Origin of the sequence: Kitasatospora sp. NBC_00070 (genome assembly GCF_045041205.1) — a bacterium.
Classification (GTDB): Bacteria; Actinomycetota; Actinomycetes; order Streptomycetales; family Streptomycetaceae; genus Kitasatospora.
The window spans coordinates 1-115,343 of the sequence record NZ_CP108248.1; the positions used below are offsets into that span (position 1 = coordinate 1).

79 protein-coding genes, 1 tRNA gene and 9 pseudogenes (1 of these 89 running past the window's edge) are annotated in these 115,343 nt (G+C 69.4%); 39 read left to right on the forward strand and 50 right to left on the reverse strand.

What is annotated here, in order from left to right; genetic code table 11:
* Positions 1-637 precede the first annotated feature (637 nt).
* Positions 638-1,987, forward strand: a complete 1,350-nt coding sequence (locus OHV05_RS35120; protein WP_405021608.1) for a hypothetical protein — start codon at positions 638-640, stop codon at positions 1,985-1,987.
* A 1,332-nt stretch (positions 1,988-3,319) separates the two neighbouring features.
* On the opposite strand, the gene OHV05_RS35125 is transcribed toward OHV05_RS35120, so the two are convergent.
* The 3 genes and pseudogenes from OHV05_RS35125 to OHV05_RS35135 form a co-directional block, all read right to left on the reverse strand.
* Positions 3,320-4,228, reverse strand: a complete 909-nt coding sequence (locus tag OHV05_RS35125; RefSeq protein ID WP_331729855.1) for a hypothetical protein — start codon at positions 4,226-4,228, stop codon at positions 3,320-3,322.
* Positions 4,225-5,013 (reverse strand): ATP-binding protein, encoded by a 789-nt coding sequence (locus tag OHV05_RS35130; RefSeq protein ID WP_331729857.1) that lies wholly within the window; start codon positions 5,011-5,013, stop codon positions 4,225-4,227. The genes OHV05_RS35125 and OHV05_RS35130 overlap by 4 nt, the downstream gene beginning before the upstream one ends.
* Before the next feature lie 491 nt (positions 5,014-5,504).
* A pseudogene (locus OHV05_RS35135) lies at positions 5,505-7,001 on the reverse strand (Mu transposase C-terminal domain-containing protein); the annotation flags it as partial.
* Between the two features lie 631 nt (positions 7,002-7,632).
* Here OHV05_RS35135 and OHV05_RS35140 point away from each other — a divergent pair.
* Positions 7,633-8,895, forward strand: coding sequence for a hypothetical protein (locus OHV05_RS35140; RefSeq protein ID WP_331729858.1), 1,263 nt, complete (start codon positions 7,633-7,635; stop codon positions 8,893-8,895).
* Here OHV05_RS35140 and OHV05_RS35145 read toward each other — a convergent pair.
* Positions 8,861-10,465 (reverse strand): hypothetical protein, encoded by a 1,605-nt coding sequence (locus OHV05_RS35145; protein WP_331729860.1) that lies wholly within the window; start codon positions 10,463-10,465, stop codon positions 8,861-8,863. The two genes, OHV05_RS35140 and OHV05_RS35145, sit on opposite strands and share 35 nt — an antisense overlap.
* Before the next feature lie 446 nt (positions 10,466-10,911).
* On the opposite strand from OHV05_RS35145, the gene OHV05_RS35150 reads away from it, so the two are divergent.
* The gene (locus OHV05_RS35150) at positions 10,912-11,379 is read left to right on the forward strand and encodes a transposase (protein WP_331729863.1); all 468 of its coding nucleotides are present in this window, start codon (positions 10,912-10,914) and stop codon (positions 11,377-11,379) included.
* A 50-nt stretch (positions 11,380-11,429) separates the two neighbouring features.
* Here OHV05_RS35150 and OHV05_RS35155 read toward each other — a convergent pair whose 3' ends face one another.
* Complete coding sequence (locus OHV05_RS35155) at positions 11,430-12,710, reverse strand: hypothetical protein (RefSeq protein WP_331729865.1); 1,281 nt, start codon at positions 12,708-12,710, stop codon at positions 11,430-11,432.
* A 347-nt stretch (positions 12,711-13,057) separates the two neighbouring features.
* Here OHV05_RS35155 and OHV05_RS35160 point away from each other — a divergent pair.
* From OHV05_RS35160 to OHV05_RS35175, 4 genes and pseudogenes are all read left to right on the forward strand, one after another.
* Positions 13,058-13,258, forward strand: a pseudogene (locus OHV05_RS35160) (DUF6431 domain-containing protein); the annotation flags it as partial.
* Between the two features lie 106 nt (positions 13,259-13,364).
* Positions 13,365-13,688 (forward strand): hypothetical protein, encoded by a 324-nt coding sequence (locus tag OHV05_RS35165; RefSeq protein WP_331729868.1) that lies wholly within the window; start codon positions 13,365-13,367, stop codon positions 13,686-13,688.
* Between the two features lie 329 nt (positions 13,689-14,017).
* The gene (locus tag OHV05_RS35170) at positions 14,018-14,830 is read left to right on the forward strand and encodes an alpha/beta fold hydrolase (RefSeq protein ID WP_405021609.1); all 813 of its coding nucleotides are present in this window, start codon (positions 14,018-14,020) and stop codon (positions 14,828-14,830) included.
* Entirely contained in the window at positions 14,827-15,159 is a 333-nt protein-coding gene (locus tag OHV05_RS35175) for a putative quinol monooxygenase (protein ID WP_331729873.1), read from the forward strand. Before OHV05_RS35170 ends, OHV05_RS35175 begins: the two co-directional genes overlap by 4 nt.
* Positions 15,160-15,336: 177 nt before the next feature.
* Here the strand turns inward: OHV05_RS35175 and OHV05_RS35180 are convergent, their stop codons facing one another.
* A complete protein-coding gene (locus OHV05_RS35180) occupies positions 15,337-15,468 on the reverse strand; it encodes a hypothetical protein (RefSeq protein WP_405021610.1) in 132 nt (43 codons plus the stop codon).
* A 625-nt stretch (positions 15,469-16,093) separates the two neighbouring features.
* On the opposite strand from OHV05_RS35180, the gene OHV05_RS35185 reads away from it, so the two are divergent.
* Entirely contained in the window at positions 16,094-17,848 is a 1,755-nt protein-coding gene (locus tag OHV05_RS35185; RefSeq protein WP_331729879.1) for a VCBS repeat-containing protein, read from the forward strand.
* 2,689 nt (positions 17,849-20,537) lie between these two features.
* Complete coding sequence (locus tag OHV05_RS35190; protein ID WP_331729884.1) at positions 20,538-22,502, forward strand: hypothetical protein; 1,965 nt, start codon at positions 20,538-20,540, stop codon at positions 22,500-22,502.
* 1,429 nt (positions 22,503-23,931) lie between these two features.
* Here the strand turns inward: OHV05_RS35190 and OHV05_RS35195 are convergent.
* From OHV05_RS35195 to OHV05_RS35205, 3 genes are all read right to left on the reverse strand, one after another.
* A complete protein-coding gene (locus tag OHV05_RS35195) occupies positions 23,932-24,699 on the reverse strand; it encodes an ATP-binding protein (protein WP_331729887.1) in 768 nt (255 codons plus the stop codon).
* The gene (locus OHV05_RS35200) at positions 24,696-25,982 is read right to left on the reverse strand and encodes a Mu transposase C-terminal domain-containing protein (RefSeq protein WP_331729889.1); all 1,287 of its coding nucleotides are present in this window, start codon (positions 25,980-25,982) and stop codon (positions 24,696-24,698) included. The genes OHV05_RS35195 and OHV05_RS35200 overlap by 4 nt, the downstream gene beginning before the upstream one ends.
* 930 nt (positions 25,983-26,912) lie before the next feature.
* A complete protein-coding gene (locus OHV05_RS35205; protein WP_405021611.1) occupies positions 26,913-27,863 on the reverse strand; it encodes an AAA family ATPase in 951 nt (316 codons plus the stop codon).
* 1,085 nt (positions 27,864-28,948) lie between these two features.
* Here OHV05_RS35205 and OHV05_RS35210 point away from each other — a divergent pair.
* A complete protein-coding gene (locus OHV05_RS35210; protein ID WP_331729893.1) occupies positions 28,949-31,903 on the forward strand; it encodes a hypothetical protein in 2,955 nt (984 codons plus the stop codon).
* A gap of 1,223 nt (positions 31,904-33,126) precedes the next feature.
* Here OHV05_RS35210 and OHV05_RS35215 read toward each other — a convergent pair.
* Positions 33,127-33,567 (reverse strand): hypothetical protein, encoded by a 441-nt coding sequence (locus OHV05_RS35215; RefSeq protein WP_331729898.1) that lies wholly within the window; start codon positions 33,565-33,567, stop codon positions 33,127-33,129.
* A 56-nt stretch (positions 33,568-33,623) separates the two neighbouring features.
* On the opposite strand from OHV05_RS35215, the gene OHV05_RS35220 reads away from it, so the two are divergent.
* From OHV05_RS35220 to OHV05_RS35240, 5 genes are all read left to right on the forward strand, one after another.
* Positions 33,624-33,899, forward strand: coding sequence for an isoamylase early set domain-containing protein (locus OHV05_RS35220; protein ID WP_331729966.1), 276 nt, complete (start codon positions 33,624-33,626; stop codon positions 33,897-33,899).
* A 778-nt stretch (positions 33,900-34,677) separates the two neighbouring features.
* Entirely contained in the window at positions 34,678-34,986 is a 309-nt protein-coding gene (locus OHV05_RS35225; RefSeq protein ID WP_405021612.1) for a transposase, read from the forward strand.
* Positions 34,987-35,003: 17 nt separating this feature from the next.
* Positions 35,004-35,618 (forward strand): IS3 family transposase, encoded by a 615-nt coding sequence (locus tag OHV05_RS35230; RefSeq protein ID WP_331731142.1) that lies wholly within the window; start codon positions 35,004-35,006, stop codon positions 35,616-35,618.
* Positions 35,619-35,658: 40 nt separating this feature from the next.
* Entirely contained in the window at positions 35,659-35,895 is a 237-nt protein-coding gene (locus tag OHV05_RS35235; protein WP_331729907.1) for an IS3 family transposase, read from the forward strand.
* Positions 35,896-35,911: 16 nt separating this feature from the next.
* On the forward strand, positions 35,912-36,685 hold the full coding sequence (locus tag OHV05_RS35240; RefSeq protein ID WP_331731144.1) for a BMP family ABC transporter substrate-binding protein: 774 nt from the start codon (positions 35,912-35,914) through the stop codon (positions 36,683-36,685).
* 487 nt (positions 36,686-37,172) lie between these two features.
* Here the strand turns inward: OHV05_RS35240 and OHV05_RS35245 are convergent, their stop codons facing one another.
* The gene (locus OHV05_RS35245; protein WP_405021613.1) at positions 37,173-37,649 is read right to left on the reverse strand and encodes a hypothetical protein; all 477 of its coding nucleotides are present in this window, start codon (positions 37,647-37,649) and stop codon (positions 37,173-37,175) included.
* Between the two features lie 548 nt (positions 37,650-38,197).
* On the opposite strand from OHV05_RS35245, the gene OHV05_RS35250 reads away from it, so the two are divergent.
* Both OHV05_RS35250 and OHV05_RS35255 read left to right on the forward strand, forming a co-directional pair.
* Positions 38,198-40,369 (forward strand): hypothetical protein, encoded by a 2,172-nt coding sequence (locus OHV05_RS35250; RefSeq protein ID WP_331729911.1) that lies wholly within the window; start codon positions 38,198-38,200, stop codon positions 40,367-40,369.
* 1,041 nt (positions 40,370-41,410) lie between these two features.
* A complete protein-coding gene (locus OHV05_RS35255) occupies positions 41,411-43,030 on the forward strand; it encodes a glycine-rich protein (RefSeq protein ID WP_331729914.1) in 1,620 nt (539 codons plus the stop codon).
* A gap of 766 nt (positions 43,031-43,796) precedes the next feature.
* Here the strand turns inward: OHV05_RS35255 and OHV05_RS35260 are convergent.
* Positions 43,797-44,108, reverse strand: coding sequence for a hypothetical protein (locus OHV05_RS35260; protein ID WP_405021614.1), 312 nt, complete (start codon positions 44,106-44,108; stop codon positions 43,797-43,799).
* A 4-nt stretch (positions 44,109-44,112) separates the two neighbouring features.
* Positions 44,113-45,183, reverse strand: a complete 1,071-nt coding sequence (locus OHV05_RS35265) for a hypothetical protein (protein WP_331729920.1) — start codon at positions 45,181-45,183, stop codon at positions 44,113-44,115.
* A 523-nt stretch (positions 45,184-45,706) separates the two neighbouring features.
* On the opposite strand from OHV05_RS35265, the gene OHV05_RS35270 reads away from it, so the two are divergent.
* Positions 45,707-47,086, forward strand: a complete 1,380-nt coding sequence (locus tag OHV05_RS35270) for a hypothetical protein (RefSeq protein ID WP_331729922.1) — start codon at positions 45,707-45,709, stop codon at positions 47,084-47,086.
* A gap of 461 nt (positions 47,087-47,547) precedes the next feature.
* On the opposite strand, the pseudogene OHV05_RS35275 reads toward OHV05_RS35270, so the two are convergent.
* Positions 47,548-47,655 (reverse strand): annotated as a pseudogene (locus OHV05_RS35275) (ParA family protein); the annotation flags it as partial.
* Between the two features lie 235 nt (positions 47,656-47,890).
* Positions 47,891-48,163 carry a hypothetical protein gene (locus OHV05_RS35280; protein WP_331729924.1) on the reverse strand — a complete coding sequence of 91 codons (273 nt, stop codon included), beginning with the start codon at positions 48,161-48,163 and terminating at the stop codon, positions 47,891-47,893.
* A gap of 909 nt (positions 48,164-49,072) precedes the next feature.
* On the opposite strand from OHV05_RS35280, the gene OHV05_RS35285 reads away from it, so the two are divergent.
* The 3 genes from OHV05_RS35285 (at position 49,073) to OHV05_RS35295 (ending at position 53,150) form a co-directional block, all read left to right on the forward strand.
* Positions 49,073-50,050, forward strand: coding sequence for a hypothetical protein (locus OHV05_RS35285; RefSeq protein ID WP_405021615.1), 978 nt, complete (start codon positions 49,073-49,075; stop codon positions 50,048-50,050).
* A 999-nt stretch (positions 50,051-51,049) separates the two neighbouring features.
* Positions 51,050-51,802 carry a hypothetical protein gene (locus tag OHV05_RS35290; protein WP_331729931.1) on the forward strand — a complete coding sequence of 251 codons (753 nt, stop codon included), beginning with the start codon at positions 51,050-51,052 and terminating at the stop codon, positions 51,800-51,802.
* A 64-nt stretch (positions 51,803-51,866) separates the two neighbouring features.
* The gene (locus OHV05_RS35295; protein ID WP_331729933.1) at positions 51,867-53,150 is read left to right on the forward strand and encodes a putative adhesin; all 1,284 of its coding nucleotides are present in this window, start codon (positions 51,867-51,869) and stop codon (positions 53,148-53,150) included.
* 362 nt (positions 53,151-53,512) lie between these two features.
* Here the strand turns inward: OHV05_RS35295 and OHV05_RS35300 are convergent, their stop codons facing one another.
* Together OHV05_RS35300 and OHV05_RS35305 are read right to left on the reverse strand one after the other, a co-directional pair.
* Entirely contained in the window at positions 53,513-53,674 is a 162-nt protein-coding gene (locus OHV05_RS35300) for a hypothetical protein (protein WP_331729935.1), read from the reverse strand.
* 356 nt (positions 53,675-54,030) lie between these two features.
* Positions 54,031-54,222, reverse strand: a complete 192-nt coding sequence (locus tag OHV05_RS35305; protein WP_331729937.1) for a hypothetical protein — start codon at positions 54,220-54,222, stop codon at positions 54,031-54,033.
* 348 nt (positions 54,223-54,570) lie between these two features.
* Here OHV05_RS35305 and OHV05_RS35310 point away from each other — a divergent pair, with 348 nt between their 5' ends.
* From OHV05_RS35310 to OHV05_RS35320, 3 genes are all read left to right on the forward strand, one after another.
* Positions 54,571-55,839 (forward strand): hypothetical protein, encoded by a 1,269-nt coding sequence (locus OHV05_RS35310; RefSeq protein ID WP_331729939.1) that lies wholly within the window; start codon positions 54,571-54,573, stop codon positions 55,837-55,839.
* 609 nt (positions 55,840-56,448) lie between these two features.
* Positions 56,449-57,084 carry a hypothetical protein gene (locus OHV05_RS35315; RefSeq protein WP_331729942.1) on the forward strand — a complete coding sequence of 212 codons (636 nt, stop codon included), beginning with the start codon at positions 56,449-56,451 and terminating at the stop codon, positions 57,082-57,084.
* Positions 57,085-57,186: 102 nt separating this feature from the next.
* The gene (locus OHV05_RS35320) at positions 57,187-58,161 is read left to right on the forward strand and encodes a hypothetical protein (protein ID WP_331729944.1); all 975 of its coding nucleotides are present in this window, start codon (positions 57,187-57,189) and stop codon (positions 58,159-58,161) included.
* Between the two features lie 340 nt (positions 58,162-58,501).
* On the opposite strand, the gene OHV05_RS35325 is transcribed toward OHV05_RS35320, so the two are convergent.
* A complete protein-coding gene (locus OHV05_RS35325; RefSeq protein WP_331729946.1) occupies positions 58,502-59,044 on the reverse strand; it encodes a hypothetical protein in 543 nt (180 codons plus the stop codon).
* Between the two features lie 203 nt (positions 59,045-59,247).
* On the opposite strand from OHV05_RS35325, the gene OHV05_RS35330 reads away from it, so the two are divergent.
* Together OHV05_RS35330 and OHV05_RS35335 are read left to right on the forward strand one after the other, a co-directional pair.
* Positions 59,248-62,685 carry a DNA polymerase III subunit alpha gene (locus OHV05_RS35330; protein ID WP_331729948.1) on the forward strand — a complete coding sequence of 1,146 codons (3,438 nt, stop codon included), beginning with the start codon at positions 59,248-59,250 and terminating at the stop codon, positions 62,683-62,685.
* A gap of 5 nt (positions 62,686-62,690) precedes the next feature.
* Positions 62,691-63,701, forward strand: a complete 1,011-nt coding sequence (locus OHV05_RS35335; protein ID WP_331729950.1) for a hypothetical protein — start codon at positions 62,691-62,693, stop codon at positions 63,699-63,701.
* A 264-nt stretch (positions 63,702-63,965) separates the two neighbouring features.
* On the opposite strand, the gene OHV05_RS35340 is transcribed toward OHV05_RS35335, so the two are convergent.
* Positions 63,966-64,060: transfer RNA gene (locus OHV05_RS35340), tRNA-Tyr, on the reverse strand.
* A 601-nt stretch (positions 64,061-64,661) separates the two neighbouring features.
* Here OHV05_RS35340 and OHV05_RS35345 point away from each other — a divergent pair.
* Positions 64,662-65,036: an HNH endonuclease family protein gene (locus OHV05_RS35345; RefSeq protein WP_331729954.1), complete on the forward strand. Its 375-nt coding sequence runs from the start codon at positions 64,662-64,664 to the stop codon at positions 65,034-65,036.
* A gap of 61 nt (positions 65,037-65,097) precedes the next feature.
* Here the strand turns inward: OHV05_RS35345 and OHV05_RS35350 are convergent, their stop codons facing one another.
* The gene (locus OHV05_RS35350) at positions 65,098-65,358 is read right to left on the reverse strand and encodes a hypothetical protein (protein WP_331729957.1); all 261 of its coding nucleotides are present in this window, start codon (positions 65,356-65,358) and stop codon (positions 65,098-65,100) included.
* 94 nt (positions 65,359-65,452) lie between these two features.
* Positions 65,453-66,706 (reverse strand): type IV toxin-antitoxin system AbiEi family antitoxin domain-containing protein, encoded by a 1,254-nt coding sequence (locus OHV05_RS35355; protein ID WP_331729960.1) that lies wholly within the window; start codon positions 66,704-66,706, stop codon positions 65,453-65,455.
* Between the two features lie 585 nt (positions 66,707-67,291).
* On the opposite strand from OHV05_RS35355, the gene OHV05_RS35360 reads away from it, so the two are divergent.
* A complete protein-coding gene (locus OHV05_RS35360; RefSeq protein WP_331729966.1) occupies positions 67,292-67,567 on the forward strand; it encodes an isoamylase early set domain-containing protein in 276 nt (91 codons plus the stop codon).
* Between the two features lie 748 nt (positions 67,568-68,315).
* On the opposite strand, the gene OHV05_RS35365 is transcribed toward OHV05_RS35360, so the two are convergent.
* Both OHV05_RS35365 and OHV05_RS35370 read right to left on the reverse strand, forming a co-directional pair.
* Complete coding sequence (locus OHV05_RS35365; RefSeq protein ID WP_331729969.1) at positions 68,316-69,194, reverse strand: replication-relaxation family protein; 879 nt, start codon at positions 69,192-69,194, stop codon at positions 68,316-68,318.
* 27 nt (positions 69,195-69,221) lie between these two features.
* Complete coding sequence (locus OHV05_RS35370; protein ID WP_331729971.1) at positions 69,222-69,350, reverse strand: hypothetical protein; 129 nt, start codon at positions 69,348-69,350, stop codon at positions 69,222-69,224.
* Positions 69,351-69,397: 47 nt separating this feature from the next.
* Here OHV05_RS35370 and OHV05_RS35375 point away from each other — a divergent pair.
* Together OHV05_RS35375 and OHV05_RS35380 are read left to right on the forward strand one after the other, a co-directional pair.
* Positions 69,398-70,535, forward strand: a pseudogene (locus OHV05_RS35375) (transposase); the annotation flags it as partial.
* A 436-nt stretch (positions 70,536-70,971) separates the two neighbouring features.
* On the forward strand, positions 70,972-71,862 hold the full coding sequence (locus tag OHV05_RS35380; protein WP_405021616.1) for a hypothetical protein: 891 nt from the start codon (positions 70,972-70,974) through the stop codon (positions 71,860-71,862).
* 100 nt (positions 71,863-71,962) lie between these two features.
* Here OHV05_RS35380 and OHV05_RS35385 read toward each other — a convergent pair.
* The 3 genes and pseudogenes from OHV05_RS35385 to OHV05_RS35395 all read right to left on the reverse strand — a co-directional run.
* A pseudogene (locus tag OHV05_RS35385) lies at positions 71,963-72,088 on the reverse strand (IS110 family transposase); the annotation flags it as partial.
* A gap of 601 nt (positions 72,089-72,689) precedes the next feature.
* A complete protein-coding gene (locus OHV05_RS35390) occupies positions 72,690-74,477 on the reverse strand; it encodes a hypothetical protein (RefSeq protein WP_405021617.1) in 1,788 nt (595 codons plus the stop codon).
* A gap of 19 nt (positions 74,478-74,496) precedes the next feature.
* Complete coding sequence (locus OHV05_RS35395) at positions 74,497-76,962, reverse strand: cytochrome P450 (protein ID WP_331729986.1); 2,466 nt, start codon at positions 76,960-76,962, stop codon at positions 74,497-74,499.
* A gap of 373 nt (positions 76,963-77,335) precedes the next feature.
* Here OHV05_RS35395 and OHV05_RS35400 point away from each other — a divergent pair, with 373 nt between their 5' ends.
* On the forward strand, positions 77,336-77,941 hold the full coding sequence (locus OHV05_RS35400; protein ID WP_331729988.1) for a hypothetical protein: 606 nt from the start codon (positions 77,336-77,338) through the stop codon (positions 77,939-77,941).
* Here OHV05_RS35400 and OHV05_RS35405 read toward each other — a convergent pair.
* The 4 genes and pseudogenes from OHV05_RS35405 to OHV05_RS35420 all read right to left on the reverse strand — a co-directional run bounded on the left by OHV05_RS35405 (position 77,938) and on the right by OHV05_RS35420 (position 80,165).
* Positions 77,938-78,150: a hypothetical protein gene (locus tag OHV05_RS35405; RefSeq protein ID WP_405021618.1), complete on the reverse strand. Its 213-nt coding sequence runs from the start codon at positions 78,148-78,150 to the stop codon at positions 77,938-77,940. The two genes, OHV05_RS35400 and OHV05_RS35405, sit on opposite strands and share 4 nt — an antisense overlap.
* Positions 78,151-78,181: 31 nt before the next feature.
* The gene (locus OHV05_RS35410; RefSeq protein WP_331729994.1) at positions 78,182-78,343 is read right to left on the reverse strand and encodes a hypothetical protein; all 162 of its coding nucleotides are present in this window, start codon (positions 78,341-78,343) and stop codon (positions 78,182-78,184) included.
* 225 nt (positions 78,344-78,568) lie between these two features.
* Positions 78,569-78,952: pseudogene (locus OHV05_RS35415) on the reverse strand (transposase); the annotation flags it as partial.
* 358 nt (positions 78,953-79,310) lie between these two features.
* A complete protein-coding gene (locus OHV05_RS35420) occupies positions 79,311-80,165 on the reverse strand; it encodes a beta-glucanase (RefSeq protein ID WP_331729996.1) in 855 nt (284 codons plus the stop codon).
* Here OHV05_RS35420 and OHV05_RS35425 point away from each other — a divergent pair.
* A complete protein-coding gene (locus OHV05_RS35425) occupies positions 80,164-80,430 on the forward strand; it encodes a hypothetical protein (RefSeq protein ID WP_331729997.1) in 267 nt (88 codons plus the stop codon). The genes OHV05_RS35420 and OHV05_RS35425 overlap by 2 nt on opposite strands.
* Positions 80,431-80,480: 50 nt before the next feature.
* Here OHV05_RS35425 and OHV05_RS35430 read toward each other — a convergent pair whose 3' ends face one another.
* Complete coding sequence (locus tag OHV05_RS35430) at positions 80,481-81,107, reverse strand: IS6 family transposase (protein ID WP_405021619.1); 627 nt, start codon at positions 81,105-81,107, stop codon at positions 80,481-80,483.
* 279 nt (positions 81,108-81,386) lie between these two features.
* Between OHV05_RS35430 and OHV05_RS35435 the strand changes: the two genes are divergently transcribed.
* Positions 81,387-81,620, forward strand: a complete 234-nt coding sequence (locus OHV05_RS35435) for a transposase (protein WP_331730001.1) — start codon at positions 81,387-81,389, stop codon at positions 81,618-81,620.
* A gap of 208 nt (positions 81,621-81,828) precedes the next feature.
* On the opposite strand, the gene OHV05_RS35440 is transcribed toward OHV05_RS35435, so the two are convergent.
* The 11 genes and pseudogenes from OHV05_RS35440 to OHV05_RS35490 all read right to left on the reverse strand — a co-directional run bounded on the left by OHV05_RS35440 (position 81,829) and on the right by OHV05_RS35490 (position 100,965).
* Positions 81,829-83,592 (reverse strand): hypothetical protein, encoded by a 1,764-nt coding sequence (locus tag OHV05_RS35440; protein ID WP_405021620.1) that lies wholly within the window; start codon positions 83,590-83,592, stop codon positions 81,829-81,831.
* 1,178 nt (positions 83,593-84,770) lie between these two features.
* Positions 84,771-86,147 carry an IS1380 family transposase gene (locus tag OHV05_RS35445; protein ID WP_331730007.1) on the reverse strand — a complete coding sequence of 459 codons (1,377 nt, stop codon included), beginning with the start codon at positions 86,145-86,147 and terminating at the stop codon, positions 84,771-84,773.
* 150 nt (positions 86,148-86,297) lie between these two features.
* Positions 86,298-87,115 (reverse strand): IS5 family transposase gene (locus OHV05_RS35450; protein ID WP_331730009.1). Its coding sequence is split into 2 segments (ribosomal slippage): positions 86,298-86,773 and positions 86,773-87,115, totalling 819 coding nucleotides; the frame shifts between segments, so codons are not numbered across the junction.
* Positions 87,116-87,184: 69 nt separating this feature from the next.
* Positions 87,185-88,035: pseudogene (locus OHV05_RS35455) on the reverse strand (IS5 family transposase).
* A 34-nt stretch (positions 88,036-88,069) separates the two neighbouring features.
* Positions 88,070-89,284: an IS110 family transposase gene (locus OHV05_RS35460; RefSeq protein WP_331730011.1), complete on the reverse strand. Its 1,215-nt coding sequence runs from the start codon at positions 89,282-89,284 to the stop codon at positions 88,070-88,072.
* Positions 89,285-89,885: 601 nt separating this feature from the next.
* Positions 89,886-90,281 (reverse strand): GNAT family N-acetyltransferase, encoded by a 396-nt coding sequence (locus OHV05_RS35465; RefSeq protein ID WP_405021743.1) that lies wholly within the window; start codon positions 90,279-90,281, stop codon positions 89,886-89,888.
* 267 nt (positions 90,282-90,548) lie between these two features.
* A complete protein-coding gene (locus OHV05_RS35470) occupies positions 90,549-93,407 on the reverse strand; it encodes a beta strand repeat-containing protein (protein WP_405021621.1) in 2,859 nt (952 codons plus the stop codon).
* Between the two features lie 1,859 nt (positions 93,408-95,266).
* Positions 95,267-96,100 (reverse strand): HAD family hydrolase, encoded by an 834-nt coding sequence (locus OHV05_RS35475; RefSeq protein WP_331730017.1) that lies wholly within the window; start codon positions 96,098-96,100, stop codon positions 95,267-95,269.
* Positions 96,101-96,533: 433 nt separating this feature from the next.
* The gene (locus OHV05_RS35480; RefSeq protein ID WP_405021622.1) at positions 96,534-96,899 is read right to left on the reverse strand and encodes an HNH endonuclease; all 366 of its coding nucleotides are present in this window, start codon (positions 96,897-96,899) and stop codon (positions 96,534-96,536) included.
* Between the two features lie 1,641 nt (positions 96,900-98,540).
* Positions 98,541-99,200 (reverse strand): hypothetical protein, encoded by a 660-nt coding sequence (locus tag OHV05_RS35485; RefSeq protein WP_331730025.1) that lies wholly within the window; start codon positions 99,198-99,200, stop codon positions 98,541-98,543.
* Positions 99,201-99,585: 385 nt separating this feature from the next.
* On the reverse strand, positions 99,586-100,965 hold the full coding sequence (locus OHV05_RS35490; protein ID WP_331730027.1) for an IS1380 family transposase: 1,380 nt from the start codon (positions 100,963-100,965) through the stop codon (positions 99,586-99,588).
* Between the two features lie 470 nt (positions 100,966-101,435).
* Here OHV05_RS35490 and OHV05_RS35495 point away from each other — a divergent pair, with 470 nt between their 5' ends.
* Positions 101,436-101,861 (forward strand): hypothetical protein, encoded by a 426-nt coding sequence (locus OHV05_RS35495; RefSeq protein ID WP_331730030.1) that lies wholly within the window; start codon positions 101,436-101,438, stop codon positions 101,859-101,861.
* 219 nt (positions 101,862-102,080) lie between these two features.
* Here OHV05_RS35495 and OHV05_RS35500 read toward each other — a convergent pair whose 3' ends face one another.
* A complete protein-coding gene (locus OHV05_RS35500) occupies positions 102,081-102,854 on the reverse strand; it encodes a hypothetical protein (protein WP_331730032.1) in 774 nt (257 codons plus the stop codon).
* 1,890 nt (positions 102,855-104,744) lie between these two features.
* Between OHV05_RS35500 and OHV05_RS35505 the strand changes: the two genes are divergently transcribed.
* A complete protein-coding gene (locus OHV05_RS35505; RefSeq protein ID WP_331730040.1) occupies positions 104,745-105,368 on the forward strand; it encodes a hypothetical protein in 624 nt (207 codons plus the stop codon).
* Between the two features lie 642 nt (positions 105,369-106,010).
* Positions 106,011-106,273, forward strand: a pseudogene (locus tag OHV05_RS35510) (IS6 family transposase); the annotation flags it as partial.
* 96 nt (positions 106,274-106,369) lie between these two features.
* Here the strand turns inward: OHV05_RS35510 and OHV05_RS35515 are convergent.
* The 3 genes and pseudogenes from OHV05_RS35515 to OHV05_RS35525 all read right to left on the reverse strand — a co-directional run bounded on the left by OHV05_RS35515 (position 106,370) and on the right by OHV05_RS35525 (position 109,208).
* Entirely contained in the window at positions 106,370-107,833 is a 1,464-nt protein-coding gene (locus OHV05_RS35515) for a hypothetical protein (protein ID WP_331730042.1), read from the reverse strand.
* A gap of 234 nt (positions 107,834-108,067) precedes the next feature.
* Positions 108,068-108,787, reverse strand: a pseudogene (locus OHV05_RS35520) (IS6 family transposase).
* 217 nt (positions 108,788-109,004) lie between these two features.
* On the reverse strand, positions 109,005-109,208 hold the full coding sequence (locus tag OHV05_RS35525) for a cold-shock protein (protein ID WP_331730045.1): 204 nt from the start codon (positions 109,206-109,208) through the stop codon (positions 109,005-109,007).
* Positions 109,209-110,030: 822 nt separating this feature from the next.
* On the opposite strand from OHV05_RS35525, the gene OHV05_RS35530 reads away from it, so the two are divergent.
* Positions 110,031-110,948, forward strand: coding sequence for a hypothetical protein (locus OHV05_RS35530; RefSeq protein ID WP_331730047.1), 918 nt, complete (start codon positions 110,031-110,033; stop codon positions 110,946-110,948).
* A 410-nt stretch (positions 110,949-111,358) separates the two neighbouring features.
* Here the strand turns inward: OHV05_RS35530 and OHV05_RS35535 are convergent, their stop codons facing one another.
* Together OHV05_RS35535 and OHV05_RS35540 are read right to left on the reverse strand one after the other, a co-directional pair.
* Positions 111,359-111,511: a hypothetical protein gene (locus tag OHV05_RS35535; RefSeq protein WP_331730053.1), complete on the reverse strand. Its 153-nt coding sequence runs from the start codon at positions 111,509-111,511 to the stop codon at positions 111,359-111,361.
* A gap of 43 nt (positions 111,512-111,554) precedes the next feature.
* On the reverse strand, positions 111,555-111,836 hold the full coding sequence (locus tag OHV05_RS35540) for a hypothetical protein (RefSeq protein ID WP_331730055.1): 282 nt from the start codon (positions 111,834-111,836) through the stop codon (positions 111,555-111,557).
* 464 nt (positions 111,837-112,300) lie between these two features.
* Between OHV05_RS35540 and OHV05_RS35545 the strand changes: the two genes are divergently transcribed.
* Together OHV05_RS35545 and OHV05_RS35550 are read left to right on the forward strand one after the other, a co-directional pair.
* Positions 112,301-112,834, forward strand: coding sequence for a hypothetical protein (locus OHV05_RS35545; protein ID WP_331730057.1), 534 nt, complete (start codon positions 112,301-112,303; stop codon positions 112,832-112,834).
* A gap of 45 nt (positions 112,835-112,879) precedes the next feature.
* Complete coding sequence (locus tag OHV05_RS35550; protein ID WP_331730060.1) at positions 112,880-113,242, forward strand: hypothetical protein; 363 nt, start codon at positions 112,880-112,882, stop codon at positions 113,240-113,242.
* A 130-nt stretch (positions 113,243-113,372) separates the two neighbouring features.
* Here the strand turns inward: OHV05_RS35550 and OHV05_RS35555 are convergent, their stop codons facing one another.
* Both OHV05_RS35555 and OHV05_RS35560 read right to left on the reverse strand, forming a co-directional pair.
* Entirely contained in the window at positions 113,373-113,660 is a 288-nt protein-coding gene (locus OHV05_RS35555) for a hypothetical protein (protein ID WP_331730063.1), read from the reverse strand.
* Positions 113,661-113,888: 228 nt separating this feature from the next.
* On the reverse strand, positions 113,889-115,343 hold the 3' portion of the coding sequence (locus OHV05_RS35560) for a hypothetical protein (RefSeq protein ID WP_405021623.1). Its footprint extends 453 nt past the window's final position; 1,455 of the gene's 1,908 nt are visible here — the last part of the coding sequence; its start codon lies beyond the right edge, outside the window; its stop codon occupies positions 113,889-113,891.

The following is a 115,343-nucleotide window of genomic DNA, read 5'->3' on the forward strand; positions in this document are numbered from 1 at the left end:
CACACCCCACACCCGCCACACCCCCAGACCGCCACGGTTACCCGACCGTCACCAACACCCCAACACACACCGCCCCGACCGGGGAGGAAACACCACCCCGCGGACCCGGACGAATACGCTGCGGAAAACAGCAGCTGGCATTTACCGGAAATAGCTTCACCTAGTGAGGGAAATCTCACGGATGCCCGCCCGGATGCCCCCGTGAAGGCATTTCCCGATAGCGCGGACGCGCTGCCTTTCCGCGCAATTACTGGCCTTTATCCGCCGTTTAGGACGTGACCTGCGGCACAGTTGGAGACCTGGCCAGGGGAGAAGGCCAGAGAGAAGAAACCACACCATCGGGCTCCGGCACAAACCAGAGCCAGAACACCAGGAGCACACCATGGCAATCAACCTCTGGCCCACCGCATCCACCACCCAGACCCCGGCCGCCGAGGCACCCGGCTTCAACCCCGAGACCAGCGGCGGAGCGGGACACCGACGAGGTAAGCGCACCCTCGCCACCCTCCTCACCGGCGCGATCGCCTTTTCCGGGGCAGCCCTCTTGGCTCCGTCCTCTGCCAGTGCCACCACTACCTTGTGCCCGAAGAATGCGACACCCACAAGCGTCGTAGGCAACGTCGTCACCTGTCCCACCGTGACATTCCTCAATGGCGCGACCAATAACGACAGCTTCACCGTTCCGGAGAACACCGTCGTCTCGAAGATCATCATCGACGTACGCGGGGAGCATGGCAGCACCGGTGGATACATCGGTATGCCCAACCAAGGCCACGTCGGCAAGGGCGGCCGGGTCCAGGCCACCTACGACATCACCGGTGGCAGCCAGGTGGACCTCGGCAATTGGGGAGGCGCTCGCGGTGGCCTGTCCACACTCATGAATTACTACGGTGGCGATGGTGGTGACGGGGCGTTCGTCTCGATCAACGGCACCACCTTCATGGCCGCCGGTGGCGGCGGCGGTGTCGGCTGGGAGGACGGCTGGGGCAACGGCCGCGCCGGCGGCGAGGGCAACGACAACGACAGCAACCGCGTCGCTGACAGGGGCCGCGCCGGCGGCGACGGTTACAGCATCCGCAACTCGAGCTACAACGCGGGCGGCGACTCGGGCGGCGGCGGCGGCGGCGGATGGATCGGCGGCCGAGGCGGCAAGGACGGCTACAGCGGCGGCATCGGCGGCACGAACCACATCGGCAACGAGTCGGGCTATGCCGTCCGGATCGCCAACAACACCCCTGGAGCCAACGTCGACGACTACAGCGTCAACGACGGCGACGCGTACGTCAACGTGACCGCCCAGTACACCCTGAGCAACCTCTCCAACCACAAGGCCGCCGGCATCGCGAAGAACACCACCCTCGCCGCCGGCACCGCGTACAACTTCGGGTCCCTCGACCACATGGGCAGCCTGGTCATGCAGGGCGACGGCAACCTCCTCGCCTACAAGGTCAACAACGACGGCACCCAGGGCTCGCTCCTGTGGACCAGCGGCACCTGGGGCAACAACGGTGCCGTCGCCTCCTTCGGCACCGACGGCGTCCTGAGGATCAAGAACGGCAACACCGAGATCTGGCACTCCGAGGGCGCCGCCGGCGACAAGCTGCGGGTCGACTCCGGCTACATCCGCACCACCGACACCAACGGCAAGATCACCTGGGCCGGTGACGTCCTCCTGCGCGGCGACACCCTCGCCACCGGCGGCGTCGTCACCACCGGCGACGTCAACCACGGCAACGGCTACCGCCTCAGCATGCAGGGCGACGGCAACCTCGTCCTCTACACCGGCAACTGGGCCAGCGCCCCCTGGGCCACCGGCTCCTGGGGCGGCAGCACCCCCACCGCCACCTTCAACACCAACGGCAACTTCACCGTCAACGCGACCGGCGGCTGGAACGCCAACCTCGGCACCGCCAACCGCCTCGCCCTCCAAGGCGACGGCAACCTCGTCGCCTACAACACCAGCAACCAGGCCACCTGGACCCGCTAACACCCCCACACCCCACCACCCCAGGCCCCCCGGACCACCATCCAGGGGGCCTGACCCACACCCAGCACCACCCCCCACACACAGGCCCCGCCACCATCACCCAGAAAACAGACAACCCCCCAAATCCCCCCGGTTCCCGTCCCCCTCCCCCCCAGGACAGCAACCGGGCACCCCCACACCCACCCCGAACACCCACCACCCCGCACCGCACGACAACACCACCGCCCCAACGGCACAGAAAACGCAGACCGGGACAGGGGCGCAGCGGGCTGCGCGGGACAGGGGCGCAGCGGGCTGCGCGGGACAGGGGCGCAGCGGGCTGCGCGGGACAGGGGCGCAGCGGGCTGCGCGGGACAGGGGCGCAGCGGGCTGCGCGGGACGGGCGCAGCGGGCTGCGCGGGACAGGGGCGCAGCGGGCTGCGCGGGACAGGGGCAGCGGGCTGCGCGGGGACAGGGGCGCAGCGGGCTGCGCGGGGACAGGGGCGCAGCGGGCTGCGCGGGACGGGCGCAGCGGGCTGCGCGGGACGGGGGCGCAGCGGGCTGCGCGGGACGGGGCGCAGCGGGCTGCGCGGGACGGGGGCGCAGCGGGCTGCGCGGGACGGGCGCAGCGGGCTGCGCGGGACGGGCGCAGCGGGCTGCGCGGGACGGGCGCAGCGGGCTGCGCGGGACGGGCGCAGCGGGCTGCGCGGGACGGGCGCAGCGGGCTGCGCGGGACGGGGGCGCCAGAACGCGCCCCACAGCGTGGCAGCGGCGCAGTGGCGGGCGCGGTCGGCCAGATCACCGAATCGTCCGGCAGGCGGGCCGGGTCTGTCCGGTCTTTACGGGACACGGCCCGGTCCGGCGGGGCGGAGGCGCGGTCGGGGCGGGGCGGTCGGTCTTGGAGGTCGGTGGTGGTGGGTCGTGGGTGTGCCCGTGGGCTGGGTTGTGGCTTGGGGGTGTGTCAGCGCAGGGCGGCCGTCTGCAGGTCGGGTGGGAGGTTGTCCAGCCACACCCCGATCGTCCACTCGGGGCCGTCGGGCAGGGCTTGGGGGAAGTGGAGGCGGAAGCGGCCGCCGGGGCGGCCCCACGGGTCCTGGGGTGGGCGCAGCCGGCAGTGTTCGGCGGTGTGCAGGAGGTCGGCCAGGTCGGTGGCGGGTTCGGTGCGCCAGCTGGTGAACGGGGAGGTTGGGGTGCGGGTGAGGTAGTGGTGGTAGAGGGTGGCGGTGTGGAGGAAGGGGCGGGCCCAGGCGGGGATGGGGTGGGCGGCGCAGCGTGCCGGGGTGTGGTGGTGGGCGGGTTTGTGCAGGTGCAGGGTGGGGCGGGTGGGGTGGCAGTGGGGCGGGGTGAGGGTGCTCAGGTGGGCGTAGGGGGCGCCGGTGAACAGGGCGGTGGCCAGGGCTGCGGCGTGGGTGGGGTGGGAGAGGCGGGCCAGGCGGGTGAGGGTTTCTTCGAGGCGGCCGGGTGGGGTGGGGAAGGGCGTGTGGTCGGGGTGGGGTGGCGGCGGGGAGCAGTCGCAGGGGGTGGGGTGTGGGGCCAGGCCAGCCGGGTCAGGGCGGGCAGGGTCAGCCAGGTGGGGGTGGCCGGGCGGGGCGGGAGTGTGCCCGCGCCGACGGTGGTGGCGGCGCGGGGTGGGTGTGGCGGGTGGGCGTAGGGGGGCAGGCCGTGGGTGACGCTGTGGCCGACGTGTGCGAGGGCGCGGGTGAGGGCCGGGGTCGGCGCGCGGTGGCACACCAGGGTCAGGTGCGCTCCGGTGCGCTGTTGGAAGAGCAGGAGCTGGTGCAGGCGGGCGGGGGTCAGCAGGTGGGCGCGCAGCACGATGAGGTGGCCAAGGCGCATGGCGCGGGCGTGGGCCGCTGCGGCCGCCCAGGTGAGGGTGGGGCGGGTGGTCCAGGGGCTGGGCGCGGCGTCGGGTTTGCCGAGGGCGGCCATCACGTCGTGGGCGAGGTCGGCGGTGTGGGCGGTGCCCGGGGTGGGATGGACGGTGGCCTGGCCGCGGGCGGGGTCGTGGGCGGCCAGCGCCGTACGTGTGCAGGCCGGGGTGTCCGCCGGGTCCAGGGCCAGGGTCAGTGGCGGCAGCGGGCGGGTGCCTGGTGCGGCGGGCGGCACCCGCGTGGCGCGGCGGGGGCCGGCCGTACCGGGTGCGGGGGCGGTGTCCGCGGGAGGGACGGTGCGGCCGGCATCGGCAGGGCGGGCCGGGTCAGCGGGGCGGGTGGGGTGTACCGGGGGTGCGGTGGCAGAGGTGGGGCGGGGTTGGGTGCTCATGTGCCGGCGCCGAGCCTGCCGTAGACCTGGCGCAGCAACTGCTCATCGACACGGGTGCGGCCCTGGGCGGCCAGGCCGTCGGCGGCGTGCTTGGTGATACGCGCCCAGGCCCGGAAGTTGCCGTGCGCGGCTTGCTTGTCCACCAACGCGATCAGATCCGGCTCGACGCCCTCCCACAACGGGTGGAATGCCGGGACTGTCGCCAGGACCTCGGGCAGGGTCAGCGGCAGGGCCTGCTGCCAGATGAACACTCGCGAGGCGAGCATCGGCTCCCGGCGCAGCACCTTCGCGCAGCCGTCACCCCCGGCGAAGACCACCGCGATGTCGGTGGTCGGCTCGTCCCACAAGTAGCGCCAGTACTCGAAGCACTCCCGGGACAGCCACTGTGCCTCGTCACACACCAGGACATGGAAGGAACGGGCGAGGGCGTCCTTGAGGACCGCGTCGAACTCGATGGGACGTGCTGGTGGTTCCCCGGGCAGGGCCAGGGCGCGGAACAGCTCGTGGCGGATGTCACGCGGGGTCGGGCGGGCCCGGAACGCCACCCGGTAGGTGTTGCCCGGTGCGAGGTGGCGCAGCGCGGCGTTCACGGAGAACGATTTGCCGTTGCCCGCCGCCCCGGCCAGGACCATCATCGCGCGGGCGTCGAGGGTGGCGGCGATGTTGTCACGCGTGGTGCGCAACGCCTCCGTCGCCACGATCCGCGCCCCGGGCAGGTTCAGATAGTGGTCCGCGCGCTGCGGCGGCAGCATCCCTGGGCGCAGCGCCGACGGTGTGGTGGTCATGGGTATCGGGGGCTCCTGCGGGCTCGGGGCTGCGGGGTGCGGGGTGCGGGGTGCGGACGGGTGGGGTGCGGGGTGGATGGGCCTGGTCGTCCGTGACATGCGGGCAAGGCCCCGGCCGGGGTGGCCGGCCACGAGCCGGGTCAGCGTCGAGGACCGGCATCGGGGTCGTCAGCGGCGGAGAGCGGTGGGTGTGCCGCCCGGTGAGTGCCACCTGACGGAGAACCGCCCTGCCGCGGGGCTGTTCAGGGCGGCACCGCCCCGGGGGCGGTGGTGTCCTCACCGCAGGTCTCGTATGCGGGGACTGGGTCTTGGCCGAGGTCCGACGCGGACACGATGGCGGACACAGGGGCGGGGGCGGCGGCAGAGGCGGCGGCAGAGACGGACACAGGGGCGGCGGCGGCAGAGGCGGACACAGGGGTGGGGGTGGGGGTGGGGGTGGGGGTGGGGGTGGGGGTGGGGGTGGGGGTGGGGGTGGGGGTGGGGGTGGGGGTGGGGGTGGGGGTGGGGGTGTTGTGGGGCGGGACCCAGTCGTCGGGCAGCGGGGTGTGCGGGATCAGTCCGGGCAGGGCCAGGGCGCGGAGGTCCCTGCTGTCGGTCGCTTCGAGCTCGGCCTGGGCCTCGGCGGCGGTGAGGGTGCCGAGCGGCTGGGGTGAGGCCGCGGTGGTGACGGCGGCGAACCGCTGGCGGCGCAGCTTCTCGGCGGCCTTCAGGTCCGCGCGCAGGCGGCGGGCGGCTGCGGTGCGGGCCGCTTTCAGGGCGCGGACCTGTTCCGGGCTCGCCTGCTCGGCGAGATGGGCCGTGCCGAGGTGGTGGCCGCCGGTAGCGTCGAACACCTCGATCTCGCTGTCGTGGTGCGGGAGGTGGCGCAGGCGGACCTTCGTATCGGTGCGGCCGACCATCCACGCGGCGATGTAGGGGCGGCTGCGCCAGGAGATGCCGTTCGTGGTGATCGTGCGGGTGCGGCCGTCGTCCTCCAGGGCGAAGAACGCGAGGTGCTCGGCCGGGACGTCGCGCAGCGGCGTCGGGTCCGCGTTCCATGTCTGGAGCGGGGTGAGGCCCTTCAGAGCCGCCGGGTGGTGCTCGGTGTTCCACCAGCGCACCCAGTCCAGCAGCAGTTGGACGAACGTCGCGAACGTCAGCGGCGGCGCGTGCGGATCGGCGGTCCGGCCGCTGGTGAGTTTCTGGCGGTGGGTGTAGCGCGGCAGGGAGACGAGGAACATCTCCTCGACCGCGTCGTTCAGCGCCTCCACGGTGCCCTTCAAGTGCGGGCTGTAGGCGGGCAGGTCGTGCACGGGGACAGCGAGGGCTCCGAGCGCGGCGGTCACCGTGGTGCACAGGAACTCCTTGCCGCGGTCCACGCGCACCAGGGCGGGCAGGCCGCCGGCGGGGCCGAAGGGTTCGGTGCGGGTGATCGAGGTACGCAGCGCGGCCAGTACCGCGTCCCTGGAGGGGGCGTGCGCGGTCACCGCGAGGCCGAGGATGGACTTGGTGGCGCAGTCGATGAACCAGGTGATCCACGGACACGCCAGCTCCCCCTCGACATCGACCTGCACCGGCACGCGCTTGTGGTCACCCTCCCAGCAGGCGTTCCTCCACGTGGCCGGCCGCTTCCCGAACACGTCATGAGCCCGGCGGGCCGCCTCCCCACCCCGCAGACCCGCCCGCTCCCCCGCCGACAACTCCCGCGCCACGGCACGGTGCAGGGCCGACAGCGACAGCATTGGCCCGGCCTCGGGATCGTCCGCCGCACGGGCCGCCAGTTCGCGGTGAACGGCCGAGACGTTGCCTCCCCACAGAGCCAGCAGACGCCGGATCTGCGGGGTGACGCTCGCTCTCGCGCGGGAGCGCGGTACGAGGCGGCCCTCCCCGCGCGCGGCGGCCACCCAGTACCACACCGCCCGCACGGTTACCCCGAGAGACGAGGCGATCAGCCGTACATGAGCGGTCGTCAACTCACCCCGACTGTCCAGGTCCATCAACCGGGCCACGGCCGCGGACCGGTCCACCGGCTCGGACACCGCCACTCCCCCGTTCCGGTCGGCGCCCCACACCATCGCACCGGGCCTTGTCGCGGGTCAGGCTGTCCACCGCGGCACGGCGCGATACCGACACGCCGCGCGACAACACCCGATCGAAGGCAGAACACCACCGGGGTGTTTCACCCCATGCCCAACCCCGGGCGGCCATCCCGCCCCTGGCCACGACCCAGGCCACGACCCAGGCTTCGACCCGAGGCGTTCACCCCCCATCTTTCACTGCCTTGCACAAGGCGGGCAGACAAACCCGTTCGACCAGGCGGTGCCCCGCTCCCAGACGCAACGCCCAGGCATCGTGATAACGATCGGCGTCAGCTTTTCACCGTGATACAGCGGAACACTTCACCGCAACCCCGGCCCCACCCTTCACCACACACCCCCCTCAAAACAGCTGACCACCAGCCACAACACACCATCCCCCACCAGTGAAAAACAACGCCGACCCCCCAATGAAAACCACACACCGATCATCACCCAGGGAGTCACCAACGTCGAAATCACCGCTTACGGCGCCAGTGGCGGCGATTCCAACGGTGGCGGCGGTGTCGGTGGCAAGGGCGGCAAGGAGGCGGCCGTCTTCACCTTGGCGTCCAATGGCTCCGACAGCGGCCGCTACCTGCAGGTCAATGTCGGTGGCAAGGGCGGAACCAACGCTGGCGGCTGGAACGGCGGCGCGGCCGGCCGCTACCCCAACGCCGGCGCTACAAGCGGTGGTGGTGGCGGCGCCTCGGACGTACGGGTCACCGAGAACGGCAGCGCCCCCCAGCACCGCCTGATCACGGCCGGCGGAGGCGGTGGAGGCGGCAACGCGTGGCACAACGGCCTCGACGGAGGCAGGACCGACGGCGCGCAGACCACCACCCCTGACGGAGGCGCCGGCGACAACAGTCCGTCAGAAGACGGCTACGCGGGCGGCGGCGGCGGCGGCTACCTGGGCGGCAGGGGCGGCCTGGCCGGCTACGGCGGTGACGGCGGGACCAGCCAAGCCGGCACCCCCGAGGCCCCCGGCGGCATCGCCCTCTCCGGCAGCGCCACCAACACCTCCGGCCTCAACAGCGGCGACGGCAAGGTCGAGATCCGCTACACCATCCCCCACATCACGTCTTTCACCTGGGCCAACAGCAAGCGCCTCAACAACGGTGACACCTACACCATCAAGGACGGAGGCGGCAACGACACCTACCACCTGGCCATGCAGGGCGACGGCAACCTCGTCACCTACAACTCCGCCTGGCAGCCCGTCTGGGCCTCCGGCACCAACACCGCCAGGGCCTACGCCGAATTCACCGCCGACGGTGTCCTCGAGGTCCACAAGCCCAACGGGGACCTGATCTGGAAGTCCGCCAACCCCGGCGGCACCAGCTCCACCCTCACCCTCGCCACCGACGGCAACCTCAACATCAACAACGCCAGCGGCAACCGCTGGAAGACCCTCATCGGTGAACGCCTCTACAAGGGCATCGCCCTCGAGCCGAACCAGGCCGTCTCCATCAACGGCGGCTACCACCTCGTCATGCAGTACGACGGCAACCTCGTCGACTACCAGGTCAACACCACCAACGGCAACTTCACCGCCCTGTGGGCCAGCAACACCTCAGGCCACGACGGCCAGGGCTACAAGCTCATCATCGACCAGCCCAACGGCCGGGCCGTCATCAACAACTCCACCAACGTCAACACCACCACCGGCCTCGTCACCGGCGGCACCACCCTCTGGAGCTCCAACACCACCCGCACCGACCTCACCAACCCCGTCCTGAACTTCCAGCCCGCCAACAACGGCAACGGCCGACTCGTCTTCTACACCAACGTCACCAACGGCACCGACATCTGGCACAACTGGTAAACCAACCCCACCCCCACCCCCACGACAACATAGCCACCCACACCCAGACAACAACACCCACCAACCCCCACCCCAAGCCCCCGGACACCCCCACCGGGGGCCCTGCCACACCCCCACCCACACCCCGAAACCAACCACACCCACCCAGACACCCCAAAACACAGCCCCCACCCCCGCGACACCACCCAACCCACCAACCCACCAACCCACCGGACGGCCGGCGAACGCACCGGACGGCCGGCGGACGCGGCAGCGGCAGCAGCAGCGGGTGGAGCGGCGGACACAGCGGCAGCGGCAGCAGCAGCGGCAGCAGCGGACGCGGCAACGGCGGGCGCAGCGGCAGCGGCGGGCGCAGCGGCAGCGGCGGCGGCAGCGGCGGGCGCAGCGGCGGCGGCAGCGGACGCGGCAGCGGACGCGGCAGCGGACGCGGCGGGCGCAGCGGCGGCGGCAGCGGACGCGGCGGGCGCAGCGGCGGCGGCAGCGGACGCGGCGGGCGCAGCGGCGGCGGCAGCGTCCGCGGCAGCAGCGGCAGCAGCGGCGGCAGCGGACGCGGCGGGCGCAGCGGCGGCGGCAGCGGACGCGGCGGGCGCAGCGGCGGCGGCAGCGGACGCGGCGGGCGCAGCGGCGGCGGCAGCGGACGCGGCGGGCGCAGCGGCGGCGGCAGCGGACGCGGCGGGCGCAGCGGCGGCGGCAGCGGACGCGGCGGGCGCAGCGGCGGCGGCAGCGGACGCGGCGGGCGCAGCGGCGGCGGCAGCGGACGCGGCGGGCGCAGCGGCGGCGGCAGCGGACGCGGCGGGCGCAGCGGCGGCGGCAGCGGACGCGGCGGGCGCAGCGGCGGCGGCAGCGGACGCGGCGGGCGCAGCGGCGGCGGCAGCGGACGCGGCGGGCGCAGCGGCGGCGGCAGCGGACGCGGCGGGCGCAGCGGCGGCGGCAGCGGACGCGGCGGGCGCAGCGGCGGCGGCAGCGGACGCGGCGGGCGCAGCGGCGGCGGCAGCGGACGCGGCGGGCGCAGCGGCGGCGGCAGCGGACGCGGCAGCAGCGGCAGCAGCGGCGGCAGCGGACGCGGCAGCAGCGGCAGCAGCGGCAGCAGCGGCAGCGGCAACGGCGGGCGCAGCAGCGGGTGGAGCGGCGGGCGCAGCGGACGCGGCAGCAGCGGCAGCAGCGGCAGCAGCGGCAGCGGCAACGGCGGGCGCAGCAGCGGGTGGAGCGGCGGGCGCAGCGGACGCGGCAGCAGCGGGCGCAGCAGCGGCGGCAACGGCGGGCGCAGCAGCGGGTGGAGCGGCGGGCGCAGCGGACGCGGCAGCAGCGGGCGCAGCAGCGGCGGCAGCGGCGGCGGCAGCAGCAGCAGCGGCAGCGGACGCGGCAGCGGCGGCAGCGGCGGCAGCGGCGGCAGCGGCGGCAGCGGCGGCAGCGGCGGCAGCGGCGGCAGCGGCGGCAGCGGCAGCAGCGGCAGCGGCGGCAGCGGCAGCGGCAGCAGCGGCAGCGGCAGCGGCAGCGGCAGCGGCAGCAGCGGCAGCAGCAGCGGGCTGGGCCGGCACCAGGAGAGGGGGCCCCTGGTGGCGCCCGGCATGGCCGGCCACCCCGCAGCACAACCTGCGCGGTGACCAGGCAGCGATGGCTGGAGCCCCACGCCACGTCGACTGGGCGCAGCCACCCGAGCCGACGGCGTTCGAGGACGCCCGGCCCGAGCCGGCCGGGCCGCGCATGGCGGCGGGCCACCACCGCCGCCCCGCAGGTCATCGGAGAAGACCCAGGAGAAGCGGCAACGGGCGACGCCGACCCACTCGGCCGCAGGCCTAGACGCGCCACCAGCGACAGGCACACACCGCACGGCCCCGGAACCACCACGCGCGCCGCCGGCACCCGCCCCCACGCCCACGCCCACGCCCACGCCCACGCAAGGCTGGCCCGGGCCCGGCCGACAGGCCCTGAAGTTCCCCCACTGAACTGGACAGCCTGATACTGGGACGGTTGGTCCCGGAGGAAGCAGCCCAGAGAGTGCGCGGCACGAGCGGCATGAGCAAGCGGTACACGGCGGAGTTCAAGCGGGACGCGATCGCGCTCGTCCGGTCCTCGCCGCATCGGAATGTCACGGAGATCGCCCGGGAGCTGGGCGTGAGCCCGGAGGGGCTGCGGGGCTGGGCCCAGAGCATCACCACCCGCTGGTACGACCACCAGCAACACGCGGCCCCCAGATGGCGTCGGCGCGCCACCGTCCTGGAGCGGGCCAACCCCGAACTGGCACCAACCCGAAGCTCCTGGGCGCTCCTGGCCCGGGACATCGTCACCTATCCCGAGACCGTCACCCTCGCCCACGCCCTCCACCAGCACCGCGTCCTGGCCGTCCCCGGCGGCCACACCAGCACCCGCCCACGCACCCACACCGCGTTCCTGCGCCACACCGCCACCCGGCTCGGACTCCCCCGCCTGGACCCGTCCCACGACGACCCCCTACACGCGTGGATCCACCACCGCACCCCATGACCCAGACCAGCACCCGCCAGGGTGCCCCGCCTCGACAAGTGAGCCGGACGCTACAGCTCGACGAGCGACGCCACCGCGAACTGGTGCACCAGATCAGCCGCAAGCTGCCTGATCAGCCGCTCCCTCACCTGAGGGGAGGACATCAGATCGGCAAGGGGCGCTTCACTGGCTACCGGAACAACATGGCCGAGCGCAATGCTGCCGGGGAGCGGCTCAGGCTGGTCACCGTCGGGCTGCTGCGTCAGGCAGACGGATGGGACATGGCCGAGGTGTCCGACACCGGGGCTGGTGAAGGAAGCCTGCACCTGCAGAAGCCCGTTACCCTGACGGCGCACGGCGTGCAGGACCGCAACGGTCACCAGATCCCGTACCACTAGCTCAAGGCGATTCTGGACGAGATACCGGATGCCATTGAGCACCGGTGCGTGCGCCGCATTCAGCGCTCCCGCGAAAGAGCCGTCATGCAGAAGTTCGATCTGCCCCCGTCGGCTCTGGCCACGGTATGGCGTGTCGGTACTGACCACTGCACGGCGCAGGCCCACCTGCGGGCGGGCGTTGTTCGTGAACACGGTGCGCAGCATGCCGCCGGCAGGGAGTTCACCGAGGGCAGCCTGCATGCTCGGCTCCACCCGGTGCGGGTCGACAGCGTCAGCTGAGTCGAGGCCCGAGGGCACGGAGCAGGCCGCGCAGACCGTGACCCAGATGCTCTTGGGGAGATGCTGAAGGCGTGCCGAGAGCAGATCGGCCAGCTGCTCGAGCCTGTCCTGCGCGGCCTGGCGCCGTCCGAACCGGGCAGCGTAGGCGGCTTCCAGGTCGCTCTCCCCCAGCCAGTCCGTGTCACTGCCCCGGCGCCGGGGGTAGCCCCAGGAATCCTTCAGGTCCTTCGCCAGAGGCACCAGGTGAGGCGCCTCCGGGCTGCGGGGCACCTCGACCACGATGATGTGCCGATCGGAAGGCGGGGCCAGCGGCAGAGAGTGGATACGCAACGCGGGAATGAACGGGCGGACCATGCTGGCCTTACCGCGAAGGCTCTGCACAAGCGGCTGCGGGTCGCTGGCGGTGGCGAAGGCGTGCTGATGGGCGGCGGCCGGCAGTGGGGGCCGGGCCCATGGCGGCACCGGGTGGGTCATGCGGCCGTGGCGCGGCCCGCCTTGGTCGTGGAGGGTGATGGTGGCCGCTTGGGTGGTGAGGTCGGTGCAGTGGGCGGTGGCGAGCTGGCTGTTTGATGCCGCGCTGAACAGGGCGGTGGCCAGGACGGCGGTGAGGTGGGGGTGGGCGGTGGCGGCGTGCGGACGCCGCGCGGCCTCCCCGGTCGTGGTGGCCGGCGTCATCGAGGGCGGATGAAAACCGCGTACGTGGGCCAGTGGCGGAGTACAGCGGGGTGTCAGCGTGTTGGGCGACTCTCACCATGCCGATGTCGCGGGCGCGGATCGGGCGTTGAGCGTGCCGATGAGGTTCGGCTGGTTCGGGGTTCGTTTGGGGCGGCACCTTGCCGATGAAGGTGAAGGCCGAGGTGGGCGGCGGGTGGCGGACCGTGGGGTGTCGCGCGGTGCCGGTCGCCGTGGCCCGGTGGTCCGGCTTGCGCTGACGGGTCGTCGGAAGCGGGGGTGCAACACCGGCTGCCCCTTCCTGGGTGGTGTGGCCGGGCCGGAGCCTGACGGGATGGACGTTGATCGAGGTGCTGGGCGCGGCGGCGGCCCGGCGGGCGCTGGCCCGCCGGCTGCTGCGCTGCCCGGACTGCGGCGGCGCGCTGCGGCCCTGGGGCCGGGCCCGGAGCCGGACGGTCCGCGACCTCGGCGGCCGGCTGCTGACCGTGCGTCCGGACCGGGCCCGGTGCACCGCCTGCCAGGCCACGCACGTCGTGCTCGACTCGGCCCTGCTGCCGGGCCGGGCCTGCACGGTCCGCTTCGTGGGCCCTCCTGGGCGCGGCGCGCGGGCGCGCTCACCGGCCGATCGCCGCCGAGCTCGGTGCGCCGGAGGGCACGGTGCGCGGCTGGCTCCGGCGTGCCAGGCGCTCGGCCCACCAGCTGTGGGCTGTGGGCGTCCAGGCCGTCGTGGCGCTCGACCCGTCGGCCCTTCCGACGCTGGACCGGTCCACCCCGCTCGCCTCCGCCGCCTGGGCCCCGCTCGCCGCCGCGCTGGCCGCCGCCCGCCGCCTGGGCGGCGAGCACCACGGACTCTGGCCGCGGATCGCCGTCCTGCACACGCGGCCGGCTGCTGGCCATGGCCCCGCCGGGCTGAGCCGTCGGCACCGCTCCCGGCACCCGCCTGCCCTCGAACCGCCGCTGAGCCGTCCGACCGCCCGGTGAACCCTCCACCGGCCGGCTTCCGTACGCACACGTGCGACACCGTGCCGACGACGTGCGACACCTCGCTCATGACGTTGTCCGGTTCGCCCGGAAGGTCATCGACCTGGCCGACCGCCTGGGCCGGTTGCTCTCCCTGGGAGAGGATTCATCCAACCTTGATGTAGACAGACGGATCTGTCTACTATCTGGATGCCGTGCGGTCCGCAACCTGGAACCACCGGGACGGGGTCTGTCGCAAGAACATCCGAACGGAGAGAGCAATCAGCTCACACACGCGTCCTCCGCTGGAAAGCATCAAGATCGACGTCGGCCGTCACACCTTCGACGCCGTGGCTTCTGGGCCGGAGAACGGTGAGCTGGTCGTACTGCTCCATGGGTTTCCCGAGTTCTCGGTGATCTGGGACGACCAGCTCGACTCCCTCGCTCAGGCGGGATTCCGCGCGATCGCGGTCGACCAGCGGGGCTACTCCCCAGCCGCCCGTCCCGCGGAGGTCGAGGACTACGCGATCGGGAACATGGTGGCCGACACGCTCGGCTTCGCGGACTCCCAGGGTGCCGAACGCTTCCACCTGATCGCGCATGACTGGGGTGCGATGGTGGCGTGGTCCCTGGCCAGCGCGCGCCCGGAGCGGGTCATCTCCCTGGGCATCCTCTCCACCCCGCACCCCCTGGCCCTCCAGGACGCGCTCGCAGCCGGCCAGGACCAGCACGACAGGCTCGGCCACGTCCCCTTCCTGCGCCAGGGCAACGGCATTCCCGAGGCCGCGCTCTGCGCTGACGGCGGCGCACGCATCCGCCAGGGCTACGCGGGCCGGATGCCCGAGTACCTCCAGGACGAGATCGTCCGGCGCCTGCTGGAGCCGGGCGCCCTCACCGCGACCCTCAACTGGTACCGGGCCATCGACGAGGACCTCTCAGTCCCGGCCGACCGCATCACCGTGCCCACCCTGTACGTGTGGGGCAACGCGGACAGCGCGTACGGCCGGCTCGCCGCCGAGGGAACCGCCGGGTACATCGACGCGGCGTACTCCTTCGAAGTCCTGGAAGGCGCCGGCCACTGGCTCCCCCACGAGTCCGCGGAGCGGATCCGACAGCTCCTGCTCGACCACGCCCGGGACAACAGCGGCGATCGCAGCCGATGAGCGCCGCCGCTTACGACCCGTTCAACCAGAAACGAGAGAGCATGAGCCTGCGCGTCATGGCCGAGATGTGGGCCGCCCCCGACAAGGAGCACCTGCTGCGCTCCACGCTGGAGGGGATTGTCGGTCCCTCGCTCGCGGAGCCCGGGGCCATCGCCTACACGGCGTTCGTGGATCCGAACGACCCGGCCCGCTGGCTGACGGTCGAGGAATGGGCGGATCAGGACGCGCTGGAGGCGCACTTCCAAAGCCCGCATTTCCAGCAGGCGGTCCGGACCCTGGAAGACGTCCTGGTGAAGCCGGCGACGCTGCACCGCCTCATCCCGGCCTGAGCCCGGAAGCCGCTCGCCTGCCTGACAGAACCCCGTCATCTGTCTCCCTTGCGGCCGAATCCGGGGCATCCGCGGACCGTTCCGCGGATGCCCCGGCATGATGAACCGATGGCATAGCCCCACACACACCACGACCCCGAGGGCGTGGCGCTCAGCGCGGCGCTGGCCGCGCTCGCCCTACTGCGCCTGCGCGCAGAGGAGACGCTTCCGGGAGCCACCCTCCTCGCCCGCCCGGAGCTCGTCGACACCTGGGCCGACCGGTTCGGCGCGGTGGCCCTTCCACCAGTCCCAGGTCAGTGACTGTCGCAACTGCTCTGGGATGTTGGCCGTTTGGACCGTGAGTGGGCTTTCCCCTGGGCTTCGCACCACGCCGTTACCGGCATCGCACGTCAAGGGCGGGGACGGGTCATACGGACACAGACCGTGCAACTTCGTGTCACACAATCGCCTTCCCAGTGTCCGGGGATCGCGCGGTCCCCGACCTCGGCGGGACGCTCGCTGATCATCACGTCGGGGGCTGCCACGCGGTACCGGGAGAGGTGGTAGCGGGGATCGTTGTTGTCGGTGACGTTGATGAAGAACTGGGAGGTGGTCGGGTCCGGGGTTGCGGGCCATGGCCGGGGTTCCGCACGTGTTGAGGAGGCTGTTGACGGCCTCGTTGCGGATCGCGGGGCTTTGGGCTCGTCTTGGCCGTCTGGGCGGCTGACATGTTGCTGAGGCCCACCTGTGCGACCGCGTCGCGCCGCTGGCGCGGGTGGGGGCGGTCAGGGTGTATCGCCGGGGAGGCGGAGGGGAGCGGTTTCACAAGGAATCCACAGGATCGGTCCGTACGCTGCGGGGAGGAAGTGGGGACCGTTCACGCGCCGACGCGTGTCCCGGTCGCGGGGCACGAGGCGCCCGGGTGGGTCCACACGTTCGATCCCGAGGGGGGATCTTGACCGCACCGTACCGCGGACGCCTGAGGGCCCTGGCCGCCGGGGGCGTCCTTGCTCTGGCTGTCGGCGTTCTTGCCGCCACCCCGAGCACGGCCGCCCCGCAGCACCGCGCGCCCGGCTCCGTCGTGGCGCAGGCCGTGACCGACTCCGCGCAGATGTGGGACCCCGGCTCCGCGCCGCGCGGCGTCGGCGGGTACCCGGCCGTCGTCCTGCCCGCTCTGTCCGGGCCGTCCGAGCAGGTGACTGCCGCCGCCAAGCCGCGGCACGACGTCGACGGCGACGGCCGCAGCGACATGATCGTCATGCAGTACGACCAGGCCACGGCCGTCTACCTGTCGTCGATCCAGGCCTGGAGCGACTACACGATCGCCAAGACCGACCCCGACGCCTCGTTCAAGGACCTGCTGCCGGTGGGCGATGCCGGCGGCACGACCAAGCCGGAACTGCTCTCCCTCTCCTTCGACGGCGTCCTGACGCTCTACGAGGCCGGCTTGAACGCCACGTCGGCGCCCCTGTGGTCGGGCGGCGGCTGGCAGAAGTACAACCGCCTCATCGCCACCGGGGACGTCACCGGAGACCGCCACCCCGACCTGCTGGCCCGCGACTTCGCCGGCGACCTGTGGCTCTACACGGGGACAGGTACGGTCACCAAGCCCTTCAACACGCGGGTCAAGGTCGGCACCGGCTGGGGGGTCTACGACCAGATCGTCGGCGCCAGTGACGTCGACGGCGACGGCCTCGGCGATGTTCTCACCCGCACCCTGACCGGCGAGCTGTGGTTCCACAAGGGGGCCGGCAGTGCCACCGCCCCGCTCAAGGCCCGGGTCAAGGTCGGCACCGGCTGGAACGCGTACAACGTGATCACCGGCTCGGACGACGGCGACGGCGACGGCCTGGGCGACCTGCTCGCCCGCGACGGCGACGGCGTGGAGTACTGGTTCAAGTCGACCGGCGGCGGGCACTTCGCCGCACCGGCGTACTTCGGCAGCGGCTACGAGAACAACAAGTTCATCGTCGGTGCCGGCACCACGCAGCTCTACGGCAAGGCCCAGAACCTCATGACCCAGGCCGACGGCGCCCTGTCCAAGTACTACGCCCTCGCCGACGGCACCTACCTGACGCCGCCGACCGGGGCCGGCAAGGAGACGCCGGGGTCCCGCAACACGTACGCCACCGCGCTCAACAGCCACAACCACGCCAGCTACGTGCAGAACACCGGCAGCGACTTGTACATCCGCGGCAAGAAGGTCAGCTCGACGTGGAACTACAACGCGATGGTCGGCCCCGGCGACCTCACCGGCGACGGCAAGGGCGACCTGCTCAGCCGCGACCCGGCGGGAGTCCTGTGGCTGCACCCCGGTGACGGGGCGGTGGACACCAAGCTCGGCACGCCCGTCAAGGTCGGCAGCGGCTGGAACGCCTACAACGCGCTGGTCGGCGCGGGCGACTACTCCGGCGACGGACGGCCCGACCTGCTCGCCCGGGACACCTCCGGCCGGCTGTTCCTCTTCAAGGGCACGGGGACGTCCACCGCGCCGTTCGCCGCCCGGGAACAGATCGCCACCAGCTGGGACGTCTACGACATGCTGGTCGCGCCGGGTGACATCGACGGGGACGGCAAGGGCGATGTGCTCGCCCGCGCCAAGAACGGCGACCTGTACCGGTACTCCTCGACGGGCAACGCCGGCACCGCGACCTTCGCCGCCCGGGTGCTGTTCGGCAGGGGCTGGAACATCTACACGAACATGCTCTGACCCGAACCTTCGGCCCCCGGCGGTGACCGAGGAACCCCGTACACGGAGCTCCTTCAAGTACCGCCCGGCGGGGTGAGGCATTGACCGCCGCTCGCGGGCACCCCTGACCAGCGCAAGCGTCGCTCGCGGGCACCCCTGACTACCTGTTTTCAATCACCGAAGTCGCAGGTCAGCCCATCAATGTCCGATAAGCGAAGTTCGTGGAAGCGTTCGCCGAACGGTCACAGTGACCGTTCGGCGAACGGAACTGCTGGGGCGGATGGCGCGCGCGGGGTGTTGTCCGTGACCAACAGGCCCCAGGGGCCGGCGGGTCGGCCGGCGGACCGACTCAGCCCTGATCGTTCTCAAGGTGATAGTCGTCAACTTGGCCCAGAACCCACCTGAAACGAGGCTACCGGGACCGCAGGCCAAGAGGGCCTGAAAACAGGTTCTGACCAGCGCGAGCGTCGTTCGCGGGCGCCGGTTGCAACCTCGCCTCCGTCACCCGGTCGGTGGACCCACTGATTCCCTTTCAGCACTTGCCCGGCAGGGTGAGGCGTCGTCTGGCGTTGACAGCTACCCCCACCAACGAGAACGCGGTCGGCCACACCGGCTGGGGCCTCGGCTCCGTTACCCGACCGATGGGCGATCTCAAAAGGCTCACTGAAAACGCTCGAGGTCACCCACCCCGGCGTCCGCCGGACACCGGCGCGGCCCTCGGCCCGATCCGCCGCTCCGACCCGAGAGCGCATCGGACCATGACGAGGGCCGCGCCGGTCCTTCCGCGGTCTCACCGGACCGGGTGACGGGTAGTGATACACCGGCTCCGGCCCCATGAGGATGAACGGGATGGCGATCGTTGAAAACGGCCGCCCCCTGCTCGGGGTGAGCCCAGACCTGCTCAGCGGCTCTCCCCAGGCATAGGGCACTTGACCTGCGGACGGGCGCCGAACCGCAGGGGCCGCCCGATAGCCCAGCCAGGCCCAGGCGCGGGACGGACTGTCCAGGGTGGCCGGAGACCAGCGCGTAGCGCCGCCGAAGACGCCCTTGACCGGCCGGCACGGCCCGCACACCCAAGGGAGCGGGCGGCCCCCGGCCGACAGTGCACCCGACGCTCGCCGCCCCAGTCCGTTGAACACCGGATGGACTGGGGAACCGTGAGCAGCCCTGGCCGTTTTCCGAGATCCCCATCAGCGCGGAAAGCCGGCCGGCCGGGCCTCAGGGACCGCCGCCGCCACGCCGCCGGGGGCGGAGGCCGGCCGGCCTCCGCCCCCGGCGGCGTGCTGAACACGCGGACGCGAAAAGAAGGCCAGCGCAGCGCCCCGGCGGCAGTACCCCGCTGGCGTGCCAGCGCGCCCCGCACAGGAACGCGCGCGGCCCGGCGAGAAGGTAGGACCCCGCGAGGCCACCGATCTGGCGGGCCGGCTGGACGCGCACAGCTGGACGTGCACGGCACCGCGATCGTGGCCGGCGCGGACGGCCGACGCGGACGGCCGGCGGCGGTTCATGCGCCAGGCGGGCCGCGGCCCCCAGGGCTGTACGGCAGCCCGGACGCATGCCAGCCCGGCCGTGGGCACTGCCACCCTCGGGCCCCGAGCCGGCCCGGCCGCCCCCGGAGGACGGCCGCAAACACCCAACGCCCCGCCACACCCGCCAGGAACCACACGCCGGCGAACGCGCAACCACCAGACACCCACCACCCACCACCCGGACGAGCGGACGGACGGACGAGCGGACGGACGGACAGGTGGGCTGACGGACGAGCCCGGGCCGGGTGGGGGCAGAACCGCGAACACCACCCGGCACGGCAGAGGTCCCGCCCGACGTCACCACAGCCCGGGGCCGGAGCACCACGACCACCCTCGGGAACAGGCCCAGGCCTCCTACCCGGCATCGGCGGGCGCGGGCCGGCCCGCGCCGGACGCGGGGGGCACCGGCGAGCACCACCGGGGACCGTGAGGTGGTCCTGGCGCTCAGGTGGTGGCGCGGCTGCCGTGTCCGGGGCCTCTTGGGGCCGCGGCGGCGCTGGGGCGTGTCCCGTCGTGGGCCCGCGGCAGCCGGCAGGCGGCCGGCAGGCGGCCGGCAGGGCAGGTCGGGTGGGGCTGGCCCCGATCGGAGTGAGCCGGACGGGAATACCGCGGGCCCGGCAACCGGTAACGGCGTGCCTTGGAGGTCCGGCCGGGCACGGGGCCGTGCCCGGGGCCCCCGGCAGGAGCGTGGCGGTCGGCGCAGCCCCCGGCCCCGGGGCCAGTGCCCGAGATGCCAGGGGCGGCTGCGTGAACACGAAGGCGCGGCCGACGGCGGCCGTGTCCACCATGCGGGCAACCCCGCACACCCCACCCGCACCACCCCCGGCCCGCCACCCCTACCCGGCGGTCACCAACACCCCAACACACACCACCCCGGGAGAGGAACAAACACCACCCCGCGAACCCGCACGAATACGCTACGGAAAACAGCAGCGGGCATTTACCGGAAATAGCTTCACCTAGTGAGGGAAATCTCACGGATGCCCGCCCGGGTGCCCCCGTGAAGGCATTTCCCGAAAGCGCGGACGCGCTGCCTTTCCGCGCAATTGCTGGCCTTTATCCGCCGTTTAGGACGTGACCTGCGGCACAGTTGGAGACCTGGCCAGGGGAGAAGGCCAGAGAGAAGAAACCACACCAACAGGCTCCGGCACAAACCAGAGCCAGAACACCAGGAGCACACCATGGCAATCAACCTCTGGCCCACCACCGGACCCACCACCCCCGCCGTCGAGACCCCCGCCTTCGACACAGAGACCAGCCCCAGGACCGGACGCCGACGAGGTAAGCGCACCCTCGCCACCCTCCTCACCGGAGCGATCGCCGTCTCCGGCGCGGCCCTCCTCGCCCCGTCCTCGGCGAGCGCCACCACCGGCGCGGCGTACAACCCCTGCCCCAACGGCGCGGCCGCGACCTACCCGTCCGCGAACACCGTCTCTTGCGCGAAGACGTCCTACGACGGGGGAAGCTACACCGTGCCGGCCGGTGCCACCGCGACGGTGCAGTTCGAGGCCTATGGGGAGAGGGGCAAGCCCGGCCGGGACGGTTACGGGATGGAGGCGGGCCATCGAGGGGACGGCGGCAAGGTCACCGTCACGTACACGGTCCCCGGCGGCACTCAGATCGATTTCAGGAAGATCTCCGGCGGCGGCGTACATGAGACCTGGGACCACAAGTGGGAGGCGGGCGCCGGCGGCACGGCGATTGCGGCCTCCGTCCAGGGCCAGGATCTCTGGGTCGCGGGTGGCGGTGGCGGCCCCGGCCTCGAGAACACGACCTTCCGGCAGGGTTTTGACGTCGGCCAGTCCGGCAACACGCTCAACAACTGGGGCCAGAACGGTGGCGCCGGAACACCAAACTGGAATAACACAAGCTTCGGTGGTGGCGGTGGCGCCGGCCAGTGGGGTGGCGACGGCGGGCACATGGAGAACGGTGGGAACCGGGCAGGCAACGCCGGCAGCAGCTACAGTGCCGCGTCCATCGGCAGTGTCCAGCGAGTGGGCGGCGACAGCCGCGCCGCGAGCTTCACCGATGGCGCCCACACCGACATGACGATCACGCAGCTCACCTTCCCCGCCCTCAACACGATGCCCAACTACAACGCCAGCGGCCACCTCAACCTCACCGACCTGGCGTCCAACTCCACCTACAGCACGGGCACCAGCATCGCCAACGCCCGCACCCTGGTCATGCAGGGCGACGGCAACCTCGTCATGACCAACCTCGGCGGCCAGGCCGTCTGGGCTTCCGACACGTGGGGCAACTACGGCGCCACCGCCTCCTTCGCCAACGGCATCCTCAAGATCAAGAAGAGCGTCGCCAACGGCGGCACCACGCTGCGCCAGAGCAACCCCAACGCCACCGCCGGTGCCCTCGGCTTCTTCCCCTCCGGTGACCTGTCGATCACCAACTTCGCCCAGACCCCCTGGACGAGCCAGAACGAAGGCCTCTACTTCCCCGCCGACACGCTTCCCAACTACCAGGCCAGCGGCATCGCGCAGAGCTCCACCCCCCTCGTCACCGGCCAGACGTACAGCTTCGGGACCCACGACGCCAACGGCAACACGATGGGCATGCTGAAGATGCAGGGCGACGGCAACCTCCTCGCCTACAACGTCAACACCGACGGCACCCAGGGCTCCCTCCTCTGGTCCAGCGGCACCTGGGGCAACAACGGCGCCACCGCCACCTTCGGCACCGACGGCGTCCTGAGGATCAAGAACGGCAGCACCGAGATCTGGCACTCCGAGGGCGCCGCCGGCGACAAGCTGCGGGTCAACTCCGGCTACATCCGCACCACCGACACCACCGGCAAGATCACCTGGGCCGGTGACGTCCTCCTGCGCGGCGACACCCTCGCCACCGGCGGCACCGTCACCACCGGCGACGTCAACCACGGCAACGGCTACCGCCTCAGCATGCAGGGCGACGGCAACCTCGTCCTCTACACCGGCAACTACTCCAGCGCCCCCTGGGCCACCGCCACCTCCGGCGGCACCAACACCGCCACCTTCAACACCAACGGCAACCTCACCGTCAACGGCACCGCCTGGACCGCCAACCTCGGCACCGCCACCCGCCTCGCCCTCCAAGGCGACGGCAACCTCGTCGCCTACAACACCAGCAACCAGGCCACCTGGACCCGCTAACACCACCACCCAACCACCCACCCCAGGCCCCCCGGACCACCATCCGGGGGGCCTGACCCACACCCAGCACCACCCCCCACACACAGGCCCCGCCACCATCACCCAGAAAACAGACAACCCCCCAAATCCGCCCCGCCCCGCCCCCGCCCCCCACCAGGACAGCGACCGGGCACCCCCACACCCCGGCACCGCACACCAGCCCAGACAACACCACCGCCCCAACGGCACAGAAAACGCAGACCGGGACAGGGGCGCGGGACGGGGGCGCAGCGGGCGCGGGACGGGGGCGCAGCGCGGCCAAGCACCACGGCGGACACCCGGCACACCAAGGCGGAGCGGCCGCCGGGCCGCCAGCGCCGCGACAGGACAACGGGAACGCCAGCCGCGGCGCGGGGGCAACACCCGACAGCGAGACCGCGCGGCGCGGTGTGCGCCGCCGGTGGCGGGGATTCGCGTGGCGGACCCGGTGCCGGCACGAACGCCACGGGCACCGGCCGCGGCGCGCGCACGAGGCCGGGGTGGCTGGGGCGGGCGCAGGCCGGGCGGGCTTCGGCGAGGCCGGTCGCCTCCCACGTCTGCCCCCGCTCACGAGGCTCGCGCGGGCCAGGGAAGGGCGCGGTGAACAGCGGGGTGTCGCCGGCGGCGGCGAAGGCGTGCTGATGCGCGGCGGCCAGCAGCAGGGGGCGTGCCCACGGTGGCACCGGGTGGGTCATGCGGCCGTGGCGCAGCCCGTTCGGGTCGTGGAGGGCGATGGTGGCCGCTTGGGTGGTGAGGTCGGTGCGGTGGGCGGTGGCGAGCTGGCTGTCCGCGGCCGCGGTGAACAGGGCGGTGGCCAGCACGGCGGCGAGGTGGGGGTGGGCGGTGGCGGCGTGCAGACGCCGCGCCGCCTGCGTTGTGGTGGCCGGTGTCATCACCGGCGGATGGAAACCGCGTACGTGGGCCAGTGGCGGGGTGCAGCGGGGTGTCAGCGCAGGGCGGCCGCCTGCAGTTCGGGTGGGAGGTTGTCCAGCCACACCCCGATCGTCCGCTGCGGGCCGTCGGGCAGGGCTTGGGGGAAGTCGAGGCGGAAGCGGCCGCCCGGGCGGCCCCACGGGTCCTGGGGCGGGCGCAGCCGGCAGTGTTCGGCGGTGTGCAGGAGGTCGGCGAGGTCGGTTTCGGGTTCGGTGCGCCAGCTGGTGAACAGGAAGGGGCTCGTGCGGGTGTGGTGGTGGTGGTGGTAGAGGGCGGCGGTGTGGAGGTAGGGGCGGGCCCAGGCGGGGACGGGATGGGTGCGGGCTGGACGGGCTGAGCGGGCGTACCGGGGACGGGGCGTGCGTCGGGGGCGGTGGGCGGGTGGGGGCGGTGTCGGCGGTGTGGGCGGTACCCGGAGTGGGGGGGTGGACGGTCGCCAGGCCGCGTCGGGTGGGGGGCGGTGGCGGTGGCGGGTGGGTCAGCCGGTGGGGGCAAGGCGGCTGAAGACCCAGCGGAGTACTTCTTGGTCGACGCGGGTGCGGCCGGTGCGTTGGAGGGCTGTGTGGGTGCGGGCGGTCAGGCGGGCCCAGTTGCGGAAGTTGCCGTGGGCCGCGTGCTGGTCGGCGAAGGCGATGTCGGCGGGCTCGGCCTCGGCCCAGATCGGGTGGTAGAGGGGGATGACCTCCAGGACCTCTTCGGGGGCCAGGCGGGCCAGGCGCTGCCAGATGAAGATCCTGGAGGAGAGCATCGGTTCTTTGCGCAGGGCCTGGTAGCAGCCCTCGCCGCCGACGAAGACGACGGCGAGCTGGGTGTAGGGGTCGTCCCAGAGGTAGCGGACGTACTCCAGCTGATCGCTGGAGAGCCACTGCGCTTCGTCCAGGACCAGGGTGCGGGGGTGGGCGGCGAGCTCGGTTTTGAGGAGGTGGTCGAACTCGCTGGCGTAGCGCGGGGGCTGTCCTGGCAGTTGGAGGCTGGTGAACAGTTCGTGGCGTACCGCGCGGGTGGTGGGGCGGGTGTGGAAGGTGATGCGGTGGATGTCCTCGTCGGGTTCGAGTTCGCGCAGGCAGCTGGTGACTGCGACGGTCTTGCCGAAGCCGGCGCCACCATGAATGCAGGTCATGGCGCGGGCGGTGATGGTGTCGGCGAGGTTGTCGCGGACGGTGAGCAGGGCGCGGGTGGCCACCAGCCGTGCTTCGGGCAGGTGGGTGTACTGGTCGGTGGGCGGGGGTGGCAGGCGGCGGGTCACAGGGGGTCCTGACGGTTGGAGGCGGGCGCGGTGCGAGGCACGGTGGGGTGGGAGGCGGAGTGGGCGGCGGTGGTGACGGTGGCGGGGGTGGGCCAGTCGGGCGGGGCGGGGGTGGGCGGGATCAGGTCGGGCAGGGCGAGCGTTGTGAGGGTGCTTTCGTGGTGGCGGGACAGTTCCCGGGTCGCCTCGGCGGCGGTGACGGCGTCCAGACGGTGGGGCGGGGCCGGGGTGGTGGTGGGTGCGAAGCGCTGGTGGCGCAGGCGCTCGGCGGCCTTGGCGTCGGCTCGTAGGCGCCCAGCGCGGCGGGCGCGGGCGCGGTGCAGCGCGGTGAGTTGTTCGCCGGTTGCTTGGTCGGCGAGGTGGGCGGTGCCCAGGCGGTGGCCGGCGGGGTCGCAGACCTCGATCTCGTGGGTGTGGTGGGGCATGAAGCGGACCCTGACCTCGCGGCCGGCCTGGCCGGTCATCCAGTCGGCGAGGTAGTCGTGTTTCTTGAAGCGGACGCCGTGGCTGGTGATGCGGTGGGTGCGGGCGTCGTCTTCGAGGGTGAACGACCACAGGTCGCTCGCGGGGATGTCGGTGAGCGGTGTCGGATCCGCGTTCCAGGCTTCGAGTGGGGTGCGGCCTTGGAGGCCGTCGGGGTGGTGCTGGGTGTTCCACCAGGTGACGAAGGCCAAGACCTCGGCGGTGAAGTCCTCGAAGGACAGGGCGGGGGCGGTGGGCAGGCGGTCGGGGCGGCGGCGGGGCTGCTTGGTGCGGTGGGCGGGCAGTGCGGCGAACAGCATCCGGGTGGCGCTGCGGTTCAGGTTCTCGATGCTGCCCTTCAGGTGGGGGCTGTAGGGGGGCAGGTCGTCGACGGTGGTGCCGAAGGCGGTGAAGGCGGCGGTGACGGTGGCGGAGAGGAAGTCCTTGCCGCGGTCGATCCGCACCGTCTCCGGCCGGCCCCCGACGGGGCCGTAAGAGCCGGTGCGCAGGATGGCGGAGCGCAGCGCGACCAGGATCGAGGCCCGTGACGGGGTGCCCGGGGTCACCGCGACGCCGGTGATCGCTTTGGTGGCGCAGTCGATGAACCAGGTGACGTGCGGGCGCACCAGCCGTCCGGCGGCGGCAACGCGCAGCGGGGCCTGGACGTGGTCGCCCTCCCAGGTGTGGTTGCGCCAGGTGCGGGGGCGTTTGCCGAACACATCCCGTGCGCGGGCCGCGTCGGGGCCCTTGCGGTAGCCGGCCAGCTCCCCCGGGGTGAGGTCGCGGCGTACCGCGCGCAGGAACGTTGCCAGCGACGGCACCTGCTCCAGGACGGGGACGGCGGCCGGCGGCGCGCCTCCCGGGATCGCCGTGCCGGCCGTACGGGCCGTGCGGGGTGTGGATGGCGACGGGTCGGCTGCGTCGACGGCATCGCCGGTGGCCGCGGCGTCGAAGGTGGCGGTGGTGAGGGCGGCTTCGGGTGTGAAGGCGAGGGTGGAGGCGGTGCCGCCGGTGCCGGTGGCGTCGAGCAGGGTGGTGGCGTAATGGGAGACGGCGGGAGCAGTGGTGGAGGCAGGAGCGGCGTTGCCGAAGGTCGCACCGCCGGGCGTAGTGGTGCTGCGGGCGGCGGTGGATGCGGTGGCGGAGGTGGCGCCTTCGGGGGTGGTGGCGGAGGTGGGGTGGGCGCGGGCGCGGAGTTCGCGGTGGACCGCCGAGGCGTTGCCTCGCCAGTAGGCCAGCAGTACCCGGATCTGCGGGGTGATCTCGAACCTGTCGGTGTGGCGGGCGCCGGGGGTGTCGGTGGTGGCCGGTGGTGGCCGGTGTAGTGGTGGCCTGAGCCAGCCACCGCCACACGGTGCGGTCGGAGACCGCCAGGCACTGTGCCGTGGTGCGCACGTGCGCGCGGGTGAGCCGACCCTCGGCCCGCAGGGCCAGCAAGCGGCGTACTGCCGGGGCGCGCAGCACCTTCAACGACACCGCGTCCAAGGCGGGTTCGGCATGGGCCGGTGCGGGTTCCGCGGCGGCGGTGTCTGTGTCGTCGAAGATGGGGGCGTTCACCAGAGTCCTTCCCGTCGGCGGATGGCGGTCGGTGCGGCGGCAGGTGAGAGGGTCAGGGGTTGGGGCCCAGACGGGAACAGGCCTTGTCCAGCAGCGCGCGGTCGACACTGGTGTCGTCGCGGCGCTGGTCCAAAGCCGCGTAGGCGTGAGAGGTGATCTTCGCCCAGGTCCGGAAGTTCCCCCGCGCGCACGTCTCATCCGCGTGCAGCAGGTCGGTCGGCGTCGGCCGCGGTGTGCCACAACGGGTGGAACCGGCGCAGCACGGCGGTGATCTGAGGGGCCGCCAGGCGCGGGACGTGCTGCCAGGTCAGCACCCGGGAAGCCAGCGCGGGGGCCCGGGCGAGGGTGCGCTCCGCGCCAGCCCCGCACAGCACCAGCGACATCTGAGTGGTCGGGGCATCCGCCAGCAAGCGCAGGTAGTCGAGCTCGGGAGCGGCGATGCGCTGGACGTCGTCGATCAGCAGCACCCCAGAGGTCGTGAAGGCCTCGATGAGCGCGCGGTCAGCCGCGTCCGTCCGGTTCGTCAGCGCGGTCGCCGGCAGGCCGAACGCGGTCAGCAGCGCGGCGCGCAACTGGGGCAGAGCCGGCTTGACCGCCACCTGAGCCTGATGGACAGGGATCCGGCGCGGCAGCAGACGCAACGCCTGGTGGACCGCGACCGTCTTCCCCTGCCCCGCATCGCCGTAGACACAGGCGATCCCCCGCGCGGCGACCGTATGCGCGATCGCCTCTGTCACCTCGCCCACCTGACGGGACGCCACCACATGGGCGCCGGGAACATACAACCGCACCCCGTCTACCGGCGGCACGGCCTCGGTAGAGACATCAGGCGCGGTCGGCACGGCAGTCTGCACAGCAGGTGGGGAAGCTTGCCCGGCTTCGTCGACCATGCCGGGGAAGGCGAGCTCTGCCAACGCGCGGTCATACACCGCCCGATGGACTCTGCCGTGCCTGGCCCGGGCAGAGGGCAGAACCCGACCGGCCTGCCGTTCCCGGCGTACCACCCGTGCCATCGTCGCCAACGATGGCACCCGCCCGGCGGGCTCCTGCTCCGGATCGGCCTGGGCCTGCTCGACGAGCTCACGGTGCAGCGCCGCGACGTTTCCGCCCAGCTCGGACAGCCGGTCCCACAGTTCGTCGGACACCGTGAACCCTCGGCGGCGCGGGGCAGGTGCCACGCGGCCAGACTCCCGGGCGACAGCCAGCCAGCGCCAGACCGTCCGCTCCGACACACCCGCCATCTCAGCAGCGATGCGCGCGTGCACCGACGACAACGTCCCCGCCTCGTCCACAGCCAGAAGGCGCCCGACCACCACGTGTCGTGCCAACACCCGATCCCGCGTGCCGGAAACAGGTGGGTCCCCATCAACAGCCGGCAACGAAGACGAAGACTCCCGTGAAGAAACGGGAAGTGCAGCACCGGCGGAATCAGAAATCACGCAGTCCAGCACACTCCCCAACCGCCGCCGAGCGCACAGGAACAGGCAACCCCATGTCAGCCATCCGTTGGGTGTGCTACGCCTGTTCCCTGCCTCACGACAGCCGAAAAGTCACCCCATGACAGCCAAGATCCACGACATCAACCGACAACGTTCGAGCTCAACGCTCTCCCTGCTCACACCGGCCTGGTGCTGCCCACCCCGCTGATGCCACCCCACCCACTCACAGCTGCGGTGTGGGGGTCTGTACGGTCTTCGGCTCTGTCGCGCATCCGGTGGTAACGAGACGTAACTGCCGTTGCTGAAGGTGATGGTCCCAGGTCGAAGGCCGTACGGCCGGGGCTGGTGGCCCCGGAAGCGTGCGGTCCTCGGAGGTGGAGAGCCCATGAGGGTGTGACGCCACGCGGAGGCCCGAAGCACGGCGACCTGCCACGATCCGCTCACCAGCACCCCAATACACACGGCCCCCGCAACCGGATGTTGCCACGCAGAGCACCCGCGGCTGGACACCCTCGGAAAACAGGGCCAAGAGAATCCAGTGAATTCCTTTCACTTCATGAGGGAAACCCATCGAGTGCCCGGCCGCATGCCCTCGCAAAGGCCGTTCCCGAACGCGCGCCACTGCTGCCTTTACGTGCACCGGTCGGCCTTTATCCGCCGTTTAGGATGTGATATGCGGCACAGTAGAAAACCTGGCCGGAGGAGACGGCCAGAGCACAGGAAACCACCTCATCAGGCCCGCCAGCTGAAACCACGGCCTGAAATCCCACATCTTCAGCGAGGCGAGACCTTTGAGTACTCACAACCACCACCACCGCGACCACAGCCCAGCCCACAACCACAACCACACCGCGGGCCACCAAGGCAGAGGCAAGAAGTGGCGCCAGCGCACCACAGCTGTTGCCGTCACAGCGTCCTTCGGAACCGCAGCCTTCACCGGCCTCACCGCCACCAGCGCGCATGCCGACGGCCAGACTCGGATGGTCACAGTCAATGCGCCGATCGGCGGGAATGCCCCAGTACTGAACAACTTCAAGACTGATGGCACCATCAGCACCGCATCGGCCGACGCGCCGCCCGGCGGAATCAAATACGCACTTGCCATGGACCTCTCGGGAAATTCATATAGCATCGGCTATCACGATGAAACGGCGACGCCCACGCCGCCGCCAAGCCAGGACATATACAAGATTTCCCCCACCGGCGAGCGAACTCTCTTCTGGCACAATTCGTCCGGCTTGATGCAGGTGGCCACCGACAAGAGCGGGAACGTCTATACGACCGCCCCGGCCGGCATTGCGGGGAGCCAGGATGCCAGTATTGTGAAGATTAGCCCCGACGGATCGTCCAGCGTAGTCGCCAAGGGGCCGGAAGTCTCTGGCTATATCGGAGGCTCTCTGAATGGCCACGAAGTAGGCTTCATGAGCAATCCTCACATCTATGGCTTGGGTGTCGACGGGGCGGGGAATGTATATTTCAACGACACCTACTCCGGCTCGTATCGCGTCTGGAAGGTCACCCCGGGCGTCACTGCGGCCTACAATGCGCCGGTGATGATCGGGCAGTACACCAGCGACATCGGAACCTGCTACGATCCTACTTTCTGCATTTACAAGAAGAACCCCAGTGAGATGGCGGTCGATCTGGACGGCAACGTCTACGTGGAAGCTAACGTCACTGGCAGCCTCACCACCACGATATACACATTCCCGGCAGGAGGAAACGGGCAGCCCGTAACTGTCACGTCATCCGTCCCCGGAAAGGCTTATGGAATCGCCGCAGACCAGAGCGGGGTCTATGCGGTCGCCGGAACTGGCGAGCTCAAGAAGTTCACCAAGAACACCTGGTCGATGAGCACGATTCCCAATCCGGTGCAGGGAGCGGCCCAGGCTGTCGCAGTCGCTCCCCGCGAGGTCTCCGACAAAACCTGGTCCGGTGGCACATCCTTTGCCTCCAATACCAGCTACGTGAACGGGCTCGGAAACCGCCTGTCCATGCAGGCTGATGGCAACCTCGTCCTGACTGACTCCACCGGCCAGAGCACCTGGGCCTCCAACACCCAGGGCAACCCCGGCGCCAGCGCCGTCTTCGGCACCGACGGCACCCTCTCCATCAAGAAGGCCGACGGCACCCCCCTGCGCCGTACCTACGGCGGGCAGCCCGGCAGCACTCTGGCCTTCACCCCCACCGGCGAAGTCAAGATCACCAAGGACGGCGCCACCAAGTGGTCGACCACCACTAACCAAATGCCCCTCGACCCCGCGAGCCTCCCCGCCTACCAGGCAGGCGGCATCAGCTTCACCTCCAACGGCTCACCCGCCACGATCACCGCCGGCAACTCCTACCATGTGGGCACCGGCCAGCCCAGCGAACCCGCGCTGACCTCACTGCGCATGCAAGCCGACGGCAACCTCGCCACCTACCTCCTGAACAGCGATTTCAGCACCGGCTCACTGCGCTGGTCCTCCGGCACCGGCGGCAACCCCGGCGCCTACGCCCAGTTCGGCCTCGACGGCAACCTGCGCATCATCAGCCAGAACGGCAAGGAACTGCTCCGCACCTACGGCGGCGAGCCCGGCAGCACCCTCGACCTCACCGCCCAGGGCTACCTCAAGATCAGCAAGGACGGCGCCACCAAGTGGTCCGTCGGCAACGGCGACCAGCTCTACCTCGACCCCGCCACCCTCCCCAACTACAAGGCAACCGGCATCGCCACCGGCACCAACCTGGTCGTCAACACCAAGTACTACATGGGCACCAACGACGCGAACGGCAACAAGACGACCTACCTGGTCCTGCAGAGCGACGGCAACCTCGTCGAATACGCCGCCAACCCCGACGGCAGCTACGCCGGCGCCCTGTGGGCCTCCAACACCAGCGGCAACTTCTCCGGCTACACCCTGTCCGGCAAGTTCGACACCGACGGCGTCATCAAACTCACCAAGACCCCCAACGGCGGCAGCCCCATCGAGATCTGGCGCTCCAACGGTGACACCGCCACCAGCGGTGCCCTCAAGTTCTCCCGGGACGGGGTGACCATCACCCGGGCCAGCGGCAACCCGGCCTGGTCCACCAGCACCAACCTCGGCACCGAGCTTCGCCTCAACGCCGGCGAGAGCGTCACCACCGGCAACACCAACGACCTCACCGGCCGCAAACTCACCATGCAAGGCGACGGCAACCTCACCCTCACCCGCACCTCCGACGGCAAAGCCCTCTGGGCGACCAACACCTGGGGCAACAGCGGCCAGGGCTACTACGCCAAGTTCGACAACGGCACCCTCAAGGTCCTCAAGAGCGACGGCACCCCCGCCACCAACCAGAACACCAACCAGAACGCGGTGACCGCGTCCGCCGGCACCGGCGGCACCCTCAACCTCCAAAACGACGGCAACCTCACCGGCAAACAGGCAGGCGGCACCCAGGCCTGGGAAACCCACACCCAGAACGCCTACAAATTCACCAGCCCCACCACCGGAGACGCCACCCTCGGCGCGGCGTTCACCGTCACCACCACCGGCTTCAACAACGAAACCCCCACCTTCAGCCAGACCAACGACGGCGGCAGCGACGTCACCGTCACCCTCACCAACAACAACAACGGCACCGCCACCATCTACGTCCACGGCGTCAGCAGCCCCGAGCATCCCACGGACAGCACCGGCAACGTCCACATCAACGTCAACGCCCAAAACCCCTCCCTCTGGGACACCCAGCCCATCACCCTCTCCTTCACCTACCGCTAAACCACCCACCCCAGGGCCCCCGCACCCCAATCCGGTGTCCGGGGGCCCACCCACGCCCCCGTAACAACCCCAGGGGCGCGGTGGCCGGGGGCAGGACTGCCCCCACAGGAAGCCCACCCCCGCCCGCCAGTCCTACCCTTGACAGGGCAGGGCCGGTTTCCAGGACCCGACCTCCCCTGCCACACCAACCGGTGTGCTCCAACCCGGCCCCGCCACCATCCCCCCGGCGGCGGGACCGGGCACCCACCACCCCACAGCGGGCCCCGCCGACCAGCCCCCGGCGGGCGAGCGGCATCACACCAACAACACGCGCCGGCAGCGACACCCCCACCGGGGACGCGCACCCGGCCAGCGGTACCCGCCACCCAGGCGGCGGCTGCCTTCCCGGCGTGGGCGCTTGCCCCCACCCCCGCGCAGTCGTGAAGATCATTGTCCGGTGGCACGGAGCTGGACAGCATCCCCACCGGGGTGCCCGGCGGGAAAACCCACGCACACCACCGGACACCGGGGTTCCCCGGCCACCACCACCGGCCCGGGAACCCCAACCACTGACCGGAACCCGCACAGGACCAAACAGCCACACACCCGCCACCAGACACCCGCCACCGCCCCGGCAGACCGCCCGCCGCATGTCTCCCCGCCCTTCACCGACCGGCCCAAACCGGGGCGTACCGCCGGGTCCAAGGCCCCCCGGAGACGAACAGCTCTGGGAGCGGCCGTGCCGTCGGGGACCGCTGTGCCGTTGGTCAGAAAGTGACGACGCCCCAACTGACCGCGGTCCCCCTCCCGGTACCGCGAACCGAAACAGTTCCACACCCCCACACCCCGCCACCGCCGGACACCCCCATCTACACCCAGCTCGCTCGGACATGGAACGCCGCCGGACGCAGCGTCCCCGGCCGCCACGACCCCCTGTGGGACACCCTGGTCCAGCCGCCCGGGAACCCCTCCGGGCGGCACACCGCCCGCCCGCTCCCCTGACCCGCCGCCCAGGCCGAAGCCCAGCAACCGGGCCCAGGGCCGGACACCCGGGGGACACGGCACAGCGCGGCGGCCCCAGCAGGCGCGGCACGGCCAGCCGGCACTGAGGCTTCTCCTGCTAGGCCCAGTCGTCCTCGTCGTCCTGACCGCTGCCGTCCTGGCCCCCGGGGCCGGCCGGACCGGGCTCCCGCTGCCGCATCACTGCTCCCCGCGGGCCGCGGCCGGCGGGGCACTGCTGCACGTCAGGCACCGAGCCCGACGTGGGAGACGTACTGGCAGGCGCCGTAGTCGGAGTCGAGGTCGGCGATGATGTCGTCCCAGATCTCTTCGAGTTTGCTCGCGTCGCCGCCTGTGAGGGCGTCAACGGCGTCGTCCCAGACGTAGCGAACCTGGAACGAGCGGACGCGCAGGTTGTCGCGGCGTCGGTTCTCGTCGACGGGTTGCTGGTTGATGGGGTGGATCTCGACTCTGGAGCCGCGGCCGCCCCGGTTGAGGTGCCGCTTGAACGCACCCGAGTTGGCGAGGACGTTAGCGGCGCGCAGGTTCCAGTACGCGGTGTCGATCGCTTCCCGGGTGGCGGGCCTCGGGGTCTGCCTGCCGCGGGCCCAGGAACGCCCCTTACTGCGCGCAGGTGACAGCAGAACCGTTCCGCCCCGCCTGCGCGGCCCGCGGCCCCCGCTCACGCGAGTATCAAGAACAACACCTCTCCCCAACCGACACCATCAAGGAGCAGCGGCTCATGCTGGAACGCACCCGCACCAAAAAGCAGACCGAGGTCACCTTCGTCCTCCCCGCGGGTCACCCCGCAGGGGATGCCAGTGTGGTGGGTGACTTCAACGGCTGGCGGCCCGGCGCCCATCCGCTGATGCCCCGCCCGGACGGCAGCCGGGCAGTCACCGTCGCCCTCCCCCACGACCAGCAGCTGGGCTTCCGCTACCTCGCCCACGGCGACTACTGGTTCGACGAAGACAACGCTGACGGCCACAACGGCAGCAACAGCCTCCTGCACACCTGACCCCCCACCAAACAACGAGCGGCGCGCAGCCTCGGGTGCGGAACGCCGCCATGTCACCCCGCTGCCCGGGCCCAGGCCGGCGGGCCCGGGTGGTGATGGGTGGGCGGTCAGGCAGGCACCGAGACCGACGTGGGAAACGTACTGGTAGGCGCCGTAGTCGGAGTCGAGGTCGCTGATGATGTCGTCCCAGATCTCGGCGAGTTTGCCGGTGTCGCCAGCGGTGAGGGCGTCGACAGCGTCGTCCCAGACGTAGCGGACCTGAAACGAGCGGACCCGCAGGTTGTCGCAGCGCCGGTTCTCCTCCACCAGCTGATGGTTGACGGGGTGGATCCCGACTCTGGAACCGCGGCCGGCCCGGTTGAGGTGCCGCTTGAACGCACCCGAGTTGTTCAGGACGTTGGCGGCGCGCAGATTCCAGTACGCCGTGTCGATCGCTTCCCGGGTGGCCGGGCGGGGGGTCTGCTTGCCGTTGGCCCAGGCCCGCCGGGTCGCCGGGGCCGCGGTGACGCCGGCCTCGGCGAGCGCCCCGGGCCCCGGCCTTCGTGGTCCGCAGGTACGGTGCCGACCACCTGCGGCGGGCGGCCCGCAGCGGCCGGGCGGAGAACCTGGCGCTGCTCAGGGAGCTCCCGGCCGGGACGCGGTGCGTGCCGGTGGTGGGCGGGGTGATCGTCCACCCACTCCGCCCAGCCGCCGGGTGAAGCTCCCGGGTGAAGTTCCCCCACTGAACTGGACAGCCTGATACTGGGACGGTTGAGTCCCGGAGGAAGCAGTCCAGGTAGTGAGCGGCAAGAGCAACATGAGCAAGCGGTACACGGCGGAGTTCAAGCGGGACGCGATCGAACTCGTCCGGTCCTCGCCGCATCGGAACGTCACCGAGATTGCCCGGGAGCTGGGGGTCAGCCCGGAGGGGCTGCGGGGCTGGGTCAAGCAGGCGAAGGCCGATCGGGGCGAGGGGCCAGCCGGCGCGCTGACCAGTGATGAGCGCGAGGAACTGCGCCGCGTCCGCCGTGAGCTGGCTGAGGTCAAGAAGGCGAACGAGATCCTGGTAAAAGCTGCGGCCTACTTCGCGAGGGAGATCGTGAAGTAGGCGTTCTGTGTCTCTTCATCGATGCGGAGAGGGCCACCGGGGCGAACCCGGACGGCTACAGCGTCGCGCGGCTATGCGGCGTGATGGGCGTGGGCCGCTCCACCTACTACTCGTGGCTCGCGTCACGGCCTGCGATCGCTGAACGGCAGTGCGCTGAGGACGAGTTGGCGGGGATGATTCGAGAGATCCATTCCAGCTCGCGGGGCGCCTACGGTGCCCCACGCGTGCATGCCGAGCTCCGACGCAAGGGCCACGCCATCAACCGGAAGAAGGTCGAGCGGATCATGCGCGAGCGCGACATCCGCGGCATCACCCGCCGCGGGCGCCGCCACCTGACGAAGCAGGACACCGCGGCGGCCCCGGCTCCGGACCTGGTCGGCCGTGACTTCACCGCCGCTCGGCCCGGCACGAAGCTGGTCGGCGACATCACTTACCTGCCGACGATCGAGGGCTGGTGGTATCTGGCAACAGTCATCGACCTGGCCACCCGCGAAGTGATCGGGTACGCGATGGCCGACCACCACCGCGCCGAACTGGTCACCGACGCCCTCAAGATGGCCGCCGGCCGCGGCGGCCTGAAGCCCGGCTGCATCATGCACACCGACTGCGGAAGCGAATACAACCAGTGGTGAATTCCGCCGGGAGATAAAGGAGTTGAACCTGAGGCAGAGCATGGGACGAACCGGCATATGCTACGATAACGCCGCAGCCGAGAGCTTCTTCGGACTGCTCAAAGCGGAGATCGGCACCACCGTCTGGGACAGCCGCGAGGCCGCCCGCGCCGACGTCTTTCCCTTCATCGAAGTCGAATACAACCGCACCAGGCTCCGCAGGCACCCCGAGTTCGGGTACCTCACCCCACTCGAAACCCGAGCCAGGCTGCAGCACGACTTCACCCCCACAGCATAAACAACAGCTGTCCAGGATCAGGGGGGAACTTCAGGCCACCGCTGAGTCGGCCGCGCAGCACCCCTCGCAGAAGTACGTCATCGTCGACTACCCGTCCACACCGCCCCAGATCAAGGGCCTGCAGTTCAACAGTGCCCAGGCGGCTTTCCTCGCCGGCTACTTCGCGGCCGGAATGACGAGGACGGGGAAGATCGCGACCTTCGGCGGGGACAAGTTCGCGACCGTCACGGTCTTCATGGACGGCTTCTGGGAGGGTGTGCAGTACTACAACCGCGAGCACAGCGCCAAGGTCCAGCTGCTGGGCTGGGACGAGCCCTCGCAGAGTGGCAGCTTCATCACCCCGGCGGACTTCAACAATCCCGACGCCGGCCGCCAGATGACCCAGACCCTCCAGGCCCAGGGCGCTGACATCGTCTTCCCCGTAGCGGGCGGCACCGGCGTCGGGGCAATGGCACAGGCCAAGGCCAAGGCCAGCGGCGGGAAGCTGAACGTCATCTGGGTCGACGACGACGGCTTCTACTCCAACCCCGACTACAGCTCCGTCATCATGACCTCCGTCATCAAGGGCATCGCCAGCGCCGTGAGCACCGTCGTCACCGCCGCAGCGGCCGGCGACTTCAACACCACCAACTACGTCGGAACGCTCGCCAACCGCGGCGCCGACCTCGCCCCGTACCACGACTTCACATCCCAAGTACCCGCCAGCCTCGACAACGAGCTGACCGCGGCCCAGCAGAACATCATCAACGGCACCATCAAAATCACCTCCCCCAGCCAACCCCTCCCCTGAGCACAACCAGGCCAGCACGAACCACGACCGGATCCAGACCCCGCGTCGCCGCCACCTTCGGTCTCACCGTCTCCGCCGGCGGAGGGCCCAGCCGCATGACCGCCACCATCGCCGCCGGGAGTATCAGGATTCGGCTCTGCCGCACATCCGGTGGCAACGAAGCGCAACCGCCGTCGCTGAAGGTGATGGTCCCAGGTCGAAGGCCATACGGCCGGGGCCGGTGGCCCCGGGAGCCGTGCGGTCCTCCGGGATGGTGAGCTCGGTGAGGGTGTGACGCCACGCGGAGGCCGAAGCGTGGCGGCCTGCCACGATCCGCTCACCAACACCCACCCGGCCCACCTGACACTCCGTCACCACCGGATGTGCGACAGAGCCGGAATCCTGATAGCCCCACCGAGACCGCCGGCACAACCGGCGGCATGACGGCGCCGACGCGGCACCGCCGCTCCTGGCGGGCCAGGGCCGCCCCGGGCACCCCCGCCGTATGTCAGGCGCCGAGGCCGACGTGCGAGACGTACTGGTAGGCGCCGTAGTCGGAGTCGAGGTCGGCGATGATGTCGTCCCAGATCTCTTCGAGTTTGCCGGTGTCGCCGGCGGTGAGGGCGTCGACGGCGTCGTCCCAGACGTAGCGGACCTGGAACGAGCGGACGCGCAGGTCGCGGCGGCGGTTCTCGTCCACGGGCTGCTGGTTGACGGGGTGGATCTCGACTCTGGAGCCGCGGCCGGCCCGGTTGAGGTGCCGCTTGAACGCCCCGCTGTTGGCGATGACGTTGGCGGCGCGCAGGTTCCAGTACGCGGTGTCGATGGCTTCCCGGGTGGCCGGCCTCGGGGTCTGCTTGCCGTTGGCCCAGGCCCGGATGGTGGCGGGGGTGGCGGTGACGCCGGCCTCGCGCAGCGCCGGGGCGCCGCCCTTGGTGGTCCGCAGGTACCGCATCCGGGCCCCCAGGCCACGGCGGGTGTTCACCCCGGCCGAGGCCGCAGCTGCTCCAAGACAACGAGGCCAGTGAAGAGCCACGCCTTCAAGACCCGGCGGGCCACGCCGGCGGGCCACGTCCGCGACACCCCCGCCCGGCCACAACCCCAGCACGAACCGCGGCACCGCTGTCCACCATGCGGGCAACCCGCGCCCACACCCCGCACCACCGCCCCCGCACCCCTACCCGGCAGTCACCAACACCCCAACACACACCACCCACCCGAAGAAGAAAAACCCACACAGATCACCCAGCCGGACACCCTCAGAAATAGCCCCTTGCGAATTCAATTGAATTGAGTTCACTTCATGAGGGAAACCCCCAGGATGCCCGCCCGAATGCCCGCCCGCATACTCCGAAGAGGCCTTTCCCGGATGCGCTCAGCTGATGCCTTTACGTGCAGATGACGGCCTTTGTCCGACATTTAGGACGTGACCTGCGGCACACTCGGAAATCTGGCCGGGGGAGAAGGCCAGAACGAAGAAACCACACCAACAAGCTCCGGCACAAACCAGAGCCAGAAGACCAGGAGCACACCATGGGAATCAACCTCTGGCGCACCACCGGATCCGCCACCCAGACACCGGCCGCCGGGACTCCCGGCTGCGACGCCGAGACAAGCACCGGTAGCGGGCACCGACGAACCAAGCGCACCCTCGCCGCCGGCATGACCGCGGCCCTCGCCGCGGCCGCCTTCACCGGCCTCACCGCCACTGGCGCCCATGCCGCTTCCGCCGAGCAGATCATTCCTTGCCAGCGGGCCGGTGAGACCGCGACCATTACCGACGGGAACGTGACCTGCAGTATCACCTACAGCGCATCCGATAATGCCGATACCTGGAACCCGCCTGCTCTCATCAGCTCCCCGACATCTGTGACCATCGAGGCTTACGGGGCGGACGGCGGTGCCGGCGCAATCCAAACCTCCGGCGATCCCGTCAAGTTCGCCGGAGCTGGCGGAAGGGGTGGCTACCAGAAGGCCACGTTCCTGATGAATCCCAGCGTCAGGCTGACGGTCAAAGCCGGTGGCGCGGCCTACAGCGAAGGGGTGTCGCAGGGTGCGGAGGTGTTGGCTCCCGGCCGCAGCTCGTTCAACGGAGGCAGCGGCGCGGCCGGGAACAACGACTCAACGAGAGCAGGCAAGTACTACGCCCTGTGGAATCTCACCACCCCGGACGGGGCGCGCGTCAACCACTTCGGTGGTGGCGGCGGCGGCGGGTCATTCGTCGGGCTGAAGGACAGCAGTTTTTCGAACAACATGGGATCCGTGATCCTCGCCGCGGGCGGCGGCGGCGGCATGACCGTCGACAACTCCGGAGACCCGCACGCCGGATACGACGGCGGCACCGGAGGCAACTGGCACGGCGGCAGCCCGACCAACACCGGCGCCGGCTGGACGGCCTCCACCGCCGCGCCGGCCGCGATCGGCGGCGGCGGCAGCGGATGGAGCGGTGGCCGCATCGGCGACTCCGGCAACGGCGGGGCCGGAGGCAGCAACGGTGCCGGAAGCGCCACCGGCGTCACACTGCAGAACGCCGTCAGCGTCAACGGCGCGGACAGGACCGACCAGAACACCCGCGACGGCAGCATCAAGATCTCCTACACCTCCCCCGAGCCGGGTAAGACCTGGAACCCCAGCCCCGTCGCCGGCGGCACCACCCTCGCCAGCGGCGATTCCGTCGAGATCGTCGACACCAAACTGACCAACGGGGGTACGTCCATCCAGTACTCGACCGTCCGCAAACTGACCATGCAGGGCGACGGCAACCTCGTCACCTACGACCGCGCGGGCCAGGCCACCTGGGCCACCAACACCGAGGGCAACCCGGGAGCAAAAGCGGTCTTCGGCACCGACGGCAACCTCTACATCAAGAAGGCCGACGGCACCGTCCTCAAGCGCACCTACAGCGGCCAGACCGGCAGCGTCCTGACCTTCACCCCCGCCGGCGAACTCAAGATCACCAACAACGGTGCCACCCTCTGGTCCACCAGCACCAACGGCGGCCCCCTCTACAACAACCTGCCCAACTACGTCGAGAGTGGCTGGGACAACCTCGGCACCACCTCCAACCCCCTCACCGCCAACACCGAGTACAGCGCGGGCATCGGTGCGAACGCCCGCACCCTGAAGATGCAGGGCGACGGCAACCTCGTCCTGAAGGACGGCACCGGCCAGCAGATCTGGGCCTCCAACACCTGGGACAACCCCAACGCCAAGGCCGTCATGGACAACGGCCAGTTCAAGATCCTCAACGCCGCAGGCACCACCGTCTGGCACGCCGCCAACACCACCAACACCGGCGGCAGGCTCCAGATCACCTCCGACGGCCTCCTGCGCACCGTCAACAGCGCCGGCGGCAACGCCAAGTGGTCCACCGGCTTCACCATCACCACCGGCACCAGCCAGGTGGCCCTCGAGTCCGGCCAGGTCGTCGCCGGCGTCAACCGCCAGACCTCCATGCAGGGCGACGGCAACCTCGTCACCTACGACAACGCCTTCAACGTCATCTTCACCACCAACACCTGGGGCAACAACGGCGCCGCGGCCTACCTCACCAACGGATCCCTCGAAATCCACTCCATCTGGAACGGCCCCACCCTCTGGACCAGCAACTCCTTCACCACCACCCCCAGCCTCACCTTCGCCGGCGACGGCAACATCATCATCCGCAACACCACCAACAACTCCGTCACCTGGGACTCCTACTAAACCCCCGCCCCACACCCCCCACACATGACCACATAGCCCACCACCCACCCCCAGGCCCCCAGACACCCACCCGGTGTCCGGGGGCCCACCCACGCACCCGTGACAACCCCAGCGGCGCGGTGGCCTCGGGCGGGACTGCCCCCACAGGAAGCCCCACCCCCGCCCGCCGGTCCTACCCTTGACGGGGCAGGGCCAGTTTCCCATGGACCCGACCGGCCCTGCCACACCAACCGGTGTGCTCCAACCCGACCCCGCCCCGTCTCCCCGGCGGCGGGACCGGGGCACCGAGACCGCCGGCACAACGGCGGCGACGCGGCGCGGCCGCCCCTCGCGGGCCGCGGCCAGGGTGGCGTCGGTGCACAGGGCCGGGAGCCGGAGCCGGGTGGCGTCACCGGTTCATCCTCGAGCAGCGGGCCGGTGCCCGTCAGGTAAACCAGCGCTTCGGACCGTGCGGCGGGTGGGCGTTGCCCACTGGCCCTGGGCCCGCACCGGCGGGGCCGGTGGCGGCGGGCAGGCGGCCAGGTCGTCACAGCCATCGCCGGCAACAGGCCCCAGCGGTTACCCCGTGCCGGCGGGGATGCCCCTCGCCCGCGGCCGGCCAGGCGCGGGCGACGGCACGTGTGTCCACCATGCGGGCGAACCCGGCCACACCACCCACACCACCTCCAGCGGGCACCGGCTACCCGGCAGTCACCAACACCCCGACAAACCCGGCCCCCTCTGCACGTGAATACCCACACGGCGCACCCGGCCGCCCACCCTCAGAAAACACGGCGCAATGGATTCGGTGAATTCCGTTCACTGTATGGGGAAGCCTCACAGATGCCCGCCCGGATGCCCCCGCTGAAGTGTTTTCCTGAAGGTGCGGACCAGTTGCCTTTTCGTGAAAGGGTAGACCTTGTCCGTCGATTGGTGCGTGATGTGCGGCACAGTGGAAAACCTGGCCGGGAAAAGTAGGCCGGAGAGGACAAGGAATCCACGCACCAGGCCGGCCGGGACGGACCGGGCCCCGGGCACCCAACCCTTCAGCGAGGCGAACCCATGAGCACCCACAACCACCACCACCGCGATCACAGCCCGGCCCACAACCGCAACCACAGCGCGGGACACCAGGGACGCAGCAAGCACTGGCGCCGCCGCACCACCGCCATCGCCGTCACCGCCTCCTTCGGCGCGGCCGCCGTCGCCGGACTCGGAGCGAGCAGCGCCCACGCGGCGGCCACTGGCCCTTTGACAGTCAAATTCAGCGGTGTTGGGGCACAGACCTGGACCGTGCCCGCTGGGGTGACCAGTGCGACCTTTACCGGCTACGGCGCCCAAGGCGGTAACACTCTCGCAGTGGGCGATGGGCTCGGCAGTGCCAAGGGCGGTATGCAGCAGACGACGCTGTCCGGGCTGACGCCTGGTCAAACCCTGCAGGTCAATGTCGGCGGCAGGGGTACCAATAAGGGAGAAGCCGCGGTCGGCGGCGTCCTCAAGGGCGGCTTCAACGGTGGCGGTGACGCCAACCCCAACAACCCCAGCGCCGCGGGCGGTGGCGCTTCCGATGTCCGTGTCGACGCCAACAGCGATGGCGTGTACTCCTTGAGCGAGCGGCTGGCCGTCGCCGGCGGCGCCGGCGGCGCCGGCGTCAACCATCCCACCAGCACCACCGTCTACGGATACGGGGGGGACGGCGGCGGCTCAGTCGGTGGTGACGCCGGCTCCGCCTACGGCGGCTACGGCGGGTTCGGCGGCCGCACCGGCTTGGACCCCTATAGCGGGAGCTCTGACGATGGTGTCGGCGGCACCTCCGACGGTGGTGGTGGCGGTGGCGGCAGCAAGGGCGGCCACCCCGGAGCAATGGGCTTCGGCGGTGGTGGCGGCAGCAGCGCCGCCACCACGGTAGGCGCCATCAGCGTGAGCGACTCCAGTACCCAAACCGGCGGAAGCTTCACCCCCGCCACGAGCACCGGCGACGGCAAAATCGAAATCAACTACGCCCCGCCGAACTGGAGCTCCACCGGCTGGGACAACCTCGGCACCACCACCAACCCCCTCAACCCCGGCAGCTCCTACAGCGCCGGCCTCGGCGACAACTACCGTCTACTGGCCATGCAGGGCGACGGCAACCTGGTGATGTCCAACCTCGCCGGGCAGGTCATCTGGGCCTCCAACACCTACGGCAACAACGGCGCCAAGGCCGTCATGGACAACGGCCAGTTCAAAATCGTCAACGCCGCGGGCACCACCACCCTGTGGCACGCCTTCACCGCCACCAACACCGGCGGCACCCTCAAGCTCGGCACCGACGGCATCCTGCGCGCCGACAACAGCAGCGGCTCCAACCCCACCCGCTGGTCCACCGGCTTCACCGTCACCGGCAACGCCACCGCCCTCACCAGCGGCCAGTCCGTCGCCGGCCAGGGCCGCCAGACCCTCATGCAGACCGACGGCAACCTCGTCACCTACGACAACGCCTACAACGTCATCTGGAGCACCAACACCTACGGCAACAACGGCGCCTACACCATCATGTGGGGCGGCGACCTCCAGATCGTCGGCAGCAACGGCCTCCTGTGGCACACCAACACCACCACCGGCAACACCGTCACCTTCCAGGGCGACAGCAACATCATCCTCCGCAACAGCTCCAACGCCGTCATCTGGGACTCCTACTAAACCCCACCCACACCCCCACACATGACCACACAGCCCACCACCCACCCCAAGGCCCCCGCACACCACCCGGTGTCCGGGGGCCCACCCCCGAATCCCCCACACAGAAACACCCCAACCCCCAAATCTGGGCCGGTCCTCGGTGGTGGGCAGGGCGTCGCGCGCGGGGCAGGCCGGACCCCGGCAGGTGCCCGGGCCCGGCACGGGTGCCCGCCACGGGTGCCCGCCACCAGGTCGAAGGGCAACTGGACAGGGCCTGGCCGCCTCGCGCGGCCCGGCCCTGTGTGTTGTCGGCGCGCAGCGTCGATGGCGCAGTCCAGGCGGCAGCAGGATGGTCCAGCGCATCCGGGCGCTGGCCACGGGTGCGGGGGCGGAGCACGCCGCGGCGCGGCCCGACGGCGCGGCCGTCCGCGACGCTGGCCCCGTTGCCTCCCGTACCGGCTGAGGTGGGGAAGAGCGAAGGGGAAGGTTCGGACAGCCGCCGGGACGGGTCGGTCCGGCCCGGGCGGGGCTCTGTCTCACATCCGGGTGGCAACGAAAGTAGCTGCCCTTGCTGAAAATGACGGCACCAGGTCGCGGGCCAAACGGCCAGGGCAGGTACACGCGGTCCTCCGGGACGGGCCTCCCCGTGAACAAGTGACGCCACGGAGAGGCCCGAAGCACGGCAACCTGCCGCGACCCGCCCACCAACACCCGCCCGGCCCACGCGACACTCCGTTACCACCGGATGGAGACAGAGCCGCTGGCGTACAGACCCGTTCTACGCGGTCTACTGCACCGGAGCGCCGAGTGGGATCTTGGGGGGCGTGCCGACTCTGGCGGTGGTGATGGCGGCGAGGATCTCTTTGGAGGGGACGGGGCCGAGGTCCCGGAACCTCCGCTCGTTGAAGTGGTAGTCCTCGAACGGGGCGGTGGGTGAGTTGCGGGTAAGAACGTACTGGCGGGTGACACTGTCATCGTCGCTGACGTAGAGACGGTTTCTCACGCCCCAGTAGACGGGTCTCTTCCCGTAGGTGACGGGGGTTCCCCGGTAGACGAGTTCAGAGTTGCTGCCCACGCTCCAGGGAGAGGGGACGAACATGTCGTCACGCCAGCGGAGGGTTACGTTCCCGTTGCTGGGGTCGATGCGGAGCTGGGGCGCTTTGACCATGAGGCTTATGAATTTGACGCTGTTCCGGTCGGCGTCGATGAACGGCCAGTAGTATCCGTCGTTGGCCTGGACCCCGAGCCAGCCGTTCCGGACGACGACGGGGTAGCCGTGGTGGTAGACGGTCTTGCCGCCGTAGGTGATCCTCTCGCCCTCCTTGCTGAGCGGGCCGGTGGCGACTTTCCAGGTGTCGAAGTCGGAGGCTGGTGGGCGTGGTGTTTTCTGTTCGGCGGGGGGCGGCTTGGGGGAAGGGGGCGAGCATCCGGTCGCTGTGGCTGCCGGACCGGCGGGGGGTGTCCGTCTCCCGGGTTTTCTTCTCCCGGGGCAGGCCCGCGGAGGGGTCCTGCCCGCTGGTTACCTCGGTGGGGGTCTTGCGGCGCCGTGAGGCTTGGGTGGCCGCGGTGCCGGCCGGGTCGGCGGCTGGGGCGGCGGGTCTGCGGGCGGCGACCTGCCTGTTGAACTCCTCCTGGTTGAACCAGGTCTCCTCGCCGAAGTGGTCGATACTGCCGGGGGCGGTGTTGGTGTAGTTGTAGACGGCTGTCCGGTTGGTGCGGTATCCCCATCCGGGCATGGCCGTGTAGGGGACGGCCTCGTACATGCGCAGGAAGCGCTCCGCGTCCAGTGCCCAGGCGCTGGCGGCGGCGTCGAAGGCGAGCACGGCCTGCGGTGTCTCGCCCTCGCGGGTGTGGTCCCAGCGGTCGGGCAGGGTCTGGCACACGGCACTGAACCCCTCGCCCAGCAGCCGCTTCCAGACGGTCAGGATCCGGGTCCGGTTGTCCTCCTCTTTGAAGCCCTTCCATTCACTGGTGCCGGAGAACCAGCACGCGCTCACCGTGTCCGCCAGATCCATCCGGACCGCACTGACCGCGCCGATGCCCTGATCGTCCTCGTCCAGGACGATCAGGGCATCGGTGCGCCAGGTCTCGGGATCGTCCACCTGCTGGAAGCCGATGCTCTCATCCGGCGCCAGAACCTCCCACAGCCTGCGCACCACCTCTTTGTCGTCCATACCGCACCACCTCCCGCACCACCGTCGGAAACAACCCGCCCCCAGCCTGCGACGAGCCCCGCCGCGGGCAGTGGCACCCACGGGCACAGACACGGGCAGACCCACATGACCGGCCCGAGTCCTTGGAGCAGGGCGGCGTTCAGGAGAGCTGGACGGCGTACCGCGCGGTGGGCGGGCGGATCGCGGAGTCGTGTTCAGCCTCAAGGACCAGGCGGTCGTCGGTGAACGCGCCCCAGCCCGCGCCGAGGTCCACCACCCACCCGATCGCCTCTGATCCGAACAGCGGATCCCGTACACACCCCCACCAACGCCCGCCCGGCCCACGCGGCACTCCGTTACCACACGGATACGAGACAGAGCCCGGTAGGACGCGTGCGGGCCCGAACGAGCCTGGAGCGGTTCACGTGGGGCCGGTCATGTGGGTCTGCCCGTGTCTGTGCCCGTGGGTGCCACTGCCCGCGGCGGGGCTCGTCGCAGGCTGGGGGCGGGTTGTTTCCGACGGTGGTGCGGGAGGTGGTGCGGTATGGACGACAAAGAGGTGGTGCGCAGGCTGTGGGAGGTTCTGGCGCCGGATGAGAGCATCGGCTTCCAGCAGGTGGACGATCCCGAGACCTGGCGCACCGATGCCCTGATCGTCCTGGACGAGGACGATCAGGGCATCGGCGCGGTCAGTGCGGTCCGGATGGATCTGGCGGACACGGTGAGCGCGTGCTGGTTCTCCGGCACCAGTGAATGGAAGGGCTTCAAAGAGGAGGACAACCGGACCCGGATCCTGACCGTCTGGAAGCGGCTGCTGGGCGAGGGGTTCAGTGCCGTGTGCCAGACCCTGCCCGACCGCTGGGACCACACCCGCGAGGGCGAGACACCGCAGGCCGTGCTCGCCTTCGACGCCGCCGCCAGCGCCTGGGCACTGGACGCGGAGCGCTTCCTGCGCATGTACGAGGCCGTCCCCTACACGGCCATGCCCGGATGGGGATACCGCACCAACCGGACAGCCGTCTACAACTACACCAACACCGCCCCCGGCAGTATCGACCACTTCGGCGAGGAGACCTGGTTCAACCAGGAGGAGTTCAACAGGCAGGTCGCCGCCCGCAGACCCGCCGCCCCAGCCGCCGACCCGGCCGGCACCGCGGCCACCCAAGCCTCACGGCGCCGCAAGACCCCCACCGAGGTAACCAGCGGGCAGGACCCCTCCGCGGGCCTGCCCCGGGAGAAGAAAACCCGGGAGACGGACACCCCCCGCCGGTCCGGCAGCCACAGCGACCGGATGCTCGCCCCCTTCCCCCAAGCCGCCCCCGCCGAACAGAAAACACCACGCCCACCAGCCTCCGACTTCGACACCTGGAAAGTCGCCACCGGCCCGCTCAGCAATGAGGGCGAGCGTGTCACCTACGGCGGCAAACCCCTCTACTACAACGGCAACCCCGTCATCTTCATGGACAGGCGCTGGCTGGGCGTCCACGAGAACGGCGGCTACCGGGCCTTCGCCGACAGCAGCGGCAAATCCATCGGGTTCTCGACCCTGATGCGTAATCCGCCCAAGTACAGAATCGACCCCGCCAGCGGAAACGTCACCTTCCGCTGGGCAACCCCCAAGTTCACCCAATCACCATGGAGCGACGGCGAACACGGTGAACTCCTCCTCCGGGGGGTCCCCGTCACCTACGCAGGCCAAAGCGTCTACATGACCACCGAAAGGCACCTCTACCTCAGCGCCGACGGCGGCGCCACCCGCCAGTACGTCCTGGCAATCGACCCAGAAACCAACCAGACGGAACGCTACGTTTTCTACGATGCCTATCAGCGCGGCCTCACCTGCTCCGCCAAGGAAGCGCTCACCGCCATCGTCCCCGACAGAGTCGGAGACCCCCCAAAAATCCCCCTCGGCCCCCCTCAGTAACGGGAACGTCATAATTAGGCGGCCCCCTCCCTCGAAGAAGTCACCTGCCGGGTACAACAACGGGGCACACCACCGGGCCAGCTGGCGACGTGTCGGCCTACCAGAGGAAATCGGACCGTCGAGAATTCCGGCATGCGGTCGATGCCCCACCGGCAAAAATGGCTCAGCCGTCCGATGGGAAACGCTCATAAAGGGCCCGTTCCCAATTCCGGGCGCAGCCGGGCCGCGGCCCGGGCGGGGCGCCGAGCAGCTCGACCACCAGGCGCAGCACGGGGCGCGGTCAGCAGGCCCGGCCGTCTGGTCCCCCGGTTGGGCCGGCTTCCCGGCCGCGCCACCAGGCGAACGCGCAGCAGCTCTGGGGGGGCCTGGTCCGTACAGCGGGGGGCACCGGGGGCGGCACCGGGGCGCCTGGGGCGCTGCGGGGCCGCAGGGCACCCAGCACGCCCCGTCGGGCCGCCAGCGAGCAGCACGCGCTGGCCGTGTTCGGCCAGCGCCGCGCCGAGGTTGATGGTGCTGGCCGTTTTGCCGACCCCGCCCTTCTGGTTTGCCATGGCGAGAATGTCGATGGGGGTCACCTGAGGGCGGCGTCGGGCGGTCGCGGCGTCATGACGTCATGACGCCGTGGGGCCGTGGCGTCGCTCCGCTGGCTCTGTTTTGAGGGGGGCTGCGGCGGGTGCTGTCAGTGGGGTGACGGCCGGGTTCGCGGCGGCGCCCTGAGCGGCGGCAGGTGGTGCGAGAATCGGGATGCGGTGCGTGCCGCATCCCATTGCCCGCGGCACGCACCGCACTCTGCTCGCGGACGGGTCAGATCATGCCTTGGCTGATGGCCGCCCTGACCGTGCAGGCGGCCAGGCGCTCGGTGGTGTGCCACATCGGCTGGTCGCTTTCCCCGTCGGCGAGATAGGAGTCCTGCGCGATGGCGAGCCAGCGGTTCACCCCGCCCACCCCGTACTCCACCCAGCCGACCTGGACGCCCCGGTCCAGCACCAGGTGGAGGCCAGGCACGTCCGCCCATCCGCCCAGCTTCCAGGTAGGGCCCAACTCGTCCAGCGCGGTGATCCGGGTCGGCCGGCCCAAGCCCCGCCCGCCTGGCCGCACCAGGCCCGCGAGCGCGTCAGTCGCTACCGCGGCCCACTCGGCACCTTCCCCGACATCGCCCGGACCATCACCGCACTCGCCTTCTTCCGAACCGCCTGGCGAGGCTTGTGAATAACCTCCAGCTGTGAGCAGAGCCGTTCTTTCTTTACAGGCCCGCCCCCGGCACCTGGGGCTGGGCGGGTTGCGTCGTCGGGCCTTTCGGGTTGTGTTATCTGCCTGGTCTTCCGAGTTTTTGGACTGCCCGCTGGGGATTGGAGTAGGGGACGGTGGTTCTACCGATGATTGGGTGGAGGTACAGCTATGCCTTGTGGGCGTGAGGGACTGGGTTGTGCCCAGGGCGGGGAGCCGCATGCGGACGGGGTCTACAGTCGCTGCGCCGCGTGCCGGGTGGACTTCCATCTCCTCTGCGCGGCCGCGCCGTCCGATCCGTGTCCTTCTTGTGGCGGCGGACTTACCCGCTGTGGAACCCGACCCCGCCGGGCACCCACGGCCCGTGCCAGCGGTCGTGTCCTCGCACTGGCCCGGGCCTATATCGCGGCGACACCGCCGCCCGTGGACACGGGATCGGGCGTGTCAGGGCAGCGCCCGGCCCCGGCCGGTGGGACGGCTCCCCGGGAAACGCGGCGTCGCCTCGACACGGCAAGTGAGAGGGAAACCAAGCAGCTCTCAGCCAGCCCCCGCCAGCGTCGCACTTCCCCGCCCTTGTCCCAGGCCGGATCCCCCACCGCCACCGCCACCGGGCCAGGCGCACGCGGGGTGTCCGCGGGGAACACCGCAACCGCCCCGGCCGCCCCCCGGCAGGATCCTCCCGAACCGCTGGCCGCCAGCACCGCTTCGCTTCCCACTCGCCCGGCGGGCACCGGCACGGGGCCGGATGCGCCCCGGCCCGTGTCCTCCCTGCAGGGCCCCGTCGGGGCAAGGCGCGAGGACGCCGAACGCAAGGATGCGGTGCAGGCCCCGCCCCCGGTGGTCAGGACGGTGGAACGGGAGGACACCGACGACACCACCGACATCCTCCTCAGGTGGTCCGGCGCCAGACGCTTCGAGCACAGCCCCGCCGAATGCGGGAACGGCTGTGGTGATCCGGTGACGTTCACCGGCGCGGGCGACGCGGCGGCGGTGCGCTGCCCGCGCGGGTTCACCAGCGCGCACGTAGCCGGCCCATTCTACCACCTCGGGTGCGTTCCAGATGACGGCCGTTGCGGTATCTGCAAGGCCTATATCAAAGACAGGGTCGTCACCAGCCCGAGAACGCGGCACCCCATCCCCGGAGAAGAGTGGACCACTGTCGTCTCCGGGCGCTGGAGCCGTGCATGCCACGTCAACCAGGGCACCAGCGCGATGTGCTACGCCGCGGCGACGGCCATGGTGGCCAGGGCATACAACAGGCCCATCGACATGTGGGAGGTCGTCCACAACTTCCTGACCTCCCCCGCAGGGCTGTTCGAGGACAAGGGCGCCCCCTACCGGAGCGCGTTCGAGACGGCCAAGACGGCGTTCGAGAAGACCAAAGGAACAGCGGTGGACCCGACCGACACCCTCGCCATCCAGGCCCTGATGAAGGAGGCCCCCGGGGGAAAGGACGCTTTGGCAGCGGCGGCCGCTCTTTTCGGCGCGCCGACGTTCGAAGGCACCGGCCTGCAGGGGAGCCAGACCGGGAAGCTCACTTACGCGCAGTACAAGAAGGCCATCGACGACGGCCACCTGGTCATGGTCGGCTACGGAACCCACTGGGTCGTCGTCTACGGATACCGGGAGAGCGACGCCGGGCGGCAGTACCTCCTGTACGCGGACCCGAAGCACGCAGCCGCAACCACGGAGATGACCTTCTCAACAAGCGCCCAGGACGAGAACATCGTCGTCTGAGCCCGAGGCACGACGGCAGATGCCACCACACACCAGTCGTCCGTGGGTCTGTACAGGCCAGCGATGGCCGTACAGACCCTCGCCCGGTGAGGTGCGCAGCCCCGGCAACCGTCCATGTGGTCGGTCTGCGGTGCCAGGCGCCGAGGCGGCACCGTGATGTCGCCGGTCCGGAGCGGGCACCGTCGCCTGCCCGCCGCCACGGGTGGGACGGCCGAGGCCGGGACAACAGGTGCGGTGCGGCCAGCAGCCAGGCGGACGCGAAGCGCACACACCCGATGACCAGGCGCCCCCGCCCGGCGGCCGAAGAGGCAGGGGTCTCCCGAGCGCTTCGGCGATGGTCTTGAGGTCGAGAGCCTCCGGGTCTCCGCCGGCCTGGGGGAGAATCATGCGCCCCCCGCAGGCGGCGCGCTCGCGACGAACGCGGCCTGCGTGCAGTTTCACAATGCTCGCGGGCCACCCCAAGGTTGTCTCGGTTGCCGTATGCCGGAAGCAGGGCTGTGGCAAAGTCGGCGGCTGGCGGCATCGCTACAGGTCAGGGCCTCGTGCCCCAGCGCTGCCCTCCGAAGGATCTGACTCGTCATCAGGTCGACCTTGGCCGCAGAGACCCGCTGACCTGCCCATACCCCCTCCAGGCGGGCATCCGGATGGTAGGTACGCGCCGGCCGAGCCGGACTTTGCAACAGCCCTGATGCCGGAAAGGCCCCGTGGCAGGCCCGCAACGAACTCTTCCATGACCTTCCGCTGGACCCATGCTCTGTCCTCGGGGCTGAGCTTCCAGGATCGTGGTGAGTGCCCACAGCGGTGCCCCGGCGGCACTGGTGGGGACAGAGTTGGTGGCGGAAGACTGAAATGCCGGGCCCGGGGCTGCAGCCCTGGCACCTCCTCGTGGCTGCAGTCATCCGATCGATTTGCGAGGCCGTCATGGCAGAAGTCCAACGTGATCAATACCCCGGCCTTCTCCGCGCGCTCCTACAGTGGAAGCTCCAGGAGTCGCCTGGCGTGGATCCCGCTGACTGGGACGCGCCCGTACGGTGGTGCCGGGACAGAGCGGCGGAGTTCCGGCTCGACAGCCTCGACTCGGGATCCGTCACGGACAAGGACAGTCTGGCGGGGCTCCAGGACGCAGTCGCGGATGAGTCCGGCACGACCGACCCCGCCGGTCAGCTCGTGTGGCTCTTCGGCGAGATCATCCCCCGCGAGCTCACCGTGCAGCAGATCACCCACGCGCACGGCTGGACGGACAGGCTCTGGCAAGGAACCCACAAAGGGATGATCCTCTATACCGCTTCAGGGCCCCGCCCCGACCCCGACATCGCTCACTGGACCGCCGACGGCGTGGCTGCCGCAGCAGCAGCAGCAGCAGCAGCGGCCAGCATTCCTGACCCGCCCTCCGCGCATGCGGTGGGCCAGCACGGGGGCAGTGGAAAGCGCAACCGCCGCTATAACCCTGTGCGTTCCTGTCCTCATGCGCCCGGTTGGTGGATGGGTTCCGATACGCAGGACAATCGCTCATGGAAATATGCTCAGTCTCTCCCCTCTGGAAAACCTCCTGACGACACTGGCGTGTGGTTTGCCCTCCGCCAGCTCTCGGAGGACCGCCGCAAGTACTTTGCCGGGCCCGGGAAAGGTGACCGGGGCTGGGTTCCGGTGGCTGCTTCGGCGGGTTCCCGCACCGGGGCGGACGCCGGCACGGGCCGCGCGATGGGGGAGAAGGAATGGGTCGAAGAGTTGTCACGGCTGATCGGTATGTGAGATCCGCGCTCCCCGGACTCCGGGCAGTGACGATGGCAACCGCCGGAACGAAAGGATCAGGCCTGTGGCGCAATTTCTTGTAGCCCATGGTGACATCGGAAAAGGATCAACCCGCATACCGGCCGGCCTCAGGATCGCCTTCCTGGCGAAGCACGGCGAGGAACTGCCGTTCGGACTCACCCTCTCCTGGATCCACGGCAGGGCCAAAATACCCGCACCGTTCGAGATCTACTCGGCCGGCGACCTCGTGCACAACTACACGCTGGAACCGTCTTCCAAGCTGGATAATCTCTACCTCCACTACCCGGCAGAAACCGACAACGACTTCACCTTCCTCGGGGCAACCGGTGCACCCGATGCTGAATCCTTCTGCACCTGCACTCCCAGCACCGCCGGCAAGCACGACACGGCATGCAAGGGACTCTTCGGCCCCGGCGTCCTCGATGGTTTCGACGGATTTTTCACCTTCATTCTCTGCCGAGGCGACAAGGAACCCTATCCCGGGCTTTCGGAACAGCTCCTCTCCCCCGAAGAGATCGAAATATCGGAAGAAATCATCACTCTCGTCGACGAAGGGACGAAAGAGTCCACCGCGCGAGCGGTGAAAAAGTTCGACAGCATCACAGACAATTTCCTCAAAGCATACCTCTCCGCCGTTGACCACCCTGGAGCCCAGAAGGCTCTTCTCGGCAAATTCGAGGAAGACGAGCGTGAACTCCGGGCGGCCGTCAAAGGAAAAAGGCAGTCCGAACGGAAGGAACAACGCCATCCCTCAATGAGGGGCGTCAAAACCAGGAGGCAGGAACCGCGCAAGGAGGAGAAGAGGGCAGGTATAAGCTCCGCGATAGCACTCGCGGGTAAAGCGGCAATGGGATCCTCGTCAAAAATCAGAGAAAAATCGACGGAGACCCTGGAGAAGGCCGCAATGATCGCCCGCGAGCAGGACGCCGGAGAGATTGCAAAGGACTTCGCCACTCTGACCGCCCGCGTAAAGGCCATTGCCGACCGCATCCACGCACACGGAACAGCCCTCAGTCCAGACGGGACAGAGAAAATTTCCGCCGAAATGTTCCTGAAGGAACACGAACACCTGATCTCCGAGAAGGCACGGCTCAACAAGATCCAGGACCACATAGGCCGCCGCCCCGACCGAATCGACAAAATATACAGCTCAAGGGGCATTGAACTCGGAACCCTGCTCGACGGCATAACAGAGTCCATTGACCTCCTACTCCAAGACGCAAACTACCGAAAAATACACACCGCCATCAAGCACTCGAAAGCCACCGACGGACTGGAGCGGGACCGCCCGCCCGAAGAGGGAACCAACCTCGACACCTCGCCTTGAGCCTGTGTCTTTTGGCTCGCCTTCGAGCGTCACCCCGAGCGTGATCACCCTGCTCGACCCGGCCCACGCCGCCGAGGCCGCCTGCCACCCCACGGGCCCCAACCGGCGCTACCCCACAGGATCCCGGACCCGCACTACGATCATCCCAACAGGGCGGCTCCCCTGTGGTCGTGGTGTTCACCACTGGCTCCCGTCTCCTTTCTCCCTTGGAGACGGGAGCAGCCAGACAGGCCGGCCAGGGCGCTGAGGCACCTGTCGCCGGCGTGGGCACACCGTGATGTGCGGCGCCCAGAGGCTGCGAACGCCTGGGAGCGGATGATGTGCATCCAGTCGGGCCGGCGGAGTCACGGTTGAACGTGGATTCACCGTTGGTGGACGCGAACCTGCTCGGCGGCGAAGGCCACCAGGTGTCCGGCCGGGGCGGCCGGCTGCACCCGAGCAGCAGCCGGCGCCGGGGCGGCGAAGGTGGCCGGCACCGCCCCCGGCTCCGGCCGGGGTGCGGCGGTGCCGGGCGGCCACGTCATGGACTGCGCCGCGTGGGTCGGACCGGGCCAGCAGGTCCAACGGCGCCAGACCCCAGTGCCGGGCCAGGGTGTCCACCTCGTCCAGCGTCCAGGGCTGCGCCCCGGACTGCCTCCTGCTCACCTTGTCCTGGGCCAAGTCGAGTGCCAGACAGGCATTCTATCCATTTGCCATGGATGATTTCCATAGAACTAGCGTGGATTCATTTGGCTGAGTGGTGAGGCGCAGATTCGGAAGTGACTCGGCCGAGTCCGCTGGGCCCTGAGCTGAGGCGGCCGGGCGAGGGGCTGCGGGCCTGGAAGCGGTGGACCCCCCGGGCGGTTGCCCGAGGGGTCCACCGTGCGTGAACGGCCTGGATCTACCGGCGCAGTGCGGCGGGGTCGAGGTCGAGGGGGAAGGGCTCGGTGAGGGCGGTCCGTTCGCCGACCTGGACCAGGCGGTCGGTGTAAGTGCCGCGCTCGAGGTGGCCGAGGTAGAGCCGGGGGGCGGGTTCGAGTTCGAGGCGCCAGTAGTGCTCGATGCCAGCCGCGGCGTACAGGGCGGGCTTCAAGCTGCGTTGGCCATGGCAGCCTGACTGTCGACCACCCCGCCCGCCTGATAGTGGTGGCCACCTCCACCGTCCGGCACACCGTCACCTTCACCGCACTTCGGGCCGGGAAAGACCGGCAGGACTGACCACTCGGATCTACAGTGGCCGGACGCGAGCAGGGAGCTGGCCGACACCGGCAAGGTCGCTGGTCCCCACGGCGCTGTGGAGGGCCCGGCCCGAGGTGTGAGTCGTGCCTGTCGGGCCGGGGGTGTGATGCCCGGGCCTGTGCCCATTCGGGAGTGCCCGACAGGGGCCGGGAGCGGGAGTGTGGAAGGCCCGTAGCTCCCCTGGTGGTCTTTGGAGGCATCGATGGACAGTGAGACAGCGCGGCGGTTCTGGGCAGTCCTGAAGACGGACACCGAGTCGCAAGAGCTGAACAAGTCGCTGAACAAGTTGTCGGAAGACCTGGTGCTCTCCTGGGCTCCCGGGCTGACCGTCGACGGCCTCAAAGCCCTGGAGGAAGACCGCGGGCGGGCCCTCTGCCAGATCTGGGAAGGCCTCTACGGCTCGGACTTCATCGACCTGTGCGCGGACCTGCCACCGGTCGGGGAAGCCGCCGACATCGAACGGTTCACCACCAGCCACCCGACATGGCAGGAAGACACCCGCACGCTGCTCACCGCCACGGCCGCCGCGCAGGACCCCTACCGCCGAGGCTGGTGGTACCGGGACCATCCCACCCACGGCCACATCTACTTCCACCCGAAGAACGCCTACTGGCAGATCACCATGCCATCGGACGAAGACGTGGCGGCGGCCTCCGGCGGCGCCTCACGCCGCCGAAAGACGGACAGCGGCGGACCCGCGGACCGGCCCCCGGCGACCCGCCAACGGCTTGAGGACAAACGCCAGGAAGCCAAACGCCCCGAGAAACGGGGTGCCCTGGGTGACCCGGTCGGGGCCGTCCATCCTGGCCAGACCCCGGCCGTCTTCGTTAACGAGGCGGGGGTATCCGGGACAGCCAAGCAAGCGCGCCTCAACGACCTGAAAGCTGCCAGGGGCTTCGCCGACGACGAGATGGACGGGCTCGACGTGACCGACGACGGGACCCTGACCTATCAAGGCCGGCCGGTCCACTACCGGGGCAGCGAGGTCAAGGTCGTCACCGACCGCTCGGGCCGCTACCTCGCGCTCTACACGAGCAGCCCGGACGGGCCCCGCTACCTCGAGGCCAGCAGCCAGCCAGTAAGGCTAGGCGGAGACCGCGGCATCGGGACCATCACGGTGGACGACTCCGGCACACCCCGGCTGGAGAACGCGAGAAGCACGGCCGAACCCCAGCCGTGGGACGTGGCCGACGGATTCCTCACCTACCGGGGACAACGCGCCCTCTACGAGGGACACGCGCTGAGAGTCACCCGGGACAAGGTCCTGTTCGTGGTGCACCGCGACCAGGCATACCTGCTGACGAACAGCGACAACGGCCAAAAAGTGCCTCTGAGCTTCCTGCTGGACCGCCCCGACACCGCCCCGAGCCTTCCCGCCAAAGAAGCCGTCCAAGCCGAACTGCTGGGCCACGTCAGACTCGAACTCAACGCCGAACTCACCGCCCGCATCACCAAACGGCGCGAGCAATAGAACACCGGTCATGGACCCTTGTCCCCGTGGAGAGGTGTACAGGTCAAGAGGGGTTGGCGCAGGGAGGGGCCCTTGTGGCCTCGGCGGCCCCACCATGACCTGGCCCGCCCTCAGCCGAGCAAGCCGCCAGCTAGTGTGATGCGCCAGAAACGTACACCGGGTTGGTGGGTTGGCGTCGAGGTGGCCGGCACCGGTTGGATGTCCGCAACATCCAACCGGTGGTTGGGGGTTCGGTGGCATAGCCGGTCAAGGTCCGCCGGCTGTCCAGGGGTCGAGGGCCGCCGGCTGCGGCGCATCGTGCGTCGCGGGACGACCAGCGCGGTGCGGTTGCGGCGGGCGATGATCGTGTCGGCGTCGGCGGGGCGGGCACACGGCCCAGGTGATCGCGCAGACACCGCCGGACGGCGACACTCACCACGTCAGGGTGCCCGCGCAAGTGGCGCTCTCCGAGCCACGATCCTTTGAGCCTGCCCGAAGGTACTCGCGAAAGGACCCCCCACGACCAGCCGTCCCTGCTGACGCTGGAAGCCGATCGCGCGGCCCAGGAGGGCGGCCGGGCTCTCGGCCGGGCCGGCACACCCCCCTCTCCCACCAACGGCAGGCGGCAGCATGGACGACCAGACGGTACGAAAGATCAACGCAGCCATCGGACGGAAGGACCCGGACTGGCTCTACATGCACGACAGGCTCTCCGCGTTGGGCTTGCTGGACGATGACGAGCAGCTCGACACCTCCATCGAAAACGTACTCGCCTGGCATGCGCCTGAGCACCGGAGCTATCTCGAGCAGCGTGCCGACGAGTGCGCGCTGGAGCCCGACGGCTCCATCAGTGAGGCCGACGCGGGCAAGCTCCTGTCGGCCATGGACCCCTACCTCCGGTACCAGACGCCCGTCATGGGAACGGCCCCGGGAGTCTGGGAGTCCTGGGACAAATTCAAGGGCGTCCGCGTCTACTGCGCCTCCAAGGACACCCCCGACGTACACGCCGGCTGGTCCCAGAACCCACCCGCGCACCCCCTGACCGCGGACACCCCCACCCCCACGCAGGCCAGGGACACCCCACACGTCACACCAGTCACCACCAGCGGCGGCAGCGCCAGCGCGGACGATTTCAAAAAAGCGGTCATGGAAGTCGTGCAGCTCATCAGAGCCGAAGGCCACGCAGTCAGCGCGGAAGACATGAAAGAAATCACCAAACTCGCACGCCAGGCCGCACGTGCGCGCCAGGAAGCATCCGGAAAATAGCGCGCCACGCCTGGACCCTGCAGGGAGAGACCCAGGCAACGGACAAGCAAATCCCATCGGAAGAATATATCCCCCAGGTACTTGGCGACGAAAAGAGCAATCATGGGAACGCCCGCACCCCACGACCACACGGGAGACAAGGAAGAGAAGAAGTCCGCCCCGAGGAACACGCCGCACCCAAGCCTGGCCGCCACCGTCGGCTGGGCCGTCGGCAAGCTCAGCGAGGCCAGCGTCCGGGCACTCGCCACAGCACGGCCCTCCGGCCCCACACCCCCGGCGCCCGAACACCTTCCCATGAGCGCCCACACCGCCCGGATGCTCGGCCCGCACCACCCCACCCACGCCGCACCCGCCGTCGAAGAAAAGAAGGCAAAAACCTCCGACGAAGGAGAGAAAGAGTTCAAGCCGTTCGCCCAGCAGGAAGATATCCACTACGAGCAAGGAGTCACCCCGGATCACGACGGCCTCACGGACCGGCGCTTCGGAAAGCTGTGGAGATTGAACACGCTAACCGATGAGATAGAATTCAAGGAAAAGCGAGTGGCCATCCTCGGGGCGCGCCTACTTTTCAACGGGAAAAGGTTCCTTCTCGCTCGAGGCGACAAATTCTTCCCTGTTACGATCAGTGGCAGCACCGGCGAGAATGGAAATTTCAGCCTACGGGAATTCGAGACGGTCCTCCAACTGTCGGAGGCTATCAAAATGGTCCGCACCGTCCCGACCTGGGATGTCGCCGCAGGCCACCTTCTGCTGAATGGAAAAGTCCTCACCTACAACGAGCTCCCCATCCAGGTTTCCATATCGCGGATAGGCCGCAAGGCAGGGGTACTTTTCGTCGAGGACGGCACCTCCGTCAAAATGATCGCACGCAAGGGGACACCCGCCGGACTGGCCGGGATCGACGGATACTGCGCGTACTCGGATTTCCCTAGCACGGCTGACAAGGAAATAACCTACACCGGTTCCAGGCGCGAGGCTCTCGCCTCGGCGCTCGGAGGAAGCTTCCAACCGGTACTCATAACGCCTCCCGATGAGATCCTTGAAGCCCTCAGCAACGGAGTCAGCTTCAATATCTGACCCACTCCCGAAAAACCCGCACTGCGAGCTCCCAACAGGATCTTTGAGGTGCGGAACTATCCGGCCGCTACCGCTAGACAATTGCGCCGTTCGTGAGGGTGTGACTGTGACCGACGAGTTGTGGGCACTGACCGAGCCGGTGCTGCCACCCTGGCCGAACCCCCGTCAGCCCCGGTCAGCGCGTTCAGGAACCACTCCGGGGAACAGGACACCAGCCCTTTGTCCCCGGAAACAACGGGACCCGGGCCTCTGATCCCCCGGGTCCCATTGTTTCCGGCCTCATCCCTCCAGGAGCCAAGGCCTTGCCGACCAGCGTAACTTCGCTTCCCGGCTCCGCCGCTCACACCCGCACCGTGTCGCCCAAAATCCGCACGGTGACCAGCTCACCGTTGAATCCGGCGGGGGCGGGGTCCGGAGGAGCCCCCGACGGGACTCCCGCGCGGCTGAAAGCCCAGCACGTCCGGCGGAAGGGCACTCGACCCGCCGTCCGGCCAGGCGCAGCGAAGCGGGCGCGGCACTGCCGGATCGGCCGGAGGCCGATACAGCCGCGAGGGTCTGCAGGTACCCACTGGGCAGGGGACGTGACCCCGTCGTCACGCCCATGCGGAGTCCTGGCGGAGGACTCTCCGGCTAGCTCCAGGAGGTTGCTTGCGGGCAGCCGCGGGCGGTGCGCCTTGCGCACGATATGGGCGGTGACGGCGTTGAGGCTTGCCTCCAGCCGCTCCAGCGCGCGCACGCAACTCGGGTCGTCGCCCTCGCCGACGGTGGCCTCCTCCAGGCTTTCGAGGAAGCGGGCGGCGGTGCGCCGCACGGCGGCGGCCAGGTCCAGCAGCTCCTGGCGGCCCGCTTCCCCCGGGGCGATCGAGTACGGCCTGACCGTCAAGTTCCACAGTGGCGCCGCGGTGTTTGTGAACGGCCTGGCGTACCGGAGTTGATCCCCGATGTCGCGTCGCGGGTCCTCTACCTGGAGTAATGCCAGCAAACCGAGTCGAACATACGCTCGAATTGGGTCTACGCTGGAGGTTCCGGAGGGGAGCCGGAGCGTCGACGATCGGGGGCTGACAGGGACGGAGAGGTGATGCGGCGGTGTTCACGCACGTGCGCGTCGCCAGCGGGTTCTCGCTCCGTTACGGCGCCTCCCACCCGCATCAGCTGGCCGAGCGCGCGGGCGAGTGCGGGATGTCGGCGCTGGCGCTGACCGACCGCGACACCGTCGGCGGGGCGGTGCGGCACGCGGCCGCATGCACGGTGGCCGGGCTTCGTCCGGTGTTCGGCGCGGACCTGGCCGTCGCCCGCCTCACCCCGACCGGAGCGACTGGAGCGACCGGCGGTGCCGGACCGCGCCGCAGCGCCCCGGTGAAGGGCGGTTCCTTCGTAGACGAGAGCGCGCCCCGTGCTGTCTTCCTCGCCCGGGATGCCTCCGGGTGGGGGTCACTGTGTGCGCTGATCACCGCCGCGCACGCCGCCCGGGCAGCAGCAGGCGGAGGCCAGCCGATAGTGCCCCGCGCAGCGCTGGAAGCGCACGCCGCCGGGCTGACGGTGCTGCTCGGCCCGGACTCCGACGTCACCGGAGCCCTCGTCCAGGGCCGCCCCGACCTCGCCGAGCAGCAGCTCGCACCATGGCGCGACCTCTACGGACCGGCTCTGCGACTGGAAGCCGTCCACCTCGGCCGACCGGGCACCGGAGCGGGTTCGCTGCGCCTCGCGGCCCGCACTCTCCGGCTCGCCGCCGACCTCGGTGTGGAGTGCGTGCTCAGCAACGCGGTCCGGTATGCCACCGCCGAGCGGGCGCCGATCGCCGACGTCCTCGACTCCGCCCGCCTGCTCACCCCGGTCCGGCCCGGCCGGACCGGCGGCGGTGAGCGATACCTCAAGTCTGCTCCCCAGATGGCCGCGATCGCGCGGGAGGTCGCGGACGCGGCCGGCCTCGGCGACGCCGGGGCGGCGGCACTGCTGACCGCGACCGAGAGCACCGCGGCCGCGTGCCGCCTCGACCCGGTCCGCGACCTCGGCATCGGCTCCGTGCACTTCCCCGAGGAGCGCCTGGCTGGTGCCGCACCGGGGCAGGCCGGACAGGTGCTGCGGGTCCGCTGCGACGCCGCGATGAACGAGCGCGGGTACGACCGCTCCCCCACCGCCCGCCGGCGCCTCGCCGAAGAGCTCTCGGTCATCGAGACGCTCGGCTGGCCCTCGTACCTGCTGACGGTCGCTCAGGTGGTCGAGGACACCCGGGCACTGGGCATCCGGGTCTCCGCCCGCGGTTCAGGCGCGGGCAGCCTCGTGTGCCACCTGCTCGGCATCGCCACCGCCATGCCGCTCGACCACGGGCTGATCATGGAGCGCTTCCTGAACGTCCGCAGGAAGTCGTTGCCGGACATCGACCTGGACGTCGAGTCCGCCCGGCGCCTCGATGTCTACCGGGCGATCCTCGACCGGTACGGCCCGGAGCGGGTCGCGCTGGTCAGCATGCCGGAGACCTGGAAGGCCCGCGGAGCGATCCGTACCGCAGGCCTCGCGCTCGGCCTGCCCCCGGACGAGGTCGGCCAGCTCGCGAAGGGCTTCCCGCACTTCGGCGCGGCCGGGATCCGCCAGTCCCTCGCCGAACTCCCCGAGCTGCGGGGCCTGGCCGCGCAGGCCGACCGGTACGGCCGCCTGTGGGAGCTCGCAGAAGGCCTGGACGGTCTGCACCAGGGCATCGCCGCCCACCCCTGCGGTGTCCTGCTGTCCGACGACCAGTTGCTGGCCCGGACCCCGGTCATCCCCACCCCGACCCAGGGACTGCCGATGTCCGTCTTCGACAAGCACGACGTCGAGCACCTGGGTTTCCTGAAGCTCGACGTCCTGGGCGTGCGGATGATCAGTGCCATGACCCACGCCGTCGCCGAGGTCGCCCGGGTCACCGGCGAGCAGGTCGATCTCGACACCCTGCCGCTGGACGACGAGCCGACCTACGAACTGCTCCGTGAGGGCGAAAGTCTGGCGGTTTTCCAGCTCGAGTCGCCCGGGCAGCGACAGCTGCTGGGGCAGTCGCAGCCGACCGCCTTCGAGGACCTGATCGCCCAGATCTCGCTGTTCCGGCCGGGTCCGGTCGAGGCGAAGATGATCCCGGACTACGTCCGCGGCCGTCACGGCGCCCCGATCCGCTACCCGCACCCCGACCTCGAGCCGGTCCTACGGGGCACGTACGGGGTGGTGATCTACAACGAGCAGGTCACCCAGCTGTTCGCGCTGATGACCGGCATCGACCTCGCGTACGGCGAGGAAGCCCGCCGTGCGCTCTCCACCCCCGACCGGCTGCCCAACCTGGAGAGCTGGTACCGGACCCGGGCCGCTGCCAAGGGCTACAGCCCCGAGGTCGTCGACCGGGTCTGGCAGATGCTCAAGAGCATGGGGTCGTACGGCTTCGCCAAGGCTCACGCCGTCGCGTTCGCCGTCCCGACCTACCAGAGCGCCTGGCTGAAATCCCATCACCCGGCGGCCCTCTACGCTGGCGTGCTCGAGCACGACCCGGGGATGTACCCGCAGCGGGCCCTGCTCTCCGACGCCCGCCGCCGCGGTGTGCCGATCCTGCCCCTGGACGTCCAGCACTCCAGCGCCCACTACCGCATCGAACCCGTCCCCGGCCAAGGGCTCGGACTGCGGATGTCACTGCGCGACATCCGCGGCATCACCGAGGACCAGGCCGAACGGATCGAAGCCGGCCAGCCGTACACCGACGTCGCCGACTTCTGGCAGCGCGCCCGGCCGAGTCTGCCTGTCGCCCAACACCTCGCCCGCACCGGCGCCCTCGACACCCTCGCCGCCGGGGCACACCGCAGAGAGATCCTGCTGCTCCTGCACGAACTCCACCAGCAGCACCGCCCGACCGAGGGCGCACCGCACCAGCTCGCCCTCACCGACCCGACCCCACCCACCGGCACCGGGCTGCCCAAGATGGGGACGGACGAGGAGCTGCAAGCCGAACTGGACGCGATCGGCATGGACGCCTCCCGCAACCTGATGGCCGATCACCACCCCCTGCTGGAGCGCCTCGCCGTCACCTCCGCCACCGCCCTCGCCGACGCCAAGCACGGCGCCACCGTGCTGGTGGCCGGCGCGAAGGTCGCCATCTCCACCCCGCGTGGCCGCAACGGCGGACCGATCTTCGTCACCCTCGACGACGGCACCGCCGGACAGATGGTCGACCTCGTCTCCTTCCAGGACAGCCAGGAACGCTGCGCCGACACCGTGTTCCACAAGTGGCTGCTGCTGGTGCGCGGCACCGTCGCCCGCAAGGGCCGCTCCGTCAGCGTTGTCGCCACCGAAGTGTGGGACCTGGGTCAGGTAGCCGCAGCCCACGAAGCTGGCGGAACCGCCGCGGTGCGCGAGCTACTCGCCCCCATTGCCGATACCAACAGCGCCAGGGTCCCCGGTTCGCCGGACGGCCGGCCGACCGGCACGGCACCGGCGTGGGGCGAAGTGCCCGGCCTCGGCAGCGGCGGCGCCGGACGTCTGTGGCACGCTTCGCCAGGTTCGGCGGGCTGATCGCTATGGCCAGACAGCTGACGATCCTTCACCTGCGCTTCCACGGCGTCGGCTTCGAGACCTACGGCGAAGTCCTCCAGACACTCGGGGACATCACCCCAGCCGTCCAGGCACTGCCACCCGACTCGGCGCTCGCCGACATCACCGGCGCACTCACCTACTTCAAGACCACCCCGGCCGAGCTGGCCGACCGGATCCAGACCCGCATCGCAGCCCGATTCGGCATCACCGTTTCGGCAGGCGGTGGACCAAGCCGCATGATCGCCACCATCGCCGCCGACACAGTCCCCACCGGCCAGGCGCTCATCGTGCCCGCAGACCAGGACGCCGTCACCGACTTCCTCGACCGGCAGCCCGTCACCGCCCTGCCCGGGATCGGCCCGGCCCTCGGCGCCAAGTTCCACCGCTACGGCGTCCACACCGTCGGCGCCCTGCGCATGCTGCCGCCGGCCACCGTTCAACGGATCGCCGGACGTTCCACCGGCCTACTCCTCGCCCAGCGCGCTGACGGCCACGACCCACGCACCATCACCCCGGCCGGACCACCCGCATCCGTCACCGCCAAGCGAAGCTTCGACCACGACGTCCTCGACCCCGCCGAAGCCAACCGCGCACTGCTCGCCCTGGCCGTCGAACTCGGCGCCCGGCTCCGCCATGACCACCAGGTCACCCGGCAGATCGAGCTCCAGATCACCTACGCCGACCGCACCCGCACCACCCGAACACGAACCCTCACCGAACCGACCGGCCAGACCACCGTCCTGCAGGAGACGCTGTACGCCATGTTCGGCGCACTGCGCCTGGAACGGGCCCGCATCCGGACCCTCACCGCACGGGCCGGCGGACTCGGCTCAGCCGGCGACGTCTACGTCCAGCTCACCCTCGACAAGAGCACCGAGGACGCCCGCCGCCTGCAACCCGCCATCGACAAAGCCAACAGACGCTTCGGCCAGGCGAGCGTGCTGCCCGGCAGCCTCACCACCTGTGCGGCAACGGCCCCACGCCTACGACGGTGAGCGGCTCGTCCCCGGCGGCGGTCAGCCAGGCGACGAGCCGTCAGGAAGCTGCGCGCAGGTGGCGGGAGGCGGAGGCGACGGCCATCTGGGGTGGCAGTGCCGGCCCATACAGACCCTGCCGTGCTCGGGGGATTGTCGGTGGTGCGTGCGAGGATCGGGCCGCTCTCCGGCACTCCAATGCCCGCCGGAAGAGTCCCGGCATGGCCGGTCGCCGCCTGCTTGCACCAGGCCCAGCGACCGGTCAGGCCCGGGGCAGTGGATGGGCGGAGAGGGCAGGATTCGAACCTGCGCGGACCCCGAGAGGTCCTGCTCGACCGTTACCGGCCAGGCACCCGATCAGCCACTCCGGGCACCTCTCCCAAACCTCCGGGGCGGCGCTTGCCCCTTCGGCGTGACACCACTCTGCCCGCCCCGCCTGACCGACTCCTGACCTGCGACTGACAGCCCTGGCAGTACGCGATGCCCGTCCTGGGCGCGGCTGCGGCCGGGCAGCAGGCCCTTGATCGCGGACGGCTGCGGGCCGATATGACTTCTCCCTCTTTGGGGTGGCCCGCCAGCTGACGGGTACTCAAGATCCGTACCAGGGCGTCAGGAAGGTCCACGACAAGTCGTCGACGAAGGAGTCACGTTGCGGATCCCTGCCCTGGCCAAGACAGCGCTCACCATCGCCGCGGGAGCGGCTCTGCTCGCCACCCTGGCCGCCGCGCCCGCCCAGGCCGCCGCCGGCGGATCCCCGGCTGGGGCGCGGCGGGAGGACGGACAGATCGTCACCGTGCCGTTGTACGAGGCGATCGAGCAGCTCACCGAAGCCGACGAGGACCGCACCGGATACGTCCGCAGCGCGTTCCGGCACTGGGTGGACGCCGACCGCAACGGGTGCGACGCCCGCAAGGAGGTCATCCTCGCCGAGGCGCTTGTCGCGCCGACGGTCGGCGCCAAGTGCGCGCTGACCGGCGGGCAGTGGCTGTCCCTGTACGACGACGTCACCACACCGACGCCTCGAAGATCGACGTCGACCACATGGTCCCCCTCGCCGAGGCCTGGGACTCCGGAGCATCTGCCTGGACCGCCGCCGAGCGCCAGACCTACGCCAACGACCTGGATGAGCCCCGGGCGCTGATCGGCGTCAGCTTCCAGTCCAACCGGTCCAAGGCCGACAAGGACCCCGCCCAGTGGCTGCCCACCGCCACCGCCTACCGCTGCACCTACCTGCAGGACTGGACCGCCATCAAGACCCGCTGGAACCTCACCGTCGACCCCACCGAACACAACGCCCTGCGCAACCTCGCCTCCGACTGCGACAACACCGGCCTCACCGTCACCCTCGCCCGCTGACACCCGGTAACGGACACGAGTGGGGCAGTCTCCCGGGCCTGGTACGGATCAGCGGCGCCGTCTACGACCTCGACATCCCACCGCGCCGGGTGCGGGCGGAGCAGGCCGAGCAGGAGGCCCAGGCGGCGGGAGCGGGAGCCGCCGAGGCGCAGTACCAGTTGGAGCTGGCCGAGCACGATCTGGTGGAAGCAGAGCGGCGGGAGAGCGGAGCCGTAAGCGGGGTGGAGACGGCGAAGGCCGCGCTGGCCCAGGCGGAAGCCGACCTGGACGCCTGGTTCAGCGCCGCCTCGAAGGCGCCCGGGGTCGCGTACGTCTTGCCCACTCGCTGCTCTCCGTTGCTCGTTCTTCCGGCAAGCCTAGAGCGCAGGCGTTGTCTGAAGCACAGTCAAAGGTCACCGCTGCGGAGCGGCTGTGTGTCAGCGGCCAGTGGTGGGGACGTCTGGTGCTGAGTGGCCCTGGCGTTGCCGCTCCTCATCGGGTGTTGCGCCTTCGGTGTCTGTCTCGGACGGTGGGAGAGCGTTCGAGCCGTCAGGGTTCAGTGCGGCGCTCCCCAGACCGCGCAAGCCCTCGTCCACGATCTCCGCGATCTTTCGCACCTGGTCTGCGTCTGCGGCGGGGAGTTCCAGGCGGTGCAGAGCGTCTTGTGCCACTACCGCGGGGAGCTCCAGCCGAGACAAGGCCTCCCGCATCGCCTCGTTGATCGCGGGCAACTCCAGGCGGGTGATGGCGTCACGCACCACTTCGTTGAACGGGGTCATCATTCGTTCCATGGCGGCCCGGAGTTCGGCTCGGGTCTCAACCGCCATGGAGAGTTCGCCCATGCGCTTGAGGACCGCGTCGTCGATCGGGGAGACGATCGACCGAAGTGCTTCACGCGTCGCAGGGTTGAGGAGATCTGGCGGGCGCGCTTCGGCGAACCTCGCCGCCAAGATCTGAAGGACGGGCGTGTTCCTCGAGGCGTCTGCGGCTCCTCGGCCGTACGCCACCCGGGCAACGTCTCTGACGTCGTCAGCGCGCAGGCGGGCGCCGGCCTGCGTGACCAGATGGTCGATCAGCACCCTTCCGTCCGCCGCCGGAGCAACGCCGTATGCCTTCGCGAAGGGCGCTACTCTTGCGGAGAGCGACTTTGTGGTGATGAGGTCGCGGTGTTCGGCGTCGGCGATGACTCCGCCGATGTGGCCGGCGTCCGCACGGGCGCGCAGCAGGTCGATGATGGTGCGCTCGGCGGTAGTGACCGGCAGGCCGTCAACCAGCGTGATGTCTTCGGGTTCGAGGTAGCCGGTCAGCAGGTGGATGTCCGGGTCGCGGGTGACCCTGCGTCGCGGAACGGTGATTTCAACGTTGCCTGCGGGGATGTCACCCAGGTCGTGGAGGAGGCATGCGGAGGTGTGGGAGACCACGCCGGAGTCAGGGTCCGTGGTGCTGCGTTGCCAGGCTGCTTTGGAGGGTGCCAGGCGTAGCCAGGCGACTTTGATCTCCAGGTGCTGGGGGTAGCCGGCGCCGGGGACGATGTAGACGCCGCGGCCGACGTGCTGGAGGAGGCCGTTGTCGGTGAGGCGCTTGAGCCGTACGCCGCTGACGCCTTGTTCTGCGGCTTGTTTGGCGGTGAGCAGGCCCCATTGATCAGCGGCGATGCCGTTGACGGCCACCATCTGCTCCGCCTGGTCCATACATCAATACTTACATGCCATTGCAGCTTTTGTTACACCCAGAGCGTAACGAACGCTGCAATGAAGCCGGATGGGCCCTGTGCAGCTTCCGCGCATAGACCAGCAGCGAGATAGGCGATGGGTGGAGTGCCGCAAATTGCCGGACGACACTGCGTCTGGGCGGCATGATCCATGGCATGGGAGATGAGACAGAGGCTCCGTGGGTGTACGACACGGTGGCCAGATGGTGGGTCGACCTGTCGCGGGGGACCACTGGACTGGAGCCGGGGCTTGCAAAGCAGCGCTGCAGATGCCGGGCTTGCCGCGAGAGCCTTGTTCCGGGGCCCCAACACCTGGGCCAAGCTCGGAATCTTCGACGCCAAGGCCAACGGCAACAACGTATGGACCACCGACGCCAGCCAGCCCCGTTGGTACTCCGGTACCGCGGCAGCCCCGCCGTTCCCGGGCAGGCCCGGGAACGCCCTTACTCCGCGCAGGTGACAGCAGAACCGTTCCGCCCCGCCATGCGCGGCCCGCGGCCCCCGCTCACACGAGTATCAAGAACAACACCTCCCCCCAACCGACACCCCCAAGGAGCAGCGGCTCATGCTGGAGCGCACCCGCACCAAGAAGCAGACCGAGGTCACCTTCGTCCTCCCCGCGGGTCACCCCGCAGGGGATGCCAGTGTGGTGGGTGACTTCAACGGCTGGCGGCCCGGCGCCCATCCGCTGATGCCCCGCCCGGACGGCAGCCGGGCAGTCACCGTCGCCCTCCCCCACGACCAGCAGCTGGGCTTCCGCTACCTCGCCCACGGCGACTACTGGTTCGACGAAGACAACGCTGACGGCCACAACGGCAGCAACAGCCTCCTGCACACCTGACACCCCCACCAAACAACGAGCGGCGCGCAGCTTCGGGTGCGGAACGCCGCCATGTCACCCCGCTGCCCGGGCCCAGGCGAGGGAGTATCAGGAATTCGGCTCCGTCCCGTAATCGGTGGTAACGGAGTGTCAGGTAGGCCGGGCGGGTGTCGGTGAGCGGATCGTGGCAGGTCGCCGTGCTTCGGGCCTCCGCGTGGCGTCACACCCTCACGGGGCTCTCCACCTCGGAGGACCGCATGCTTCCGGGGCCACCAGCCCCGGCCGTACGGCCCTCGACCTGGGACCATCACCTTCAGCAACGGCAGTTACGTCTCGTTACCACCGGATATGAGACAGAGCCCCCGTCGGTAGGTCGTCGTCCGTTCCTGGCGGGCAGGTCCCGGCCGGTGCCGGAGGTGAATCGTTGCCCTTGTGGCCCGTCATTGGCCGCCGACCCGAGATTCAAGCACCCAGGCCCAGCAACGCGCACCGCTGTCGAGCGCCACCCAGCGCGGCGGCCCATACCTCTGCCGAAGCCCTTCCTCCTCGGCCGGCACCGGTGACGGAACCGGAAACACGCTCAGAACCGGCCGGGCACGGTGCGATGCGCGGTCACCCCCGGCAACGAGGGTGACCTCCATCTCCTCCCCCAGCTCACTGTCTGCTGCGGTTCGGCCCCCAGGCCCGTGCGGGCCCACATGAGCACCCGACTGGCCCCGCTTCTTCTCCTGGCCCATGACCTCACCCGTCTGTCCCTCGCACAGCCGCGTCACGGCCTGCACCGGCTGCCAGCATCGCTGCGCCCTCCCTCCCCAGGCACGCCCAAGAACGCACTGCACAAGGCAGTGATGAGTGTCCGCAGACCAGCACTCACACGCCGCGACCGCCAGCCGGATCGGCTGGGTCGCGCACCAGGCGGCCAGGGTGCGGCGTGCTGGGTAGCTGGCACGCCGGTTCCCGCTGCGCGCGGGAAGCCCCCCGGGGGGCTTCCGGAGGGTGTCCTCCCGAAGGCTGACAATGCGGTACAGGCCGGGCCGGGGCCTTCGTAACTCGCGGCGGGTGCTTCCCTGGACCGGGCCGGCGGTGGCGTAGGGGACACTGGTGGCCACACCGGGGCGGTCGTCGTCCAGGCGGTGGGCCCGGCTCCCGTGAAGACCAGGGCGACGGGCGGATAGCCGGGCCGGTCGTGGTCAGGCCAGGTCCGGCGCCACCAGTGCACCATCCGGTCCTCCGGCTCCTCATAGGCCAGCACCGGATCGGTGCTCCTCACCTTGGCGCGGAACAGCTCGCGGTAGGCGGTGAACTTCGCGGCCACCCGCTCCGGCGACATGGTCGAGCGGTCGGCCTCCACCATCAGCACCGGCACCCCGGTCTCCGCGCCCTGCCACACCGCGTCCGGGCGCACCTTCCGCCAGCCACCCGCCAGCGCGTACTCCACCTCCGTCGCCCAGTCCGCCACCGTGCCGACCCCGCCCGGCGCGTCCGTCGCGGTGCCGCCAAGGACGAACGCGGCGATCGTCTCGTTGACCGCCATCGCGTGCCGCGCACCCGTACGCCCGGCGGTGCCCGTCGCCGCTACTGTCCCCGGCCGAAGCTGTGCCGGGACAAGGCGTACTGGCAGGACCCTCGGAAGGCAGGGGTGTTGCAAAGTCCGATGAGCTCGTGAGTGCGCCGGTCAGGCGATGCCCAGGAGGTCAAGCGGGCGGGTGAAGGGCTCGTAGGAGGCGTGCCGGAGGCCAGCGGCGATGTTGTGGTGCCCTGCAGCGCGGAGGGCGTTGATCGTCAGGTTGCGCAGGGTCGCCATGTTCTCGGGGCCATGCCCGGTGCGGACCCTGGACGCGTCCTCGCGGACTGGGGCTGTTCCCCACGCTGGGCTACCAGCGGGTGTGGGACAAGCTCGTCGCGGGCCTGCACGGGCTGGATCTGCATGTGCCCTCGGAGAAGGGGCTTCGGGACCTGCGGCGACGCCTGGGGCCGGCACCGCTGCGGGCACTGTTCGAGGTCCTGGCGGTGCCACTGGCCCGGCCGTCGACACCCGGCGTGAGCTACAGGCACTGGCGAACCGTCGCCTTCGACGGCTGCAGCTCGATCAAGGCCCCGGACCAGCCTCGCATCCGCTCCCTGCTCGGCAAGGTCCGGCACCACTGGGGTATGGCCGGCTACCCGGTGCTGCGGGCTCCTGGGGGCGGTCTTCGGGCCGACGAGCACCGGTGAGACGACGCAGGCGTCGATGCTGCTGCCACTGCTGTCACCCCAGGTGCTCCTGCTTGCCGACCGGGGCTTCGACAGCGACGATTTCCTGGGAGCCATCGCCGACACCGGAGCCCAACTGCTGGTCCGGATCAGCTCCAAGCGCCGTCCCGCCATCCTTGCCACCCTGCCCGACGGCTCCTACCTCACCCGCTTCAACGGCCTGGACCTGCGCATCATCGAAGCCGACGTCACTGTCACCACCAGCGCAGGACAGCGCATCGGCGGCCACTACCGGCTGGCCTCCACCCTTCTGGACCACCGTGCCGATCCGGCCGAAGCACTCGTCCGTCTGTATCACGAGCGGTGGGAGATCGAGTCCGCCTTCTACTCCCTGCGCCACACCCTGCTCACCGGCCGGGTCCTGCGCTCTTGCGACGCGCCGGGTCTGGAACAGAAGATGTGGGCTCTCCTGGTCCTCTACCAGGCACTACGAGCGGCGATGGTGGACGCAGTTGAGTCCGCCCCCGGCACCGATCCCGACCGGGCCAGCTTTACCGTCGCGCTCCAATCGGCTCGCGATCTGGTGGTCTGCGCAGGCGGCGTCCTGCCCGAGGGTCAGGGCCCGGCAGCAGCCGGAGGTATCGCCAATGCCGTCCTGGCCGCCCTCCTGCCCAGCCGACGCCCGCGCATCAGCGCCCGCAAGGTGAAGTCCCCGACCTCGCGCTACCCGGCCAACCCGACCACAGCGCACCCGCTGACCAGCCAGAAGATCATGCGTCTGGACATCGAGATCCATCGCGAAATCTCCAGGCCCGACGCCCCACTGGCGGGCGGCAGCTCGAACGGACAGACCGGAGCCGGCCGCAGAAACCAGGTCCTCCAGTTCCTGCGGGCCTCCCCGGACCGGGCCTGGCACGCCACCGAGATCGCACAGGTCCTGGGGTGGACGAACTACAGGAGCGTCTGCACCCAACTCGCTTACTGGGCAAGGGAAGGCCTCCTGCAGAAGGTCGCCCGCGCGACCTACACGCTCGCGCCGGCCTGGATGCTCCACGATCACCAGCAGCCAGCACAACCCGCGCCATTGACAGACCCATCGGCCGCTTAACTTCGCGGCCTTGGTTCAACCGGAGCTTCGATGCGTACGTGACGGGCCGACTCAGACCTCTCACACCATCGTGACCTGCGGACTCACACGATCAGCGGGACTTTGAAACACCCCTGGGATCCCGGTGCGGCACCCGCAGATGGTCGCCGCCGGCCGGCACTACGGCTGCCAGGTGGTCAGTTGCGTCCCTTACGATCCCGAATCGAAGGGCGGTGCGGAGGCGACGGTCAAGATCGCGAAGGCTGATCTGGTGCCGACGAGCGCGAACCTGCTGCCCGCCTACGACTCGTTCGCCGAGCTCGCCGATGCCTGCCTGACCTGGTGCGATGCGGTGAACTCGCGCCGTCACCGGGCGACCGGGCAGATACCCGCCGACCGCCTGGACGTCGAACGCACCACCCTGCACATTCTGCCCGTCGAGCCGCTCGCACTCGCGCTGGGTGAGGAACGGCTGGTCGGCTCGGACCGCACCACCAGCTTCAACGCGGTGCGCTACTCGACCCCGCCCGGCTATACCGGAGCGAGGGTGTGGTGCCGGGTCGTCGGCGAGGAACTGTCCATCACCGCCCTCACCAACTCCGGTGATCTCGCGGAGATTTGGCGTCACCAGCTCTCCACCCCGGGTGTTCCGAGAATCATCGACGCCCACTATCCCGACCATCCCGACGGCCGCGGCATCCACCAGCCCAGGCTCCAGCCCCGCTCGGAAGCGGAGATCGCGTTCGTCGGCATCGGCCCCGGCGCGGGCCGCTGGCTCAAGGAAGCCGGGCCCGCCGACGCCACCCGTATCCGCGCCAAAATGGCCCGAGCGGTCGAGCTGGCCACCGTCCTGGGCAACGACAAGGTCGACCAGGCCCTCGGCCTCGCGGCCACCGCCGGGCGCTTCGCCGACGACGACCTCCTCTCGATCCTGGGACACATCGCGGACAGCAAGCCCGCCGGCGAGGTCGTCCGCGCGGACGAAGCCCACTCCGTCCAGAACGGAACCATCGGCTGGCAGGCCCTCGGCCGCTGAGCCAACACCCGCTCCGCGAAAGCCTTTGGCCACACATCACTCAAGAGAACGGCACCTCCATGAGTTTTCCCAACCCGCCCGCCCTCCCCGAGGAACTCGACGGTTCGCTGTTCGGCAGCCGCTTGTCGAAGACCCGCTTGCCGGCCGGGGTCAGGGCGGTGCCGTGGTGCTCGCCCTTGCCGACGTCCAGGCCGAGGAAGGCGTCCACATCTCCGGTGTCGATCACGCTGTTCCCTTACGAGGTCGTGCTGTCCCGGCCTCGTTGGCGTGGCACCAGTCGCCGGCATCCACGTTACGAAGAGCCTCCCAGCGAGCTGGTGGTCCTGCGTCTATCAGCGGTCTACCGGTGCCTCCGGCCCGGTGACACCACCCCCGGATCATGCGAACTACAGGGAACAGTCATGCCGGGCCGGAGGCCGGGAGCCCCGTTGCGGGGCCACGAAAAAGGTAACGGGGGGGGCTTGTGCCCACCCCCACCGTGAGGGGAGGGCGGCGGGAAGTGACGGTGCCGGTGGGCCCGTGGGCCGGGCCGGGCATCGGCACCATGGGCGAGGGGTCGGGTCCGGGTCCGGGTCCGGGTGGTGGTGCGGGGCATCCCACACCTGCGTTCCTGGCGAGCCGTCAACTGACCTGTTAGCAACCAAGATCCCAGCTTCAAGGCCGAGCTCACCAGGGGTGCAGTAGAACGGCGTCACACCGTCCCAGGACCGGAAACTCACCCAGCGGGTCGACTCGTCCCGGTCCCGCCCGAAGCAGACCTGACGGACCGCCGCCTTCAGGTTGTCGTACCGAGGACGAGGGCGCCGGCCCCGCGTGGGTGTCGGATGTCATCGGCAGGTGCTGACGATTCCGGCGACCATGCGGTTGTAGGGGTTGACCCCGGCGAGTTCCACCATTCCCGTGCAGACCCCGAAGAAGGCTCGGCGTACCCTGAGTCCTTCCTCAGCGGTCAGGCGGTACGTCTCCCTGACCGCCTGGTCCACGTCGATGAACAGCCCGGCCGCTGTGCCGCCCGCAGGCGTCCGGCCGAGGACGGCCTGGCGCCAGATCCGGCCGATCAGTGGTCGCAGTGCGGCCGCGGAGCCGCTGCGGGGGGCCCCGCTCTCCGACAGGACGGCGTCGTAGAGACGCTGCCAGTTCTCCGCGAGCCGAGCAAGGTCGTGGATGCTCTCGGCGCCCTCGCAGCGCGCGAGGGCGGAGTGGGCCTCGGTGGAGCAGTGAGTGGAGCCGGTGGCGTCGGGGAGGCATCTGCGCAGAACGCGCTGGGCGTTGTCGTCGACGGACCGGACCGTTCCGGCGCGCCACAGCGGTTCCCAGGCCGCTGTGTGGAGCTCGGCGCCGGGTGTGAGTGTGCACCCGGTGCTGCGCAGTCGACGCCCCGGTGGTGGCAGGGCGTAGGAGGCGGCCACCTGGCTGCCCGGGCGTCCCAGTACGTCGAGTTGACGGCCGACGAGGTAGCGCGGCACCAGGAGGTACCACAGGCAGGCGCCCATGGAGAGCTCGGCCGCCTCCTGATGACCGGTCTGCCCGCACTCGCAGGCCAGGGCGGCGTCGCAGGCCTCCGACAAGGCGGCCCCGTAGCCTTCCACGCTCCGGCATCCGCCGCAGACCAAGGCCAGCAGGAGAGTGTTGAAGCACTCCCGGTGCACGTAGTCCGACACGGCGTCGACTATGTCGTTGTACCGCAGCAGGTTGTCGACCGACCGGGCGATGGCGGGGCAGGAGCGGGTGGTCGTGAAGACGCCGTGGTCGTCGCTGACGTGCCGGTAGTGGTCGGTGGCCAGCATCACCCGGTGGTGCGGGGCCATCGCGCCGTCCCACCAGCGTGCGCGCAGGAACTCGTGCGGCGTCACGGAGGTGCCGGGCGGCCCGGACGCGGCATCGGGCACGGCCTCGGTCAGGGCGTCCTTGACCGTCATCAGGCCGCCCACCGCGACGATGTCCTGGATGGTCTGGTTGACGGCGGTCCCCGCCAAGCAGGTGAGGCCTTCGCTGGCAGCCACCATGTAGGGGTGGTGCCCGCCGGCGCCGGAGTCGTCGCGTGCACCGGCGAAGTCCACGGCGGTGGTCAGGCACAGCAGCGAAGCGCACAGGTCGTGCAGCCGCGCGTCTTCGCCCCGGATGAACTGCCAGGTGTAGATGCTGCCCCAGAGTTCGCGCATGGCCATGATCGGGTCAGTCGCCTGCGCGTTGCGCCTTCGGTACTCCGCCCACAGCTGCTTGACCTCACCGCCCTTGCGCGGGGCGATCCGGGCGAGGGCGGCCAGCCCTGCGGCGGCGGGTGTCGCGCCGTTGCGCCACAGCCCCGTCGCCTGGACGGCGACCGTGCGGCGGACGGTGTCGGCCATCGCACCAGCCAGCACGGCCTGGCGCACCTCGTCCGAGTAGACGGCCGCGAGGATGCTCCGCGCCGTCTGGTAGCCGTTCTCGTGCAGGGGCATGGAGCAGGACCGGTAGGGCTGGTAGCGGGGGGTGTCGACCATACGGGTCCCGAGGGGGGCGGGAGCCCGGCGGCGGTCGGCGGCCGGTGTGCCCACGGCGGACAGCAGTTCTGCTGCCTTCTCGTCGATCAGGCCGCAGTCCGCGGCGTTCCACATGTCGGGCGGGCTCTTCATCTCGTCCTTCTGCGTGGGGTCAACGGTCACGGCGGGTCAGCAATCCGGCGAGCTGGACGAGATCGGTGTCCGGGCCGGTGGGGGCGCCCGCGTCCGCCAGGCAGCCGAGAGCCAGAACCGCGCGACGTCCGGCCTCCTCCTGGGCCCAGCTCCGGCCACCCGCGGCCTCGATCAGTTCGCGGATACCGGCGAGGGCATGACGGTCCAGCGGCTCACGTTGACGGTAGACCTCGGCGAGCCGGTCGCCCGCCGCGGTGCCGGAGGCGAGGGCGGCCACGACGGGGAGGGTCAGCTTGCGGGCGGTGAGATCCGCGTCGGCGGATTTGCCCATGACGCCCGGCTCACCCCAGATACCGAGCAGGTCGTCAGCCAGTTGGAACGCGACGCCCAGATGGTGACCGAACTGCCGGTAGCGGTCCGCCTCCTGCGCGCCGGCCCCGGCGGCCAGCGCCCCGAGGTGGCAGGCGGCTCCGAGCAGCGCACCGGTCTTGCCCTCCGCCATCGCCAGGCACTGCTCGACCGTCGCCTCGGCCGGGCCTTCGAAGGCCATGTCCGCCGCCTGTCCGGTGCAGACATCCAGAAGCGCGCGGGTCAGTACCGGGGCCAACGGCGTGGCGGCCAAGGTGTCGAGTGCCAGCACCACCAGAGCGTCTCCGGCGAGTGTCGCCCGGGGTGCACCGAAGACCGTCCACGCCGACGGCCGGTGCCGCCGGTGCCGGTCCCCGTCCATGAGGTCGTCGTGCAGCAGGGTGAAGTCGTGGGCAAGCTCCACGGCGACCGCCGCCGTGACAGCGGCGGTCGCAACAGTGGGCGCGGTGGTCTTGGCCCCGGCCACCGCCCTGGCACAGGCCAGCACCAGGGCCGGGCGCACCGCCTTGCCCCGCCGAGGGGATGGGCGGCCCTCGGCGTCCCACCAGCCGGCGTGGTACCCGGCCACCAGCCGCAGCGCCGACGGCAATCGGTCAACCGCCGCGCGGTGCACGGGCTCGGTCAGGACCTGGGCCTCTGTCAGGATCCGCCCGACCGGACGCCCGAGGGTCGGCGCAGCCTCGGACGCGGGCTCCGGCACACAGGTGGCCGCAGGGGCCGAGGGCGTTGGCGTCGGAGCCGTAGGAGACCTGGTGAGCACCCGCATTCTCAGCTCCTGCGGCCGTAGGACGGCGCCCCGGGCAGGGCGGACCGGCGGGCCCTCGACATGCTCCAGCCGCCAGTGGGCCGTGACGGTGGCGAGGGCGAGGGTGGCCTCCATCAGTGCGAAGGCATCGCCGATGCACTTGCGCGCTCCCCCGCCGAAGGGGAGGAAGGCGTCGTGTCGGGGCGCGGCCGGGGCCCCGACCGGCCGGGGCGCCCACCGGTCCGGGTCGAAGGTGGCCTGGGCGGCGTGGATTTCCTCGGTGTGGTGGATCAGGAAGGGGCTGCAGACGACGGAGGTGCCCTTGGGCAGGTGGTAGCCGCCGAGCACTGTGTCGTCAGTGACGGTGCGGGTGACGAACCACACCGGCGGGTACAGCCGCAGGGTCTCCAGGATCACGTTGCCGGTCAGCCTCAGGCCGGGTAGGTCGGCCTGGGTGGCAGCTCTGCCGCCGAGCACCTCGTCGACTTCGTGGTGCAGCCGTTCCTCGATCGAGGGGTGCTCGGCGAGAAGGTGCAGGGCCCAGGCCAAGGTGGTCGCCGTCGTCTCGGTTCCGGCGAGGAAGAACGAGAGGATGGTGTCGTTGATTTCACTGTCCGTCAGCCCCCAGGCTCCCTGGCCGTTGGCTCCCTCGCGGTCCGGCTCCGAGTCGCGCGCGGCGAGCATGACGGAGAGCAAGTCAGTCTGACTGGAGGCACCGGCGCGTCGTTCCTGGACGATCTCCTCGATGGCGGCCCGCAGACGAGTACGCGCCCTGCTGTAGGCGCGGTTGCCGGGGGTGGGCAGCCGGTCGAGCGGGGGCGGCATGAGCATACGCCGGTAGATGCCGTCGCCGATGGTGGTGATGTCGTCGAGGAGCCTGCCGCGTAGCGGGGCTGGCAGGGTGTCGGAGAACATCGTCGCCGTCAGCACCTCGGAGGTCAGCGTCATCGCTTCGGTGCGTACGTCCACGGTCTGGCCGTCATGCCACGATGTGGACATCGCGCCCGCCCGGTCGGTCATCGCCTGCGCGTAGTTGGCGAGACAGGTGGTACGGAAGGCCGGCTGGACCAGCCGCCGTTGCCGCCGATGGGTGCCGTGAGGGCAGTTGACCAGACCTCCGCCGATGACCTCCCGGATCCGGCGGTAGAGCGGCCCGCCCTTGTCGAAGGTGCGGTCGTCGCAGAGCACCTGCCGGGTGAGGTCGAGATCGCGGACCAGGACCAGTCTGGCCGGTCCGACGCCGATCTCCACCGCGCCGTCGGTGGCCGGCAGGCCGGCCAGGAACCCGAGCGGGTCGCGCAGCAGCGGCCAGAGGTGACCGAGCAGCGGTATTCCTGAACCTGCCCGGGGTACCGCGTTCGAAAGCTTCATGATTCTCTTTCCTGCGGGACATTCTCGTCCCGGTGTTGCTTCCCCTCCCACGCCCCGGAGAGACCCCCGGCAGGTAGGCCGCGGGAGCGCGACCGGCGCGCGCCGCCACCGCGCGCGGGCGAGTGGGGGATCCTGCGCGGCACGCCTTCGAGGAAGGAGTGCCGCGTTCGGGTCGCGAGGCTTCGACAGGATCAGTGCGGTCGGCTTGGTCGCTGCCAGGTTCATGCAGTTCGGTGGGCGGAGCCGGGCAGCTGATGCCCGCCGGCGGCCGCGTGCTCACCGTGTGTGAGGCCGGCAACGCCGCGGTCCGGGCCCGCCTTGTGCATGGTGCCCGGGCCACGATCGGCACGGACACCGAAGACTGGCCCCGCTGGTGCTGCCTGCGACCGTCCGGCAGGTCACCGGATGGCTCACCCGCTACCTCGACTACCTGGGCAGCGACGAGAAGCTCCAGATCAAGCACCTCCTGGCCCGCTGCCCGGAACTCGCCGCCGGAGCCGAACAGGTCCGCGACTTCGCCGAGACAATGACCACCCTCACCAGCGAGCGGCTGCCCGAGTGGATCGAAGCCACCGAAGCGATCGACCTCGCTCCTCTACACGGCTTCGCCCACCACCTCCGACGCGACCTTCCCGTCGTCGCCGACGACACCCGCCACGACATCATCACCGCCCAGCTGCGCACCGCCTACGCCGACCTGATCACCGCGCTGGAGGAGACCTTCCTGCGTCGGCACACCAGCGGCGCCGACGAGCTGGACCCGCAGGCAGCGGCGCGCGGCCGGGATCTGGGCCTGGTCGTGGACGACCGTCCAGCTCTTCTCGACGCTGCCGGAGGGAGGGGCGGTGCGCCTCGTCGCAGACCATCAGGTCCAGCGAGGGGAGCACCTCGCCCTGGGCGCGGGCCCAGAAGGCGTTGGCGCCTGCGGAGGCGTAGGTGGCCAACGGGCGTCAACCGGCGCAGTCCCCGGGCCGCCTAGGTGATCCACGACGCGGCCATAAGACCGTTGGTCGAGGCGGTCACCCCCACCGGGAGTTCGTCCTGGACCGGCGAGCACACCGCCCGCACCTCCCCGCCCCGGCTGGCCGCCCGCCAGGACCCGATCATCTGCGTGAGCAGATTCAGCGAGGGCACCACCACCAGCACCGAGCTGCGGGGCGCCAGCCGCTGGGCGGCGAACGCGCCCACGTAGCTCTTCCCGGTACTCGGGGCCCCTCATCTACACCGTCACCCGCAGACCGCCCTGCGCCAGCTGCCCCGGACGGGGGGTGAGGCCCAGCACGGTGGCCGCCATCGCCTCCTTCTGGTGGGCGCGCAGCCTCACCTGGTGCGAGGGGGTGGTGCGGTGACGGGGCATCAGGCCCGGTACGGCGCTGTTCATGAGGAGTGATTCTCTCGCTACCACTCCGGGGGCGTGGCCGGATTCGCGGCCTGGCGGCACCGTACGCATGGGTGTGCCCGCGGGCGGGAGAGGAAGGGCGGCCGGATCCCCAACCCCGATGTCGTGGCCGAGCTCGCGCAGGTGTGGGGGCGGACTCCGAGAGCTGGCTGGGAAGGCGCCGCCGGCTCGTGGTCCAGCTAGAGGTTGTCCCGTATCGGTGGGTCGTTAGCTGGTGAGGGCGAGGTTGTGGAGGCGGGCGATGCCGAGGATGGCGTGGTGGACACCGGTTCCGCGTAGGCGGCAGTCGCGGAGGATCTTCCAGTTCTTCATGCGGGAGAAGACGTGCTCGACTCGGGCTCGTGCCCGTCGGTGGATGGCGTTGTCGGCTTCCTGTTGAGGCGTCAGGTGTTCTTGGCCGCGGCGTCGGCGGTGGGGCATGAGAACCCCTGTGCCTTGGTAGCCGCCGTCGGCCAGTACGGGTGCGTCGCGGCAGGCCTGGTCGACGCCGGATTCGGTGAAGGCCCGGCAGTCGTTGCGGTTGCCGGGCAGCGGGAGACCGACGGCGACGACGAGCCTGCTGTTGGCGTCGATCACGACCTGGTGGTTGGTGCACCGGCCGCGGCGCGCGTACGAGGCCGGGGTGGCTGGGGCGGGCGCGGCCGGGGCGGGCTCCCCCGCCCCCAGGCGGGCCGATGGTCGGACGCCACACCCAGGCCCCCGCACACCACCCGGCGTGCGGGGGCCCACCCCCGACTCCCCCGGGCATCCACCCAGTGCCGGGGGCCGCCCCCTGTGCCCCGGGCCCCAGCAGAGCCCGGCACCCAACCGCCCGCCCCCCAGGACAGGAACCGGGCACCCCCACGACCACCCCATACACCCGCCACCCCCACTTCAGCCTCGCGAGTCGCCTGGCAACGCCCAGGGCCAGCAGTAGCGGGCGCGGCCAGGAGACGGGCGCCACCCCGGCTCAGCCCGCACCACCGGGCCGAGGTCCGCGGGGTGACCGGCAGGCGGCACCGCTCACCGTGTCGGGGGCGCTGCCGCCCGCCCGGGTGGCGGGCCGGTCGATCAGCAGGCAGTCGATGCCGAAGGTAATGGGTTGGACGCCCGCCGGGCGGGGGTGCCAGTACCCGTCGCTCACCGACAGGTTGACGATCGGGTGGGCCAGGTAGTCGGGCCCCACCCCGGAGCGGTCGCGGTAGACCGCCGGAAGCCGGCCGGGGTCGGTCCCCGCGTACCAGGTGAGACTGTTCTCGCCGAAGTGCGCGGCGATGTAGATCCACTGGCCCGGGGCCACCGCCGGATCGACGTAGTAGAGGTTGCCGCCCTTGACGTGGTTGACGAACTCCAGGGTGTGCGGGTGGTCCTCGTGCCACTCGAAGAGGTCCACCTCGTGCCCCTTGTTTCGCCAGGTCCACACCGCCGGCCACGCCCCAGTGCCGTCCGGCGGCAGCTGCACGTGGACCAGGAGGAGATCACCGGTGCCGACGGTGGCCCGGTCACCGCCGCTCGCGCAGTAGTCGTCGGTGGTGAGCAGTCCGGTAGTCCAGTTGTCCTCGGACTCCTTCCTGGCCGTGATAGTCAGGAAGCCGTTCGCCGTGCTCAGGGCTTCCTTCGCGAGGCGGTCGAGCTTCCAGCCGGTCGGGTTGGTGGTCCGGCACCGGTACGCGATGGTGTCCGGGCTCCAGGTCCGCCCTGTCCCCCAGTCCGGTGCCTGGAACCGCTCCAGGAACTCCGGGGCGTCCGGCGACGCCCCGTCGGCGGGGGCGAGGACGGACGCCATCGCCATCGCGGTCGCGACGAGCGCTGTGAGCATCGGCATGACGAAGGACCTCCTGGGCACGGATACGAGCGATGCTCACATGCTGGCGGGCCCCGCGCACTCTCATTCACCAGCCCCACCACCGGCCACCTGGCCAACACCAACTCGTCACCACCACCGGCCACAACAACGAAGCCCCACCTTCACCGCCAACCTCAGCAGCTGCGACGCCCCCGCCAACATCGCCTTCGACACCAGCAACGCCACCTTCACCGCCCGCCCCCTCAGCGACCCCAACGGCGTTGTCACGTTGTTGGTTGGTTGATCGTTTGGGGTCGCGTCGGGGTGTGGTGGGGTGCGGGGTCGGCTCGTGGGTCAGGACGCCGCTGGCCGGCTGGTGGCAGTGGTGATGTGGTCCCAGATCGTGAAGCGGATGGTCAGCTCGAGGCGGTGTGCGCCGGCGGTCATGAGGTGGCGGTGGGGTCGGAAGTGGGGGCTGATGCCGCTGAACGCGGCCAGGAACCGTTGCGCTGACCCGACGGTGCGGAAGCCCTTCATCGCGCGTTCTCGCTGCCTCGTTGGCTGGTGGCTGTTCTCGGCCCGGTTGTTCAGGCCCTTGTGCGAGCGGTGCTCCACCGAGGGCATGACCTCGCGGTGCGCGGCCCGGTAGGAGGCGAGCTTGTCGGTGACGACCACCCGGGGTACGGCGGTGGTGGTTGTGAGGAGCCGGCGGAAGAACCGCCTGGCCGCGGCCTTGTCCCGCCGGTTCTGCACCAGGATGTCCAGGACCTCGCTGTCGGCGTCGACGGCCCGCCACAGGTACTTCCACTCACCCTGGATCTTGATGAACACCTCGTCCAGGTGGACCACACCGCGCTGGAGCATCAGCTCCTCCACCTCGCGGAAGGAGAGCGGGAAGCGGAAATACAGCCACATGGAGTGGGAGATGTCCTCCGCCGGGTACCGGTGATTGCTGTACGACGGCACCGCAGGCGACGACACGAACGACCCCTCACAAGACGACCAACCCCAAGATCATCCCAGACCCGGACAACAACGTGACAGCGCCGGTTGCAGTGCCGCGCCAGGTTGCAGGTGCTCGGCCACATCCCGCCCGCCGAATACGAAGCCAACTACTACCAACAACACCCAAACATGCAGGTCACAGCCACAACCTGAAGTCTCGAACAAACCCGGGGCGGGGCTTCCTGTGGGCGTGCGAACAAGGCTCTGGGACTGCACAACCTCCCTTCCCAGTCCTGGGACGTCAACTGGGGCTGGGTGCTGGCCGCGAACCTCGCCGCCGACCTGGACGCCTGGACCCGGCTCCTCGGCCTGCACGACCAGCCCGGCCTCGCCCACGCCGAACCCGACACCATGCGCTACCGGCTCTACCACCTGCCGGCCAGGCACACCCGCCATGCCCGCCGCTGCTGGCTCACCCTCAGCCGCACGTGGCCCTGGCGCGAAGCCTTCCAGACCTGCTGGCACCGGCTCTCCGCCCTGCCAGCCTGAGCTGACAGACCAACAGCCGTCCCGACGAAGACCAGGAAGGGGCAGACCCGCAACATCTCCCGGGCCAGTGGAACCCGGCACAGCCGCAGCGTCACGCGAAGGCCCACCACCTCACCCCAGAGGACAAAGCGGGCGAAGTGAAGCGGTCAGACACCAGCGATCACCGCTGACGAATCGAGGTGAGAGCAGCAATGATCCACCCTTGTTGTCACGACGAGTCGGCCTTCGTCTGCTTTTGCTGCATGGGGAATGGGAAAGCGCCGTCCACGGGTGCGACCGGGTCGCTCAATCCCGTCCCTGTGGGAAGTATTCGGCTGAGTATTTCCGGGTGAGGAACCTGGATGTTTCTTGCCTCCATTTGAGCCGGGTCAAGGTGGATGGGCTGGGGAGCGCCGTCGCTGCCAACAGTGATGATGTACTGCCTGCAGGCTATGTGCCGCCCAGCCCTTTCGCCTCCCCCGTCGACTGCGGTTTCCGTGTCGACAAATATTCCCTGGGAACTGGTCTTAATTTCTTTGCCTTGGAATTCTATGGGCCTTCCTCTGTAGAGGACAATGCCGCCCGGACCGGTCTCCCAGAGACTAGGGGCTCCGTATTTTCCGGGGAATGTGAATCGTCCTTGGAAGGACTGCACCGGTTTGCTCGGCATCGCACCTTCAGGGAGGACAGTGCTGAGTGCTTCCGCATGGGGAACATGGATTTTCTTGCCATTCAGTGCGATGATATCGAGATGGATTGGGTTTGGCTTTCCGTCGCTTCTGGTGGTAACGATGAACTGTCGGCTGTCGCCGTCTGCCGATTCGATGTAGGCACCTTGGGGACCGGTCCTGAGTTCTTTTCCCCTGAATCTCAAAATCTTTCCCCGGTAGCGGAGCCGACCCACTCCGTCGACCTCCCATGCATCAGGGGCAGCACCCTCATCGGAGAACTCCCCGAGGCCGCTACGCGGCATAGGATTGCTGAGGACAACCCCTGGGGGAAGCATGGTTCCCAGTGCTTCACTTTGAGGGACGCGAATGTTTCTTGCGTTCCATTCACTGAGCGTATACCGAATGGCTGCGAAGGAAGTTCCTTCGACAGTGCCAAGATACCTGATCTTGTCGTCACGGCCAGCCTCGATATAAATTCCATGGGCATTCCATCTGACTTCCTTGCCGTCGAATTTTACGGGCCGTCCCCCGTAGAGAACCCGGTTGTCGCCATCATAAAACCAGCCCGCCGAAACCAGGCACACCCTCCCTGGTTCCCAGTCTAGGTCAAACCAATCACCACTGGCATTTTCCTCGATAAGCCCGGATCCCAAGTCATTCATCGTTAGGGCCCGCCTTTTCTCCTTCCAGCACATGATCTCCATGGCGCCGGAGTTCATCACATACAGCCATCCCGGGTCTCGAGCGATACGATGGACATCATTTCCTTCGAAGTAGACCGGGCGCCCCTTGTACATCACTCGCACGTCGCTGCCGGAGCTGGCGAGGGAGAAGCGCACGGGTGCCTTCTTCCTAACCCCAATGATATTTATCAGCCCATCCCGATCCTCTGCCGATATTGCGCCGGAATATACAGATTCAAGCAGCCCCACAAGCCGGTCAGATTCCTCCTTCGGGTCCTTCACGCGAGGTCCGTGCCGCCGTGTTTGCTTCCGTTCCTTGGCGGGCGTTGGAGGGTCTTTCCTTTTCTCCTTCGGCACGGTGAGGGTGATGGGGTGGCCGATTCGGTCGGTCGGGTGGATGTCGCCTTGGTGATCGGTGGCGACGTCGTCGTCGGACAGTCGACGACGGGATCCTGTGAGGTAGGCGCGCCCTGCTGATCTGCTGATGTAGAGGTGGCCGGCGCTGTCCCGGAGGACCTCCTCGAATCGCCCTGGTGCGGTCTCGAAGCGTGTGACGTTCACGGGTTCTGGAGGTGCAAACTGAACATCCTCGGCTTTGATCCCGGTTGCTTCAACGTAGCTCCGGACAAGCGTTTTCACGCTTGCTGTGATGGAGTGCAGTGCGTCAGGCGAGCCACAGGCGGGGCAGGCCAGGGCCAGGGGGGCGCAGGCCTCATGGAATGAGAGCCTGCACCCAGTGCAGACTGTGTGGGGGGTTTCGGCTTCTGCGTCCGTATCGCGTCGGCAGCCAGGGAATGCACAGGGCATGGATACCTCCATGATTTTGCTTCTCGAACTCCCGACTTTACCGAGGCGGCCGGGATGAGCTGATGGTCGGCCGGGTCCTGCCCGTCCAGGCACAGTCATGAGACTGGCAGATTTGGGTGGAATGGTTCTTCAGATCCTATCGCTGCCAGATCCGCAGTTACTCCTCGAGTTCTCTTGTGAGATTTTCCTCAAGGAGATCTTCGGGGAGAATGCCAGGGTTTCCTTTCGCTTTTTCCATTATTTCTTTTATTCCTGCTTTGAGCCATTGTCGGTGGCCCCGGGCCTTCTCCGCGGTTGCCTTCTGCGTCGTCCAGGCGGTGGAGTCTGGCCCCGGGCGTGTGAGCGAGAAGGCGTAGTCGATCTGCGAAGCGGGATTCGTGCGGGGCCCAGATCCATATGCTGGGGTTGTCGGGGTGGATTTTGATTTCCCATTCTTCCCGCATATCAAGGGGGCCCCGGTGGCTCCGACAGCACCTTCGCCCCATTGGTTGCCCGCAGCGCGTGAGGAGGTTTCGATCGTTGGGCTCCCAATCGTCCACTGGGAGCCATGGCGCCGCTCGGGCATATTATCGTCCCAGATGTACACTCTCTCATTGCTGACGGGGTCGCACCCGGTCCACCAATGCGCCCCCTTGAAATGCGAGTATTCTTCATGGTGTTCGAGGAGTGATATAGGGCACCGGAGGCCTCCTGCTGGACGGGAACATACCTTGGGTTCCGGGTAGAACGGACCCGTTCATCGTCGCGGGTGATGCGGCCGCGGCTCAAAGACGTCAAGGCCGGATGTGAGGACGACAACCCGGCGCCAAGGTCTGCCCACTCTGGGCCTCGTCCTAACCTCGATCTTGCATGACGGCTCGTCAGTTTGGCTGGCGGGTCGTTTCTGCTTGTCTGGGGTGGGTTTTCTGCCTGTAGAAATGCCGAGGGCCCGGCTGTCGCGTCGGGTGGGCGCCGGGTTCCACAGCTCCGGAAGTGGTCGAGTGCTCGTCGGGGTGGGGCGTTATCGCTGGTCAGCCGGGGTCTGGCAGGGCGTGTAGGCGTGCGAACGCGCTGGTGATCACGTCGGTCCAGGGCCAGTGGCGGGCGAGGCGGAGGTAGCGGCGGCGGCCGGTGGTGACGAGCTGGGCGGCGGCGGAGAACAGCCGCAGTCGCAGGCGTTTGGGTTCCCAGCGGCGGGCGGTGCCGGTCAGGGCGAGCATGGGCATCCAGGCGAGCAGGTCGAGTGCGAGCTGGACGATCTCCAGCCAGATCTGGTTCTGGGTGGCCTGGTGGAGGGGCAGGTTGCGCAGGCCGGTGTCGCGGGCGGCGCGGATGCGGTCCTCAGCGCGGGCCCGCTGACGGTGCCGCAGCTCCAGCCGGGCGATCGGGGCGTGGGTGGTGTTGGTGGCGAAGCAGGTCAGCCGCATTCCGTCGGCGTCGGTGAAGCGCAACTGCGCTCCGGGGTGCGGCCGTTCCTTGCGGACGATCAGCCGCATCCCCTTCGGCCAGCCCTTGAGGACATCGCCGGCGAGCTCGGCAACCCAGGCGCCGTCGCGGATCTCGCCGCCGGGTTCGACTGCGGGGGTCCATGCCGAGGCCGGGACCAGGAGAACGGCCTGGTGGATGCCGCCGGTGATGGTCATCCCGACCGAGTAGGACAGCCATCGGCCGCGTGCGGTGAGCCAGTTGAGGAAGTCGTGGGTGCCGCCGGCGGAGTCGGTTCGGATCAGGGTGCGGCGTCCGCGCCGGTACTTCTTCGGCAGCTGGGCCAACGCCGTCCGGGCCGCTTCGATGTGGTCGGCGGCCGTGTTGCTGCCCGCGTTCCCCGGCCGCAGCAGCCCGGCGACCGGCTCCCCGGACCCGTCCGGGCCGTGGTCGACGAACGCGAACAGCGGATGGTGGCCGAACGTCTTCTTCCAGGTCTTGGCGGCGTCCTGCTTCTCGGAGTGCGACAGGACCAGCACTCCGTCGATGTCCACGATCACCTCGCCGCCCGCGTCCGGGGCCGCCTCGCCGGCCAACCGCCAGACCCGCCCGCGGACTTCGGCCCGCGCCCGCCGGATCGCCCCCAGTGCACGGGGCCCGGCCGCGGCGAGGGTGTCGACCAGGCGCGAGACGGTCGGATCGGAAGCGACCGGTCCGAACACCGCGGGCTCGGCCCGCAGCATCGCGACATCAGCCAGGCAGTCCCCGCCAAGGGCCACCGCGAGCGCGACATCCAGCAGGACCTTGCCCGGGTCATGGACCGCGCGCGCCTTGCGCCACGGCGCCAGTGCCGCCGATATCGCCGCGTCCAGCCCCACCTTGCGGGCCGTCTCGACCAGCAGAACGGCACCGGACTGCGAGACCACCCCGCGACCACCGCCCTCGACGCGGACACGCGGATACGACCCGCTACGCTTACTCACCTGGAAAGTGCCTCCGACCGGGGCGGGAACAGGGACCTAGACAATCCTCATTCTCGCTGGTCAGAGGCCCTTTCTGCTTTCCTGACCACCCGTCGGACAGCTGGCCTCATGAAAGCCCGAGGCTAATGCCGCGAAGCTTAAGACCGTGTCTCATGTGGATATCTTGGCGAGCTTCTTGTAGCAGGTCAGGGCTGCCGCGAGGCCGAGGAATGCAGCGAAGTGGGAGCCCTTCCGTTCGTATCTGACGGTCAGTCTGCGATAGCCGAAGAGCCAGGCGATGCTGCGTTCGATCTTCCATCGGTGGCGGCCGAGCCGCTCCGAGCTGTCGACTCCCGGGCGGGCGATGCGGGGTGTGATGCCGCGCTGACGCAGCCAGGCGAGTGTGTCGGCGGAGTAGTAGGCCTTGTCGCCGCGAAGCCTGTCCGGGCGTCGCCGACGAGGTCCGCGGCGTGACCTCACCGCCGGCAGGCCACGAACCAGGGGCTTGAGTGCCTGGCTGTCATGGACGTTGGCACCGGAGACGCCGACGGCCAGCGGCAGGCCCCGGGCGTCGGTGAGGACATGGAGTTTGCTGCCCTTCTTGCCCCGATCGACCGGATTGCGCCCGGTCAGCGTGCCCCCTTTTTCGCGCGGACCGAGGCGGCATCGATGATCGTCGACGTCCAGTCCACCTCACCACGCACCCCTAGCTCGTCCAGCACCACACGGTGCAGTCGCACCCACACCCCGGCCTTCGACCATGCGGCGAACCGCCTGTGCGCGGTGGCCGGCGAAACGCCGAACGTCGGCGGCAGATGCCGCCAGGCACACCCCGATGTCAGAACGTAGACCACGGCCGTGAACACCGCCCGGTCCTCCAGCCCCGCCGTCCCACCACCTTGACGGCGGGACGCGAACGACGGGATCAACGGCGCCGCCAGCCTCCACAGGCCATCCGGCACCAGCCGATGAGACAGATCAACCACCATGAGCCCCATCATGCCGCAGATCGCCCAGCCACCACATGAGACACCCTCTAAGACCGACCGGCAGATGGATCACTTGAGGCGTCGGGTGGTGGGTCGGCTGTCCCAGCGGTAGCGGCTCGTCGATCGTCGGATGAGCATGCGGAGCGTGACGAGTGTGGCGGCGAGGTAGAGGTAGAAGTCCACGACTTCGCCGCTCCTCTCGGTGCAGCGGCGGAGCTTGCCGTAGTCGTTCATCCACGAGTGAGTGCGCTCGACCACCCAGCGCTTGCCGGCCTGGATCGGGGCGGGCACTCCCTTGCGGGCGATCGCGGCCGTGAAACCCAACTCGGCTATCAGTAAACGGGACTTGGCGCTGTCGTAGCCGCGGTCGAGGTTGACGTTCACGGTCTCCGGCATCGCGCCGACCTGTGCCCGCGCCGCGTCCAGGGTGGGGCCGAGCAGGGGTGAATCGTGCCGGTTGGCCCCGTCGGAGACGATGCCGAGCGGGACACCGCAGGCATCGGAGGCGACGGAGCGCTTCAGTCCCTGCTTGCCCCGGTCCACCGGGGAGCGCCCGGCCTTGTCACCGCCGGACGGGGCCTTGGTGATGCAGCCGTCCACCGAGATCTCGCTCAGCCCGAGGCCGATCATGCGGTCGTAGGCCTCGAGTGCGAGGGCGTAGACCTTCTCGGATATCCCCAGTTCAGCCCACTGTTTGACGCGGCGCCGGATGGTCCGGTCGGGGCATCCGGCGCCAGCGATCCGTTCGTAGCCGGAGCCGTGGACCAGCGCGAGCACGATGTACTCGAAGACGGTCCGGTCTGGAACCCGTCGCCGGTGACAACCCAGCGGATGGTTCTCGCGTACGCGTTCCGCACGGGCAGCAGAGCGGAGAATTGGTCCCACAGGGGTTCCAAAAGGCATGATGGGACCGCAGGCACGAGCCCTCCGGGTGATCACTGAGCGTCAAGAATCTCAATGACCGGTCAAGCCCTGCGCGGGGTCAGGTGGGGCAGAGGTGAACAGTCTCTTGTCACGCAGCATGGCCCACAGGACGTCGACTCGGCGGCGGGCGAGTGCAAGCAGTGCCTGGGTGTGGATCAGTCCCTCGGCGCGTTTCTTGAGGTAGTAGTCGCGGGATGGTCCCGGGCGCATCATGGCGGACTGTGCGGCCATGTAGAACAGCCAGCGCAGGCGCCGGTTGTACCTCTTGGGCCGGTGCATGTTGCCGGTCTTGCGGCCGGAGTCGCGCGGCACCGGGGCGAGGCCGGCGTGTGAGGCCAGTCGGCCCGCGTCGCGGTAGCCGGACAGGTCTCCGACGATGGCGACGAATTCGGCGCCCAGGATCGGGCCCATACCGGGCATGGACTCGATGATCTCGGCGCGGTCGTCGGTGCGGAAGGTCTCGCGGATCTCCTTGTCGTTGTCCTTGATCCGCTCGTCCAGGGCCAGTAGCTGGCGGGCCAGGTCGCCGACCAACTTCGCGGCCCGCTTCTCGCCCGGCAGCGTGGTGGGCTGGGCCTGGGCGGCTTCCACAGCCCTCGCGGCGACCTCACCCGCACCGCGGACCTTGCGCCGTTCCAGCCAGGTGGTCAGCCGGTTGACGCCGATCCGGCGGAGGACCGCAGGGGTCTGGTACTCCGTCAGCATCACGACGGGGCCCTTGGCCGCCGAGTAGTCGAAGGCGCGTTCCAGCGCCGGGCAGACGCCGACCAGCAGGTCGCGCAGCCGGTTGATCAGCCGAACGCGGTCGGCGATCATGTCGCGGCGGTAGCTGGTGAGCAGTCGGAGCGTGGAGACCAGGTCGTCGGGGGTCTCGATCGGGGTGAAGTCGCGACGCATGCGCGCGGTGTCGGCGATGACCAGGGCGTCCTTGGCGTCGGTCTTGCCCTCGCCGCGGTAGGCCCCGGACATCCGGTTCACGGTGCGGCCGGGTATGTAGACCACCTGCTGGCCGTGGGCAATGAGGAGGGCCAGCAGCAGCGAGGACGCGCGCCCCGAGATGTCTACCGCCCAGCGAATCTCGTCGGCGCTGTCGCAGGCCGCCCCGATGAGAGCCAGGATCTCGCTCTCGTCGTTGAGGACCTTCCTGGACAACACCGGCTCGCCCTCAGCGTTGACCGCGACCGCCCAGTGATGCCCCTTGCCGGCGTCGATGCCGACCCATATCCGAGCCCCACCTGTACTCAACCTGCTCGCTCCGTTCCTCCGTGACCAGCACTTCCATGGCCCGAGGAACACTCCGCCGACAGGTCCTTAACCAGCGATGCCCGCAGTTCTCAATCAGCAGTCGGAGCGTCCCGAAGGACCGGGCGGCCATTCTCGACAAGCCATCAGCGGCAGGAACTCCATCAGCCACACCCGGTCCTCCCGGACCGCCTCCCATTCTTAGGGAACTCCATGATCACTCACGGCTCGTGCCTGCCTTGCGTTCGGGCCCGCCTGGGCGGCCCCGCCCACCATTTGCCGGTCGGTCTAAGTTGATCAAGGAGCGGCGGGGATGCCGCTTCGTCGGGGAGTTGCCCGGTGCGCTGCTCAACGCCCTGTCAGTCGTGCAACTAGGGTTGCCGCATGGTTCGGGTCTGTACGGTGACCGGCTCTGTCGCACATCCGGTGGTGACGGAGTGTCAGGTAGGCCGGGCGGGTGTCGGTGAGCGGATCGTGGCAGGCCGCCATACTTCGGGCCTCGGCGTGGCGTCACACCCTCACGGGGCTCTCCACCTCGGAGGACCGCACGGCTTCCGGGGCCACCAGCCCCGGCCGTACGGCCCTCGACCTGGGACCATCACCTTCAGCAACGGCAGTTACGTCTCGTTACCACCGGATGCGCGACAGAGCCGGCCGTGGTGATCCGGGCATTCGCCGAGCTGGTGCGCTCGGTGCGCGGCATCCGCCGGTAACCCGACCCTGGTGTCCGGCCGTCGGCGCGCGGCCGGACACCGTCCGGTTCAGCCGACGACCGGGCTGTGGCCCTGGACTGGCTCGTCCAGATCCCCGCTGCCTCCGTCGAGTCGACCAGCGCCTCCAGCAGCGCGCGTGCAACACCCTGGCCAAGGGCGGTGGGATGGACGTAGATGGAGTGCTCGGCCATCCCCCCGTGTACGCGGGGCCGCGCCGAGAGCGCGCTGACCGCCGCCCAGCCCACCCGACCGTCGTGGTCGAGAGCGACGTGATGGTGGCCGGGCAGGCGGGCGGCGTCGAACGCCTCCCACGCGCGGGGCGGCGGTCTCGAAGGAGGCGTTACGTCGACCGACTGGTCCGGGTCGACGAACGCACGCCCTCACCGACCCGTTCCCCTTCGACCTCGGCTCCGCCGCACTGTGCCGATGGACCGAGCAGGCCCGCGAGGCTCAGCGGCCCCACTTCGCGCACTACCCTTCGGCTGACGCGGAGCACGGTGATACAGGGCAGGACAGTCAAGTCTGGGTATCCGCACCACCCGAAGCGGTGTGGGTTAGGGGACGTTGATGATGGTGTTGGTGCCGTTGCCGGCGTTGGCGGTGTCGGTGCCGTTGCCGGCGTTGATGGTGTCGTTGCCATTGCCGGTGGTGATCTGGTCGTTGCCGTTGCCGGTGCTGATGGTGTTGTTGCCGTTGCCGGCCTTGACGGTGTTGTTGCCGTTGCCGGCGTTGATGGTGTCGTTGCCGTCGCTGGTGGTGATCTGGTCGTTGCCGTCGGCGGTGGCGATGGTGTTGTTGCCGGCTCCGGCGTTGATCTGGTCGTCGCCGCTGCCGGTGGTGGTGATCTGGTCGTTGCCGGTGAGGGTGCAGATGAGGTCGCTGCCGTTCTTGGCCTTGACGGTGTCGTTGCCGCCCAGGCCGAGGATGATGTCGTTGCCGTCGGTGCCGGTGAGGTTGGTGTCGTTGCCGGTGGTGCCGCGGACAAGGGTGTAGCCGGCGGGGACGTTGGTGGTGGGGATGGTGGCGGCGTTGTCGCAGCTCAGGAGCTGCACTGTCTGGGTGATGCCACTGCTGGCGCTTGCTTGGTGGCTGCTGTCGGGGCTGTGGGTGGCGGTGAGGTTGTGGGGGCCGGTGTTGAGGGCGGTGGTGTCCAGGACGGCCTTGCCCGCGCTGATGGTGGCGGTTCCCAGGGTGGTGGTGCCGTCCTTGAAGGTGACGGTGCCGGTCGGTGCCGGTCCGGGGTTGCCGGGGGTGTTGGTGACGGTGGCGGTGAGGGTGACCTTCTGGCCGGTGACGGTGGTGGTGGGTGCGGTGACGGCGAGGCTGGTGGTGGTGGGGATGCCGTTGATGGTGAGGGTGAACGCCTGGCGGGCGAAGCCGGCCACGTTGGTGGCGTCGATGGTGAGGGGGTAGGTGCCCTTGGTCCCGCCTGCGGGGGTGCCTCGCAGGGTGGCGGTGCCGTCGCTGTTGGGGGTGAAGGTGACGCCTGCGGGCGGGGAGCCCACGAGGGTGAGGGCGGGGTTGGGGAAGCCGTGGGTGGTGATGGGGAAGACGCCGCTCTGGCCGATGGTGAACGCCGTGTTGTCGGCACTGGTGAGGGCGGGGGGCTCGTTGACGGTCAGCCTCAGGCTCTGGGAGGCGGGGGTGCCGGTGCCGTTGGCGGCGCCCAGGTGCAGGGTGTAGGTCCCGCCGGTGTTCGGGGCGGGGGTCCCGGCCAGGGTGGTGGTGCCGTCACCGTTGTCGACCAGGTTCAGTCCCTGCGGCAGGACGTCCGATGGGCTGAGGCTGACCGCGGGGGCCGGGTAGCCGGTGGTGGTGACGGTGAAAATGTTCGCCGCTCCGCTGACGAACGTCGCCGCGGTGGCGCTGGTGAACGCCGGGGCCTGATTGACGGTCACGGGCTGGGGACCGGTGGTGGACGCGGTGAAGTTCGCCGGACTCCCGCCCGGGGTGTAGACGGCGGTGACGGTGTGCGGGCCGGGGGCCAGGGTGCCGGCGGTCACGGTGGCGGCGCCGTTCACCAAGGACACCGGGGTCCCCAGGCGGTGGGCGTCGTCCTGGACGGTGCCGTCGTAGAAGGCGATCGTTCCGACGGGGACGATCCCATCCGCCGGTGCGTTGCCGGTCACCGTCGCGGTCAGCGTGACGTCCTGGCCGTTGACGACGGTCGTGGGTGTCACGGTGAGGGTGGTGGAGGTGTCCGCCGCCGAGACGGTCTGTGTCACCGTGTCGGAAGCCGGCGACGGCGCGTTGTTCACGTCGCCGCCGTAGACGGCGACCACGGAATGGATCCCGGCGCCCAGATCGGTGCGGCCCAGAGCCAGCACGGCTGTTCCGTCACCACCCACAGCCCTGACCCGGTCGATGCCATCGACCGTGAAGGTGACCGACCCGGTCGGGCCATTGCCCGTCACTGTCGCGGTGAACGAGGCCGCTTCACCGTAGGTCGTGGTGTCGTCCACCGCCGTCAAGGCCACCGACGCGATGGACTTGTCGACGCGCTGCGCGACGGTCGCGCTCGAGCCGGCATTGTTGGCATCCCCACCGTAGACCGCCGTGACAGTGTGATCACCGATCCCGAGACTGTTGACGTCGAGCGTGGCCTTGCCCGCGTCCAGCTCGCCTTCGCCGAGCTTGGGCCCGGTTGCGTCACCGTCGTAGAAGGCGACGGCACCGGTCGGATTGCTACCGCCAGTGACGGTCGCGGTGAACGTCACCGCCTCACCGCCCTTGGAGGGGTCCTTGGAGGAAGTAACGCTGATGCCGGGGATCACCTTGATCACGTGTTGGATGAAAGCGGTCCCTGTCGTGGACCCGAAATTGTTGGTGTCGCCGTTGTAGGTGGCAGTGATGTGGTGGTCTCCGACAGCGATCAGGCTGGTATCCGGGGCGCTGATGGCTATTCCATTGTCGAGGGCCACTGTGCCGAGGTTCTGGCCGATATCCGCGTCCCGGAACGTGACACTTCCGGTGGGGTTGAGGCCGCCGGCTACGGCGGCGGTGAACGTCACCGCGGTGCCGCTACCGGAAGGGTTACTCGATGATCCGGTGATCACCGTGGTGGGAAGGCCGACACCGACCGTGATCGTAAATATCTGCGCGAACATCGCCACCCCGTCGCTGACGGTGACAGTGACCAGGGCATTCGTCACAGGACTGCCGGTGGGGGTACCGGAAATAGCTCCATGGACGGGGTCGATAGTCAATCCCTGGGGGAGACCGGTGGCGCTGAACGTGGGCGTAGCCAAGCCACCGGTAGGGTCAATGCTGGTGGTCGGGTGGCTACCGTAGTCGCTGCCGAGAACCGCAGAGGGAAGTGACGTGTTGCTGATCCACGAAGGTGTACTCAGTGCCGAGTACTGGTAGGTGACGACCACCTTGGGAATGCGATTGGCGGCTGTGGCCGCGGACATGCTCGCGGTGCCACCGACGGCGTAGGACGAACCCGCACCACCCGCTCCGCTGGAGGAGCCGACGCTGCTGGTCCCGCTGCCGCCTCCACCGCCTCCACCGAAGTAGCCGCCGCCCCCACCCCCACCTCCGGCGGCTGCGGAGCCGCCGACTCCAAGGCCACCATCGCCGCCGTTCTGGAAGACCGTGCCGTCACTTGCTTGCCCTGCCCCGCCGCCACCTCCGGCGCTACTGCCACCCCCTCCCCCGCCACCTGCTCCTTTGTAGTTGATGCGACCGCCGCTGTCGCTGGGTACACCTCCGCCTCCACCTCCACCCGCGGTCGCGGGGCTCGAGCCTCCAGCGGTTCCGCCGGAACCACCAGAGCCGCTGCCGCCCGAACCACCACCATGACCGAAGCCGCCGCCGGGGCTCACGCCGGTACCCCCCGGTGCAAGGTCCGAAGATCCGCCTGCGCCTGCTGCGACGACGAGGCGGCTGTCGCCAGTGGTGGTGAGGGACGAGGTGGTACTGGCGGGTTGGGTGCGAACGTCACTGGCCCCGCCTCCGCCCCTGGCTCCGCTTCCGCCGCCGTTGAAGCCGCCACTGGACCCAGAACCATTGCCGCCGACCTCGATATAGAGGGTGCTGCCGTCGGCTACGGGGACACCTTGGGCAATGACCGTGGCTCCGGCCCTGCTGGGGAAGCCGGCGCCAGCGCCTCCGGTGGCAGTGACATTGACGCTGCTGACACCAGCGGGGAGCTGAAGGGCTTGTTCGCCGCCGGTGGAGTCGTAGGTGCACGTGGCGGTAGTGCCGTCACCTGTGCACGGCCCAGGTGGTGCCGCCGCTTGCGCGGTCACCGGGACGAAGGTGGCGATGGGGGTGATCACGAGGATGGTGACGACGGATGCGGCGAGCAGTGAGCGGCGTCTTTGACTACTGGTGGTGGGGTGGTTGCGGGGGTGGTGGGGGTCGGTTGCTCGGGGCATGTCGGTCAGAGACCTTCCGTACGGTTGGGAGGGCGTCCTGGCCGTGTGTGGTGCAGATGGGAGGGCGTCCTGGCTCGTGTGAGGGGGATGGGGTCGTGGCCCGGTTGGGCCATCGGCGTTGCGACCGATGTGATGCCGGCTGCTTGGTCGGCCGCAGCGCCTACCCGCGACATCGGTTGACGCATCGTCATGTATCGATGCCACGTTCTCGTCGTATTCCGAGTGCGTACGGCTGTCGCTGGCTGGTTCCCGGGTGGATGAACGCGGGGGAAGCGAAGGTCTGCTCAACGCGCGTGTAGGCGAAAGTGCAGCTGGTCGTGCCGTGCACAGTCATGGCGCGGCTTCCATCAGCGCCCGCGAAGTCCACCGTCGTCCTTCGAGAGTGGGCCACTGTTCCATGGGTCAGGCCATCGGGGCCTCCCGGCCCGGAGCAAAGATTGCAAGGTTGAATAGAATTCAATCAGGAACATGTAAATACCGTCCAGGGGGGCGGAGATTTTCGTCGAAAGTTCCTGATTGGAATCGAGATTTGCCTGGATGTCTGCGCGGTGGACACCTGCCAGAACTGCGGGCTCGCGGCGACCTTGGCCACCTCGCTGATCGACCGACGGATCCACACCAGCCACGAGATCGTCAAGGGTGCCCAGGCCGTCCTCGATCCCACACCCGCCCCCGGCCCGACCGAGCCCCGCCCCGCGTTCGGGCCGGGGGCGGCTCCGGTAAGCGAAGATCCCGTTCGGCACACGCCCCGCAAAGAGGGTCGGCTGCCCCAGTGCAAGTCCGTCATCAGCCGAAGCTTCGCGAGGCGGGGCTGCTGACCTCCGAGCGCCGGGACACCTGGGTGTCCTTAGACCGTGCACGCGGCCTGACCACCACACCCATGGTGTCCGTCAAAACGGAGCAAGCCCAGTCCGACCGTGCTCGGCGAAGAGCTGTTCCAGGACTGCGGCCACTCCGTCGTCCTCGTTGGAGCCGGTGTGCCGCGACACCGTGGCCAGGACCTGGGGATGAGCGTTTGCCATCGCGTAGCCCGCGCCTGCCCAAGAGAGCATACTCAGGTCGTTCGGCATGTCTCCGAACGCGACCACCGCTGCGGCGTCGACATCCCACCCGTTGCAGAGTTCGGACAGCGTGGCCGCTTTGGTGACACCTGGCGCACCGATCTCCAACAGTCCCGCGCCACCAGAGTGGGTGACCGAGCAGAGCGGCCCCACCGTCTTGTCGGCAACCGCCCGCATGGCATCCGCGTCCTCGCTCGGAGACCAGGCGAGTAGCTTCACGATCGGCTCCTTTGCCAGCCACAACTCATCACTGCAGGCCACCGCTGACTCAGCCCGGGCATCCTCGGCATGGCGCATCCCGAACTCCGGTGCGTACAAAACCTTGTGGCCGGTTTCGAGGGCGAATCCGACATCGGGGACGCTCCGCAAGAGCGCCCCTGCCACCCGACGCGCCGACTCCGATGACAGTGTCCGCGACGCGACCACAGCCCGGGACACAATGTCGTAGACCACGGCGCCATTGCTGCAGACCGCCGTTCCGGACAGCCCGTACGCATCGGCAAGGGCATCGATGTAGCGTGGCGGCCTGGCGGTGACTATCACCACCCGCGCACCGGCATCGACGGCGAACCGTAGGCCTTCCAACGTGCGGTTGGAGATCCTCCTCTGCCCATCCAGCAGAGTCCCGTCAAGATCGGTTGCAACCACCCGGAATCGCGTCATCGCCGGATCCTACTGCTGCCGCTGGCCGGCCCCCACGCTGCCGCGACGGGGAAGGACCGCCCCGGTGCGGGGCGGCCCTCGCTCTCGGGTGCGAGCGCCACTTGCGGTGGCCCCCGTCCCCGGGGGCGGCGGGCCGCCGTCGGGCGAGGGCGGGGCCGGGGCCGGGGCCGGAGGGCGGCGTCCACGGGGTGCCGGGGAGCTTGTCCCCCTCACCCCCACCGCTGGTGCGGGCTGTCCATGCCGGTCTCCTTGTCGTCGGTGCTGATGGTGCCCTCCCCGATCCGGGAGGAGTAGAGGGCCGCCCCGGCCGGCGCGTTCACGCCGGGCCGGGCCGGCGGGTGCGCAGGTCGGTCGGGTAGGTGGGGCGCATTGCTGCGCCCCACCCCCCTCAGAACCGTGCGTGCCACTCGTCGCGGCACACGGCTCAAGCGGGTCATTCAGCCGCTCGTTGCCGGTGGTCCCCGGCATGGTGCTGCCGGTGACACTCGGTGTGCAGTACTACGAGGTTGCTCGGATGGTCGCTTCCACCCTTGCTGCGGTAGGTGATGTGGTGGGTGTGGATCAACCGCAGCTTCGCGGTGAACCACTCCGCCCATCCCCTGACGTCGTCGGGGTCGTATCCGGCCCCTTCGACCAGGTCCAACCCGCACCTCGGGCACAGACCCTTCTGTTTGGCTGCCAGAGACAGGAGCCTCTTTGGCTCGATCTCTGGCAGCTTCTTGAGGGCCCGCTTCTGCCAGTACTCGGCCAGGTCGGGATCGTCCTTCGACGCGTTCCCTCTCACGAGGACATGTCGCACGATCGGCGTCCACCGCATCTTCGGCAGCCATTTTTCCGGGCTTCCGAAGACGTACCGGTCCTCCCTACGGGGGTGAAACTTGCCCCAGTCGTCGGCCCCCGCCGAACAGCTCTGGGAAGCCGACCCGGTCCCGCCGGTCGGCGGCTGGCACCAGGGCGCGGTCGAGCCCGTCCGGGCCGGACGACGCGCTCTCGGGTACGGGCCACCCGAAGCACCGGTCGTCCTGGACCGGCTCGCCGAGCTGGCGGCGATCGACGGGCCGCGGCCGCCCGGGGAGTTCGGGCAGCTCCTGGGTGGTGAGCTGTTGCCCCGGCGGCGGACACTCCCACCTCGTCGCCGGCGTCCAGTCCCGGCGCAGGACGCTCGTAGCGCGAAGGTGGAGGCGGCTGTGCCCTGCGCCACGGACGCAGGTTCAGGGCTGGCAATGCGCGGCGGGGCGCCGCGGCCGGAACCACAGGGCGCGGTGCACCGTCCCGGTGCCGATTGCCAACTGGTTCTACTCGTCGCCTTCTTCGCCGTTCTCCTCCTGGCCGTCGTCGGGAGGCCTCGGGAGCGGCGCCGCCTCCCGCATGCTGCTGCTGGCCGGGGCTGGCATGGAACTGCGCCTGCCCCGCGCCCCACTGCTGCTGGCCGGGGCTGGCATGGAACTGCGCCTGCCCCGCACATCGCTGGGGTCGTCCGAGAGAGCCGACCCCGGCCTGCTCCCGTCTAGGCCGCTCCTCTGGCTGGCCTCCGACCCCGGCCTGCTCCCGTCTAGGCCGCTCCTCTGGCTGGCCTCCGACCCCGGCCTGCTCCCGACGCTGAGGCTGTCCACGACCTCCGGCCCGGAGTCGGAGCCAGCGGAACCTCCGAAGCCACTCAGGATGGTGACCGCCGACTCAGCCTCGGAGGGGGCCTCGGAGGGGGCTGCGGAGGAGCGCCGGGCACGACCGCCGGCAACGCCAGCGGGCGGAGCTGCGGCCTTGCCGGGCTTGTCGGCCGAGGGCCGCCCGGACTCTGATTCCGCATCGCTGTCGCCGAAGAAGTCGGAGCTGCCGCGACGTTCGACGGGCGAGCGGGGAGCAAAACGGTACATGGCGCCCGCGCTGTCAGGAGTGCCGCCCGACCTCAACAGGCGCCGCTTGAATGTCGACCCCCCGCCGTAGGACCCTTCGGCCCGGGCTTCGGCCTCGAGAGCCTTGCTGAGCGCTTCGACATCAGCAGTGGATTCGGGCGTGCTTTGCCACGTGGCGGCCCTCTCCTTCTCCGCCTTCCACGCGTCCCAGTCCGCGCGCGTCGGGCCGCCGGTTTCCTGCTGCTGGTCGACGCCTTTGCCGGGGCCGCGCTTGTTCTCCCGCTCTTTCTCTTTGCGCTCTGCCGGAAGACTGGTCGCCTTCTCTTTGCGTTCTGCCGGCGGGCCGGGCCTCTGGTCGGCCCGGTCGCGTGCGGCCCCGCGACTGCTGTCCTCACCGGGCGTGGCATACGCCGCAGTCGGCGCCTGGGGCGCCATCGCCTTTTGAAACGCGGCGCGCAGGGCGGTGAGAGTGGGGACATTGCTTGCCTGCGCGTATGCCTGCGCCGAAGCCTGTGCCGCCTGTACCGTCTCGGCCGGCCCAGCTGACGGGGATCGCTTCGGTTCTTCTCCCGACGTGCTCTGATCCGTCACCGGGGGCCTCCCGTACTCTGCTCGCCGGTCTCGGTCCTGGCCGCGCTGAGGAGGATCCTCAGCCTGCTCTCCAACGGGAGCCCGCCGCCTGCCCCGTCCTCTTTCATCTTCTTCAGGCCCTCTTTCAGCCAGTTCGCCGCCGCCACGACCTCGATCGCGGGCACGTGGTGGACATCTGTGCGCTGGTCGTCGCCCGGGGGCGGGCTCGAGGGCTCGGTTGCCTCCAGCCGGGCGCCGTCGACGGCCTGCGGCTTCACTGGGCCAGCCCCGTTGCCGGCTTTCGTGGCATTCAGAATCTGCAGGAACGTGATCGCTTGCGAGGCGGCGCTGACAGTCATGAGCATCTTCGACGCCTCCACGTACTGCTCCGGGGCCGCGAAATAGCCGCTCAGATACGTACATGCCCGAGCGTCGGGATCGGTGTCGTACACGCTTGGACTTTGCGTGTAGGCCCGCCACCCGTCCGTCAGCGCGCCATCCTGCTCCAGGTCCGCCCACACCTCGTCGAGTTTCTGTTGCAGGTTCTGTACCAACTGATCATCGACGAGCGCCGGGCGGTCGCGCTCCTCGATTCTCGACTGGCCCTGAGGTACGGCGATGCCGTTGAAGAGGAGCAGGAACGCCCGCGCGTAGTCGGTTGATACAGGAAACGGCATTTCGTACCAACTCCCGGCGCATTTGGCAGGCGATCCGACGTCTTGTAAACGCTTCTCTAGTCTCTAGCATCCGATGACTTGCTCTCCGCCGCACGATCCATCGTGTTGTCTCCCGGCCCCTCATTTCTGTCCTTCGGGGAACTCCGTGAGGGTTATTCACGGGGCTCAGCTGGCGTGTGGCCTTGATCGTTAAGGCGGCCTCGTCCGGATAGCCTCGATCTTGCATGACGGCTCGTCAGCTCGGCTGGCGGGCCGTTTCTGCTTGTCCGGGCTGGGTCTTCTGCCTATAGAAATACCGAGGGCCCGACTGGCGCGTCGGTTGGGCGCCGGGTTCCACGGTTCCGGATGTTGTCTGGTGTTCGTCGGGATGGGGTGATGTCGCTGGTCAGCCGGGGTCCGGCAGGGCGTGCAGGCGCTCGAAGGCACTGGTGATCGTGTCGGTCCAGGGCCAGTGGCGGGCCAGGCGGAGGTAGCGGCGGCGGCGGCCGGTGGTGACGAGCTGGGCGGCGGCGGAGAACAGCCGCAGCCGCATGCGTTTGGGTTCCCAGCGGCGGGCGGTGCCGGTCAGGGCGAGCATGGGCATCCAGGCGAGCAGGTCGAGTGCGAGCTGGACGATCTCCAGCCAGATCTGGTTCTGGGTGGCCTGGTGGAGGGGCAGGTTGCGCAGGCCGGTGTCGCGGGCGGCGCGGATGCGGTCCTCAGCGCGGGCCCGCTGACGGTGCCGCAGCTCCAGCCGGGCGATCGGGGCGTGGGTGGTGTTGGTGGCGAAGCAGGTCAGCCGCATTCCGTCGGCGTCGGTGAAGCGCAACTGCGCTCCGGGGTGCGGCCGTTCCTTGCGGACGATCAGCCGCATCCCCTTCGGCCAGCCCTTGAGGACATCGCCGGCGAGCTCGGCAACCCAGGCGCCGTCGCGGATCTCGCCGCCGGGTTCGACTGCGGGGGTCCATGCCGAGGCCGGGACCAGGAGAACGGCCTGGTGGATGCCGCCGGTGATGGTCATCCCCACCGAGTAGGACAGCCACCGGCCGCGTGTGGTGAGCCAGTTCAGGAAGTCGTGGGTGCCGCCGGCGGAGTCGGTGCGGATCAGGGTGCGGCGGCCGCGCCGGTACTTCGTCGGGAGCTGGGCCAGCGCCGTCCGGGCCGCTTCGATGTGGTCGGCGGCCGTGTTGCTGCCGGCGTTCCCCGGCCGCAGCAGCCCGGCGACCGGCTCTCCAGACCCGCCTGGGCCGTGGTCGACGAACGCGAACAGCGGGTGGTGCCCGAACGTCTTCTTCCAGGTCTTGGCCGCGTCCTGCTTTTCGGAGTGCGCGAGGACCAGCACTCCGTCGATGTCCACGGTCACCTCGCCGCCCGCGTCCGGGGCCGCCTCGCCGGCCAACCGCCAGACCCGCTCGCGGACTTCGGCCCGCGCCCGCCGGATCGCCCCCAGTGCACGGGGCCCGGCCGCGGCGAGGGTGTCGACCAGGCGCGAGACGGTCGGGTCGGAGGCCACCGGGCCGAACACGGCGGGCTCGGCCCGCAGCATCGCGACATCAGCCAGGCAGTCCCCGCCAAGGGCCACCGCGAGCGCGACATCCAGCAGGACCTTGCCGGGATCATGGACCGCACGCGCCTTGCGCCACGGCACCAGCGCCGTCGATATCGCCGCATCCAGCCCTGCCTTGCGGGCGGTCTCGACCAGCAGCACGGCGCCGGACTGCGAGACCACCCCGCGGCCACCGCCCTCGACGCGGACACGCGGGTACGACCCGGTACGCTTACTCACCTGGAAAGTGCCTCCGACCGGGGCGGGAACAGGGACCTAGATAATCCTCATTCTCGCTGGTCAGAGGCCCTTTCTGCTTTCCTGACCACCCGTCGGACAGCTGGCCTCATGAAAGCCCGAGGATAGTACTCCAGCCGTAGATCGTGATCTTCATGCCCGATTCGCGGCTTGACGGCGGTAATGGCTGGCCTGGGCCTGGTTGCGACAGCGCGGCATCACACCCCGCATCGCCCGCCCACGGTGCTCCCCTTCAGGGGATGTCGCGTTCCGCGTCTCGCCGTGCACGTGGAGTATCGGGCCCGGCATCATGATAGAGCTCGCCAAATACCTCCGGAGATCACCCCCGAATACCTGACCGCCTTCAGGGACACGACACCCCAGGTGTTCACCAAGATGCTGCGCGATCAGGTGGTGAAGGAGATGGTGGCGCTGCGCCGGCGGCAGGATGCCGAGGCGCGGGAGAGGCGGCGGTGCTGGCCGAGGCACGGGCCGCGGCCGCGCGGTCCGCGACGGGGCGGGCGGCCGCGGAGGCGGAACAAGCACGGCAAAAGGAGCGGGAGCGGAAGCGGCAGGCTGCGGCTGACAAGATGGCGGCCGAGGCGGAGCGGGCGCAGCGCAACCATCTGGCCCGGGAGGAGAAGCGGGCGGTGGAGGCCGCGTTGGCGGCCTCGCGGGCACCCGCTGCCGAGGTGAAGGCGTCCGCCGGCCCCGGGACGGAGGACGCCGGGCAGTGGCGTACCGCCTGCCTGGGCGCCACCAAGGTCGAGACCTCCGGCGAATTCAAAAGAATCACCACTCTCATCGGATGGCCACCGAAGAACGCCCGGCAACATCCCAGCCACACCTACCCAGGGCTGTTGCAAAGCAATGCCGCGAACCCTCCGCTGACGCGTTGACAGCCCCACCTCAGCCGTAACTTCGCGGCATTGCTTTGCAACAGCCCTGCACACCAACCACCCACCAACCTCAACACAACCCAACTCGAACTCCCACAGCACACCATCACCCACCCCCACCCCAGTCAATGCCAGCTGACAGACTCGCCCGCGGCCCCGCTCCGCCCCGGCCGTCGAGCACCAGGTGCCCCGTCGTCGCCGAGCGGCCCGTGGCCGCCGTCACCGCTGGCGCCGACTACGACCGGGGGCCGGACGGTCCGCCACCGGATCGGCGGCCGTCCGCCGCACCTTGGCGCCTTCCGCGCCCGGGCCCCGGCCGTACCCGCTGCTGCTGCTCCCGCCCCGGCCCCCGTGCCCACCCAGGCCGCTCCAGCTCCAGCGGTACCGGCTGCTGCTGCGCCCCGCCAGGCCGTCCATCCGGTCCGGGTGTCGTTGCCAGGAACCCGTCCTGATGCCGCCACGCCGCTGACACCAGGCTGACGCTCTTACCCGCTGCGCCGCTGGCGGTCTCGGTGCCCGGTCCCGCCGCCGGGGAGAGGGGGCGGGACCGGGTGGGGGCACACCGCAGGGGTGTGGCAGGGCCGGTCGGGTCCGTGGAAACCGGTCCTGTCCTGTCAAGGGTAGGACCGGCGGCCGGCCCTGGGGCTTCCTGCAGGAGCGGTCCCGCGCCGGGCTGCTGGCCAACGCGGCCAGCAACTGGCGCCTTCGGGTGAGCAGCTGCCGCAGGGCCTCCCCGTCGAGCACCTGCTCAGCTTCGCGCAGCCCGCAGCCGAGCTCCACCAGCTGCTGCATCTGTGCGCGGTCACGGTGAACGAGATGGTTGGCCAGCCAGGCCGCTGTCGTCGGTTTTCTGAGCGTCTTCACGGCGCGGGAGAGCTCGGGATCGTGCTCGCGGCGGGCCCGGGCGGCGAACTCGTCCCGGGCGGCCGTGAACTCCTCGGGCAGGCGGGCGTACAGCTCGTCCGCGACCGCGCCCAGGTCCGTACCGCTCATGACTCCAGGATCCTGCGGGCGGGGCCCTCGGTCCCGCTGGGCCACGACCGACCAGGACCCGGCCGTCCTCGAGGACGGCGTGAGGAACACGCTGGCCGGGCTCGGCCACCCTCCCTCAAGGGCGGACAGGCTCTCTTGGTCCGCTGCGGTTGCGGCTCACTGTGGCCGCTCTGCGGCGGCACGCCGGAGCAAGGGTCAGGCCCGTCTCGTGCCTGGTTCACGTCGGAGGTCTGTGGCGTGGTGGGTGCCGGGTGTGGCGATTCAGGTGGTTGTTCGTGGTGGGGGTTGGGTAGGGGTCCCGTTCCTGTCCTGGCCTCTGGGTAGGGCGGGAACGGGACCTGCCTGCCTTATCCTTGGCGGGCCCGGAGTGTGATCCCGCCATTACGTAGGGTAGGGGATGTTGGTTGGTGGGGTCGGGAGGCGCGCCGTTGCGAGCGGGGCTGCTCGGGGTTTCCGTCGGTCCGCCCGGGCCGGGGCTGCCGGCCGGCCGGCCGGCCCATGGTATGCCGCCAACCCCCTGCACCCACCGCGCCCTGTACACACGCCGGAATCACGGAGCGAGCAGTCGCGCGCAATAGCGGAGACCGCGCCCACCAGCTCCGACATCACCGAATCACCAGCCCCAACCGCCGGGGCACCGGCTGGGTTCGCCGACGACCGACCCCGGCTCCACCGCCAGAGTCGGTGTTAACTCCCGTGCCGGGTATGGGCGCACGGGAGCGGAGAGCCCGGCTCCGCACCGCCTGGCGTCACCGCTGTTGCGAACTCCCGTCCTCACGCCCCAGGCCCGCTCTCCACGCCCGGGTCCGGCACCGCCCCGGACAGAACACCGCCCCCACCGAGCCCTCCACCCCCGCCGTCCACTCCACCACGCACACCGGACAGACCGCCCGCTGCCCAGTCTGGATGGCGGCCACCCGCGCACGCGAGCGCCGCACGCCCCGCCAATGCGCTGACCTGCACCGTCCAGAGCAGAACCGTACCGACGAGTTGGCGGCCGCCGCCAGGCCCTCACCGCACTGCGGGACCACCGCCCGCTCATCCCGCCCGTCACCGGACCAGGGTAAGGGCCGACTCATAGCTGCGGCCCCGGCATGGCGCTCCTACACAAACTGCAGGTCACTACAGCTGCCACGGTGAGTCCTTCTCGGCTCGCGCTTCTTCCTCTTCAGTCAGTCCGGCGACGAACACGGGGGTGTCCCTGCTGCGGAAGCGCTCCGAGTTGAAGAGGAGGACGTGGCCGCACACCGGGCACTCCACATGGATCAGGGACAAAACACTGACCTCCGCGTCATGCCCGGGCGTCTCCCCTTGGGAAGGGCCACCGACGCGTACGGCCGTCGGCCAGCGGCTGACGCTCAGCCCCCGCGAACGGCACACAGAACACAGAGAGAGACCGAGCTGGGCCAGCCGCGTGCTGACTTCGTCGAAGAACGTCTTCCGCCACCTCGCCACGGCCACCCCTCACTCGAACCGAAGCCAGAATGGGCCTTCTTCTCCTCGACTAGGAAACGCACGTGACCGCACTGGGTGTGCAGGGCATCGGCCGTGACCGTGACTCCGGTCAGGTCGTAAGGCGCCAGCAAAGCGGTGAAGCAGGTGATCTCGTTGGTCTTGTCGGGCACCCGAAGTTGGGTGACGGTCCGGCCGTCGCCGGTCATCGCTGCCAGCAAGTCACCGCCGAGGCGGCGACCAGGAACACTGCCACGAACGGGTGACGCACCCCTCGGCGCCGACGCGGATCGGGCAGCAACCGCAACCGCTCCACCAGCGACAATGCCGCCACGTTGTCAAGAGCGGGCGACTTGATCAGACGGACGGTGGCAGACTGGCGGCACATCGAAGCTCTGGCGGCTCTGCGACCCCTCCGCCGCCGCGTCCGCCGCCGCGTTGCGCCAGGCCCGACGCCGGATAGGGCCCGACCCGCTCGCCCTGCTGTTCGACCAGTTGAAAGGCTGCACGGCCACAGCGGAGACCCTCGGCCCGTGGTGGCGCGGGCTGCGAACGGTGGCCTGGGACGGGACCACCCTCAAGGTCGCCGACAGCCCGGCCAACGCCGCGTTCTTCGGCTACTACCAAGCCCGTCGAGCCGCGACGTATCCGCTGGTCCGGCTCACCCCGCTGGTTGAATGCGGGAGCCGGGCGCTGGTGGACCCGGTGACAGGGCCCATCACCGACAGTGAGAAGAGCCAGGACCGGCAACTCTGCGTGGCGCTGCAACCGGGCATGCCGCACCTGGCCGATCGAGGCTCCGCCGGCCTGGAACTGATGCGCCAGGCAGCCGGCACGGGGGCGCACCTGTTGTGGCGGATCAACACCGGCCGCGTTCTGCCCGCCGTCGAGGTGCTCGACGGCGGAAGCTGGCTGTCCATGGTCTCCACGCCCACCGGCCCCAACCAGCTGGTGCGGTGGATTGCAGGCCCCCCGGCCACCATCAACAACCCCCGGCCGGCAGCCCGGCGCGGGACTGCCCCAACAGGAAGCCCCGCCCCCGCCCGCCGCGCCTACCCTTGACAGGGCAGGACCGGCTCTTCCCCGGACCCGAACGCCTGCCACACCCCCGCGGTGTGCTCCTACCCGGCCCCGCCCCGTCTCCCCGGCGGCGGGACCGGGAACCAGCCACGAACAGCACCGTGGCGGGCCCGGCGCAGCGGCACCAGCACCCACCCGGCGCAGCGCGCGCAGCCGCTCGGCAGCGGCGTACGGAGCCCGGACAACACCACGCCCCGCACCCGCACCCCGGGGTGGGCGGCACGGGCACGGACACGGTCGCCGGAAGGATGACACCCGCCCCGACACCCGTAGCGGCAGGGGCCTGACCCCCGGGGATGGCGCCTGGCGGGCTGTCCGGCGTACCAGCACCCCGGCCCACCGGCATCGGACCTGCCCTGTCCCTTGCGCCCCTGGCCCTTACGTCCGGTGGGCGGCCGCAGCCTGGACAGGCGGGCCCATGTGTCCCTGGGCAGCCCATGGACACATGGGCCCGCCCAGGCCGGCGAACAAGCCGCCCGGGCCACCGAGCGGGCCGGCCGGATCAGAGGCCAGCCCGCTGGAGGGTGTGGGCCCCAGAATATGTCAGGGTTCCGTCTGCTGGGGACGGCGAACAGGGGCCTTCTGATCCGGGTCACCCGGGTCCGGGTTCCTCGCCTGTCTTTGGCGGTCGGGCACCGCTCCCACAAGGGCTGGAACAACCGGGCCGAGAACTCCCACCAGCCCACCCGCCAGCGCGAACACGCCATGAAAGGCTTCCGTTCCGCCGGCGGAGCCCAGAGAGTCCTGGCCGCGCTCACCGGCATCAGCCCCATTTCCGACCCCGGTGCCACCTCCTCACCGCTGACACCTACCGCCTCGAGACGACCATCCGCTTCACCACCTGGGACCACATCACCAGCACCACCGGCCCACCCACCACGGCCTGACCAACAGCCAACAACCGGCCCGGACACGTCCTCACACACGGCCAGACGGCCAACTCCCCAACAACGTGACAGCGCCATCGAGGTTGAGAGAATCTGTCAGGTCGTGACGCGGACCTTCCCCTCTGCGGTGGCAGTGGGCAGCAAGTTTTCGGTTGCGCAGCTCTCGATGAAATTCTTGACGCTCTCAAAGTATTCCTTGGGAATGACACCGTCGTATTTTACAACGTAGACGATTCCTTTGCCTGTCCGAGCGGCCCACACTTTCCCGACGATGTCCTTTCCGGCAAACTGGCTATTTCTGAGGATTTTTGCGGTTTCCTCGGGGATGCCACCGAAGCAGATGAGCTCGCCCTTCCGGCCGACTTGATAAAATGTGACAGAGGAGGGTGCCACCTTACTCCTCCCCCTGGGGATTTTTTTGGCGAGCTGATCGAGTTCTTTCGCGCCAGATTTCCTGTGCTCTTTGGTGTGCTCACTCAGCGTTCCTGGGTTCAGAACCACCATCTCGTATGTTTCGACACTGTCGAAGTCGAATTTCATTCGCTCTATCTCGGACCGCCCATCTTGATTCAGTTGGCCCTTGGTCGAGGCCGACCCCCAGCGTGCCGCCTGGTCGTAGGAGGACAGTATTCTCCTGTCGCTCTGCTTGCCGAATCCATTGGAGCCGAGCAGGGCGATCTCTTGCCTGACTCTGCTGATGCCCTCCTGACCGACGGCGTGTATCACCAGATCTACGGACGAGCCGGCTACCACCATCCAGAGCTCGCCCTTGTAGACGAGGTGTGATGAATCCAGTTCCGGAAATTCGTCTTCTCCGATAATGAGCGCTTCTTGGAATAGACGGAATGGCTTCTTTCTTGGTACAGTGAAGCCCTTCCTGGCGACATTCGATTGGTAGTCGAATAGATAGTCAAGGATCTTTTTGTTGGACTCCTTGATTCTTTTGACGACATCTGGCGTCAAATAATAGAGAGGATCCTTTCGTTCCTCCTGCGGGAGGAGGACCCACGTCGTCCCTTCGGGAGAGAGGATGAGGATGTGGGCCCCGGAGTCCGATATGTCGCCTGGCTGGTACAGTTTTCGCCAGGGCTTGTCCGCTCCGTCCCTCACGAGCCGTACGCCGTCCACCGTCATCTCATTCGAGTCGTCAACCGCCTGCTCTGTGAAAACATTCTCGTAAACGACCTTCTGGGCGGTAGGAAGCGGGAGCATCTCGATTCGCGTATGCGAAGGACCGGTGGTGGGAGGGAGGGGGAGAGCCGTCGTTTTCTTCTCGCTCAGGTCCCACCAGTACAGCACCAGGTTCTGCAGCTCATCCATTCGCTCGCCTTCGGGCATTTCCCGAAGGGCCGTAAGCAGCCCCGGGAGCCCGTTCACTTCCGGGACCTTTCCGCCTCCGTCGGACGAGTCGAGCCACTCCACAAGACCGTCGAAGGGCAGTTCCCACCAGTATTCCTGGGCAGTCCAGAGCGACTTGAGGAGCTCGGGCATGTAGTCCGAGATGACCAACCGCTGTGGTGGCACAAGCTTCGCCCTGCTGCCCTTGTCGCTCTCCGGCATGATCACAACACCTGCCTCTTGAGTTCGGGGAATATCCTGGTGAGTCACCTAGACCAGAACTGTGTTCCAGGCCGTCCGTGCATGAAATAGGCAGTGAAGCCGACTTTGGGGACCCGAACTGTTCCCGATGGGGTCATCTCCCGTGATGGACTTCAAAGGGCGCTGTCACGTTGTTGGGGAGTCGGCCGTCTGGCCGTGTGTGAGGACGTGTCCGGGCCGGTTGTTGGCTGTTGGTCAGGCCGTGGTGGGTGGGCCGGTGGTGCTGGTGATGTGGTCCCAGGTGGTGAAGCGGATGGTCGTCTCGAGGCGGTAGGTGTCAGCGGTGAGGAGGTGGCACCGGGGTCGGAAATGGGGCTGATGCCGGTGAGCGCGGCCAGGACTCTCTGGGCTCCGCCGGCGGAACGGAAGCCTTTCATGGCGTGTTCGCGCTGGCGGGTGGGCTGGTGGGAGTTCTCGGCCCGGTTGTTCCAGCCCTTGTGGGAGCGGTGCCCAACCGAGGGCATGACCTGCCGGTGCGCGGCCCTGCAGGAGGCGGGTTCGTCGGTGACGATCACCCGCGGCACAGCGGTGGTGGTGGTGAGAAGCCGACGGAGGAACACCTGGCCGCGGCCTTGTCACGCCGGTTCTGGACCAGGAAGCCGAGGACGTCGCCGTCCTGGTCGACCGCCCGCCACAGGTACTTCCACTGGCCCTGGACCTTGATGAAGACCTCGTCCAGGTGCCACTTGTCACCCGGCCGGGGACGATGCCGGCGCGCGGCGTTCGCGTAGGCCTGCCCGAACTTCGGACACCACCACCGCACCGTCTCGCAGGAGACGACCACACCGCGCTCGAGCACCAACTCCGCCACCTCACGGAAGGAGAGCAGGAACCGGAAGTACAACCACACGCAGTGCGAGACCACACCTCAACCGGATACCGACGGCTGCTGTACGACGGCGGCACAGGCGACACGGACGAACCCCTCCACCAAGATCACCCCACCCCCACCCAGACAACGTGACAGCGCCCACCACCCTGCCTCGACCCTCTGCGACCGGCGCAGCCGGACGCACACCGGAAACCAACAGCACGTCGCAGGCACAAAACCCAAGGACCAGATAACCGCCCGGCCGGGCCGGGCGGTTATCTGGTCGTCAGGGGAACACTTACAGGTCTCAGTGGGACTACTTCAAGATAGGCGGACGTTGGCTGCCTGCGGCCCTTTCTGGCCTTGGGTCACGTCGTATTCAACTTTCTGCCCCTCGCTGAGCTCCCTGAATCCAGTGATTTTGATCTCGCTATAGTGGACGAAGACGTCGGCTCCACCCTCTGCTTGAGTGATGAATCCATAGCCCTTTTCAGAGCTGAACCACTTCACAGTTCCTTGTGCCATTTTCTTCTCCGTGCATGTGCGAGAGTCGTGACGGTTGCAAAGCCCTCGGGCTCTCGCAAACCAGCCACCCCCGGCGCGTGACACGGCCGGCGGGCATTTCTAATAAACCACAGCGGCAGCCGCCAGGCAGCGAGCCGAAGGGAAGGCTGACGAGGCCATTTCCTGCCTCAGCAGATTCCCCTTCGGGCTGGCAATCACGCGATGTGGACGTAATATTTATACTGTCAGGGCCTCGTGCATTTATGGTCGCTGGACCACCTTCAAGGGGTGGCCATACTTCAAGAGGCCGCAAAAAACGGATGCTCGGTCTACAGGGGAGCGAGGCTGACTATGGGCGGCGGTGGAATCGACGACGTCGTGGGACCCCAGCGGGCAGCCCAGCTCGTGAATTCCTACCGCTCTCGCCTGCGCCGCGAAGATTGCTTAAGCGACCGGGCCGCACTCCGCGTCGCATGCACCGCCTACGCTTACGGAAGCATCTACGTCGTTGCGGCCCCAGGGCAAGTATGGCAGTCCCGTCCAGGCACCCCAAAGGTCGAGCAACTAGGAATCATGAGAATAGAAAATGCCGCTCCTCACGGGCACTTTGCCCTATGCCTCACCTCATGCGGGGTCAACGAGACGGTCGCACTTGATCAGCTGGACGCCGGTTACATCCTTGTCTCCTGGGCCGAGGAACCGGCCGACTGATCACGTCTCGGATCGCCGAACCCACGACCCCGGTCACCCCGTTCGGCAGAGGCGATGACAGCGGATCGGCACCCTCACGGTCCGTTCCCGGCGTGGCACACCCACACCGTCTTGCCAGGGAGGCTGTACGGGATGTTCGGAGCGTTACGCGTCGAGCGCCGCACGGATCCGGGCCACGATCCGCTCACCAACACCCGCCCGGCCTACCTGACACTCCGTCACCACCGGACGTGCGACAGAGCCGATGCCCTGATCGTCCTGGACGAGGACGGGGACGATCTCGGTGTCGGCGCGGTCGGTGCGGCCCGGATGGACCTGGCGGACACGGTGGGCGCGTGCTGGTTCTCCGGCACCAGTGAATGGAAGGGCTTCAACGAGGACAACCGGATCCTGGTCCTGAAGGACTGGAAGAAGCTGCTGGGCGACGGGTTCAGTGCCGTGTGCGAGACCCTGCCCGACCGGGACCACACCCTCGAAGGCCAGACACCGCAGGCCGTGATCGCCTTCGACGCCGCCGCCAGCGCCTGGGCACTGGACGCGGAGCGCTTCCTGCGCATGTACGAGGCCGTCCCCTACACGGCCATGCCCGGATGGGGATACCGCACCAACCGGGCAGCCGTCTACAACTACACCAACACCGCCCCCGGCAGTGAGAACTTCCTCCACCGGGGGACCTGGTACAACCAAGAGGAGTTCAACAGGCAGGTCGCCACCCGCAAACCCGCCACCGCCCCGGCCGCCGGCCAGGACCCGGCCGGCACCACGGCTACCCGTGCCTCGCGGCTCAATCCCGAGTATCCGGGAGGAGGCCGTGAAGCTGGTGATCGAGACATCGCGCCCTGCTGCCCAGACCGCCCGGGAGCTCGGCCTCGTCGAGGACACCCCCGGAAAGCGGCAGCGGCCCTGAAGACCAAGAGAGTGCCTGGCGGGCTGGCGCCAGCGCCCTCTCGGGGGTGCCCGACAGACCCGGCGCCGACCAAGCGCCTCCCCGCCCCCAACTTCACAGCGGCCGTACCGCCGGGTGCCGCTGAACCGTTGGTCAGAAAGTGACGATGCCCCAGCTGGCCGCGGTTTCTCTCCCGGTGCCGCGAGCCGAAACAGTTCCGCACCCCCACTCCCCGCCTCTGCCGGACACCCCGATCTACGCCCACCTCGCCCGGACATGGAACGCGGCCGGGCGCAGCGTCCCCGGCCGCCACGACCCCCTGTGGGACGTCCTGGTCCAGCCGCCCGAAAACCCCTCCGGGCGGCACACCGCCCACCCGACACACTGACCACCGCCCAGGCCAAAGCCCACCAACCGGGCCCAGCGCCGGGCAAGGCAGGGGCATGGGGCCGCACGGCGGCCGGCAGGCGCGGCAGGGCAGGCCGCAACCGAGGCGGGGCACCCGGGGCCACCTCGCGGGGCCACGGCGGGCCCTTGGCGGGCCCCGAACGGCCTTTGGTGGCGGTTCCTCCTGCTAGGCCCAGTCGTCCTCGTGGTCCTGGCCGCTGTCGTCCTGGTCGCCGGGGCCGGCCGGGCCGGGCTCCTGCTGCCGCATCACTGCTCCTCGCGGATCGGGTTGGGGGTGGTCGCGTCCGGGGCCGGCCGGACCGGGCTCCTGCCGCGGCACGGCCGCTCCTCGCCGGCCAGAACCGGCGGGGCACTGCTGCACGTCAGGCACCGAGCCCCACGTGCGAAACGTACAGGTAAGCCCCGTAGTCGGAGTCGAGTTCGCTGATGATGTCCTCCCAGATCTCGGCGAGCCTGCCGGCATCACCTGCGGTGAGGGCGTCGACGGCATCGTCCCAGACGTAGCAGACCTGGAAGGAGCGCACGCGGAGGTTGTCGCGACGCCGGTTCTCCCCCACGACCTGCTGGTTGATGGAGTGGATCTCAATCTTGGAACCTCGGCCGGCCCGGTTGAGATGCTGCTTGAACGCACCACTGTTCAGCACGTTCGCGGCGCGCAGTTCCAGTAGGCGGTGTCGATGGCTTCCTGGGTGGCCCGTCCCGGGGGTCTGCTTGCCCTTGGCCTAGGCCCGCTGGGTCGCGGGGGTGACGGTGACGTCGGCGTCGGCGAGCGCCTGGGCACCGCCCTTGGTGGTCCGCAGGTACCGCACGCGGTTCGGCACACGGGTCACGGACGGGCCGGGGAGTGCCGCCGGAGACGTTCTCGTGGTCCCAGCAGTTCGACCAGCCCTCGCCGTCGGTGGCCCAGTTCACGGTGAGAGCAGGTCGACGTCGTCGCCGACGGGGTCGCCCCTAGAGGTCGTGGTTGCCCGCGCCCCAGGCCGTGCCGGTACCAGCGGGCCGTCCTGGGACGGCGATGAGCGGCAGTACGCGTCCAGCCGTGAGGACCGTAGCGAAGGCGGCACCGGCAGGCCAAGGCCGCAACGCTCGCGTTCCCACGATCGGGTCAGTGCGGGCGCGGGACGGCACTGACCGGGCCGTGCTCTACGAGCGGGAGAAGGGCACCAGTTGGGAGGTCATCGCCGACCAGCTGGGCGTCAAGCGGCAGAGCGCCCACGAGCGGTACCGCGAGGCCGAGCAGGCATGGAAGGATGCCCTGCACGACCCGTACAACCCGCAGCCGCCGGGGGCCCGGTACCGCAGCCTGCGCTTGCACGAGGCGGCTTCGCACCCATCGAGAACGGGCAGCTCCTGGACGGTGGGCGGCCAGGCGCGGGTCGGCGAGCAGGCCGTCACCGGCCGCCTGCCCACGCTCTCGCTGCTGGACGAGATGAACCATGTCCTGGAGGGCCTGAACTACCTCTACCGGGACATGCGCTCCGGCGGCCCTGACCCGATGCTCCGGCTCCGGCTGACGGAGCGCCAGGCGGCCTCGCTGGAGCGGATTGCGGTCGAGGAGGGCCGGCCATCCGCAGCAGTCCTGGCCGAGGAGGCCCGTGCGCTCGCCGCCCAGCTGCGGGCCGCACTCGATAGCACCGCGTAAGTCGGCCCGACGTGACCTCGCGCGGCGCAGGCGAGTTGGAGGGGCATGGACTTCGCTCTCTTCGACCAGGCCGTCACCGTGATGCTCCGCTTCGGCTCCGCGCAGGGCACCTACCGGTGGGTCACGGTCGGCGGTGTGGAGCAGGAGGTCGGCCTCGCCGAGCTGGAGGCCGCTTGGGAAGCCAAGGACGCCTTTTGGGCCGCCCACGCGCGGTCGGGGCAGGTCCTCGACCGCAATCTGGTCGACGCGGTCGTCCAGGAACAGCTGACAGGCCGTCGGGACGAGCTGATCGACCGTGACGAGCAGGGCCGGCCGGTGGCGGTGCGACGGCTCACGACGTTGACGGCCGATCAGATCGCGCGGGCGCAGGAACTGCTCGCCGATCCCCACCAGACCACCAGGTCGTAGTTGTCCCGAACGGCTTCTACGGCGTCCGGCAGCAGGCTTCGGTCGCGCTGCATGATCGGTCCTTGCTGCCACAGGCAGGTGTGGTGGGTGAGCTGGCCGGTGCCGTCGGGCTGTTCCCACAGCATGCGGGTCACCGGGGCTGGCGGGACCGGCTCCTGCTTCTTGTGCCGGCCGCGTGGGCGATGGCGTGCAGGAAGCGCCAGTCCGGATCCGCTTCCTCGAGTACCAGGACCCGCTCGCCTTGGTGCGCCCAGCTCGCGGCGATGCCTCCGACGGTGCTGTGAGTGTCGTAGCTGCGGTCCGAGAGGAACCTGACGATGACCGGCAGCGGCGCGGGCCCGGGCGGGCGGAAGGTGCGTAGTGCCTCGCCGTACTTGGTACCAGTACGGGCGGCGCGGGCGGGGGTGGGCTGGTTCATGGGCACGCCGAGACCTTTCGGTGCCGGGACCATGCCTTCCCTGCAGGACTCACAATGCTGACGGTGACTCACAGCCGGTGGTGAACTGCCCATACCCCCTCCGGACGGACACCCGGATGGTAGGCGCGCCCCGGCCGAGCCGGACTTTGCAACAGCCCTCGGGCCCACATGATCACGAAACGCACATCACGCGACTTTGCCGAAGCCTTGGTCGGTACTGAGTGCTGATTATTTGTCGGGGAATGTGTAGGTGCCGTGCGCTGATTGTACGGGTTTGCTCAGGGCGGCTCTTGCCGGGAGTACTTCGGTGAGTGCCTTGCTGGCAGTGGTTCGGATGTTTCTTCTCTCCAGTTCGGCCGGGTCGAGATGGATGGGCTGTGGGATGCCGTCACTGTCGAGGGTGATGATGTACTGCCTGCCTTGACCGCCGCCGGCGGCGGTGACGAATATTCCTTCGCCGCTCGTGTGTACTTCTTTCCCTTGAAATTCTGCCGGTTTCCCCTTGTAGAGGATGGCACCGGTCCTTCCCGTACTCCAGTAGTTTGGGACACCGTACTGCCCAGGGAATGCGAACTCCCCGCTGAACGATTCAACCGGCCTGCTCAGCACTGCCCCTTCGGGGAGGATGGCTTGCGCGGCCTCAGCCGGAGGGAGGCGGATGTCCATCTTCATGAGAGCGGCGGGGATCAGATGAACTGGAGAGGGTTTCTCATCACTGCCGATCGTCACGATGAACTGACGCTTCTCACCGCCCTCGCCCTCGGTGGCAATAAAGGCTCCCTGGGGGCTTACTCGTATGTCTTTACCATTGAGCCTCAGGGGCTTCCCCCGGTACCGGAGCCGACCTGAACCGTCGACCTCCCAGATGTCAGGGGCTGCCGTTTCACCAGGCAAGCTGTTCTGGCCGTCTGGGCCAGGTACGGGCTTTCCGAGGGTGACGTCCGCTGGGAGAACGGTGCCGAGCGCCTCACTGTGAGGCGTCTGCAGGTCCTTTCTGGTCCACTCTTCCAGGAGGAACTTAACTACCCTGGCTTGCCCGCTTTCGAATGTGACAAGGTACTGGCGCATGCCACCGTCAGCCTCGACGAACAATCTACCCCCGCTGGCTTTCAGATCTCTGCCGCCGAACCTGACCGGCCTTCCCTTGTAGAGGATTTGGAGTTCCGAATTATATCCCCAAAGATCGGGGGAACTCCCCACTCTGCCGGGCTCCCATCCCATCTCGCAGGTCGTCCCGTCGGGCTCGTATTCCATGAAAGCCGAGGTCAGATCGGATGGAATTAGAACGCCGCCACCCTTTGCCCAGCGCAGCTTCTCCCCAACTCCGGAATTAATGACGGCGAAGAATGATTTGCCGATCGCATGGACTTCTTTTCCCTCGAAAAGGACGATCCGACCGCGATAGGTGAGTCGAGTTTCTCCGTCGCCATCGAAGCCGAAACCCGGAGGGAGTTCCATTTGCGCCGCCACGAGCCGCTTCATCTCATTTTGTATTTTATGCTGGCGGTGTGCGGATCCTCTGGCGGCAGCCCATTTCTTCTCCAGCTCCAGTGTCTCTTTTCCCAGGTCTCTTTTGGGAGGCCCGTAGCGGCGGGGTGGTTTTTTCTGTTCGGCGGGGCTGGTTTTTCTCTTGGTGCCGTGTTTGGCGATGGTGATGGGGTAGCCGTACTTGTCCGTGTTGCG

What these genes read in the sequence shown, in the direction of transcription:
- OHV05_RS35555 (WP_331730063.1), bottom strand. Translation starts at nt 113,660, where the DNA reads ATGAACCAGCCCACCCCCGCCCGCGCCGCCCGTACTGGTACCAAGTAC.
- OHV05_RS35370 (WP_331729971.1), bottom strand. Translation starts at nt 69,350, where the DNA reads ATGGCGACCCTGCGCAACCTGACGATCAACGCCCTCCGCGCTGCAGGG.
- OHV05_RS35355 (WP_331729960.1), bottom strand. Translation starts at nt 66,706, where the DNA reads ATGGACCAGGCGGAGCAGATGGTGGCCGTCAACGGCATCGCCGCTGAT.
- OHV05_RS35425 (WP_331729997.1), top strand. Translation starts at nt 80,164, where the DNA reads ATGACGAAGGACCTCCTGGGCACGGATACGAGCGATGCTCACATGCTG.
- OHV05_RS35470 (WP_405021621.1), bottom strand. Translation starts at nt 93,407, where the DNA reads ATGTCCGCGGCCACAGCCGCCAATCGCATTCCCAAGGTGGTCGTCACC.
- OHV05_RS35550 (WP_331730060.1), top strand. Translation starts at nt 112,880, where the DNA reads ATGGACTTCGCTCTCTTCGACCAGGCCGTCACCGTGATGCTCCGCTTC.
- OHV05_RS35175 (WP_331729873.1), top strand. Translation starts at nt 14,827, where the DNA reads ATGAGCGCCGCCGCTTACGACCCGTTCAACCAGAAACGAGAGAGCATG.
- OHV05_RS35485 (WP_331730025.1), bottom strand. Translation starts at nt 99,200, where the DNA reads ATGCCGTTTCCTGTATCAACCGACTACGCGCGGGCGTTCCTGCTCCTC.
- OHV05_RS35395 (WP_331729986.1), bottom strand. Translation starts at nt 76,962, where the DNA reads ATGAAGCTTTCGAACGCGGTACCCCGGGCAGGTTCAGGAATACCGCTG.
- OHV05_RS35335 (WP_331729950.1), top strand. Translation starts at nt 62,691, where the DNA reads ATGGCCAGACAGCTGACGATCCTTCACCTGCGCTTCCACGGCGTCGGC.
- OHV05_RS35125 (WP_331729855.1), bottom strand. Translation starts at nt 4,228, where the DNA reads ATGAGCACCCAACCCCGCCCCACCTCTGCCACCGCACCCCCGGTACAC.
- OHV05_RS35360 (WP_331729966.1), top strand. Translation starts at nt 67,292, where the DNA reads ATGCTGGAGCGCACCCGCACCAAGAAGCAGACCGAGGTCACCTTCGTC.
- OHV05_RS35265 (WP_331729920.1), bottom strand. Translation starts at nt 45,183, where the DNA reads ATGGACGACAAAGAGGTGGTGCGCAGGCTGTGGGAGGTTCTGGCGCCG.
- OHV05_RS35260 (WP_405021614.1), bottom strand. Translation starts at nt 44,108, where the DNA reads ATGTTCGTCCCCTCTCCCTGGAGCGTGGGCAGCAACTCTGAACTCGTC.
- OHV05_RS35300 (WP_331729935.1), bottom strand. Translation starts at nt 53,674, where the DNA reads ATGACGTGGCCGCCCGGCACCGCCGCACCCCGGCCGGAGCCGGGGGCG.
- OHV05_RS35475 (WP_331730017.1), bottom strand. Translation starts at nt 96,100, where the DNA reads ATGACGCGATTCCGGGTGGTTGCAACCGATCTTGACGGGACTCTGCTG.
- OHV05_RS35525 (WP_331730045.1), bottom strand. Translation starts at nt 109,208, where the DNA reads ATGGCACAAGGAACTGTGAAGTGGTTCAGCTCTGAAAAGGGCTATGGA.
- OHV05_RS35255 (WP_331729914.1), top strand. Translation starts at nt 41,411, where the DNA reads ATGAGCACCCACAACCACCACCACCGCGATCACAGCCCGGCCCACAAC.
- OHV05_RS35420 (WP_331729996.1), bottom strand. Translation starts at nt 80,165, where the DNA reads ATGCCGATGCTCACAGCGCTCGTCGCGACCGCGATGGCGATGGCGTCC.
- OHV05_RS35390 (WP_405021617.1), bottom strand. Translation starts at nt 74,477, where the DNA reads ATGAAGAGCCCGCCCGACATGTGGAACGCCGCGGACTGCGGCCTGATC.
- OHV05_RS35130 (WP_331729857.1), bottom strand. Translation starts at nt 5,013, where the DNA reads ATGACCACCACACCGTCGGCGCTGCGCCCAGGGATGCTGCCGCCGCAG.
- OHV05_RS35310 (WP_331729939.1), top strand. Translation starts at nt 54,571, where the DNA reads ATGGACAGTGAGACAGCGCGGCGGTTCTGGGCAGTCCTGAAGACGGAC.
- OHV05_RS35320 (WP_331729944.1), top strand. Translation starts at nt 57,187, where the DNA reads ATGGGAACGCCCGCACCCCACGACCACACGGGAGACAAGGAAGAGAAG.
- OHV05_RS35515 (WP_331730042.1), bottom strand. Translation starts at nt 107,833, where the DNA reads ATGCCGGAGAGCGACAAGGGCAGCAGGGCGAAGCTTGTGCCACCACAG.
- OHV05_RS35150 (WP_331729863.1), top strand. Translation starts at nt 10,912, where the DNA reads ATGAGCAAGCGGTACACGGCGGAGTTCAAGCGGGACGCGATCGCGCTC.
- OHV05_RS35155 (WP_331729865.1), bottom strand. Translation starts at nt 12,710, where the DNA reads ATGACGCCGGCCACCACGACCGGGGAGGCCGCGCGGCGTCCGCACGCC.
- OHV05_RS35220 (WP_331729966.1), top strand. Translation starts at nt 33,624, where the DNA reads ATGCTGGAACGCACCCGCACCAAAAAGCAGACCGAGGTCACCTTCGTC.
- OHV05_RS35530 (WP_331730047.1), top strand. Translation starts at nt 110,031, where the DNA reads ATGTTCGGAGCGTTACGCGTCGAGCGCCGCACGGATCCGGGCCACGAT.
- OHV05_RS35250 (WP_331729911.1), top strand. Translation starts at nt 38,198, where the DNA reads ATGGGAATCAACCTCTGGCGCACCACCGGATCCGCCACCCAGACACCG.
- OHV05_RS35235 (WP_331729907.1), top strand. Translation starts at nt 35,659, where the DNA reads ATGGGACGAACCGGCATATGCTACGATAACGCCGCAGCCGAGAGCTTC.
- OHV05_RS35145 (WP_331729860.1), bottom strand. Translation starts at nt 10,465, where the DNA reads ATGCCGGGCGCCACCAGGGGCCCCCTCTCCTGGTGCCGGCCCAGCCCG.
- OHV05_RS35270 (WP_331729922.1), top strand. Translation starts at nt 45,707, where the DNA reads ATGGACGACAAAGAGGTGGTGCGCAGGCTGTGGGAGGTTCTGGCGCCG.
- OHV05_RS35315 (WP_331729942.1), top strand. Translation starts at nt 56,449, where the DNA reads ATGGACGACCAGACGGTACGAAAGATCAACGCAGCCATCGGACGGAAG.
- OHV05_RS35410 (WP_331729994.1), bottom strand. Translation starts at nt 78,343, where the DNA reads ATGAACAGCGCCGTACCGGGCCTGATGCCCCGTCACCGCACCACCCCC.
- OHV05_RS35500 (WP_331730032.1), bottom strand. Translation starts at nt 102,854, where the DNA reads ATGAGCGGTACGGACCTGGGCGCGGTCGCGGACGAGCTGTACGCCCGC.
- OHV05_RS35190 (WP_331729884.1), top strand. Translation starts at nt 20,538, where the DNA reads ATGGCAATCAACCTCTGGCCCACCACCGGACCCACCACCCCCGCCGTC.